Origin of the sequence: Polymorphospora sp. A560 (assembly GCF_045781765.1) — a bacterium.
In the GTDB taxonomy this organism is placed as follows: domain Bacteria; phylum Actinomycetota; class Actinomycetes; order Mycobacteriales; family Micromonosporaceae; genus Polymorphospora; species Polymorphospora lycopeni.
On sequence record NZ_CP122282.1, the window covers coordinates 5,792,629 to 5,907,971 of the forward strand.

Genomic DNA, 115,343 nt, shown 5'->3' on the forward strand with positions numbered 1-115,343 from the left:
CTTTGGTGAGCTCACGATTGGTAGTCCTGCCTTGCGGCGGGACGGTCCCGGTCTGACCGACTGGTGTCGTGCCGGGTTCACGCTTCGACGCCACCCGCCCGCGTACGCGGGTCTTCTGGTCGGCTCCACGTGCTGCCACCGGGCCACTCCCGGCAGTGTCGAACTCAGCCGCCAGGGCGGCCAGATTCGCGGCGGCGTTGTGGTCGCGGTCGATGACCAAACCACACGCCTGACACACGTACTCACGCTCGGACAGGGCCAGCTTGGTTTTCACCGTGCCGCAGCCCGAGCAGGTCTTCGAGGATGGATACCAGCGATCGGCGATCAGCAGCCGGCCACCGTTCCACAAGGTCTTGTACGCCAACTGGCGGCGGATCTCCGCGAAACCAGCGTCGGCGACATGCCTGGCCAGCTTGCGGTTGGCGAGCATGCCCGAGACGTTGAGGTCCTCGACCACGACCGTGCCGACAGTGGCGGCGACGCGGGTGGTCAGCTTGTGCAGCCCGTCGCGGCGCAGGTTCGCCACCCGGGCGTGTGCCCGGCCGAGCCGGCCTGCCGCACGCTCCCACCGCTTCGACGCACGTCGGCCGGCGCGCCGGTCCGGGCCAATCTTGCGGGACAGCGCCCGGCCGAGCGTCCGCATCCGCCGCTGCGCGGTCACCAGGTGGCGAGGACTGTCGACCAACTCCCCGGTGGACAGCACCGCGAGGTGCCTGATACCGACGTCCACGCCGACCACGGTGCCCGGCCGGACCGGAGTACGGGCGGTGCGCTCGACCTCGACGGTGAACGACACGTGCCAGCGTCCGCCGTCACGACGCACGGTCGCGGACATGATCCGCGCCGTGCCCGCCTCGAGGCGGCGGGCCAGTTTGCGGGCAGACTCGTGCAGCTTCAACCGGCCCAGCCGGGGCAGCACCACATGCATCCGATCGGCCTCGACCCGGATCGCCCCGGTGGTGAACCGTACAGACGGTGTGGTGCGCCGACGGGACGCGAACCGGGGAAAGCCCACCGGCCGGCCGGCTCGCTTGCCGGTGCGGGAGTCGGCCCAGTTCTTCAAGCCGCGAGCGAGTGCGTCGAGGCCGGTGTTGAACGCTTCCTTGGACACCTCGGACCACCACGGCGCCACCTCGGGCTTCGCCGCGTTCCACGCCCGCCGCAACGCCGGGAGCGTCCACGACACCGTGGGGGTCAGTAGCTCGTCGGGAACACCGTAGGTGCGTTCGGCCGCGCGCTGATCCATGACGGCCTTCACCCGGGCGAGAGCCCAGTTACGGGCGACCCGAGCCGCACCGGCATGCGCGTACACGTCACGTTCCTGGGCAGCGGTGAGGTCGAGGGCGAACCGGTACGCCTGGACCGTCTTCACACCGGGCCCCCGGTGACCGCCTCGACCGCGCGACGGACACGGTCCGCGGCGACACGACGGCCATACAGGCGGACGCACAACGATGTCAGAATCTCGGTGACGTCGCCGACCAGGTCGTCATCGACCCCGGCCGGATCGACCACCAGCAGTCGGCGCCCCTGCGCGGCCAGGGCAGCCTCCACGTACTCGGCACCGAACCGGGCGAACCGGTCCCGATGCTCGACCACTACTGACGATCGAACGGCCATCAGTTTGTCGTCCCCCATAGCCGCGCTCTCCGCAAGGGTTGCTCAGACCGGCTCACTGTCGACACCGTAGATCAGGGGTACGACAACTCGGCGTCGTCGTGACAGCCCTACCCAAAATCGGTGGGTCGTCGACGAGAAGTACGTCAGCATGATCAGCAGGCTCGGCCGAGCACGCCCCGCCCCGTCACCGACCAAACCGGAAGGTGTGCCCCCTTGTCCACGTTCAGCGTCACCGCCGAACCACTCACCATCCACCCCCACGACAACGCCGACGCCCTCGAACTCGCCCAGGTCGGGCTCTACCGTGCCGTCGTCGCCAAGGGCGCTTACCGGACCGGCGACTACGCCGTCTACATCCCCGAAGCCGCCATACTCCCCGCGCCGCTGATCGCCGAACTCGGCCTCACCGGGAAACTCGCCGGAGCCAACCACGACCGGGTCAAGGCCGTGCGACTTCGGGGCGAGCTTTCGCAGGGCGTCGTCTGCCGCCCCTCCGCGGTCGCCGGCGAGGGCCTCGAAGCCCACCACCGCGCCGGCACCGACTTCGCCGACCTGCTCGGGATCACCAAGTACGTACCGTCGATTCCCACGCACATGACCGGCGAGATGACCGCCGCTTCCGACCTGATCCGCTGGGTCGAGGTCGAGAACATCCGCCGCTACCCGGACATGTTCACGCCCGGCGAACCCGTCGTCGCCACCGAGAAGATCCACGGAACCGCCTGCCTCACCACCGTCACCGCGGACGGCGCCGCGCACGTCACCTCGAAGGGCTTCGGCCACCAGCACCTCGCCATCGTCGAGTCCGACTCCAACCTCTACTGGCGCGCGGTCCGCGCCCATGCCGTCGCCGAGGTCGCCGCCGACCTGGTCGGGAAGTTCAGCGCGTCCCGGGTCGGCATCTTCGGCGAGGTGTTCGGCAAGGGAGTCCAGGATCTCGGGTACGGAGCCGACGCCGGCCGGGTTCCGGGCTACGCCGCCTTCGACATCGCGGTGGAGACGCCGGGCGACGGCCTCGTGTGGCTCGCCCCGGCCGAGGTCGCCGACCTGCTCGACGGCCGGCTGCCGATGGTGCCGACCCTCTACGCGGGTCGCTACGACGAGGCGGCGCTGATCGCGCTCGCCGACGGGACGACGGTTCTCGGCGACGGCACCCACATCCGGGAGGGAATCGTGGTTCGGCCCGCCGCCCGGCGGGAGTCTGCGTCTTCTCGAATGATCGGCAAGCTGGTGTCGCCGGCGTACCTGACCCGCAAGGGTGGCACGGAGTACGAGTAGTGCCGGCGTGCAGCGCCAGGGTTGCCAGTTCCGGCCGGGGTGGACCGTACGGCTTAGGGTGCGAACATGACCTTGAGCCCTGCCGCCGCCTCGTCCTCGAACGCGAACGCCCTGCTCGCCGAGACCGTGCGGGCGACGGAGGCCGATCCGCTCGACGCCGCGTACCTGGAAGGTCTGTGCCGTGAGATCGACGGCCGGATCACCCGCGGCGACGCGATGATCGGAATCCTGCCGGTCCAGGCGTACGACGTACTGGTCCGTGGCTATGTCGCCGCGGCGCTGGCCGGCCGGACGGAGGTGTGGACGCTGCTGGGGCAGCGACTGCTCGACCTGCCGTTCGGGCGGCCACCGGCCCTGCCGTCGCCGCACCTGTTCCCGGCCGGCGAGGACGAGATCCTGGACGCCGCCCTGCGCTGCTTCGCCGAGGCCGCCCGGCACGGCAGTCGCCAGGGCGCGTACCGGTTCGCCGCCGCTGGCCGGCCGGCGGTGCGGCGGGTCGGGCCGTACGCGCTGACGCTGCTGGAACCGCTGCTGGCCGACGACCCGACCGGGGAGGCGAGCTACTGGTCCGGCATCACGCACTACCTGCTGGGCAACGGCGGGACCGCGCTCGGGTACCACGAACGGGCCGCCGCGGCCGGGAACGCCGACGCGATGTTCGAACTGCACGTCCTGTACGGAACCGGGGACACGGTGCCGCGCGACGACGTGGCGGCCCGGCAGTGGCTGATGCGGGCCGCCGATCGGGAGCATCCGCGAGCCCTCTACAACATCGCGGCCGGTCATGCCACGGGCCAGGGATTTCCCCGGGATGAGGAGGCCGCGGCCGGCTGGTACGAGCGGGCGGCGATCGCCGGGAGCCCTCGGGCCGCCGCCACCCTGGGCGTGATGTGCCTGCTCGGCTCCGGAGTCACCACCGACCCGGCCCGTGCCGCGAGGTGGCTCGACCAGGCCGAGGAGCAGGGTTTCGACGTCAGCGGCTGGCTGGAACAACTCGGCCTGAGCCGCCCCGCCTGAACGGGAGCGGCTTCCGGGTGCCGGACTCGCCACCGATCGACACGGAGAGGTTTCTTGGGCGAACACCTGCAGGCACGTGACCTGGAGGAAATGGTCAGCCGATCCAACGGTCAGGACTGGTCGGTCTCCTGGCACCCGGGCGCCAGCGCCCCGGCCGGCCGGTCGCACGGCACCGCCGGAATCTGCGTCACCGCGGATGCCCAACTCGTGCTCATCAGCCACGACGGCACGCATTGGGGCTTTCCCGCCGGTCGACCCGAGGGCGACGAAACTCCACTGGAGACGCTGCGGCGGGAAGTACTCGAGGAGGCCTGCGCCGTGGTCGGAGACGCGCGCCTGCTCGGCTACTCCCGCAGCCGGTGCCTTCGCGGGCACGAGCGAGGGCTGGTGCTGGTCCGGTCGTACTGGTGGGCGGAGGTCGAACTTCTCGCGTGGCGGCCGCGGTTCGAGATCACGCACCGCCGGATCATTCCAGTGACGGAGGCGACGGACGTGGTTCGCGACCCCGACGAGGCGGCCACCCGGATCGCGCTGCGGGCGCTGGACGAAGCCGGCCTCGGGTAGTGCCGCCCTCTTTCGTTCGCGGTCGGTGCCGGGATCGGACGGATCCGAGCAATCGATCATCGGGAGCGTGGTGAGGGCGGTTCGGCCCCACATGGGGTGTCGGCCGGAACTCCCTGTCTTCCACCACGGTCCAGCAGGTCGTACGGTCGGCTCGTGGATGTCTTCCTACTTTGGCATGTTCGACATGCCCCCTTTACCGACGGTAGACCGACTCGGCACCGGGATGAGGACGGACAGTTGGAGTGGGACGAGCAGGATGGCGATGACCTGAAGATGCTCGGCGTCTATTCCACGGAGCAGAAGGCTCAGGAACGCATCGTCCTCGCACGATCACTTCCTGGTTTCCGCGAGGAGCCCAACTGCTTCCTCGTCGACCGGCACACGATCGACGAAGCCCGGTGGGACGATGGCTTCGTCACCGCTCTCCGCAATGAGCGAGATTCAACCGGCATACGGCGATGACTGGTTACAGACGATTCGAACAAACGTGGGGCGGCCCCGATCCAGCTCACATAGATTTGAGCCCGCCCTCTGCCCGCCAGATCTGAATCTGGTAACGCTCCCTGTTCGAGCCAGATGCCGGTACGGCCGTCAGAGTTGATTCATGTGGCTGCGAGGGGTAAGGGTTTCGGTCTCGCCACGATACCCGGCCCTGGTACCAGCCGGGTCCGGCGCCCAGGGCTCCGAGTTCGATCGCGGGCATAGTGGGCTGGTCGATGAAGACCTCGCCACTGGGGCATTCGAGAAGGAAGGTCTGACCGCCATCCCAGTCGGCTCGAACCGGACCATTCTCCGCTGGATCAGAATCCCATACCTGGAACTCCACCTCGACCACGACTTCCGCTTGGGCGCAATACACCAACAACTGCGAGGTGTCGGTCGCGACAATGGACTCTCGAGCATGCCGGAAGAGGGCGTGTGCGGCACTGAGTTCGGGCTCCTGCAGCCAGTCTCGGAGACTGAAGTGCTGGTACAACGGCAGAATCTCATGCCGCACCTGTTGGATTCTTACCGCACTCATGCCCCAACCTCACCACGGATGCCCCAAAGGCTGGCTGCCCGAGGCGGCGACCAGGCACTTCGAGTCGCCGTCGATTTCGGCGAGCCAAAGTTCGTAGGCCTGGGGAGTCATGTCCACGACGACACCCTACTGGTAATGAACTTCGCCGTTGGGTGCCCGTCGCGATCCCGTCGGCTGGTTCCTCATCTGAACGGCCTGTTTCAGCTCACCAGGGGCAATTTAGTTTGCCGAGTCATCACCTGTCCGCTAGCGTCTAGGACGCACCTCCGATACGAAGACCGGAGATACCTCTCTGGCACGAAATGTGCCTCGGTCGCTCAGTTCTCGGAGGGGCACGTACGGGGCGCGCTGGCGGCCAGCCTGTGCGCAGGGTGGGGTTACTTCCATTTCAAGGAGGAACTGCGAGTTCGAGTCTCGCCGACTGACCTGGTCAGGCGTAGTTCAAGTGGTAGAACGCCTAGCCTCGGCCCTTCGTTAAGGGGTGTCCAAGGACTGGGCCAGAAACGAAGAAGTGCCTTCTGGTCAGGGAAAATAGGACTTGCTGAGGGTCCGAGTTTCCTGTCACGGAAGGCACTTGCTGGGTGAAGGCTACCGCAACACGTCCGAAGATCACGGTGACCGGGGACGGGCGGGGCGTGGTCGGTCACGCCGGTACCCGGCTACTCGCCGATCTCGCCGACGCAACTGGTCTGACCAGCGCATTCAGCCAGGCATTGGCAGGGCTGCGGCAGCGGCAGGGCGGGCACGACCCGGGCCGGATCGCTGTCGATCTCGCCCTGATGCTCGCCGACGGCGGGCAGGCCATCGCTGACCTGGCAGTACTACGCAACCAGCAGGCCCTGTTCGGGCCGGTCGCGTCCGACCCGACCGCGTGGCGTCTGTTATCGCAACTCGACGCCACGATGGTGGCCGAACTACGGGCCGCCCGGGCACACGCACGTGAGATCGCTTGGGCCCAGCACGCCGAGACCCGCGGTGACCTGCCGCAAACCGTGGCCGCCGGCCAGCAGGTCAACGGCCTGGTCCTGGACATCGACGCCACCATCGTGATCTGCCATTCCGAGAAGGAATCAGCGACCCGTACCTGGAAGAAGACCTTCGGGTTCCACCCGTTGCTGTGCTTCCTGGACAACACCGGCGAAGCTCTTGCCGGACTGCTGCGCGAAGGCCGGGCCGGATCCAACACCGCCACCGACCACATCACCGTGCTCGACCAGGCCCTCGCCCAGATCCCCGACGCTGTCCGGCACGGCACCCCGATCCTGCTGCGTAGTGACTCCGCCGGTTCCAGCCACGGCTTCCTCGCCCACATCCGCAGCCTGCGCGAGCGGCATCTGGACATCCGATTCAGTATCGGCGCCGCGATCACCGAACCAGTACGTGAGGCGATCCGGGCCGCCACCGGCTGGGTCCCCGCCATCGACACCGACGGCGACCTGCGCGACCACGCCGAAGTCTGTGAGATCACCGGATCGTTCGACGCCACCGGCTGGCCCGAGGGCACCCGGTTCCTGGTCCGTTGGGAACGCCCGCACCCCGGCGCCCAACTGAGCCTGTTCGACACCATCGAAGGCTGGCGGCACCAGGTCGTGGCCACCGACACCCCGGCCGGCAACGGCAGCATCCAGCATCTGGAGGCCCGACACCGCGCACACGCCCGCGTCGAGGACCGCATCCGCTGCGGCAAGACCACCGGCTTCGGCCGGTTCCCCTCCCGCGTCTTCGCGATCAACCAGGCCTGGCTCCAACTCGCGCTGACCGGCATCGACCTGCTCGCCTGGACCCAAACCCTGCTCCTGGACGGTGACCTGGCCACCACCGAACCCAAGAAACTGCGCTACCGACTCCTGCACGTCGCCGCCCGCATCACCCGCACCGCCCGCAGGACCCGCCTGGCCATCGCCGCGAACTGGCCCTGGACCGACGCCCTGACCAGCGCATTCAGCAGGCTCGCCGCACTGCCCCGCCCCACCGGCTGACCCCGCACCTCACACACCGACCAGCGATCACGGAGGAACCCGGCCCCGCGCCGGGCCCTCGGCATACCACCAAAACGTCACCGCACACGCGAACCCGGTTCATCGGACGACGGCTATGAACCAGCGCTCAAGCGAAAGACCGAGGCTAACGTACCTCGTCCGCTTGGTTCTCGGCTGGCCCCCAGTGCCAGGGCCCCGGCAAAGTCGTTAGATGATGCCGAGTAGTGCCAGGGGGCGGGTGCTGTCGCGGGCGTGGTGTCGGTTGGCGGCGGCGATGTTGGTGACGCCGGCGGTGCGGAGCGCGCTGATGGCGGTGTTGCGTAGGACGGCCATGACTTGGGGTCCGGTGCCGGTACGGATTTGGGAGCGGTCTTCGTCGTAGGTGACGTCGCGGACCCAGTGGACGGCGTTTTCGATGGACCAGTGGCCGCGGATCCAGGTGGCGAGTTGTTCGGGTTTTGCCTGGTGGACGTGTAGGTCGGTGATGGCGTAGACGGTCTCGGTGGTGAAGCGTCTCGGTTGGTCGAGGCGGCGTCTGCGGCGGCGGATCTGCAGGGCCTGGGCAGCGTTCGGGAACGCGATGCCGGTGGAGACCGAGAGGATCTTCAGGGTGCGGATTTCTCGACGGCCGTGCCCGCGATCGTCATGGCGGGTGGCGTCCGGGACCTGCCGCCAGGGCAGGTCGGCGAGCTGTTTGTGCAGGTGAGGTTGGTTGCCTTTGACTGTCAGGATCCAGTGGGCGCCGCGTTTGGCGAGGTAGGTTACGTGATCGCGCTGGCAGTGCAGAGCGTCGACGGTGATCACCGTGTTGGTCAGGTCGCCGATCTGGTCGAGCAGGGGCTCGAACCGGGTGATCTCGTTCGTTTTGCCGTCGACGTCGGTGCTGGCCAGCACGACGCCGGTGTTCTGATCGCAGGCGGCCAGGACGTGCTGGGCCGTGCTGTCGGCGGTGCGTGATCCTCGCAGGGTTTTGCCGTCGACGGCGATCGCCTGCCGGTTCACTGGGGTGCTGGCCGGGGCTCTGCCGGCGAGCCAGGTGCCGATGGCGGTGGTGAGCAGGTCTGGGTCCAGGGCCTGCAACAGTCGGCGGATCATGGCCTCGGACGGTCGTCGGTCCGGGGCGATACCGACGGCCAGGACGGTCGTGTCCGGAACGTCGGCGATCCACTCGGCGATGGCGGTGTAGGAGCGGTAGCCGGCCACCACGGCGCATACCGCCGCGGCCACCACGACCGTCAGCGGGTGCCGTACGCCTCGCCGGGCACGCGGATCGGGCACATCGGCGAGTGCTGCGGGCAGCCCGCCCGCGGTTTCGGGCACGGTCAGAGCCGGTGCGCGGGACAGGGACGAGATCAGCGATGATGGCAGCGCGGGCATGACTCACTTCGGATAGATCATCGTGGCGTAGGAACCTTGATGATCTTCTGAACCGTCATGCCCGTCTTGCTGCCACCAACTGCGGCGCTTCTACTCCAAGCGATCCAAGTCGGGCACCATCACGACTTTGCCGGGGCCCTGCCCCCAGTGCGCCCCGCACAACGCCTCTCCTCTGCGAAGAGAAGGGGCGCTCTTCATCCGTGAGGACGGCGACCTCTCGCTTGTAAGTTCTGGGTGCGCTGCGTCCGGCCGGCACTGTCCTCGTCCGCAGCCTCTGGGAACGGTCCACCGATGGCTTTCCGAGGCTGTCCTCGTCTTGACGGGTTGCTGTCGGCAGCAACCCGCATACATGAGTGATGTGACGAACCAATCCGGCCACTCCGGCGATGCGCGGGACGTGTTCTCACGGTTCTGTACCGTGATACTTGATCATAAAAAGGGCTCGGGCATACGAGTTCACTGGCCGCCAGGCCATCACGCCTGGCACCGGAGGACTACGAGCGGACCGGAGGGGATTTGAACCCCGGTGGGGCATGGCACGCCAGCGGCCCCACACGCCTTCGAGCCGCCGCGCGTGCACGGCATCCGGCATCTCAGCGCTGCAATAACCCGACTCTGCCACCGGTCCACCGACAGTCTGCCCTGACACTGTCAGAGGCGGCCACGGTCACTCCTGTCGCGACTGGGGCTCGGACGATCGCCGCCCCCTGCCGGGGTTCTGCACCCTCGGCGGAGTCCAGGGCGCAACCTCCTACATCACCTGCTCGGTCGTGCAGCCGGCCACGGTGTACGTCCTCTGCAGCAATGAGAACATCTTCGGCGGGTACCTTCCCGGTCCAGGGATCTGGTCCCTGACGGCCACTCCATGTTGGGCCACGCATCACTCCCTGGTCTGACCGGATCTTCGGACGGAACGGGCGGCCACCCAGTCGGGTGGCCGCCCACGCGCACGCGGTATGGATTCCGGACCTGCTCGGCACTGTGCGCCGGTCCACGACGTGTTCGGTTCGCGCCTGCATCTGCGTCCGGACGGCCAGTCGTCGTGCCCCGCAGGCAGCCACCTCGATCCACCATCATCAGGTGACGGCCCTGCACCCGTCACTGGCTGCGATCGGGGCGCCGTACGAATGGGGCCAGCCGCTCCCCCTCCTTGAGGTCCTCCCGCCAGTAGCGGTAGACGAGCCCTGTCACGATCCCGACCGAGGCCGCCGCGACGACACAGGGAAGAACTCCGTGAGTGCCCTCGGCGTCGACGTCGAACGCCACGACCACCGGTGGTTCCTCACCGACGTAGCGGCGTACGGTCTCACGCTCGTCGGGGGTGGGCTCCCGGAACCGGGGGCCAGAGAAGCGGGTCGGGCAGGCCAGGTAGTCGACGTCCGTGAAGACCAATTCCAGACCGTGGTGGTACGTCAGGTCGTACCCGGCGGCGAGCCGCAACTCCGACCCGTTCCACCCGAGCACCTCCCAGTCCCACCACGAGCCTTCCGGCAACCGCACGACCGTCACGGCCACGATGGTCCCACGGCCCGGAGGTCACCCCCGGCCAGCGACCTGCACCGGGTGGCTGACCTGGACCTGCCTCGGCCACTCGCCTGCCGACTCAGGCAAACCGAGTTCACCGACGGCCAGGACGAGTTGGATTGGGAACTCCGTGTCCCACTGGCCCAGGCCGACGCGGACGTTCGACCGCGGCGGGGTCAGGTGTCGGCGTCCGCAACGAAATCGACCAGGACATCGGCGAGCGGCGGCAGCGTGCCGCGACCTGGACCGACGAGACCAGCAACCCCGCCGTTTTCTGGCGCAGACGTACGCTCGCTCTTCAGCTGAGCGCAACCTGCGTGGAGGTCGACCATGAAGCTGCCGCCCGGCGCCACCGGCTTCAATCCGCCACCCGGGCAGCGGGCGGACCTCAGGATCTTCACCGCTGTCTGCCACCACGCCGCCCGCACCATCGACGCAGCCGTCACCGGCATCACTGCGGCCGGCGTCGCGCCGAACCATCACACGATCACCATCACCCACGGCCAGCACCACATCGCGGTGATGCGGCACCTCACCCTGCCGTTCATCGCCTTCGCCCATCCCCGAGCGAGCGGCGACGCCACCACCACCACCTTCGTCGACCATCCCGGCCTCGCCGCCGCCATCACCGACCTGACCGGCGCCCAGGTCCTCACCGGTGAGCAGCTGCGGACTCCACTGTCACAGGTCGACCTGGACGGGCTCGACGCCGGCGAGCACGACCAGTTCAGCTACTGGAAGCCGACCACCGTCGGCGAAGTATTGTTCAACTTCTGGGACTGACCTATTACATCGGACCGCTCCGGCCAGGCTGATGTACACCAGTGCCGCCGGCACCCGCACTGCGCCGATAGTAAGGACTGGCTGCCCGAACCAATCGGTCACTGCGATCTCACGCGTACGGCTTCGGCCCGCGAGTGCGTAGCCAGGCGTGCACCCTGGTGGCGATCGAGGAACTCGGCAAGGTCGTCCGACGGCGTGACTTCCGCCAGGACAGGGTCTTCAGGCCGCGAGGAGAACGCCGCCAGCAGCGCCGCCCGAAGCTCATCGTCGAGTACCGGCAGGACGTACGGCGCCGAGGTGTTCCGGTCGAACTCCTCGGGACAGGTACCTCGCAGAAACATCAGGTCGAAGACGCGACGAGCGGGACCGTCCGGCTCCGTGACCTCGAAGGTCGTCAGGATCGTGCCGAGGCGAACGCCGGGCGCCGTTTCCGCGAGGTCGTCCAGGATGGGGGTCTCATGGCCGTTCCACCAGCGTCGCACCTCGTCATCCGGAACGTCATCGACGATCGCGACCAGCCACAGATCCTGGACCCATCCATCCACCCGCTCAGTGTGACGAACCGCCGGTTGCCGCAGTCCGCTGCTGCACGGACAGCAAAAGGGCCACCTTCTTTGATGAAGGTGGCCCTGATCTGCGTGGGGGAACTGACGCCAACCGACTACCGTCAACCCATGCTCGATCCCGCAACGGTCTTCGACGGTTCCGGCCCGCTGGAGGACCCGCTCACCGACGATGTTCTGCGGACGGTGGAAGCACAGCTTGGACGCCATCTACCCACCGCGTACGTCGACCTTGCCCGTCGACACAACGGCGGCTCGTTCGCCCGTGACGCCCACCCTGCACCCAGCCGAACCTCCTGGGCCGAGGACCATGTTGGCGTGTACACACTGGCGGCAATCGGCCGAACCGCTCGGTTCAGTCTTTGCGGCGAGGTCGGCAGCGCGTTCTGGGTAGCGGAATGGGACTACCCCGACATCGGCATCTACATCGCCGACTGCCCGTCGGCGGGTCATGACATGATCGCCCTCGACTACCGCTCGCCCGGTGAGCCGGCCGTCGTACACGTCGACCAGCAGTGGAACTACCAGATCACGATCCTCGCCCCCGACTTCGAGACTTTCGTGACGGGCCTGGTCGACGAATCCGAGTACGACGTTGACAACTGATCGCCGGGTCCACGACGGTGCAGGGGCGTCGGTCAGCCGTTGAGCGGAACCTAGACGGTGGCATAACCTGCAGCGACATGCCCGACCGCTGGTCACGCCCCACCTTCGACTCACGTCACTCGCCGCATCTTGCCGACGTTTCACTCTGTCTTGTGCACCGCGCGTGCCCGGACGACTCCTTTCCCCCAGGCAACCAGCACCGCTGCGCGAACTGCTGTTCCGTGGCCCTTGACGTGGGAACGCGGGTCCACCGTCGTCCTTGTCTATTCACTGGCGTCCGTACCCGTTGTCACGGGACCTCCGCACGCGAGGCGTGCGACCGGCGCCCTGGATAGACCCTCGCCGGACCCGGATGCACGGGCATGCACCGGATGGGACTTACCCCTTCGACCTGAAGGAATGATCATGAGCCACCGACTGGCGCCTACCTAGGCTGCGGGCCAAACATTCCGCTCTTGTCCATGAATGTCCGGCACCGTTCGCACCTGTCGTCACCCAACTCGTCGCTCAGCCTTATCGTGACGGTCAGCTTGGGAATGGTGCCTTGCGTCGACCTGGCGAGCGGCTTGGTCTATGCGCTGGGCAGCCGCGCCGCTGGTCGAGCAAGATCGATCGCTGAGGTTTGAACTGTGCCACGTGCCGGTGTTAACCGCTGCATCGGGCACGGCAACCATTACGACGTACGCCGTCAGCCGATGGCCCGATCTCCCAGCCAGGTTCCGACGGTCAGGCACGTAGCCAACTCGGGCGGTATCGTTTCCTGTCTCAGGACCCACTCATCGCCGAACGACGCCACGACCAGGTCGCAGTGGTCGAACCTCAGCAGGACCCCGCCCAAGGCCGGACGCGTCGCGTAGCCCCGGACGAGAGCAGCGTCTAGCAGCCGATGACCCGGCAGCAGCGCCAGCAGGTCTGGCTTCTGCGCCGGCCCAACGCGCGTCTCACCGTACTCTCCCATGTCGTACGCCGCGTACGGCGCGCTGAACTCGAGAAGCAGCAGCTCGCCGCACCCATGCGCCATGAGCGGCGGCACTTCCTGAAAGTGCAGCCAGAAATGCAACAAGCTCTCCGCATCACCACCACGCCGGCCGTCGTGCCAGTGCCGAGCCTCCGTGACCGCGACTAGGTCACGACCGATGACCCGGTGCATCAACTCGACGGCTCCAACGGGCTCACCCATGCCTGCGTTCCGCAGCTTCGCTTCGATATAGTCCGCGAATCTGCGGCTTGAGCTGGGCAAACACGGGTAGGCCCGGTGGCGAGGCGTGTCACTAGGCCGCGGCATTCAGGCTGGTCAGGCGGTTGCGGGTATCGCCTCGATGACGCGGGGCGGTTCGGCGACCTTCAGCTTGGCGAACAGGGCCTTCTGGGGCTGGGACAGCTCGGTGCGCTGGCAGAACGTGCCGGCGGGGCCGGTGAACACGCCGATGTGCAGCCGCTCGACGTCGGTGCGGATCTTGGCCCAGGTGTGGCCGGTGGTGGTCTCGGCGACGCGGATGAGCAGCAGCGCCAGCCAGCAGAGCAGGATGTGGGCGCGGATGCGGTCTTCGCGGCGGTGGTAGACGGGCCGCAGGTCCAGGGTGGTCTTCATGTCGCGCCAGCCGCGTTCGATCTCGAGGAGCTGCTTGTAGCCCAGCGCGATGTCCTCGGCCGACAGCTTCGGGTCGGAGCAGCGCAGCAGGTACTTGCCGTCCAGGCGCTGCTCGGCCTTGATGGCGGCGGCGTCGACTCGTAGCAGGCCCTTGGGTGTGACGCGCAGGTAGCGGTTGAGGCCAGGCTTGGTGGAGATCACCCCGCGTAGCTCGGCGCGTTTTGTGGCGTTGAGCTTGTCCGAGCCGTCGATCTTGTCGGTGAGCTGGGCGATCAGCCGTTCACGCACGGCGGCGTCGCGCTCGGCGGCTTCGGGGTTGAAGCAGATCACGAACCGGTCGTCGGCACCGATGTTGACCTCTTTGACCTGCAGGTTGTCGGCGACGGTGGCGTAGCGGCCCTGCCGGGCCAGGGCGGCGTCGGCTTCGGCGGTGCCGGCGCGCAGCTTCTCGCCGAGGATGTAGCCGCCTGCGCCCTGCTGCAGGAACCTTCTGTTCTCGGCGGAGGCGAAGCCGCGGTCGGCGACCCACACGATCCGGGCGAGACTCCACTCACGCATCTCGGTCTTGACCTGGCGGATCAGCGCCGAGTCGCCCGTGTTGCCCGGCCAGCACCACACCCGCACCGGGATGCCGGTGCGGGTCACGGCCATGCCGACCACGACCTGGGGCAGGTCGTCGCGGTGGTCTGTCCCGCACCGGGTTTGATGGAGACATCGAAACCTGGGAGGAATACCTGCGATGCCCGCACCGAAGAAGTACAACGATGAGTTGCGTGAGCGTGCGACTCGGTTGGCCGTCGAGGCCCGCCGGGATCCGGTCAGCGCGGTCGGAGCGATCCGGCGGATCGCCGGTCAGCTCGGGGTTCATCCCGAGGCGTTGCGCACGTGGGTGAAGCGGGCCGAGACCGACGCCGGGCAGCGGCCGGGCACCACCGGCAGCGACGCCGAACGCCTCGCCGCCCTCGAACGGGAGGTGCGTGAGCTGCGGCGGGCGAACCAGATCCTGAGGTCCGCGGCGAGTTTCTTCGCGGCGGAGCTGGACCGTCCGTCGCGATGAAGGTCGACTTTGTCGACTCCCAGAAGGCCGAACACGGTGTCCAGCCGGTCCTGCGGGCGCTCGAAGACACGCCGGCACAGATCGCACCGTCGACCTACTACGCCGCCAGGACCCGCCCCGCCAGCGCTCGCTCACGGCGCGATGAGGAGCTGGCCGCGATGATCGAACAGGTCCACGCAGCCAACTACGGCGTCTACGGCGCCCGCAAGATCTGGCACGAGCTGCACCGCCAAGGGGTGCCGGTGGCCCGGTGCACCGTCGAACGGCTCATGCGTGAGTCCGGGCTGCGTGGGCTGCTGCGCGACAAGGCGCCCCGCACCACCCGGCCGGCAGCCGAGACCAGCCGCCCTGCTGACCTGGTCAGACGGGACTTCACCGCGGCGGGGCCGAACCAGCTGTGGGTCGCGGATCTGACCTACGTACGAACCAGCGTGGGCTGGGTGTACGCCGCGTTCGTCCTCGACGTGTACTCCCGCATGATCGTCGGCTGGCAGGTGTCCACCTCGCTCTACACGGATCTGGCCCTCGACGCGCTGAAGATGGCGATCTGGCGCCGCGGGAACCAACACGCTGACCTGCGTAAACTGGTCCACCACTCGGACAGGGAGTCCAATATCGAGCGATCCGCTACACCCAGCGGCTTGCCGAGGCCGGCGCCGTCGCCTCGGTCGGCTCCAAGGGCGACTCGTTCGACAATGCCATGGCCGAGGCGTTCAACTCCCTGTACAAGGCCGAACTCGTCCGCAACACCGGCCCCTGGCGCGGCCTCGACGACCTGGAGATGGCCACCGTCGAATACATCGACTGGTACAACAACCGCCGCTTGCACGGCGAACTCGGACACATCCCACCCGCCGAACACGAGGCACTACACGCGATGACCCACCCGCTCACCGCACCCCTGAAAACCAGCTAACCAACTCTCCATCAAACCCGGGGCTTGACAGGCCTTGCTCTTGCCGTGGGTCCGGAACCCGGCCTGCTTGACCGCGGCCGGGTCGCCTTCGTCGACCACGCGGCCCTTGTCGTCGCGCCATGCCAGGTCGTCGGCCTCGTCCAGTTCGAAGTACGTGCTGGTCGTGTCGAAGAACAGCAGGTCGACTTCGAGGTTGAGCAGGTCGGCGATGCTGTCGTAGATCGCCCGGGTCAGCGCGGGCTCAACGCCGATCAGGTCGTCCATCGCCCGGTAGCAGGCGTCGTCGGTGACGTTCGGCAGGCCGGGCAGGTGCACGTCGTGGCAGACCCACTCCGATGCCGCCAGCTTGCTCGACGGCTTGAGCGCCCGGTTGGCGACCAGCGCGAACAGCACCCGTTCGACGTCGACCTCACGACGGGCGGTATTGACCATGCCTCGCGCGATCTTGTCGATACCCAGCTGCCGCCACAGGCCGTCGAGCAGCCACGCCCCGCCCAACGGCCGCGACTCCAGAAACGACAGCCCCGTCGGCGCGGCTGCGGCGAGGGCGTCGGCCGGGTCCAGCAGGCGTGACAGCGCGTCGACCAGGCGACGCACCCCGGCGACGTCCAGCTGGTCCTCTCGGCCGAAGGAGTACAGCACCCGCGTCTTGGACGCCTTCGCGATCGGGTCCCACTCGTTGTGGGCCAGCTGCAGGTAGCGGATCGTCTGCCCGTCGCGGGTCTTGCGCGTCGACGCCTTCACGTACACGGCCCAGACCGTACACCGACTATGACCACCGCAATAGATCAGCAGCTAGTAGAAGTTATCCACAGGTAGGCGTGTCACTAGGCGTTTTCGCCGTTTCCGTCAGGCCGCGACGCCTTGAGCTGCAGCTTCAGGTCCGCGCGCCGACTATATCGACGCGAAGCTGCGGAACGCAGGCCATGCCCAGCACGCTACTGGGCAAGCTCGACCTGCAGACCAGGCACGGAGACCTGTTCGTCCCGAAAGAGTGATCAGCCGCCGACGAGTTGGGCAAGTAGCCGGGGTGAGCTGCCGGAGCAGTCAACCATCGTCCGTGGGCGTCCGGCGGCGGCCGCCCCGCTCGTCACCCAGTTAGTCACCCAGCAACGCGGCGGCCCTGCGCCCGAACAGAAATATGACCGCCGCCGACAGGAGGAAGGCAGAGGCGACAACAAGCACAAGGAGACCCATGGGGTTGCTGTCCGACACCGAGCCGCCGACGGCTACGGCCGCAAAGCCCAGAGCCGTAAGCAGGTATTGAACGGCCAGCAATCTTGGGTGACGCATCCGGCGTCCGGGCCAGAGAACTACCACTGGGTTGCGGCGGCTCCGGAGAAACAAGACAGCGGCCATACTGCCGTTCAACAGGACGACCAAGCCGAGCACAATGAGTTCCATGGCTCGAAGCGGGGGCATGAGCATGACGTTACAACGCACATCCACCCTGCTCTAGCCGGCGCCAGCAAGGCCCGCGCTCACCTGCCATCCCGTCTGCCGCCGACCCGCCCGTCTGGGGAGCGGGCCGCCGCCGGGTCGCCACGTCAAGCGGACCTTGACGCGCGTACGGACGCTGGCGGGCCGGGCGGTGGTCTGCTCGGCTTGCCCGGGTCGTCGGCTGGCGGGATGGCCCTGCGCACCCACCCACGGACCGCAACGCGCGGACGGAGCCCCGGCCATCCTGGAGTCGTTGCGCGCCCGCCGGAGGCGCAGTGACCGCGCCCCGTCCTGCCGCGAGGACCCGGCGTGCCCTTCCCTGCGCCGCGCTGCTCGGGCGCGGCACGACCGGCTGCCGGCCCCCATGAACCTCAACCGCTCTCGGCGCTATCGTCTGCGACGGCTCGGACTTTCCGCTCTCCGCGCCAGCCGCCGGGCGTGTTGCCTGGCGGTGTGGAGCGACAGCGGAGCGTCGGACGCGCGCCCAGGCGGCAGGAATCCGACCTCGCATTCACCACCCGACATGGCACACCGATCGAGCCACGCAACTTCCAGCGTTTCTGGCAGTCGCGGTGCATCAAGGCCGGGCTACGGCCGATCACCGTCCACAAGGCGCGAGGTACCTGCGCGACGCTACTGGCAGACCTCGAAGTGCCCCTCCACAGGCTGCGACTCACAGGCAACTCATGATCTTGCCTGGAGATCAACAAAAGGCCGGTCAGGATCAGTCCCGACCGGCCTTTCACCTGCCTATATAGAGTGTGGGCGATACTGGGATCGAACCAGTGACCTCTTCGGTGTGAACGAAGCGCTCTCCCGCTGAGCTAATCGCCCTCAGCGCGCATGACTGTACCCGATGCCGCCGCCCCGGCGCACATCCGGGGCGGCGGGTCGTCAGTTGGTCGCGAGGTACTTCAGGACGGTGGCCACCAGGTCGATGCCGAGGCCGAGCTTGACCGACAGCCAGACCACGACGCTGACGAAGAGGAAGCAAGCGAGCGCGATCGCCCCTCTCACCAACAGCGACTGTCGAGTCACCCAGCGCGTCCAGGCGGTGACGTGCCTGCGGGTGAAGGCGAGCAGGCGGCGGGCCCAGTGGAACTCGACGGCCCAGATCGCGAGGCCGCCGATGACGATGAGCCAGCCGGGGCCGGGCAGCGGTACGAGGATCAGTCCGATGATGACCACGATGGCGCCGGTGACGCCGACGCCGATGCGCAGTGCGGCGCGCCCGGTGGGATTGGACCGGATCAGGTCGAGGGTGGTGCGCAGCCGTCCGCGCCGGGCGGGCGGGTCGTCGTCGACGGCGACGGTGGTGGGTTCCGGCGCGACACCGGGTGACGGGGGCGCGCCGCCGGGCTGGCGGTCACCGCCTTCCTGACGCGGCACCGCATACCTCCACTCGTCGTCGTGTCCCGCACGTTTCCCCGCACCGGTCGGGCCGGCACCTTGTACGGGTGACCGGTCGGTGATCTGCCCTGGGGTCGTGTGCTCGATCGAGGATTGTTCCGCAGTCATTTCGCTCCCCAGTGCACCACGGCCCGTCACTCAACAGGACAACTGGACGTTACCGGAGTGAGTCGACGTCTGAACCACCCGACGCCGGGCGGGACCGAGTGCTTAGGCAGAACCGGACATCGTACAAGGATTTTCGCATTCTTGTGATATTTCGGAACCGCCTTCCCACTACTGGGTGAGATCAGCGTATGGCGGAGCGTAACCAGGAGTATCACCTGAGTATGGGAAACGCGAGGCACGCGCGCCTCGCAGCGGTGCCGGGGGGAGTTCGTCCATGAGTGTCATCCGACCGACGACCGTCGAGGTCGAAACGTCGTTGCGGCTCGTCGCGCCTGATGCCACCGCATTGCCGGTGCGTGCCAGTCTGCGCTACGACCCAGCGGACCCGTACGCGGTCCACGTCCTGTTCCACGCCGAGTCCGCCGGCGGCGAGGCGGTGAGCTGGTCTTTTGCCCGAGAGTTGCTCGTCACCGGCCTCGACGAGCCGGCCGGGATCGGCGACGTGCGGGTCTGGCCCTGGGCCACCCCGCGGGGCGACTTCGCCGCGCTCGCCCTGTCTTCACCTGATGGGAACGCACTGTTTGAAGTGCCCCGAAGTGTCCTGGTCCGGTTCCTGCGCCGGACGTACGTCGTCGTACCGCGTGGCCGGGAAACCGAGCACCTGGACGTCGACACGGCGGTCAACCGGTTGCTCGCCGGCCGCTGACCGCACCACCCGGTCCCCGGAAGACCGGACAAACGGAGCGCCGCGCGGATCTGCCGAATCCGTGCGGCGCCTTTCTGCCAGCCAACTGCCAGAAATCCAGCTAACTGCCAGAAATCCAGCAATCGGTCAGAAGAAAATGGTTTGCCCCGTCGGACCACGGGTAATCCGGGCCAGCGACACGGCGGTCCGTCCGCCGGTCGCGACTGGAAACGGGGGTTCGGCGGTGCGCCGTACCCCCGTCTTCCGTTTCCCGGGGTGCGAACCCGCCCTGGTACGGCTACCGTCGGCGAGATGGTCCGTTTCGGTCAGTCCGACGGCGGCACGCGCTCGACCGCCCCGCTCCCCGGCCCGGCCGGGATCACCACAACTACCCTGCGTGAGCTTCGCTCCGACGGGGCGTACCCGCCGCCGGTGCTGCTCGACCGGCACATGCTGACCCTGGTCACGGTCGGCCACGGCAGCTACGACGTCGACTTCGAGAGCCACCCCTGCCGGCCGGGCACGCTGCTACTGGCCCGGCCCGGCCAGGTGATCCGCCTCGGCGACCAGCCCGGACTCGACGCGGTCGTCGTCTACTGGCGGGACGGCACGGTCCACGTCGACGACCCCTACGGGCCGAGCCGGTGGCAGCTCGCCGGCGAGGACGAGGACGCGGTGATCAACGAGGTGAGCCAGCTCGTGGTCGACTGCCAGCGGAACCGCTCCGGTGAGCGGGCCGCCGCGCTGTTGCGCCACCAGCTCACCGTGCTGCTGCTGCGGATCGCGCTGCTCCCGACCGGCGGCGACACCGGCCCGGCCGGCACCGTGATCCCGGCGGGCACCGCCACGCCGGACGGGACCGTGGCGCCGGAGACCGCGGGCGCGGGGACGTTCGAGCGGCTGCGGGCGGAGGTCGAGCGGTCGTACGCGCAGACCCGTCGGGTGGAGGATTACGCCCGGCGGCTGGACTGCTCGGTGCGTACCCTGACCCGGGCCTGCCTGGCGGCGACCGGCCGCAGCGCGAAACAGGTGGTGGACGACCGGGTGGCCCTGGAGGCCCGGCGGCTGCTCGCGGCCACCGATCTGCCGATCGCCGACATCGGCCGGCGGCTCGGTTTTCCCGAGCCGACGAACTTCGGGCGGTTCTTCCAGCGGGAGGTCGGTCGCAGCCCGGGTGCGTTCCGCGGCGGGCTGCGCCGGCCGGCGGCGGTACGGGTGCCGGGGCAGCGTCGACCGCTGTCGGCCGCGACCCGCTGGGATCCCGTGCCGTGACGGGGTGCGGGTAACCGGCATGATGGTCGCGTGCAGATCTCCGCGCGTGGCGACTACGCGGTCAGGGCGGCGCTCGCCCTGGCGGCTGCCCACCCTTCGCTGATGTCCGCCCAGGCAATCGCCCAGGACCAGGACATGCCTCGCAAGTTTCTCGAAGCGGTGCTCGCCGACCTGCGCCGCAGCGGGATCGTGCGTGCCCAGCGGGGCGCCGAGGGCGGCTACACCCTGGCGCACCCTCCGCGTGACATCACCGTCGGCGCGATCCTGCGCGCCGTCGACGGCCCGCTGGCGGGCGTACGCGGGCTGCGGCCCGAGGAGACCCGCTACGAGGGGCCGGCCGAGAACCTGCCCCGGCTGTGGGTCGCGGTGCGGGCGGCGATCCGCGAGGTGGTCGACGAGGTCAGCCTCGCCGAGCTGGTCAGCGGCAAGATGCCGGCCCACGTACGCAAGCTCACCACCCGGCCGGACGCCTGGGAGCCCCGCTGACCGACGGCCGCGTCGGTCACAGCAGGTTGACGCCCGGCTCTTCGGCGAGGCTGGCGTATCGCCCGGCGTGGTAGACCAGCGGGTCGCCGTCGAGGTCGTGCCGACCGACGATCGGCTGGGCGACCACGATCGTGTGGTCGCCGGCCGGTATGCGCTGCACCGGGCGGCAGAGCAGCCAGGCCAGCGCGCCGTCGATGATCGGCACGTCGTGCGGCCCGCGGTGCCAGCCGGTGTGGGTGGCGAAGCGGTCGATGCCGCTGGTGGCGAAGATCCGGGCGACCTCCTCCTGTCCCTCGGCGAGCAGGTGCACGGCCAGGTGGCCGGCCCGGTCGACGGTGGGCCAGCTCGACGAGTCGCGGCCGAGGCAGAACGACACCAGGGGCGGGTCGAGGGAGACCGAGGTGAACGAGGTGGCGGTGAATCCGGCGGGTGGGTCGCCGGCGGCCGTCACGACGGTGACGGACGCGGCCTGGCGGCGCAGGACGGAACGGAACAGATCGGCGTCGACGCGAGCGAGGTCGGCAGCGGTCACGGGATCTCCTCTTGTCCAAGGCGGATCATCTCGGCCCGCTGCGGCATGCCACTCATGCTGCCGCCGGCCGACGGGCACCGTCAACGGCCATCCAAATGGTGGGATTCAACTCCATGAGGCGACCATAATCAAGCCCTGACAGGCGACTCATGACCCAATCTCCTACATGCTAGATAGGTTTTGGAATTGATCGATGCCACACTGTCCAGCATGGCGCACGAAGCGGCGTTTGACCGTTCGACCGAAAGGGAAACTTCGATCCAGCCCCGGTTGAGCAGTCGAATCCGAAGGGAGCACAGCCATGGGCCTGATGTTCCGCAAGCGCAAGAAGTACGGACCGATCATTCTCAACTTCACCGAGAACGGCTTCTCGTCGTGGAGCGTCAAGATCGGCCGATGGTCCTGGAACTCCCGGGCCAGGGCACACCGCGTGGACCTGCCCGGCCCGCTGTCCTGGAAGCAGGACAAGGCCCGCAGTAGATGATCGAAGCCCGGTGAACGGGGTGCCGGCGTCCGCCGGCACCCCGTTTCCGTTTCCGCGTACGCGCCGGCCACCGCCACCGACAATCCGGGCATGGCCACTCGACCACTGCTCACCCACCCCGCGCTCACCTGCGCCCTGATCGTGGCGATCTTCTACCTGGTGCCGGTCGAGCCCGGCGTCGGCGGCGCCCGGCTGGTCGTACGCGGCGCCGCGTCGGCGGTCGTCCTGCTGCTGGTGGCCTGGCTCGTCGGAGCGCAGATCCGCCGGCAGATCGCCGACCCGCGACCCGCCGGTGGCGCCGCCGGACTCGCCGTCGCGCTCGTCGGCGGCCTGGTGATCTTCGCGCTCGCCGACTACATCATCGCCATCTCCGGCCCCGACCAGTTCGCCAGCCTGCGGACCAAGACCGACGCGCTCTACTTCGCGCTGGCCACCCTCGCCACCGTCGGATACGGCGACGTGCACCCCACCGGCCAACTCGCCCGGGCGGTGGTGATGGTGCAGATGGCGTTCAACCTGGTCGTGCTCGCCACCGGCGCGTCGATCTTCATCGACCTGATCACCGACCGGATCAGGCAGAAGTCGAAATGACCACATCACCGGCCAGCCGGCCGTCACGCGGCTCGCGGCCGACCGCCCCGGCCGTCAGCAGGTCGGCGAGCACCCGGTCGGTGTCACCGGACCGGTAGATCGTGGCGGTGGCGGTGAACCGGCGCAGGTCGGTGACGCTCGCCCGCCGTACCCGGTCGAGGTGGGCGACCAGCGCGCGGCGCAGTGGCGCCAGGTCCGGGCCGGGCGTGACGTCGACCGGCGCCGCGTCGGGGTCGTCCGGGTCGCGGTAGCGCACCCCGCCGGCCCCGTCGACCGCCCACAACGCCTCCTTGAACGCGTCGAGCGCCCGGCCGAGCCGGGTGGCGTAGACGACGAGCCACCGCCCGTCCCCGTCCGGCGGGACCAACTCGACGGCGGTGACCAGCGGGAAGCCGGCCGCGTCCAGCGCCGCCCGGTGGTCGTACCCGGCGCTGGCCGCCGGGCCGAGGACCATGAGCAGCTCCCCCGGCCGGCCGCCGGCCACCGCGGCGAGCGTCGCCGGCCCGGGCGCCGGCCCGGTCGGGGCGTCCAGGTACGTCAGCACGGGCGCGCCGGCGGCCGCCGCGGCCTTCAGCGCGACCGGCACCCGGTCGGGACCACCAGGTACGCCGTGCACCGCCATCCCGGGCGACGGCGCGTCGAGCCGGGCGACGACGTCGACCGCGTGATCGGCGACCACGACGACGGTGAGCTGCCGGCCACGCAGCAGGTGGGCGGCTTCCCCGCAGGCGCGCAGCGCCGCCTCGGGGGTGCCGTCGGGGTCATCGCCGTACGCCTGCACGAGGGTCGCCCGGCGGGACCGGTGCAGCGCGTCGGGCAGCCAGTGGCCGAGTTGACGGATGAGCAGGTGACCGGTGACGGCGCGAAGCGGCATGCGTCGGTTCTACCCGCCCGGCAGCGGACCCGACCGACGCGGGGTCCGCTGCCGGGCGACGGGCGGTAACGGCGGCGGGCGGCGTCCGGGTCAGGCCGGTACGGAGATGCCGACGCCGCCGCGGGTCTGGCCGCCGTACCGCCGCTTCTCGCGCCCGAGGTCGAGCGGGCGGATCCGCCGGCGGGCGTCGAGGGCCTCCTGGTCGAGCAGGTCCTTCGGGATCAGCCAGACGATCTCGAACTCCAGCCCGTCGGGGTCCTTGCCGTACAGGCTCTTGGTGGTCCCGTGGTCGGAGCTGCCGACCAGGGCGTCCGCCCCGACCAGCCGGACCATGGTGGCCTCGAGCTCGTCGAGGGTGTCGACCTCCCAGGCCAGGTGGTAGAGGCCGACCGTGCCGCGGCCGGCCGGCGACGCGGCGGCGCCCGGCCCGACCTCGAACAGGCCCAGGTCGTGGTCGTTGGTGGAGCCCGGGGCCTGGAGGAAGGCGGCCCCGGCGAACCCGTCCGGGGTCATCGGGACCGGACGGAAGCCGAGCACGTCGCGGTAGAAGGCGACGCTGCGGGAAAGTTCACTGACGAAAAGGACGGCGTGGTTGAGACGGTGGATGCCCATGGACTCGACGGTAGCCGAGTTTAGTTGAGAGTTCAATCAGTTCGGGTATGATCGTGGTCATGACCCGCTGGCTGGACCCCGACGAGCAGCGCACCTGGCGCGCGTTCCTCACCGCCTCCCGCGCACTGATGGAAACCCTCGACCGCGAACTGCAGCGCGACGCCGGCATGCCGCACGCGTACTACGAGATCCTGGTCCGACTCTCCGAGGCGCCCGACCGGCGGCTACGGATGAGCGAACTCGCCGACGCCAGCGGCTCGTCCCGCAGCCGGCTTTCGCACGCCGTCGCCAGGCTGGAGGAGGCCGGCTGGGTACGCCGGGACAACTGCCCCACCGACCGGCGCGGACAGATCGCCGTCCTCACCGACCACGGCTTCGAGGTGCTGGCCGCCGCCGCCCACGGCCACGTCGAAGGCGTCCGCACCCACCTGTTCGACCCGCTCACCCCGGCCCAGGTCGACCAGTTGCGCCGGATCAGCGAGGCGCTCATCGACCACCTCCAACCGGATCGGACGGCTTAATGACCAAAGAACCCGCCTTCGCCCCCTTGTACTGAACGTTGCCGTACACGCACGATGGGGCGTGTCAATCGGGCTGGGGGAAATCACCACACGCGCACACGACCTCGTCGCCGCCGGCGACCTGGCCGGCGCCCGGGATCTGCTCGCCGGAGCACTCGTCGGCGCCGATCCCAGCCCCGCCAACGCCTCGGACGACCTGGCCGAGGCCGCCGGCCTGCACGCGCGGCTGCTGCTCACCCTCGGCGACCCGCGCGCCGCCCGGCCGTGGGCCGCGTTCGCGTACGCCGCCGTCGGCCGCCTGCACGGTGCGCACGACGAGCGCACCGTCGGCGCCGCCGCCACCCTGGCCGCCGTACTCCACCGGGTCGGCAGCCAGGCCCGCGCCGCCCACCTCTACCGCGATGTGATCGCCGAACTGACCTCGATCGACGGACCCGAGTCACTGCGGGTGCTGGCCGCCCACGCCGACCTGGCCACCGTCGAATACGCCCGGGGCGAGTGCGAGGTCGCCCGCAACCGCCTCGAGGACGCCTGGTCGCTGCACCGGGAGGTGTACGGCGACACCCACCCGAGCGGGATCAAGATGCTCGCCCGGCTCGGCGCGATGCAGCGCGACTGCGGACGGTTCACCGAGGCCAACGACAACCTCGCCCTGGCCCAGGAACTGTGCCGGGAGAGCCTGCCGCCCGACCATCCGCTCGCCGTGCAGGTGGCGGCCCTGGCCCGGGCCACCGCCACCCCCGACCACCTCTGCGCCACTCCCCCACCCCCACCCTCTCCCCCCGCCCCCGCACCCGCCCCGCCCTCGGGGCGCGATCAAGGACTTGTTGCGGGCGACACGCCGGGAGAGAGCCACGACTCCTCCTTGGTCGACGAGCCGATCCCGACCGGTGGGGATGCCGGGCCGCCGCCGTGGGAGGAACGCCCGGACCCCGGGCCGGATCGGCCGGACACCGGGCAGGACCGGCCGGAGGGGTCCGGTTTCCCGGACGAACCCGACGCCCCGGAACGCCCGGACCTCGCCGACCCGCCGGCCGACCGATGGTGGCCGCCCGAGCCGGGTGAGCCCGACGAGCGCCCGGAGCCGGCAACCGCCGGCACCGACCGGGACGACGCCCCGACCGGACCGGCGACCTACGACGACCGGGCCTGGTACCACGACCCGGCCGGCCCGGGGTCGGAGCAGCCCTGGCGCGACGATCCCACCGGTACGGACACCGGTTACGACGACCGGGCCTGGTCCGACGACCCGCTCGGCGCCGGCAACCGGCCCGGCGAGGAAGCCCACGCCAACGGCGTGCACCCCGATCCGCTGTCCGACCGCGGCTGGCCGGACCTCGACCGCCCCGACCCCGACCGGACGGACGCCGGCCACCTCGACCGTGACTGGACGGCCACCGATCCCCTCGACCGGCCTGACCCCGACCGCGCCGCCGCCGGCCGGCCGGCCACCGAACCCACCGACGGTGGCTGGCCGGACGCGAACCACACCGCCCCGGGCTGGCCGGACGCCCGCCACCCCGAGGACGCCTGGGCAGCCACCGACCGTCCCGAACCCGACCGCCCCGGCCCCGACCGCCCCGACTCCACCTGGTCGGACCCCGGCCCCACCAAACCCGACTGGCCCGACGCCGACCGGTACCAAGCCGACCGGGACGACGCTGCCCCGTACCAAGCCGATCGAGAGCAAGCCGACCGAGACCAGGCCGACCGGTACGACGCCGCGCCTGACCAGCCGTGGAACGCGGAGCAGCCCTGGGACGACCCGGCCGACCGCGGCACCGGGTATCCGGAGCGGGGGTACGCCGAGCCGATGTACCCGGAACCGGACGCGGCCCGGCGCCCGGACCTCACCAAACGGGCCTGGCCGGACCAGGAGCCGACCTGGCGTGAGCCCGGGCCGACCGGTCAGGAGGCCTGGCCGGAGCGGGAGCCGGCGCTGCCGCCGGACGTGCCCGACTTCGCGCCGACCGGCCCCGACAGCGGGCAGTTCGCGGCCGGCGGCGCGCCGGCCGGCGACGCCCACCCGGGGGTGCACGAGGTACGCCGTACCCCGACGACCGACCTGGCCGTGCGCCAGCGCGGCGACCTGCCGGTACGTCGCCGCAACGCGCTGCCGGTCCCGGTGCGGCGGCCGCCGGCACCCCCGCCGGACCGGCGTCTGGTGCCGGTGATCCTGGCCGGGCTGGTCGTCGTCGCCCTCGGCGCGGTCGCGGTGATCGCCGGGTTCGCGCTCGCCGACCGTCGTGAGCCGGCCCCGGACGCCGGTGGCCAGCCGGTCCCGCCGGCGACCGGTGCCCCCGGGTCGACGTCGCCGACGTCGCCGGCCGCGCCGCCGCCGGCCGAGCCCGGTACCCCGCCGGGCGGGGTGACGGTGACCGACAACCGCGACAGCGTGACGCTGACGTGGACGTACCCGTCGGGCGCGGAGGGGCCGGTCGTGGTGTCGGCGGGTCGCACCGGGCAGAAGCCGCGGGCGTTCCAGGATCTGGCGCCGGGCACGTCGAGCTACGTCGTGTACGGGCTGGACTCCAGCGTCGACTACTGCTTCGTGGTCGCGGTCGTCTACTCCACGGACCTGGTCGGGCGCTCCGAGCCGGTCTGCACCGAACGCGGCTGACGGTCAGCCGGGGGCTGCCGGCAGGCGTACCTCGACCCGCAGCCCGGGCCGGGCCGGGTCCGGCCGGGCGTCGGTGAGCCGCACGGTGCCGCCGTGCTGGCGGACGAGTTCGCGCACGATCGCGAGGCCGAGTCCGGCGCCGCCGGCGTCGCGGGCCCGCGCGTCGTCGAGCCGGGTGAACCGGTCGAAGACCCGGTCGCGGTCGGCGGCCGGGATGCCGGGTCCGTCGTCGGTGACCATGACCACCTGGTACGGCGGTTCGGGGTACGCCGACACGACCACCTCGCCGTGGGCGTGCCGTACGGCGTTGTCGACGAGGTTGGCGACGACCCGGCCGAGCTGGTCCGGGGCGCCGACCGTCCACAGCGGATCGTCCGGCGGTTCGACCCGGACCGGCGGCGACGGGTGGCGGCCGGCCGCCTCTCCGATCAGTTCGCCGAGTTCGACCGGCCCGACCCGGGCCGGTCGCGGGCCGGCGTCGTCGACGCGGGCCAGCAGCAGCAGGTCGTCGACCAGCCGGCTGAGCCGCTCGGTGTCGGCGAGCAGGTCGTCGGCGACCGCCGGCCAGTCGCTGCGCGGTCCGAGGCGCTGGGCGACCTCGAGCTGGGTGCGCATGTTCGCCAGCGGGCTGCGCAGTTCGTGGGCGGCGTCGGCGACGAAGGCGCGTTGCCGGCCGCGGGCCGCTTCGAGCCGGTCGAGCATCCCGTTGAGGGTCACCGCCAGCCGGTGGATCTCGTCGTGCGACTCCGGCACCGGCAGCTGGCCCGGGCGGGCGCCGCCGGTGATCTCCTCCGCGCCGGCCCGCAGCGCCTCGACCGGGCGCAGGGTCGCCCCGATGACCCGCCAGGCGACGACCGCGAGCAGCGCCAGCAGCAGCGGGAACCCGATCATCAGGCTGGTCTTGAGCAGGTCGACGCTGTGCGCGACGTCGGCCATCGACTTGCCGACCAGCACCGTCTGCGGGTGGTCGGCGGGCCCGGCCCGGATCGCGACGACGCGTACCGGACCGTGCAGGCCGAGCCGGTCGCCGGGGATGAACACCGGCCCGTCGTCGAGGGCCCGGTCGAGTTCGTCGCCGAACAGCATCGGGACCAGCCGGTCGGCGTCGATCGAGGCAGACCGGACGCGGCGCTGCGGATCGATGACCTGGACCTTGACGGTGGTGCCGACGACCGGCAGCGGGTCGGGCAGGGCGTCCTCGGTGACCAGCATGGCGACCGCCTCGGCGATGCGGCGGGCCTCGTTGTCGGCGCTGCGTTCCAGGGCGTAGGCCAGCGTGCCGACGAGTGCGATCCCGCCCAGGAGGAGCCCGGCGGTCAGCCCCGCGACAGCGACGACCATGAGGCGGCCGCGCAGGCCGGCCGGCAGCAGGCGGCGCCACCCGCCGCGCGGCGCGGCAGCGGTGGCGGGCGCCCGGCCCGGTGGCGGACCGCCGGTCCCGGCCCCGCCCGCCGGTCCGTCGGGGCCACCGGTCGCCGGCCCGGCGGGTGCCGTGCGGGGCGGGCTGGTGGTCATGTCGCCAGCCGGTAGCCCGCGCCCCGGACGGTCTCCAGCAGGTCCCGGCCGATCTTGCGGCGCAGGTAGCCGACGTAGACCTCGACCGCGTTCGGGGCGGTCTCCACCCCGGCGTCCCACACGTGGTCGAGCAGTTCGGTCTTGGAGACGACCTGCCCGGCCCGGCGCATCAGGTATTCCAGGAGCGCGTACTCGCGGGCGGTCAGCCCGACCTCGGAATCGCCGCGGGTCACCCGGCGGCGGGCCGGGTCGAGGCTGAGTTCACCGGCGGTGAGTACGGCCGGCCGTTGCGGGGCGCCCCGGCGCAGCAGCGCCCGCAGCCGGGCCAGCAGGACGACGTACGAGAAGGGTTTGGTCAGGTAGTCGTCGGCGCCGCAGTCGAGGCCGTCGGCCTGGTCGTACTCGCCGTCCTTGGCCGACAGCATGAGGACCGGCAGCCAGTGCTCCTCGGCCCGCAGTTGCCGGACCACCCGGTAGCCGGACAGGCCGGGCAGCATGACGTCGAGGATCATCGCGTCGTAGCCGCCGTGCCGGGCCAGGTCGAGACCGCTCGGCCCGTCGGCGGCGACGTCGACCACGAACCCCTCGGCCTGCAGGCCACGCTGCAGCGCGGTAGCGAGCCGCGCCTCGTCTTCCACCACCAGCAACCGCACGCCGTCAAGCGTGCCATCCCGGCTCCCGGTCAACCATGCCCCTTCTCAGCCCGGGCACAGCTCGGCGTCCGGTTTCTCAGCCGTCTCACAGGGCATTCGGGGCACGATGGGTGCCAGGAGGTACACAACATGTCACTGTTCCAGTCCCGTCCCGCGCTGCGCTGGCTCGTCCCCACCAGTGCCGCCGTGGTCGTCCTGGGCGGCGGCGCGGCGATCGGCACGCTCGCGGCCGCGTCCGAACCGAACCTGCCGCCACGCGACGCGGCCCAACTCCTGGTCGACCTGCAGACCGCCCGCCTGGACGGCCTGTCCGGCACCGTGCTGCAACGGGCCGACCTCGGCCTGCCGCCGGCGCTGGAGACGCTGGCCGGCAACAGCTCCGAACTCGCGGCGCTGGCGACCGGCCGGCACACGCTGCGGGTCTGGTACGCCGGGCCGGACCAGGCCCGGATCGCCCTGGTCGGCACGCTCGGCGAGACCGACGTGATCCGCAACGGCTCCGACGCCTGGGTCTGGTCGAGCCAGAAGAAGGAGGCCGTCCACTACAAGCTCGACCCGGGCAAGAAGGAGGAGTCGCCGGAGCTGCCCGGCGGGCTGCCGGCCACCCCGGAAGAGGCCGCCGACAAGGCGCTGGCCGCCATCGACCCGACCACCGAGGTACGGGTCGGCCGGTCGGCGACGATCGCCGGGCGGGACGCGTACGAGCTGATTCTCGCCCCGCGCGACAAGGCGTCGCTGGTCGAGGAGATCCGGATCGCGATCGACGCCGAGGAGAAGGTGCCGCTGCGGTTCGAGGTGTTCGCCGAGGGCGTCGAGGAGCCGGCGTTCGAGGTCGCATTCACCCAGGTCGACTTCAACCGGCCGGCGCCGGAGCAGTTCGTGTTCAACCCGCCGCCGGGCACGAAGGTGACCGAGAGTGACGCCAAGGGTGCCGGCCCGGACGGTGCGCCGTTCGGCGGGCACCGGCCGGACGGCGAGTCCGCCGAACCCGGCACGGCGCCGGAGCAGCGGCCGGAGACCCGTACGGTCGGCACCGGCTGGACGACGGTGCTGGTCGGCACCATGCCCAAGTCGGCGCCCGGGGCACCCGGCACGCCCGGCGCGGGCGGCGAGCCCGGCACCGACCTGGCCCAGCTCGCCGGCATGCTCGACCAGTTCCCGGCGGTCAGCGGTGACTGGGGCAGCGGGCGGCTCTTCTCGACCCACCTGTTCAACGTGCTGCTCACCGACGACGGCCGGGTGATCGGCGGCCTGGTGACGCCGGAACGCCTCTACGAGGTGGCGGCGCAGACGAAGTAGCCCGCCCTCAGGGATGGGCACCGGCGGCGCCGGGGGTGCGGTGTGGACCGCGTCCCCGGCGCCGCGGTCGTGTGCGCCCGGCGCCATGCGGCCGGCCGGACCGCCCGGCGGCGTGCCGGCCGGCGGCGTGCCGGCCCGGCCGGTCGCAGGACGACGCCCGGGCTGGTAAACCTGCGGGTATGGCAGACGTCAGTGGCGGCGGGGTCAGCGCCGACGAGGTGCTGCGGCTGGCCGGCGGGCTGGCCGGCGTCGAGCAGCACCAGTCGCGCGACGACGTGGCGTTCCGGGTCCGGGGCAAGGGTTTCGCCTACCTGTCCGACGACGGCGAGACGCTGGTGGTGAAGGCGACCCGCGACGAGCAGGCGGCGCTGGTGCTGGACAACCCGGTGGCGTACGAGCGGTCGCACTGCTCGGGCCGGTTCGGGTGGGTGCTGGTGCGGCTGGCGCACGTGCCACCGGACGAACTGGCCGAACTGGTCACCGAGGCGTGGCTGCTCACCGCGCCGCGCAAGCTGACCGCCGGCCGGCCGGACGTCGCCGCCGGCTAGGGCCGCCACCGGCCGGGCGTCGCTGGCGGCCAGGGCCGCCCACCAGCCGGCTCAGTCCACCTCGTGTACGGCGTAGCGCGGTTCGTCGTCGGGTTCGAAGCCGGTCACCGCCCGGATCACGGCGAAGACGAAGTCCTCGTCGGGACCCCACTCCGGAAACTCGATCCCTGACTCGACCGGCAGCGGCTCGCCGTCGTCCTGGACCGGCTCGCCGTCCTGGAAGACGATCTGGCGGACGAGTTTCCCGTCCTCGACGTACCAGAAGCCGTAGGTGCTGCTGACGCTGGCGAAGATGACGCCGAGGACGCGGGTGCCGGGGGCGGCCAGCCCGTCGCGTCCGGGTTCGGGGGCGAACGGCATCACCCGCAGTTCGGGGTCCCAGAGCTGGGCCCAGCCGGCGTCTTCGCGTACGTAGAGGCGCCCGCCGGGGAATGCGGCGCCCGCCTCGTCCAGGCCGACGAGTTCGCCGGTCGGCCGGTGGCGCAGGTCGTCGGGCGCCAGTTCGAGCAGCCGGTCGGTGGTCCAGCCGGCGGCGAAGATCGCGGTCGTGTTCCAGCCCATCGCGCCATCCTCCCCGGCCGGCGCAAGTCGGTGCTGTTTAGGGCGCCGCCGGCTCTGGGTACGAATGGTCAGGCATCGCCGGACATGACGGTCCAGAGTGGACGCGGCGACTCGTACGACCTGGGAGGCTCTCGTGCGCGGAGGATCGATAGTCGGTGTGCTGCTGCTGATCTGGGTGCTGATCGGCGTGGTGGCGGCTGGTCAGCGCGGCTACTTCGACGGTGACGACGCCAACTGTGCCAAGGCCGGCACGGTGGTGGTCACCGCGATCGCCGGCCCGCTGAACTACATGGGTGCCAACCCGAAGATCGAGTGTGAGGTCCCGCAGCCGTCGCAGTGACGGCGCGACCCCGGCGTACCGGCCCGCACCGCGACCCGCGGTGCGGGCCGGCGCCGTGTGCGGGGTGCCGGCGCCGTGTGCGGGCCGGCGTGCGGGCCGGCGTCGGGTGCGGCTACCGGACGGCGTCGGCGAGGTCGGCCAGGGTGAGCCGGGCGTGGACGTACAACAGCCTCTCCAGCGCGCCGACGGTCGGCACCTCGCCGACGACCTCGACCCCCTCGCCGGTGCCGGGCCGCCGGCGGTGCGCCAGCCGGTAGACGTGCCGGCCACGGATCAGCTCGACCGTCACCCGCCACTGCCCGCAGCACCGGCACACCAACCCCGCCACCCGGCCGACGATAGCTCTGACCTGCGGAAACTGCCGCCACTCGGCAAGATCGTCGTGATCAGGGAACGGACACCGGGACACGCCGACGACACGCGGGGCCTATTCCCTGATCACCGGGATCAGGGAGCGGGACAGTGCGGCGGGCAACTGGCGGCGGCGGTGGATGCCCAGCTTGTGGTAGGCCCGCTCCAGCAGGTTCGTGACGGTGCGGACGGAGATGTTCAGGGCCTGCGCGATGGCGGCGTTGGTCAGGCCGGAGGCGGCCAGCTCGCACACCTCCCGCTCCCGGGGCGTCAACGGGTCGGCCGCCGGCCCGCCGGCCCACGGCGGGTACGGGCCGGCGCTGCGCCGGGCGAGGTCGGCGAGCCGCCGCTCGGCGTCCCGGCCGGCCCGCCCGCCACCGGTCACGGCCGCCGCCGCCTCGTACGCCAGCCCCAGGTAGCCGCGCCCGGCGAACCCGTCGGCCACCTCGCACAGCGCGGGCGCGTCGGCGGCGGCCAGCGCGTCGGCGTGGTCGGCGAACAGGTCGAACAGCGGGCTGTCGCACTGCCGCGCCGCGGCGCGCAGCCGGGCCGCGCCCCGGGTCGACGGGCGCAGCCGGACCTGGAAGTACGCGCACTCGACGGCGGTCGTCAGCCGGGCCGCGTCGAGGTAGCGGTCGGCGAGCCGGTCGGCGAGGTCGGCCGCGTACGCCAGGCGGCCGGAGTGGGCCAGTGCCCGGATCTGGCTGAACTCGACGCGGTCGCGCAGGCCGAGGTCGTCGGGGATGCCGGCCAGGCCACGGTCCAGTTCCCGGTACGCCTCGTCGGGTCGGCCGAGGGTGGCGACGCAGACGGCGTACTCGCAGGACACGAAGACCCGTACCGGGAACGGGGTGTGTTCGTCGACCAGGGCCCGGGCCTCGCGCAGCGCCGGCAGGGCCTCGGCCGGGCGCCCCGCCCACATCGCGCACAGGCCGCGCGCGTGGCCGACGACGGCGACCTCGACCGGCTGGCCGCGCCGGACCGCCTCGGCGTAGTAGCGGTCGGCGAGCCGGGTCGCCTCGGCCAGCCGGCCGGCGAGGACGAGCGCCTGCACATGGCAGGCGGCGGCCGAGCCGCGCATCGCCGGCCAGCGGGCCGGCAGGGCGAGGCCGCCGTCGGCGAAGCGGTCGGCGGCCAGGGCCGGCTGGCCACGGAACGTCAGCAGGTAGGCGTTCATCGTCGTCGCGGCGTCGGCGACCAGCGGGTTGAGGGCGCGGGACCGGCCCGCAGCCGGCGGCGGGCCGGCGTCGGAGGCCGGCCGGGGGCGGTCGCCCGGTCCGGCGGCGGTGGCCCGGGTCGCGCCGCGGGTGAACAGCGACACCGCCAGCTCGGCGATCTCGAGATCGTCGCCGGCCGGCCCCGCGGCGGTTCCGGCCGCCACCCGCGCCCCGAGCACCTCGGCGTGGGCGTCGGCCGGGCGGCTGAGTCCCCAGAACAGGTTCAACGACCGGAGCGCGGCCAACTCGGCGTCCCGGTCGACCGCGCCGAGCAGCCGTTCGGTCTCGGTGGCCCGGCCCTGCGCCATCAGGGCCTGGGCGCGCAGCCCGACGCCGCGCGGGCCGGGGACGTGCTGGGCCAGGTCCTCGGCCAGGACCGGATCACCGGCGGCCAGCGCCCGTACGGCGGCGATCCCGGGTCCGATCCCCCGTCGCGGCAGGTCGGCCTCCAGCCGCCACCACACCGCGCTCGCGATGTCGACGCCGCGCGTGCCGGCCCGGCCGCCGGCGCGGACCAGGTCGCGGTACATCTGCCGGCGCCGGAGCTGGCCGAGGCCGGCGAGGGCGAGCTGCCGGTACAGCGGGTGGGCCATCGTCACCGTCCGGGGCCGGGCCCCGGGCTCGACGGCGACGGCACCGGAGGGGACGACCGCGCCGCGACCGGCGACGGCGGCCACCGCGTCGGCGCCGACGAGGTCGACCAGGATCCGTTCCGGCAGCCGGCCGGCGAGCGCGACGTAGCGCAGCGCGGTCAGGTCGGGGCCGTCGAAGGTGCCGAGGTCGGTGCTGGCGAGGTCGCGTACCCGGGGCTCGTCGCCGAGCCGGCCGCGCCAGGACCAGACGCCGTGGGAGCGGGTCAGCCCGCCGGTCTCCAGTCCGATGTCGAGCATCCCCCGCAGCAGTCGGGGGTTGCCCCGGGTGGCCCGCCACAGCAGGTCGGCGGTGCGGCCGTCGACCCGGCCGAGGACACGGGCGAGCAGTTCGGAGGTGACGGCCCGGCCGAGGCTGGGCAGCTCCAGCCGGGGCAGCGGCCGGTCGGTGAGCGCCGCCGGCAGTCCGGTGACCCGGCCGGCGGTCAGCAGCAGCCGTACGTCGGCGACGGCGCGAAGGTCGGCGAGAATCGCTGCGGAGGCGTCGTCGAGGTGGTCGGCGTCGTCGATGCCGACCACGACCGGCCGGTCGTGGGGCAGTTCGTCGCGCAGCCGCCCGCCGGGCGACAGCCAGTCGGGGGCGTCGTGCCGGCGCAGCCCGGCGACGCCGACGCCGGGGATGTGCCGGGTGGCGTCGGCCGCCGCGCCGCGCAGCACCAGCAGGCCGCGGTCGGCGCACCGGTCGAGCAGGAGTTCGGCGAGCCGGGTCTTGCCGACCCCGGGTTCGCCGGTGACGATCAGACCGGGGCCGTCCGGTGCGGTGAGCGTCCGCTCGCCGTACCCGGCCTCGGTGTCGCGGCCGAGGACCGGCCAGTCGGGTCCGGCACCGCCGGTGTCCGTACGCTCAGGCGCGATCACGGTCGGCGACGAAGTCATTGAGTACGAAATACTCATGATCCTCCTTGGAACCGGCAGGGATCGTGTCGTACGAGCGGATGGGCCATGCCAGCCACGACATCAGGTCGGGAAGGAAGCCGGGTGGAAAAGCAATGGAAGCTCCGCTCCGGCTGGCCCTTCGTGGCCCGGGCGGCCGAGGTCGACGCGGCGGCCGCCCGGCTGGCCCGGGTGGGCGAGCCGGGGGTGCTGCTGACCGGCGCGGCCGGCGTCGGCAAGTCCCGGCTGCTGGCCGAGATCGTCGACCGGTGCCGGGCGGACGGGGCGTACGTGCTGGTCGCCGGGGCGGGCGGGCGGCCGTTCCCCCCGGCCGCAGGGTCGGCGGGCGAGACGCCGTGGCCGGCCGGCGCCGACGTGGCGGACACCTTCGGTACGGCCGCCCGGGAGCTGCGCGCCGCCGCGGCCGGCCGCCGCTGCGTGCTGGCGGTCGACGACGTCCACCGGCTCGACGCCACCTCGGTCGCGCTGGTGCAGCACCTGGCGGTCACCGCCGGCGTACGGATCCTGGCCGCGACCCGTACCGGGCACCTGGCGGCGGGCGCCGTGCCGGCGCTGCGGCAGCGGCCGTTCGTGCGGGCCATGACCGTCGGGGCGCTCCCCCGCGACGCGGTCGCCGACTGTGTCGAGCAGGCCCTGGACGGGCCGGTCGACGGGCTGACCACCGACCGGCTGTGGCGGGCCACCCGGGGCAACCCGCTGTTCCTGCGGCACCTGCTTGACACCGGTGTGGCCACCGGGGCGCTGCGGCGTACCGCCGGGGTGTGGCGGTGGGCGGGGGCGATGCGGGCCGGCCGGGAGCTGCGGGACCTGGTGGTCGACCTGCTCGGCGCGTCGTCGCCGGCCGAGGCGGCCGCGCTGGCGTACGTCGCGCACGCCGAGCCGGTCGCTCTCGGGGTGCTGGAGACGCTGGTCGACGCCGCCGTGCTGGAGGAGCTGGAACTGCGGGCCCTGATCGCCGTGGAACGCGACGGCGAACGGCTCGTGGTGCGAATCGGTCACCCGCTGTTCGGCGAGGTGCTGCGGGCCGGGGCCGGCGCCCCGGCCCGGTCGCGGATCTACCGCGAGCTGGCCCGGGCCGCGCGGGGCCGGGCCACCGGACCGCGGACGGTCGCCTGGCGGCTCGCGGCCGGTGACCGGGTCACCGACGCCGAGGTGCTCGGCGCCGCCGAGGAGGCCCTGGCCGGCTGCGACGCGGCGCTGGCGGCGACGCTGGCCCGGCACGTCGACGGCCCGGCCGGCGCGGAGCTGCTCGGGCGGGCCCTGGTCGCCCAGGACCGGGCGGTGGAGGCCGAGGAACAGCTCGGCCGCCACCCACTGCCGAACCGTCCCGGCCAGGTGGTGGTCCGGGCACTGAACCTGTTGTGGAACCGGCGCCGGCCGGCCGATGCCGCGAAGCTGGTGCGCGGCTGCACCGGGGACGGGGCCCCGGCGCTGCGGGTCGCACGGCTGGCGATGGCGGCGTTCGGTGGCGCACCGATGCCGGGCCCGGCCGAGATGGCGGACCTGGTGGTCGTCGACCCGGTGGTGGCCAGCGTCGTCGACCCGCTGCGGGCGTTCCTGCTGATCCACGCGGGTCGCCCGGCGTACGTCGCCGACGCCTTCCCCGCCGACCGGGTGGGCGCGCCCCGGCCGTGGTCGTCGATGCGCGGCGCCGCCGTCGCCTGCCGGGTGCAGGCGCTGCAGCTCACCGGCCGGCTCGACGAGGCTGCGGACGCCGCCGGCGCCGGCTACCGGGCGGCGGTGGCCGGCGCGGTGCCGGCCGAGGCGGCACTGCTCGCCGCGGAACTGGGTGCGTGCGAGATGTGGGCGGGGCGGCCCGGGCGGGCGCTGCCGCACCTGCGGGAGGCCCGGGCGCTGCTGGACGAGGACGCGCCGGTCGCGGTGCAGATCCGCGTCCTCGCCGGGTACGCGACCGGCCTGGCCGCCACCGGGCACCCGGACCGGGCCGCCACGGTGCTGGCCGAGGTCGGCCGCCGGGTGCCCACGTCGTCGGCCACCGACGGGGTGCTGCGGCTGGCGGCGGTGCAGGTCGACGCGTGGAGCGGCCGGCGGGCGGCGGCCGAGGAGGCCGCCCGGCTCGGTACGGCGTACCGGCTGGCGGGCCGGCCGACCGAGGCGGCACAGGCGTACTACCTCGCGGCCCGGCTGCGCCCGTCGCCGCTGGTCGCGGCGGCGCTCGCCGAGGTGGTCGCCGGCTGCGACAGCGACCTGTTCCAGGTGTTCGCGCGGCATGCCGACGCCGCCGCGACGGGTGACCTGGACGGGTTGCGGGCGGTCGCCGCCGAGCTGGACGGCCGCGGCTACCGGGGGCTGGCGCTGGAGGCGGTGTCGACCGCGGCTGCGCTGGCCACCGCCGCCGGCCACGGCCGGGTCGCGGCGGGGCTGCGGGCCGAGGTCGGCCGGCTGCACCGGCACTGCGACGGCAACCGTCCACCCTGGACCCTGGTGGCCGGGCCGTCGGCGGCGCTGACCGGCCGGGAACGGCAGACCTGCGAGCTGGCCGCCGCCGGCCTGCCCGACGACGTCATCGCCGGGCGGCTGGGGCTGTCGCGGCGCACCGTCGCCAACCACCTGCACCGCGCGTACGGCAAGCTCGGGGTGCGCGGCCGGCGGGACCTGCCGGCCGCGCTCGGCCTGCCCAGCCCCGGCCTTCGGGTCGACCCGCTCTGGGAGACGGCGGGCTGACCCCGGCCGGCCCCGGGCTGGGCGGCCGGGCGTCGCGGCCCGTGGGAGGTCACGGGCCGCGACGCCGGCATCAGTGACAGCCCACCGGGCCGCCGGCGTCGAGGACCGCGCCGTCGACGTCGACGAACTGCCACGAGTAGCTGTCGACCCCCAGGTCCAGCCTGAGTACGCCGTTGACCCGCAGCCGCACCTCGCTGTTGGCCCGTACGGTGCCGAACTCGCGCGGGGTGGCGCCCCCGGTGCCGACCACGAACTCACGGATTCCCGCCGGCGACCCGACCGCGTCCGGGGTCTGCGGCGCGAACCGCTCGTACGAGTGGTCGTGCCCGTTGAGGACCACGTCGGCGCCGACGGCGTGCAGCGCGTCCCAGAACGGCCGCATGTTGGGGAAGTTGCCGTGCGTGCCGCCGGAGCTGAACATGGGCCGGTGCCAGAAGGCGAGCACGCACCGCTTCGTGTTCGCCGCCAGGTCGGCCCGCAGCCAGGCGACCTGCGGGCCGCCGGCCGACCGCTCGTACTCCGAGTTCAGCGACACGATGTGCCAGTTGCCGAGGTCGAAGCTGTACCAGCTGGCCCCGGCCGGCCGGGCCAGGTCGCCGAAGTACTCGAAATAGCCCTGCGCGCCGTCGCCGAGGATGTATTCGTGGTTGCCCGGCGTGGGCCGGGTCCGGTCCTTCAGCCGGCCCCAGCTCGGCTCGTAGTACGCCCGGTACTCCTCGATGGTGCCGTCGTTGTTCTGGTTGTCGCCGAGCACCAGGACGGCGTCCGGGTCGATCGCCAGCGCCCGTTCCGACGTGCGCCAGTGGGCGCACGAGGTGCCGGTGCAGCGGGTGGCGATGTCGCCGGCCGCGACGACGACGTGCCCGCCGCCCGGCCCCGGGTCCGGGTCGGCGACGAGGGCGGCGACCTCGGCCACGCTGGCCCAGCCGTTGCCCTCGGCACTGTTCCACCAGGCCAGCCGTACGAAGCGGGCGCCGGTCGGGGCCGCGAACGGGGAACTCTCGAACCCGGCGGTGGTGCCGGTGCTGCGGCCGGCCCACACCTTGGTGAAGGCGGTGCCGTCGGTGGAGGTGTAGACGGTGAAGTCGTTCCACCGCAGGTCGCCGCGGTGCCAGGCGACCCTGACCCCGCACAGGTCGCGGGCGGCGCCGAGGTCGAGGGTCAGGGCGGCGCCGAAGCCCTGGCCCGACCAGCGGGTGCCGAGGTCGCCGTCGACGGCGTGCGCCGGCGGGTTCGCCGCCTCGTGGGTGCTGGCGGTGGCGGTGGCCGGCACGGCGGTGCCGCAGCCGGGGATGGCCGGCACCACGTCGGACGGTACGTCGGCGGCGGTCGCGGCCCCGCCGACCAGTGCCGTCGCGGCGACCAGGAGCCCGGCGAGCGCGCCCCGGCCGGCCCGGGCCACGCCGGGGTGGCGCCGGGCCGCGCCGCGTCGCGGCCAGGGGTGTCGGTCGTCCGGGTCATGGGCCGAGCACCGCCGCCTCGGTGATGCTGGCCCAGCCGTTGCCCTCGGCGTTGTTCCACCAGGAGACGCGGACGAACCGGGCGTCGCGCGGGGTGAAACGTTCCGTCTCCGGCGCGGTCGTCGCGCCGGTGCTGCGGCCCTCCCATGCCTTGGTGTAGGTGACGCCGTCGGTGGAGGTGTAGACGGTGTAGTCGTTCCACCGCAGGTCGCCGCGGTGCCAGGCGACGGTGGTGCCACAGAGGCGCCGGACGGTGCCGAGGTCGAGGGTCAGCGCGGCGCCGAAACCGTTCCCCGACCAGCGGGTGCCGAGGCTGCCGTCGACGGCCTGCGCCGGCGGGTTCGCCGCCTCGTGGGTGCTCGCCGAGACCCCGGCGACCGGCACCGCGCCCGCGCAGCCCCCGGACCCGCCGGGGGCCACGTCGGCGTACGTCGCCCGTTCGTCGCCGACGCGTACCTCGTCGTGGAACATGACGCGGCGGTCGACGGTGGAGGCCCGGTCGGAGAAGGCCCAGTCCCACTTGTAGATGCCGAGCTTGAAGTACGGCGATCTCGGGCCGCCGCCGTGCACCGGACCGGTCCGGGAGACCACCTGGACCCCGTCCCGCCACACCTCCAGCAGGCCGGCGCCGTCGGTGCGCCACCGCACGTGGAAGACCCAGTCGGTCCAGCCCCCGGTGCGGTACGGCCCGAGGTCGATGAACTCGCCCTGGAAGTCGATCTGCCAGCGGCCCTTGCCGGTCAGGAGCGCCAGCGGCGGCGATCCGCCGGGGCAGCCGCTGTCGCACTGGTGCCACTGGGTGACGATCTCCGACGAGGTGTCGTACGCCCAGGTCGGGTCGAGGTTGATGCTGAAGCCGTACCAGCGCTCGGCGTTGGCCGGCTGCGCGTCGGGCTGGTTGATCTCGGCGCGCCTGCTGCCCGCAGCCGGGCTCGGGTCGGTGCGGTTCAGTTCGAACCGCACCGCGTGCCCGCCCGCGCGGGCCGGTGCGGTGACCATGGTCGCCCCGTGGTCGGTGACGAACTGCTTGTAGAACCCGGCCGGGGGTGTGGCCGGCAGGGTGCGGTCGGCCGGGTTCTCCCAGTCGAGGGTGCGCAGGACGCCGGCCGGGTCGGCGCCCGCCGGCTGGGCCGCCACCACGGCGACCGCCAGCCCCAGCGCCGCGGCGACCGTGGCGGCCAGGGGTCTGTTACGGATCGATGCCATACGTCGCTCCCGTCGGATCGGCAGGGATCGGCAGGGATCGGGCGGGGCCGGATTTGTCCGGCACCGCCCGAACCCTTGGCAGCGTCGTACAGTGGATCGACAACCGTCATGAGTAACAGATGCTCAGGCCGGTCGCTTTCAGCTCGCGGTGCAGGTCACCGCCGGTACGCCGTTGGTGCCGGTCCAGGAGCCGATGAAGCCGAAGTTGGCCGTGCCACCGGCGGGCAGGCTGCCGTTGTACGCCACGTTGCGGGCGGTCACCGCCGCGCCACTGCTGGTCAGGTTGGTGTTCCAGGACTGGCTGACCGACTGGCCGTTGCCGAACCGCCAGGTGACCGTCCAGCCGGCGATCGGCGCCGCGCCGGCGGTCACCTTCACGTCGCCCTGGAAACCGCCCTGCCACTGCCCGACGATGCTGTAGGCGGCCGTGCAGCTCTTGCCACCCGGCGGCGGGGTGGTCGGCGGCGGCGTGGTCGGCGGCGGGGTCGTGGGCGGAGGCGTCGTCGGCGGAGGCGTGGTCGGCTGGACGCCGCCGTAGACGGTCGCCTCGCGTGACGTGGTCCGGATGCCGTTCGCCCCGTTGAAGATCCGCTGCCCCCACGAGGTGAGCGCGTTGACGTTGAAGTTCGTCACCATGTCGAGGTATTCGACGCCGCCCCCGTTGCCGCTCCACGACCAGCCGATGTAGCCGATCCCGTGGGTCGTGGTGTACGACATGATCGTGTCTTCGTCGGGGTTGCCGTCAGAGTGGTTGAACCCGAACTCGCCGACGACGATCGGCAGCCCGGCGGTCCGGAACCGGCCCAGGTAGTCGGTGACCTCGGCGGCGGTGTCGAAGACGCCGTACATGTGCACCGAGAAGACGGTGTTGCGGTCGGGGTCGCTGGCGAAGACCGCCGCCGCGTTGTCGCGCATGGTGAACTGCCAGTCCTGACCCCAGTTCGGGGCGTCGACCATGATCTGGTGGTCGAAGCCGGCGTCGCGCAGCCGGTTGATCGCGCTGGAGGTCGCCTGCACCCAGCCCGGCGTCACCGGGTTGTTGCCGATCGGCTCGTTGCCGATGTTGACGATGATGTACTTCTCCTGGCCGGCCAGCACGTCCCGCAGGCTGATCCAGTAGTCGACCGCCCGGTCCAGGGTCACCGCGCCGGCCTGTTCACCGTACCCGGTGGTGTCGTGGTTCTCCAGCACGCAGATGAGCTTGTTCTGCTTGCACAGGGCGACCACGTTGGCGACGTCGGCCGGCCCGTTGGCGGCCCAGCGGCCACCGCTGAGGACCACCCGGACGGTGTTGGCACCCAGCGACTTGATGTTGGCGAACGAGCTGGTCTGGTGCGTGTACCAGGCGTGCGGGTGGCTCACGCCCCGCATGATGAACTGGTTGCCGTTGGACTCGTAGATCTTGCCGCCGCTGACGTAGAAGCCGGTGGCGGCGTGCGCATTCGGCACGAAGACGAACAGGGCGGCGAGGGTGGCGAGCAGCGTCGCACCGGCGACGGTTAGTCGTGTTTTCATGACCTGCCTCAGGAAGTGCCCATGGCGGGCGAAGACGTCGGGACTGGCAGTCGCTGCCCGACAACTGCCAACCGGCTCCCTGCGGCTCGCATCAGACTAGGCACGTACATCAATCAAGTCAACCGGTTAAGTGCCCGTCGACGTTACCCGGACCGCACACCGGGTAAGCCGCCGCGTCCGCGAAGCCCCGGAGGCCAACAGATGCGAGCAGTCACCTGGCACGGCAAGCGCGACGTACGGGTGGAGACGGTGCCCGACCCGGCGATCCAGCAGCCCACCGATGCCATCATCCGGGTCACCTCCACCGGCATCTGCGGCTCCGACCTGCACCTGTACGAGGTCATGGGTCCCTTCATGGGCGAGGGCGACATCCTCGGCCACGAACCGATGGGCGTGGTCGAGGAGGTCGGCGACGAGATCACCAACCTCGCCCCCGGCGACCGGGTGGTCGTCCCGTTCCAGATCGCCTGCGGCCACTGCTACATGTGCGGCCTCGGCCTGCCGACCCAGTGCGAGGTCACCCAGGTCCGCAACACCGGCATGGGCGCCGCCCTCTTCGGCTTCTCCAAGCTCTACGGCGAGATCCCGGGTGGGCAGGCCGAACTACTGCGGGTGCCGCAGGCCCAGTACGGCCCGATCAAGGTCCCCGACGGCCCGCCCGACGACCGGTTCGTCTACCTGTCCGACGTCCTCCCGACCGCCTGGCAGGCGGTGGAGTACGCGGCGATACCGCCCGGCGGCAGCCTCGTCGTGCTCGGCCTCGGCCCGGTCGGCGACATGTGCACCCGCATCGCCCGGCACCGCGGCGCCGGCCAGGTGATCGGCGTCGACCTGGTCCCCGCACGCGTCGACCGGGTCCGCCGCAACGGCATCGACGTACTCGACCTGCAGGACTATGACGAGGGCATCGCCGACGCCATCCGGGAACGCACCGACGGCCGTGGCCCCGACTCGGTCGTCGACGCGGTCGGCATGGAGGCGCACGGCGACCCGATGGGCACGGTCGCCCAGCGGATGTCCGGCACCCTGCCCGACTCGATCGGCTCCCGGCTGATGGCCCGCGCCGGCCGGGACCGGCTCGCCGCCCTGCACCTGGCCAGCGACATCGTCCGGCGCGGCGGCACCATCTCGGTCATCGGCGACTACGGCGGCACCGCCGACCCGCTGCCGCTGCTCACCCTCTTCGACAAGCAGGTGACGCTGCGGATGGGGCAGGCCAACGTGCGGCGCTGGTCCGACGACATCATGCCGTTGGTCACCGCCGACAACGACCCGCTCGGCGTGGACAACTTCGCCACCCACCGGCTGCCCCTGGCCGACGCCCCCAGGGGCTACGAGATGTTCCAGAAGAAGGAGGACGGAGTAGTGAAGGTGTTGTTGCGCCCATGACGACGACGAACCCGCCCGACCCGACCCCGGCGCCGCGTACCGTGCCGCCGCCCGCCCCGGACCGGCCGGTCCGCGCCACGGCCGGGGACCGGCCCGTACGCCGCACGCTGCGCCGCGAGCCCGGCCTGCGCCGGCGCCGGATCTGACAACCCGGGTACGGCGCACAGGTTTGCCACGGCCACGACCGGTTACCACGGTCGGCAAGAATGCCGTGGAAGGGATCCGCATGGTCGCCGTGGGCTACACCCTCATGTCCGAACAGACCGCGCCGAAGCAACTCGTCGACTACGCGGTGCGCAGCGAGCACGCCGGCTTCGACCACGCCGTCGTCTCCGACCACTACTACCCGTGGCTGGAGTCCCAGGGCCACTCCCCCTACGCCTGGTCGGTGCTGGGCGCGATCGCCCACGCCACCCAGCGCATCGACCTGATGTCGTTCGTGACCTGCCCGATCCGCCGCTACCACCCGGCGGTCGTGGCGCAGAAGGCGGCGACCGTCGGGGTGCTCTCCGACGGCCGGTTCACCCTCGGGCTCGGCGCCGGCGAGAACCTCAACGAGCACGTCGTCGGGGCGTGGCCGCACGTACGGCAGCGGCACGAGATGTTCGAGGAGGCGTTGCAGATCATCCCGCCGCTACTCGACGGCGAGACGCTGTCGTACTCCGGCGAGTACTACGACGTGCCCGAGGCGTACCTGTGGGACCGGCCGGCGGACCGGGTGCCGATCGCGGTGGCCGCCTCCGGCCCGGCGTCGTGCGAACTCGCCGGCTCGTACGCCGACGGTCTCATCGCCACCGAGCCCGACCCCGAGGTCATCGCCCTGTTCGACGACGCCGGCGGGGCCGGCAAGCCCCGGTACGGGCAGGTCGCGATCTGCTACGGCCCGGACGAGGAGGAGTGCCGCCGAATCGTGCACGACCAGTTCCGCTGGTTCGGCCTCGGCTGGAAGGTCAACGCCGACCTGCCCGGCCCGGAGTCGTTCGAGAGCGCGACCCGGTTCGTCCGGGAAGAGGACGTCGCGTCCTCCATCCCGTGCGGGCCCGACCTCGAGCGGCACGTCACCGCGTTCAAGCGGTTCGTCGACGCCGGCTTCACCCACGTGGCGGTGGTCCAGGTCGGCGGGGCGAGCCAGCCGATGTTCCTCGACTGGGCGGAGCGGGAACTCGTGCCGCGACTGCGGGAGCTGTGATGCGGATCGGAAACGTCGAGATACGCCCGCTCGGCGGCGGGCTGGGCTGCCTGCTGATGATCCTGTTCTCGGTACTCGCGTCGATCGTGCTGACCGTGCTGGTCAACATGCTGTTCTAGGCGCCGGCCGCCACACCGGTCGGGGCGGGCCGGCCGGTCAGCGGCCCGATCTCGGATCGGGGCGGCGCAGGCCGAGCGCGACCAGCACGCCACGGGCGGTGGCGGCGGCCGGCCGCCAGATCGTGTCGCGCACCCAGCAACCGGCCGGGACGACGGTCGCCCGCCACAGCCAGCCGACCGCCCGCGCGACCGGCACCACCGTGTGCCGCCACAGCCACCGCAGCGCGAGCCCGACCGGTCGCAGCAGCAGCCGGTAGACGAGGCCGAGCACCACGCCGACGGCCCGCCAGGCCCAGACCACGGCCGCCCACAGCACGGCGGCGACGAGGACGACGCCCGGACGGACCACCCGCCACCCGGCCCGCAGCCCTCGACCGATCCAGCGGGCCACGGCGAGCAGCGCCCGGCCGACGGCCCGCAGTGCCGGCCGGAACACCCGGAACAGCCACCGGATCGGCACGACCAGCAGATAGCGGCCGAGCCAGCCCAGCGGCCGCCACAGCAGGTTGACGAACAGCCAGCACAGCGGGCGCCAGACGACCCGGTCGAGGAACCAGCCGAGCGGGCGCAGCAGGTAGCGGTAGAGGAACCGGCCGACCGGGCTGAGCACGAACCGGCCGAACGCGACCAGCGCCGCCCAGCCCAGCCGCACCGGTACGACGAACACCAGGGCGAGCAGCCGGACCGGCCACCGGATCCAGGCGGGCACCTCAGGGTCGGGGGTGGCCCGGACGGGCGGGCGGGGGCTACGGCGGCGGGTCACGTCAGCACGATAGTCAGGCCGTACCAGGGTCGTGCGACCAAGATCGGATAGCCGACCGGCGGCGTCCTGCCCGCCCGACGCTCCTGTGGTGCGGCGGTGCGTGGTGATCGTTAGTTGTTCCGCTGTTGTCCGTACGGCGTGTCGAGCTGCTGGGCAGCAGACGATCACAGGTGCCTCTGCTCCTGCGGTGTGCCAAGTGGTTGATGGTGGGATTTCGAGGCGTCGGTAGAGCTGAGGCGGGGACGGGTGCCTCGCGGCTTCGGCCTGTAGTGCTCGGATGCGTCGGCTCACCACTGCCGAACCGACCCGCCATGCGCAGTCAGCCGACCGGGGACAGGTCGAGGTCGGCGATCACGGGATAGTGGTCGGAGGCCCATTCGGTGTCGCCGCCGGTGACGACTCGACACTCCTGGGCCATCTCCGCCACCGGTGCCGTGCCGAGGATGTAGTCCAGCCGCATGCCGGAGAACTCCGCGCCACCACCGCGCGTCGTCGGCGCCGTATGCGTCACCTCGCCCGTCCCGGCCAGGCGGAAGAGGTCGACGAACCCGGCCCGGTCGAGCGCGGCGACCGCCCGGGTGTCGACCGCGCCACGGGTCAGGTGCCGCCCCCGGTACGCCGGCGGCAGGCGCTCGATCCGCTCCCGGTGGTCGGTCCACGGGTCGAGTGAGTTGAGGTCGCCCATCAGCAGCACCATCGGGACCCCACCGGTCCCCCGCCGGGGGCGGGCCGGCGCGGTGAGCCAGCCGGCCTCACGCACCCGCCACCCGCCGGAGTACGGCTGGAGGTGGGTGCCGAGTACGGTCAGCGGGCCGCGGTCGGTGGCGACGGTGACCCGGGCGGCGGCGTGGTGGAACGGCCGGTGCACCGAACCGGCCGCCACGATCCGGGCCGGCGGGCGGACCAGGACCGCGACCGGCTGGCCGGACACCGACCGGGCCAGGTGCCCGGTCATCCCCCAACTCTCGGCCAGCCCGGCGAGCCGGCGCCGGTCGAAGCCGCGCAGTTCCTGCAGGGCGAGCAGGTCGGGACGTATCCGGTCGACGACGGCCGCGACCCCGGCGAGCCGGGACTGGTCGGCGCCGTCGTACCCGCCGGTCCTGATGTTGTAGGTCATCGCCCGCACGGCCATGCCTCCACCGTCGCACGCCGGCCCGGCCCGGGTCCCCCGACCCGCGCGCCGCGCTAGCGGCTGCCGGCGGTCTCCAGTTCGGCGGAGACGGTGTCGTCGTCGGGCAGGGTCGCCGGCTCGTTGCCGGCGTGCACGTCGGCGTTGGGGCGGACCACCCAGTAGAGCAGCCCGATCCACAGCCCGGTCAGCAGCATCGCGCCGACGAAGTCGCTCGGGTGGTGCATGCCCCGGTACATCCGCGACACCGCGACCCCGACCGGCATGATCACGGCGGCGGCCACCGCGAGCCAGCGCAGCACCCGGCCCGTACGCGGCCAGACCAGCACGGCGATGGCGACCCACAGGCACATGGTCGCGGCGATGTGGCCGGACGGGAACGACGCCGTCGGCATCGGGCCGTCGAGGTTCTCCACCGGCGGCCGGGGCCGGTCGACGGCGCGGGCGGTGGCGAGGAAGAGGGTCAGCTCGCCGAACATGGTCAGGGCCACGAAGACCACCGGCCGCCAGCGCCGCCAGACGGCGAGCACCAGCGGGCAGAAGACCAGCGAGACGAGCAGGATGGCGTGGGTGTCGCCGGCCTTGCTCCACCAGTGGCTGAAGTCGTCGAGTGCCGGGGTGCGGTGGTCGGCGAACCACTGCGGGACGGCGGTGTCGATCCGGTCGACGAAGGTGTCGTCGGCGTGGTAGCTGACCAGCATCCCGAACCCGAACAGGACACCGAAGACCAGCACCCAGCCGGTGATGATCTCGGCGATGCCCAGCCGGGCCTTCGGCAGGATCTTCTCCTCGTCGGGGGCGGGGGCGATCTCGTGTGCCGCCTCGGGTTCGAGGCCCTCGATCAGGTGCGGCACCCGCTGGCCGACCTCCAGTCGCCACAACCGGAAGGCGTACGCGGTGACGCCGAGCCAGGCCAGCCCGAGCAGCCAGCCGGCGATCACGTCACTGACGAAGTGCACACCCAGCGCGACGCGGGTGAACCCGATCAGGAAGACGACGGTGGCCACGACCGCGATCGCCGGCCGGCGCCAGCGCGGCGCCAGCGCGGGCAGGAAGACCAGCAGCAGCGCGCCGTACGCGACGATGGAGCCGAGCGCGTGTCCACTGGGGAAGCTGTTGCCGGCCGAGCCGGCGAGCGTCACCTCGACGGCGGGACGCAGCCGGCCGACGAGCAGTTTCAGGGCCGGGTCGAGGAACAGGGCGCCGGCACCGGCGACCACCAGGTAGATCGCCAGCCGGGGCTGGCGGCGGATGAGCAGGCCGACGACGGCCACCGAGACCAGCCAGAGCATGATCGGCCGGCCGCCGAGGTCGGTGATCGCCCGCAGTACGGTGACCAGCGGCCCCTGCTCGGAGATGACCCGGTTGAGTTCGGCGGCGGTGCCGTGGTCGAGGTCGTACAGCGGTCCGAACTCGACCCGGACCAGCATCAGCAGCAACCCGAACCCGAGTCCGCAGCCGACGACGAGGAGCAGCCCGGCGAGGCTGCGACCGGCGAAGTGTTCCAGCGGCCGTAACGGGACCCGCCTGGTCGGTTCGAGTTCGGTGCCCACGCCTACCTCCCTGGGATGCCTGGCAGCCCGATACCCGATCGGGCCGCCCGGTACACCGGGGGCACATCGACGTGCGCCTAAGGGGTGGTCGTTTCGACCGGCCGCTGCCCGTCCGGCCGATCACGGTCGGGCTGGTCGCGGTCGGGTTCCCAGCGGTCGGGGTGGGCCGGGTCCGGGGAGCCGACCCGCAACGCCTCCAGTTGGGCGGCGAACGACAGGCCGAGGAACAGCGCGATCCCGGTCAGGTTGGCCCACAGCAGCAGCGCCATCATGCCGGTCAGGGCGCCGTACGTCTGACCGAACGCGTCGCTGACCCGCACGTAGACGCCGAGCAGGGCGCTGGCCAGCCACCACAGGGCGGTGGCGAGGCCGGCGCCGAAGAACAGCCAGGACAGGCCGGGCTGGCGGCGGCGTGGCGCGTAGCGGAACAGGGCCGCGACGGCGACGACGATCAGCACCAGGCTCAGCGGACCACGTTCCAGACCGTGTTGGCGAGTTCGCCCCAGGCGTAGTGGCGCTGCACCGAGTCGCCGAACGCCCGCCCGGCGACCAGGACCAGGAAGCCGGCCAGGGCGGGCAGCCCGGCGCCGACGGCGAGGGTGGCGGCGCGGACGTACTTGCGCAGCGCCGGCCGGTCGCGTTCGACGCCGTAGATCCGGTTGGCGCCGCGTTCGATCTGCGCCATCGCGGTGGTGAGGGCGAACAGGCCGGTGAACATGCCCAGGGTGAGGGCGACCTCGCCGACGTCCTCGGTGCGGTCGTCGTCGGTGAGCAGCTCGCGGACCATCTCGACGCTGGCGCCCGGGGTCAGCGCGGTCACCGTGTCGGCGACGACCTGCCCGCCGGACTCGACGCCGAGGTCGGTGATCAGGCCGGCGAGGGCGATCAGGAACGGCACCACGGCCAGGCACAGTTGCAGGGCCAGGGCGCGGGAGTGGCTGAACCCGTCGCCGTAGCGGAACCGGATGAACGCGTCGCGCAGCAGGTGCCAGCCGCCGTGCCGGCGCAGCGTGTGCCAGGCGTCGTCGGCCGACAGTTCCTCGTCGGCCATGCACCGCGTCTCGGGTACGAGCCGGGTGCTGCTCACCGCCGGTCCTGGGCCCGTTCGACGAGTTTCTCGCCGCGCTCGCCGGCGGCGTCGGCGTCGACGGTCAGGTCGGGGGCGTCCTCCGGGCGGGGTACGCACAGCCACAGCGCCGCCGGCCGGACGGTGGCCTCGAGGGTGCGGCCGGGTTCGATGAGGTCTCCGTCGAGTTCGCGGGGCTGCTCGCGGTTGCTGGTGATCGACACCTGCCGGCCGCGGTAGACCTGCATCCTGGGCACCCGGCCCCGGCGGCGGACCAGCGCCCAGCCCATCGCGAGCCAGTGCCGGATGGTGCGCGGGGTCAGCACGGCGACGTCGAGCAGCCCGTCGTCGGGTTCGGCGTTCGGCAGCAGGGTGACACCGCCCTGGAGCCGGCCGACGTTGGCGACCAGTACGGTGTGGGCCCGGGTCCGTACCGGTGGCCGGTCGTCGACGCGGATCTGCACCCGCATCGGGCGGTCCCGCAGGTGCCGGACCGCGCCGACGACGTACGCCGGCCAGCCGATGCGGGCCTTGGTCTTCTCCGAGGTGGCGGCGAGCATCTTCGCGTCGAATCCCATGCCGGCCATCACCACGAAGTAGCGGTCGCCGAGCCGGCCGACGTCGAGCTGGCGCAGGCCGCGCTCGACGGCGACCTCGATGCCGGCGGCGAGGTCGGTCGACAGGCCGAGGTTGGCGGCGAGCAGGTTGCCGGTGCCGGCCGGCAGGATGGCCAGGGCCACGTCGGTGCCGACGAGCCCGGCGACGCAGGACATCACGGTGCCGTCGCCGCCGCAGGCGAAGACGACCTCGACGCCGGCCTCGACGGCGTGGCGGGTCTGGCCCTCGCCGGGGTCGTCGACCGTGGTCTCCAGCCACATCGGCTCGGCCCAGCCGGCCCGCGCCAGCGCGCCGTCGACGGTGGCACGCAGTTCGCCCGGGTCGGTGACCTTGGCCGGGTTGACCACCACCGCGGAACGTACCGCTTCAGTTCGCCGGTCCACGGCGCCAGTGTGCAGCACCGGGCGCCGGCCGGCGAGTGGAAGCGGGGGTGACGATCCGCGCACCGGAAACCGGTTTCGGCGCGGCCCGCGCGGGGGACGACAACGGCACGGGGCCGGCACGCCATGGCGTGCCGGCCCTCTGCGCGGTGTTGCGGTTATGAGGTGACCAGGGTCAGGCCGTAGACGCTGAGGATCTCCCGCAGCGGCTGGAAGAAGGTGGTGCCGCCGGTGGTGCAGTTGCCGGAGCCACCGGACGTCACGCCCTGGGCCTGGTTGCCGCTGAGCCACGAGCCGCCGGAGTCGCCGCCCTGGGCGCAGGCGTTGGTGCGGGTGAGGCCGCCGACCTGGCCCTGCGGGTAGCTCACCGTCTGGTTCTTGGCCTGGACGGTGCCGCAGCGCCATCCGGTGGTGGAGCCGGAGCGGCAGATCGAGGCGCCGACGGCGGACTCGGTCGAGCCGCGGACGGCGACGTTGGTGCCGTTGTAGCGGTTGACGATGCCGCGCGGGGTCCAGTTGCTGTTGGTGCGGACCCAGCCGTAGTCGTTGCCGGGGAACGAGGAGCCGGCGATGGTGCCCATCGCGACCTGGTTGTAGCCGCTGACCGCCTGGCCGGCGCGGCCGCAGTGGCCGGCCGTGACGAAGCCGCCGACGACGGAGAAGCCGACCGAGCAGCGCGATCCGCCGATGTAGTAGGCGTCGCCGCCGCGTACGTCGTAGTAGGGCTGCGGGGCCTGCGCGGTGGCGTCGACGCGTACCCGGTCGGCCTTGACGCCGCTGGCCGCGACGAAGCCGGCCGCCTCGGCGGCGGCGCCGGGCAGCGCCTCCACGACGACGGTGTTGGTGGTGACGTCGACGTACCAGCCGGTGACCGACTTCGGCGCTCCGGTGCCGTGCGCGTCGAGGCCGTCCTTGACCGCGGTCAGCGCGGCCTCGCTGGCGGCGACGACGCGCGGGGTGGCGCCGGCGGCGCGGACCCGCTCGGCCGCGGCGGCGTCGGTGACGCCGACGACGACCTCGTTGCCGGCGGCGAGCCAGGTGCCGCCGTAGCTGGCGCCGAGCGTGCCGCGCAGCGACTGCTCGGTGCGGGCGGCCTTGGCGTCGGCGGCGAGCCTGGCCTCGGCCTGCGGGGCGGTGAGGCCGAGGTCGCGCTGCATGGCGGCGAGGATCTCGACCGAGACCGCGTCCGCGGCGGGGGCGTCGACCGGCGCGGCGAGCGCGGGTTGGTGGAGCGTGGCCAGGAAGCCGGCGGCGAGTACGCCGGCCGCCGCGGCCGAGGCGATCTTGCGAGGCATTGACGGGTCCCTTCGTCGGGGGTGAGGAATGCACGCAGCACCGTTTCCGCTGGCCGGAGCGGTGTTGCGACGCCGTCAGGTGCCATAAACGTAGACCGAATCAATCGACGCGAATACATATGTTTCGCGTCATACGATCATCGCCGGCCGGTGCCGGCGGGACATTGACGCGGCACCGCCGACCCCCATAGCATCGATCTCCATCGTGGCGGCTCGACGTGCGTGAGCACCGGCCGCGTGCCCCGGGAGCCGGCACGCGGCACCGAGCCCCTCCACGGCATGCCCGGGCCATGCCGGACTCCACCGCGCACTGAGCACGCCCGGGCAGCCGTGCCGGACCGCGCGCACCCGCACCGACCCAGAAAGGCCACCACATGCGCGCATTACGGATGCGCCGGGCGACGTACGCCCCGATCGGCTTCCTGGCACTGGCGCTCACCGCCTCACTCGCCGTCGCCGTACCGCTGGTCACCGCCCCGCAGGCGCAGGCCAGCAGCCCACTCGTCGTCCTCGGCGACGACTTCGAGGACGGCACCAGCCAGGGCTGGACACCCCGCGCCGACGAGACCGTCGCCTCCAGCACCGCCACCGCCCACGCCGGCACCCGCAGCCTCGCCGTCACCGGCCGTACCCGAAGCTGGGAGGGCCCGGTCCGCGACCTGCTCGACATCGTCGAACTCGGCACCCGCTACACCCTGTCGGTCTGGGTCCGGCTCGCCGCCGGCGAACCGTCCACACAGGCCAGACTGAGCGTCGAACGCCGTACCGACGGCACCCCGACCTACGACCAGGTGGTCGGCAACACCGCGGTCACCTCCGGCGGCTGGGTCAACCTGCGCGGCCAGTACACCCTGGCGACCGACGTCGAGTTCCTCACCACCTACGTCGAAACCGCCAGCGGCACCGCCTCCTTCCACATCGACGACTTCCTCCTGACCGCCGAACCGAGCCTGCCGATCCAGACCGACATCCCGCCGGTCAAGGACGTCGTCGACGAGTTCCCGGTCGGTGCCGCCGTCGGCCCGGCACAACTCATCGGCAACCACGCCCAGCTGCTGCGCCGGCACTTCAACTCGGTCACCGCCGGCAACGCGATGAAGTGGGACGCCACCCAACCCACCGAGGGGACCTTCCGGTTCACCGACGCCGACCGCATCGTCGCCTTCGCCCAGGCGAACGGCATGGAGGTACGCGGCCACACCCTGGTCTGGCACCAGCAGACCCCGGACTGGGTGTTCAAGGACGCCGCCGGCAACGACATGACCGCCACCCCGGCCAACAAGGCCCTGCTGCTGTCCCGCCTGGAGGACCACATCCGCGGCGTCGCCGGCCACTACGCCGGCGACATCAGCGCCTGGGACGTCGTCAACGAGGTCATCGACGAGAACCAGTCCGACGGGATGCGGCGCAGCCGCTGGTTCGAGATCACCGGCCTGGACTACATCCGTACGGCCTTCCGCGTCGCCCGCCAGGTCGACCCGACCGCCAAGCTCTACATCAACGACTACAACACCAACGTGCCGAGCAAGCGCGACAAGCTCTACAACCTCGTCGCCCAACTCAAGGCCGAGGGCGTGCCGGTCGACGGCGTCGGCCACCAGATGCACGTCAACATCGACTGGCCGTCGATCAGCGAGACCGAGGCGATGCTGACCAAGTTCGTCCCGCTCGGCGTCGACCAGCAGATCACCGAGATGGACATCAGCATCTACACCAACAACTCCGAGTCGTTCCCGACCCCGCCCCGCGACCGGCTGCTCAAGCAGGCCTACCGCTACCGCGACCTGTTCGACCTCTACCGGCGCTACGCCAGCGAGATCACCTCGGTGACGCTGTGGGGCCTCGCCGACGACGACACCTGGCTCGACACGTTCCCGGTCACCCGTAACGACGCGCCGCTGCTGTTCGACGAGCGGCTGCAGGCCAAGCCGGCGTACTGGGGCGTGGTCGACCCGTCGAAGATCGAGACGACGCCGAGCCCGACGCCGACGACTCCCCCGCCCACCACGCCCCCGCCGACGACTCCTCCGCCCACGACGCCCCCGCCGACCACCGGACCGCCGCCCGGCACCATCTGCCAGGTGACGTACGCGGTCGCCGGGCAGTGGCCCGGCGGCTTCCAGGGCGACGTACGGCTCACCGTGACCGGCGCCCCGGTCAACGGCTGGACGCTGCGCTGGACGTTCGGCGGCGGCCAGCAGATCAGCCAGGCATGGGGTGGCAACCACACCCAGAGCGGCGCGAACGTGGCCGTGACGAACGCCGCATGGAACGGCACCATCACCCCCGGGACGCCCGTCAACATCGGGTTCCTGGCGAACTGGACCGGCAGCAATCCGGCCCCGACCACCTTCACCCTCAACAACCTGCCCTGCACCACCGGCTGATCGCCCCGGTGCCGGCCCGCGAGATCGCGGGCCGGCACCGGCAGGTCACGCCGACGGCCGGGAGACGTCGTAGAGCAGGTGCGTCACTCGGTCGCCCCGCACGACACGGGCGGGATCGTCGAGAGAGACGACGTCACCGGCGCCCGCCGCGCCGAAGAACGGGCGACCCGGCAGCCACCGCCGCTCCGCTCGCTGATCGCCTGGTTCGCCGGGCCTCCTCGTAGGCTGCACCTCGACACCTGACGGACGGGAGGCTGAGGTGACCGGGACGACGGTGGCCGAGGTGATGGCCGAACTGGCCGCGCTCGAAGACCCGAGGGCACGCGAGGTGAACGAGAGACACGGCGACGATCACGGGGTGAATCTCGGCATGCTGCGCGCGCTCGCGAAGCGGCTGAAGACCCAGCAGGACCTCGCCCGCCAACTCTGGGCGACGAACGACACCGCGGCGCGCCTGCTGGCCCTCCTGATCTGCCGCCCGAAGGCGTTCGAGCGTGCCGAACTGGACGTGATGTTGCGCGAGGCACGCACCCCCAAGGTGCACGACTGGCTCGTGAACTACGTGGTGAAGAAGAACCCGCACGCCGAAGAACTGCGCCTGGCGTGGTCCGCCGATCCGGATCCGGTGGTCGCCAGCGCCGGCTGGGCGCTGACCACCGAACGCGTGGCGAGGAAACCCCAGGGCCTCGACCTCGCGGGACTGCTCGACGTCATCGAGGCGGAGATGAAGGACGCCCCGGACCGCCTCCAGTGGGCGATGAACCACTGCCTGGCCCAGATCGGGATCGAGCACCCCGGGCACCGCGCCCGCGCGATCGACATCGGCGAGCGCCTGGAGGTGCTCAAGGACTACCCGACCCCCCGCAACTGCACGTCTCCGTTCGCACCCATCTGGATCGGTGAGATGGTGCGCCGGCAGCACGACAGGTAGGAAACGCCCCCGCTCGATCAGCGGAAGTCGGGCCGCTCCGTTGTGTCGGATGATGACAGTGTGGAATACCTCGATCTGTCGCCGTACGACTACCTGGGCTTTCCGCTGCCGATGCTGACTGTCGGATGGCTCGGACGCCGCCACGGGGTGCAGGGCGCGGGCGCGACGCCGGTGACAGGCGTGGAGTTGCGCCGCCTCAGGACCGCCTCTCAGCGGCTCGGCTCCATCACGCTCGGCTGGCACGACTGTGCCTTCTGCCCGGACTTCAGCGGCAATGGCGAGTACCGCTACTACCTGCCGAGGGGGGAGATCTACGCGGCTCCGATGATGATCGTGCACTACGTCGAAGTGCACGGCTACCGGCCGCCTCGGGACCTGCTGGATGGCCTGCGTCTGGTCGGGAAACTGCGGTGGGACTGGCGCGCCGAGCACCTGCGCTCGGTGCTGCTGAATCAGTCGGCGGATTTCGATTTCCGGTGCGAGGCCGCTGTCGACCTCGCGAACTGGAAGGACCCGCGGGCGTTGGAGGCGTTACGACGCGCCGCACACGATGCGGAGCTGGCCGACGTGGCGGGCGACCAGATCGGTCGTTCGTTGGCGGTGTTCGTCAACTGTGGCCTCGCGAGCGATCTACGCGCTGACGACATGCACGACATGGTGCGGTACGGCATGACCGAGGCGAGCCGACCGACCGGCATGCCGGTTCATCGACATGCCGGTCCGGAAGGCGGTTGCTAGTAGATCCGCGCCCCGTACGCCGCGAGCGCCTCGGTCACGGGCTGGTGGTAGGCGCGGTTCGACCCACCGCACCCGCCCGTGCTGCCCGAGTGGATGCCGATGGCCGAGTTGTTCGCGAACACCGCGCCGCCGCTGTCGCCGCCGGCCGAGCAGATCGTCGTCTGGATCAGGCCGTGCACCGAGCCCTGCGGGTAGTTGACGGTGACGTTGACGCCGGTGACCCGGCCGCGGCGCAGGCCGCTGGTGCTGCCGGACAGGCCGACGGTCTCGCCGACCACCGCGTTGCGGGCCGAGGAGATGTCGCGGCGGGTGCCGTCGTACATGTTGACGTCGCCGACCGGGCGGACGGTGGCCCGGACCAGGCCGTAGTCGTTGCCGGGGAAGCTGGTGCCGGCCCGTACGCCGATGTGGGTGGTGCGCGCCGCGTTGGCGTAGAAGTTGGTGTCGAGGTTCGTGCAGTGGCCGGCGGTGAGGAAGTGGTGGACGCTGCCGATGGCCACCGCGAACGCCATGGAGCAGCGCGAGCCGCCCATGTAGATGGCGTCGCCGCCGCCGATCTCGGGGGCGATGCGGCCGGGCACGGTCTCCAGCCGGGCGGCGCCGCCGAGCGCGCGTACCGCCTTTTCGAGTTGCTCCTTGCGGGCGCCGGTGACGGTGCTGTCGGCCTGGACGAGCACCTGGTTGGTCGCGGGGTCGACCTGCCAGGCCGTTCCCGGCACGGCGGCGGTCCGGTCGAGTTGGGCGGTGGCGGCGCGCAGGGTGGCGGCGCTGCGGGTGACGACGCGGGCCTCGGCGCCGGCGGCGCGGACGGTCTCGGCGGCCGCAGTGTCGGTGACGGTGACGACGAGCCGTCCGGCGGCGTCGTGGTAGGCGCCCGCGCTGCGGTCGCCGAGCCGGCCCTGGAGGGCGAGGGCCAGCTTGGCGGTGGCGTCCGCGCGGTCGGCGGACGCCACCTGGGCCGGCGCGGCGCCGGCCGGGGCGACGGGCATGACGACGACGGGTACGGCCAGCAGGAGGGCAGCCAGAATTGCTTTGCGCATGGGTTCTCCCGGTGGGGCGGAGGAAAGATCTGGCAACCATGCAACCATCGGTCGCCGCAATCGTAAACCCATTGGCGGATGCTAATAGAATTATCAGACCCAACGCCCGGACCGGCGCCCCTGCCGGCGCCCGACTGTCATGGGCAGTCGTTGCCCGGCGGTGAGTTATGGGTTCACGGCATTTAGAATTTCCCACCCACAGCGGTCCGCCGCCCACGCAATTCCTCACCGCTCGTTCGCACACAACGGCCCTGGAAAAGAAACTGTCGCCGAGGTGATCGACCTACGAAAGTCGGCTTCCCCCAAATGCCCGCTCCATGACCATCGGCACTGTGCCGGCCGGCAACTCAGCCGATGTACTGGAACCGCCGGAGAGTCCGGCACGCAGCGGGAAGAAGGATCGCGTGGTCTTCTGGGCAGGCGCCGCCGGAGCGGCGCTGTTCGTGCTGGTGTTCCTCGTCGACGGCTGGAGCCGGCCGAACTACGCGCCCGTACGCCACCCGGTCAGCGCCCTGGCGCTCGGCGGGCGGGGCTGGATCCAGACCGCGAACTTCGTCGTCTCCGGCTCCGCGATCACGGTTGGTGCGCTCGGAGTGGTGTTCCAGGGGCCGAGCATCCTGCTCGGTGTGGTCATGGCCGTCTTCGGGCTTGCTCTCGTCGCGTCCGGGGTGTTCCGGATGGATCCGATGCTCGGATATCCGCCGGGCGCCCCCGACGGGACACCCAGGGAGCACAGCACCCAGCACCGACTCCACGATCACGCCGGGGCCGTCGTCTTCCTGTCGCTGCCCCTCGCCGCGGCCATCGGCGCGTTCACGCTGCCCGGGACGCCCTGGCGGATCGTCTCGGGCTGTCTCGCCGTCGCCCTGTTCCTCGGATTCGGCCGGTTCGGCTCGGCGTGGGAGGCGGTGTCACCACGCCTCGGCCTCATCCAGCGCGCCGTCATCATCCCGGGATGGGGCTGGCTCGCCGCACTCTTCACCGCGCTGGCGCTCGGACTGAACTAGCCACGATCCGGCGGTTCCGGCACTGGCTGGGCGCCTCGCCGGACGACCGATCCGTGTCCACGCCGTTCAGCCCGGTGCGCGTTCGGTTCCCGCATCCGCCGACGCGGCCCCGGCGGCTTCGCGGCCGGAACGGCGCCGGGCGGCCAGGAAGATCGGCAGGGAGAGCAGTTGTGCGCCGGCCGCGAACACCACCAGCGCGAGGTGGGACCGTTCGTAGAGCAGGCCCGCCGCCACCGCGCCGATCAGCCAGCCCACCCCGTACCCCGCGTAGTAGAGGCCGAACGCCAGGTTGCGGCGTCCCCGGGGCAGGACACCGGCGACGAGGGCGGTGAGCAGGCTGTCCTGGGTCGCCTGCCCGATGCCCCAGAGCGCCATCCCGACGAGCGCGAGGTGCACCGGCAGGAGGAACACGAACGGCGAGAACGCGGCGGTGGCGACCACGGCCACGAGCACCACGGGCAGGCCGACGCGGTCGTAGAGCCGGCCGAGGCCGAGGCTGGCCAGCGCGCCGATGCCGGTGGCCAGGGCGAGGAAGAGCGGCACACTGTCGCGGGTCACCCCGCTTCTCGCCAGGTGAAACGAGATCAGCTCGAAGTTCATCAGGCCCGCCGCGAAGCACGCCCCGGCCGCCAGGTAGAGCCAGTACGACCGGGTGAACCCCTCGGTCGGCACCGGCTGGCGTCGCGGTTCGATCGTGGCGGGCGTGGGAAACCGCATCCGCGCGATCGTCAGCGTGATCAGCGCCAGCACGGCCGGGACGACGAGCAGCGCGTACGCCGTCCGGAACGTCGCCGCGAGAAGGAGCGCTCCGGCGACGACCAGCGGGCCGAGTGTGCGCCCCGTGTGGTCCAGTGCCGTGTTCACCCCGTAGATCCACCCCCTGCCGTACCGGCTGGTGGTGTAGGACAGCATGGCCTGGACGAGCGGCTTGCGTATCCCGCGCCCGATGCCCTGCAACAGGATCAGCGCCGCGGCGACCTGCCAGTATCCGGCGAGGGCCAGCGCCGGTACGGCCAGCAGGTTGAGGCCGTAGCCCACGAAGACCAGTGGCCAGCGCCGGCGTATCCGGTCGGCGAAGTAACCGGAGACACCACGGGTGAGGTAGTTCAGGAACTCGCTGAGCCCGCCGACGATGCTGATCACGGCGGCGCCGGCGCCGACCGACGCGAGGAACAGTCCGTTCATGCTCGCGCCGCCGGAGTAGGCGGTGTCGCCGAAGAGGTCGACCAGCCCCATGAGGAGGACGAACCGGAACGCCGTCGCCCCTGACGAGGCACGACCCGCGCTGTTCACCACGCCTCACCTCACCCGACCATTCGGAGCCTAGGCGGGAGGACGATCAGCGTCGGCGAAACCGGCGGAGAGGACCGGGGCCGGCGGCCGGTGCGGGCGACCGGGTCAGCGGGGTCGGTGCGACGATCTCCAGCCCTGCTGTTGCAGTCGTTCGATGCCGTCGAGCAGCAGGTCGAGCGCGAACTCGAACTCGAACTGGTCGTCGCAGCCCTGCCCGACGACCGACTCGTCGTCGTGGGAGGCCGCCGTGGCGATCTCGGCGAGGTGCGGGAAACGGGCCGCGACCTCCGGCGGCATGGGTGCCGGCGGTTCGGGGTCGGTGGCGCCGGACCGGCCGGCGTTTCGGGAGGCGTCGAACAGCTCCTGGCTGAAGCCCAGCATCCGGCTGCCCATCGCGTGCATCACGTGGTGGGCGAGGTCGGCGGACAGGCCGGTCCGCAACGTCGCGACCATCGCGTCGAGGTAGGCGAGGATGGCCGGCGTCGCCATGTTCCGCGCCTCGATCGCGAGGACCGCCCAGGGGTGGCGCAGCAGCACCTGCCGCGCCGAGAGGATCCGGCCGCGGATGGTGGGTTTCCAGTCGGCGCCGGCCACCGGCGGGTCGATCTCGCCGACGACCACGTCGATCATGCCGTCGAGCAGCTCGTCCTTGTTGGCCACGTGCTTGTAGAGGGCCATCGGTACGACGCCCAACTCCTGGGCGAGGTTGCGCATGCTGAGGGACTCGATCCCGGCCTCGTCGGCGAGCGCGACGGCGGCGCGCAGGACGCGGTCCCTGCTCAGCGGCGTCCGACGCAGCGTCTCGACCTGCTCAGCCATCCTCGGTCCTCGTCTTCCGGCGGCGGTTTGAACCATAACCGCCTTGACAGGTGTACGGCGTACACCTACCTTAATTCCAAGAGGTGTACGCCGTACACCCACAGGAGGAGAGAACAAGATGAAAGCGATCGTCCAAGACCGGTACGGCTCCCCGGACACCCTCACGCTCGCCGACGTCGACACCCCGACGCCCGCCCCCGACGAGGTACTCGTGCGGGTCGAGGCCGCCGCCCTCAACGCGTACGACTGGCACGCCATGCGCGGCGACCCCCGCATGGCCCGGCTCGCCATGGGCCGGTCGCGCCCCCGGGCCCGCATCCGCGGCCGCGACTTCGCCGGCCAGGTCGAAGCCGTCGGGAGCGACGTCCGAAACGTACGGCCCGGCGACGCCGTGTTCGGCGACCTCGGCGACGCCAACGGCGCGTTCGCCGAATACGTGTGTGTACCCGAGACCCTGGTCGCACCCAAGCCGGCCAACCTGACGCCGCGGCAGGCCGCCGCCCTGCCGCTGGCCGGCGTCACCGCGCTGATGGGGCTGCGCGACGCCGGGCAGGTCCAGCCCGGCCAGCACGTCCTCGTCAACGGCGCCTCCGGCGGCGTCGGCACCCTGGCCGTCCAACTGGCCAAGACAATGGGCGCGACCGTGACCGCGGTGTGCAGCACCCGCAACGTCGACCTGGTCCGCTCCCTGGGCGCCGACCACGTCGTCGACTACACCCGGGACGACTTCAGCCGCGGCGCCCGCCGCCACGACGTGGTCTTCGACCTGGTCGGCAACCGCTCACTCACCGCACTCCGGCGGGCGCTGACCCCGACCGGGACGCTGGTGCTCTCCGGCGGCGGCGTCTACCGCGGCGGCAGCCTCCTCGGACCCGTCTGGCTCCTCACCCGCGGGCAACTGCTGGCCCCGTTCGTCCGGCACCGCATCGTCAACCTCGCCACCGCACCCGGCGGGCAACACCTCGACACGCTCCGCGCCCACGCCGAGGCCGGCCACCTCACCCCGGTGATCGACCGCACCTACCCGCTCCACGAGGTACCCGAGGCCATCCGGTACCTCGAAAGCGAACACGCACGGGCGAAAGTGGTCATCACCATCTGAGATGGCGGGCACGGAACAGGTCAGCCGGGCTACAACACCATCCGGGCGGAGTCCACGAGATGCCAGGACAGGATGCCGGCGGCGACCGATGCCGACGCGGTCACCGGGAACACCCACCACAAGATGCTCCGCCGGCGGAGCCACACCAGCACGGAAACCGCCACGACGGCCAGACACACCTGCGTGCCGGCGGACAGCAGCCTGTCCAACTGCCACGGGTTGACCGGCCCGCCCCAGACGACGACGATCTGGAAGATCGCGTACGCGCCCTCGCCGGACAGCAGGCCGAGCGCGGTCCCGGACGCGACCGAGGCGAACCGGGCGCTGCCACGTCGGACGGCCTGCCCCAGCCAGCCCATGACCACGCCCGCGCCGACGGACGCGACGAGCCAGAACGCCGCCGCCCGTGCCACGGAGACGAGTCCGGGCAGCGCCAGCACGGCACCCTCCACTCCGGACGCCTGGACCCCGGCGAGCCAGCGTCGGCTGACGAAGAGGATGAGGGCGTAGTAGGTGACGGTGGACAGGGCGAGGACACCGACACCGACGACGGCCGCCGACCGGTGGCTCCACGCGAGGTAGCCGACGACCAGGGCGACGAGCCCCCACGCCGAGCCGGAACTCACCAGCGGCGTGAGGAACCGCGCCACCTCGAACGGCACCACGTCGGCGACGAACGCCGCCACCCCGAGCGTGACACCCGCGAGGGCGTAGAACAGCGCCGCGCGGCGCAGGGTGGCCCTGTTCCCGGCCGCCACGTCGATGAGGTGCCCCGACGGCATCGGCTACCTCGTCCCGGTGGCGGTGGCCGGTGCCGCCGGGGTACGGCGGCCGGCCACGCAGCCGAGCGCGATCAACGCGGCACCGGCGAACTGCCACAGCGCCCACGCCGGAAACGGGATGCCGGTGCCGGGCAGGGCGACGAGATAGTTCCGGTAGACGGCGCCGCTTCGCACGTCGTACACCCGGTGGTCGAACCACCAGGTGTCCATGGCGGCGGCGGACATCGTCAGCGCCGCCGCGGCGAGCAGCACCAGGCCGCCGCCCAGCGACAGCCTCGCGGTGAGGCGGGCCGGCCAACGCCCGGCCAGGGCATGACCGGCCGCGACCACGGCGGCCAGCGCGGCGAGCAGCCCGGGCAGCGCCACAGCGACCAACTGGGCGGGCCGGTCGGTGTCGACGGGCCGTATCCGGGCGCCGACCTCGACGGCGACGTATCCGATGACCAGGGCCGCGCCCACACCCGCGATCAGGATCGCCGGTGCCGGCCACCGCCGGCTCTTCGCCGCAGTGGCGGTCGCCGCACCGGTGTCGGGCGTCGCACCGGATGGCGCGGCAGCCCGCGTGTGCACCACCACGGCGGCGATCAGCAGGGCGAGGGCCAGCAGCGACTGCCAGCTGTCACCCAGGCCGTCGACGAAGGCGCCGACCTCGGTGGCGGCATCGGCGGCGTCCGGGGCCGGTGCGAGAAACTGGAGTCCGACGCCGGGTTGCGGTGCGGTGGCCCAGTTCCAGGCGGCGTCCAGCACCAGCACCAGCAGGCCGGCGAGCAGGAGCCGGACCGCCGGCCGCCGGATACCGGCACCGGTGCCGACGTACGCCGCCAGCAGTGCCCAGGCGAGCGTGTCCGCGCCGGGCAGCAGGGGCGAGAACGTGGCGAGGCCGACCAGCTGGGCGACCGCGCACAGCACGTACCCGACAAGCAGCCATCCCCGTACGGTCACCGCGCGATGATGCCACATCGGACAGACGCGAGGCTCCTCCCGGACCGCGGCTCAGTCGGCGGTCAGCGGCAGCAGCACCTGGAAGCGGGTGTCGCCGGGCGCCGACTCCACCCGGATGTCGCCGTGGTGCTTCTTGACCACGATCCGGTATGAGATGTCCAGGCCGAGCCCGGTCCCCTCCCCCACCGGCTTCGTGGTGAAGAACGGTTCGAAGATGCGCGGGCGTACGTCGGCGGGAATGCCCGCACCGGTGTCACCGACCTCGACGCAGAGCCACTCGTCGACCCGGCCGGTCCGCAGGGTCAGGGTGCCGCCGGTGTCCCGCATCGCGCCGAGCGCGTTGTCGATCAGGTTGGTCCAGACCTGGTTCAGCTCGGCGGCGTACGCCGGGATGGCCGGTAGCGTGCGGTCGTAGTGTTTCTCGACGCGTACGCCTTCGGGCAGTTTGGCGTTGAACATCACCAGGGTGGCGTCGAGCAGTTCGTGCACGTCGACCGTCTGGTGCGGGGCGCGGTCGAGCTGGGAGTACTGCTTGGCCGCCGAGACCAGCGTCGAGATCCGGGTGACGGCGTCCTCTATCTCGCCCATCAGCAGCTCGGTCTCGATGGTGTACGTCAGCCAGCGGACGGCGGCCTCGAGGTTGTCGGCGCCGACGGCGTCGGTGATCTGGTCGAGCCAGGGGGTGTCGACCCCGCCGGCGACGAGGGTGGGTGCGAGGTCCCAGCCGCCGGTTATGCCGTGGTCGTCGAGCCAGTCCGACAGTTCGTCCTCGGCGTCGCTGATCGCCAGCGGCGTGCGGGCCGGGACGTCGGCGGCCCGTTTGACCGCCTCGTCCTGCAACTCGACGAGCCGGTGCAGTTGCCGCCCGTCGAGCCGGCCGTCGGCGATCATGGCGAGTTTCTGCCGCATACCGGCGACCCGGCCGCGCAGCACCGACGTGGCGCGTACGGCCGCCGCGGCCGGGTTGTTCAGCTCGTGGGTCAGGCCGGCCGAGAGCTGGCCGAGGGCGAGCAGGCGTTCCCGCTCCCCGACCGTGTTCTGGGCCGCCCGCATCCCGTAGAACAGGCCCTCCAGCAGATGCATCGCCATCGGGAACCAGTCGCGCATGACGTCGGCGAACGTCTGCGCGGGCAGGACGAGGAACTCGGCGTCGGTGAGCGCGGTCAGCGAGTTGCGGTACGTCTGCGGCACCCGGTCGCCGAGGTACGCCTGGGTGGCGCCGCCGTACACCCCGCGCTGGTCGGTGCGGGTCACCTCGACGTCCTCGCCGCGGACCCGGCCGCGCAACGCGATCGTGCCGCTCAGGAGCACGTAGAAGCAGGTGGCGTCGTCGCCCTCGGCCCAGACGGTGGCGCCGGCCGGATGCGCCTCGACCCGGCCCTGCCCGCTGAGGAACGTCAGTTGTTCGTCGTCGAGCGCCTCGAACAGGAACAGGGTCCGCAGCTCGTCGACCCCGATCGTCGGCAGGTCGGCCCCGCCCGGCACCGGCGCGGTCACTGGGCGGCCAGGTAGCGGTGGACCAGCGACACGGCCATGGCACCCTCGCCGACGGCCGACGCGACCCGTTTGACCGACTCGGCGCGTACGTCGCCGGCGGCGAACACGCCGGGCACACTCGCCTCCAGGTGGTAGGGGTCGCGGGGCAGCGCCCAGCCCGGTGGCCGCCCGCCGCCGGCCATCAGGTCCGGGCCGGTCAGCACGAAACCGCGCGGGTCGCGCCGCACGGCACCGTCGAGCCATTCGGTGCGCGGCTCGGCGCCGATGAAGATGAACAGCCACGACGTGTCGACCGTGCGGGTCCGCCCGTCGCGGGTGTCGCGCAGTTCGAGCCGTTCGAGATGGTCGTCGCCGGAGCCGCCGACGACTTCGGTGAACGGGTGCACCTCGATGTTGTCGATCCCCTGGATCTGCTCGATCAGGTACTGCGACATCGACCGCCGCAGGTCGCCGCCACGGATCAGCATGTGCACCCGGCCGGCGTACCGGGAGAAGTGGACCGCGGCCTGCCCGGCGGAGTTGGCACCGCCGACGACGTAGACGTCGGCGCCGGCGCAGCTCGGCGCCTCGGTGGTCGCCGAACCGTAGAAGACGCCCTGGCCGGTGAGTTCGCCGAGGCCGGGTGCCGCCAGCCGGCGGTAGGCGACGCCGGTGGCGAGCACGACGGTGTGCGCGGCGATCGAGGTGCCGTCGGCGAACCGCAGCACCTTCGCCGAACCGGCCGCCTCCAGCCCGACGACGTCGCGGGCGCTGAGCAGCTCGGTGCCGAACTTCAGCGCCTGCCGGCGGGCCCGCTCGGTGAGCTGGGAACCGGACACCCCGTCGGGAAAGCCCAGGTAGTTCTCGATCCGGCTGCTCTGGCCGGCCTGGCCACCGGTGGCCCGCCGCTCGACCAGCATGGTGCGCAGCCCCTCGGACGCGCCGTAGACGGCGGCGCCGAGCCCGGCCGGTCCGCCGCCGACCACGACGAGGTCGTAGAAGTCGGCGGCCGGGGTGGTGCTCAGGCCGATCTGCGCGGCCAGGTCGGCCTCGGACGGCATCACCAGCGACTTGCCGTCCGGTGTCACCACCAGCGGTACGTCGCTCGCGGTCACCCCGGCGGCGGTCAGCAGCTGGCCGCCCTCGGGCTCGTCGGCGAGCAGCCACCTGAACGGCACGAGGTTGCGGGCCAGGAAGTCGCGTACGGCGAACGACGGCGCCGACCAGCGGTGCCCGACGACCCGCATCTCCGTGATCGCCGGATCGGGTGTCGCCTGCCATGCCTCGAGCAGGGTGTCGAGCACCGGGTAGAGCTTCTCCTCCGGCGGGTGCCAGGGTTTGAGCAGGTAGTGGTCGAGGTCGACGACGTTGATCGCGTCGATGGCGGCGTTGGTGTCGGCGTACGCGGTCAGCAGCACCCGGCGGGCGCGGGGGAAGAGGTCCATCGCGGCCTCGAGGAACTCGATACCGTTCATCGCCGGCATCCGGTAGTCGGCGAGCAGGACCGCGACCTGCTCGCCGCGCAACTTGATCTCGCGCAGCGCGTCGAGGGCCTCGGCGCCGGAAGCGGCCCGCACGACGCGGTAGCGGTCGCCGTACCGCCGCCGCACGTCGCGGGCCACCGCCCGGGACACGGCCGGGTCGTCGTCGACGGTGAGGATCGCCGGGTTCGCCATGCGGTAATCAAAGCACTTTCCCGGTTACCGGCAGGCTACGGACCACGGCGGGCATCAGGGCGCCCGGCGCGGGTAGTCGCAGCCCGTGGCGCCAGACGCGTGGCACGACGTACGCCGCACCGCCCGCCGGACCCTGACGGTGCTCGGCCTGGTGCTGGCCGGCGCGCTCGGGCTGCTGCTGATCTACGCGACCCGCCGGATCCTGGTCTGGATCCTGGTCGCGGTCTTCTTCGCGGTGGCGCTGAACCCGGCGGTCGACTGGCTGCAGAAGCACGTGCCCCGCTGCCGGCGCTGGCTGGCCACGCTGGTGGTGTTCCTGGCCGTGTTCGCCCTGCTGGGCGGCCTCGGTGCGCTGTTCGTGGTGCCGCTGGCGCAGCAGGGGGCGCGGATCGCCGACGAGCTGCCCCGGTTCGTGGAGCAGGTGCAGTCCGGTGACGGGCCGGTCGGCCGGCTCGCCGAGCGCTACCACATCGTCGAGCAGGTACGCGCCAACGTCGAGCCGCTGCGCGGCCACGTCACGGAGCTCGGCGGCCCGACGGTGGCGATCGCCCGGGGCGCCGCGATCACGGTCGCCGCGATCGTGACGATCTTCGTGTTGTCGTACCTGATGGTCCTGCAGGCCCCGAAGGTGACCGGCGGCCTGCTCGGCCTGCTGCCCGAACACCGGGCGCGCCGGGCCCGCCGGCTCGGGCACGAGTGCGCGCGTACGATCACCGGCTACCTCACCGGCAACCTGCTGATCAGTGTGATCGCGGGTACGGCGACGTTCATCGTGCTGACCGTCCTCGGCGTCCCGTTCGCGCCGCTGATCGCCCTGTTCGTCGGCATCACCGACCTGATCCCGCTGGTCGGCGCCACGATCGGGGCGGTGGTGGCGGTGCTGGCCGGGTTCACCCAGTCGGTGACCGTGGGCATCGTCCTGATCGTCTTCTTCGTCGTCTACCAGCAGGTGGAGAACCACCTGCTCCAGCCGGTGATCTTCGCCCGTACGGTGAAGCTGAACCCGCTGACGGTGCTGATCTCGATCCTGGTCGGGGTGGAGCTGGCCGGGATCGCCGGGGCGCTGCTCGCCATCCCGGTCGCCGCCATGATCCAGATCATCGTCCGGGACCTCTGGGCGGTGCACCGCGCCCGCCGGATCGCGGCCGCCGGCGACGCCGGACCGGCGCCGGACGGCTGACGGCACGGCGCATCCGGGCGTTCGGCATGCGGGGTACGGCGGAAGCCGGCAGGCTCGCAGGGGTGGACACCGCGCTCGAACTCGCCGGCCCGCTGACCCACGACGAGCTGCGCCGGCTCGACGCCTACTGGCGGGCCGCCAACTACCTGACGGTCGGGCAGATCTACCTGCTGGACAACCCGCTGCTGCGCGAGCCGCTACGCCCCGAACACGTCAAACCCCGGCTGCTCGGCCACTGGGGCACCAGCCCGGGGCTGAACCTGATCTACGTACACCTGAACCGGGCGATCGTCGCCCGCGACCTGAACATGATCTACGTGGCCGGGCCCGGGCACGGTGGCCCGGCGGTCGTCGCCAACACCTGGCTGGAGGGCACCTACAGCGAGCTGTACCCGTCGGTCGGCCGCGACGAGGACGGCATGCGCCGGCTCTTCCGGCAGTTCTCGTTCCCCGGCGGCATCCCCAGCCACGTCGCGTCGGAGGTGCCCGGCTCGATCCACGAGGGCGGCGAGCTGGGCTACTCGCTGTCGCACGCGTACGGGGCGGTGATGGACGACCCGGACCTGGTGGTGGCGTGCGTGATCGGCGACGGTGAGGCGGAGACCGGTCCGCTGGCCGGTAGCTGGCTGTCGAACATGTTCGTCGACCCGGCCCGCGACGGGGCGGTGCTGCCGATCCTGCACCTCAACGGCTTCAAGATCGCCAACCCGGCGGTGCTGGACCGCATCCCGACCGACGACCTGCTGTCGATGATGCGCGGGTACGGCTACCAGCCGTACCTCGTCGAGGGCGACGACCCGGCCCGGGTGCACCAGGAGCTCGCCGGCACCCTCGACGTCGCCCTGGACGCGATCGCCGCCATCCAGGCCCGCGCCCGCGGCACAGCCGCCAACCAGGCCCGCGCCCGCGGCCACGCCGGGGCCGAACCCTCCCCCGACGGCCACCCCGGGCACCGGCCCCGCTGGCCGATGATCATTCTCCGTACGCCGAAGGGCTGGTCCGGACCACGGGAGGCCGACGGGCACCGCGTCGAGGGCACCTTCCACGCCCACCAGGTGCCGCTCGCGGTGTCCCGGGGCAACCCCGAACACCTGGCCCGGCTGGAACAGTGGCTGCGCTCGTACCGGCCGGAGGAACTCTTCGACGCCACCGGTGCCCCGGCCCGCGACCTGGACCGGCTCGTACCGGCCGGGGACCGGCGGATGAGCGCCAACCCGGTCACCAACGGCGGCCTGCTCTTGCGCGACCTGGCCCTGCCCGACTTCCGCGCGTACGCCGTCACCGTCGCCCGGCCCGGCGGCCCCGACGCCTCGGCGACCGGGGTGCTCGGCAACTGGCTGCGCGACGTGATCGCCGCCAACCCGGACCGGTTCCGGCTCTTCGGCCCCGACGAGGTCGAGTCCAACAAGCTCGACGCCGCGTTCGAGGTCACCGACCGGGCGTTCGTCGGCCGGATCACCCCCGACGACCAGGATCTCGCCCCCGGCGGGCGGGTGCTGGAGGTGCTGTCGGAGCACCTGTGCCAGGGCTGGCTGGAGGGCTACCTGCTGACCGGCCGGCACGGCGTCTTCACCAGCTACGAGGCGTTCATCCACATCGTCGACTCCATGGTCAACCAGCACCTCAAGTGGTTGAAGGTGACCCGGAACATCCCGTGGCGGCGGCCGATCGCCTCGCTCAACTACCTGCTGTCCAGCCACGTGTGGCGGCAGGACCACAACGGCTTCTCCCACCAGGACCCCGGCTTCATCGACCACGTCGTCAACAAGAAGGCCGAGGTGGTCCGGGTCTACCTGCCGCCGGACGCCAACACCCTGCTGTCCACTATGGATCACTGCTTGCGCAGCCGGCACTATGTGAACGTCGTCGTCGCCGGCAAGCAGTCCGGGCCGAGCTGGCTCGGCATCACCGACGCCATCCTGCACTGCCAGCGCGGCCTCGGCGTCTGGGACTGGGCCGGCACCCGCACCGGCGAGGAACCCGACGTCGTCCTCGCCTGCGCCGGCGACGTACCGACCCTGGAGACCCTGGCCGCCGCCGCCCTGCTCCGCGAACACCTGCCGGACCTGCGGGTACGCGTCGTCAACGTCGTCGACCTGATGCGCCTGCAGCCCGACACCGAACACCCGCACGGCCTGCCCGACGCCCAGTTCGACGCCATCTTCACCCGCGACCGGCCGGTCATCTTCGCCTACCACGGCTATCCGTGGCTGATCCACCGGCTGACGTACCGGCGTACCAACCACGCCAACCTGCACGTGCGCGGCTACAAGGAGGAGGGCACCACGACCACCCCGTTCGACATGGTCATGCTCAACGACCTGGACCGCTTCCACCTGGTCACCGACGTCATCGACCGGGTGCCGGGGCTGGGCGGGCGGGCCGCGTCGGTACGGCAGAGGATGGTCGACGCCCGCGTCGCGTGCCGCGCCCACACCCGCGAGTACGGCGAGGACCACCCCCGCATCACCGGCTGGCGCTGGCCCGCCCCCGCCTGATCCGCTGATCCGCCTGGTCGCGCGATCCGCCTGATCCGCGTGATCAGGGAGTAAGTCGCGCGTGTCGTCGGCGGGTCGGACTCTCCACTCCCTGATCACGCGGATCATGGCCGAGGCGGCGCGCCGGGGGCCGTGCCGGGATTCCGCGGAACGGGTCGCCGGGGCCGGCGGGGCGGTGGCTGTTAGCGTGCCGGTCATGCATCGCAGCCGCCTGTACGGCGTGTTCGTCGACTCACCCCGTGCCGAGGCCGACGCCACCGTCTCCTTCTGGAGCGCCGCCCTGGGCGTGACACCCGAGCGGCCGGCCGACGACGAATACACCGTGCTGCCCGGCGCCGCCGGCCACGAGCTGGCGTTCGAGGTGCAGGCCGTCGACGACGCCCCGCGCTACCACCTCGACATCGAGACCGACGACGTGGCCGCCGAGGTGGCCCGGCTGACCGCGCTCGGCGCCAAAGAGGAGGCGCGGCACGACGGCTGGACCATCCTGCGCGCGCCCGGCGGCCACCTGCTGTGCGTCGTACCCGTGCAGAGCGACCGGCCGTTCTTCTACCGCCACGCCCGCACCTTCGACTCCTGAGCACGTACCACCGGCTCGAAGATCCGCGTGATCAGGGAGTGGAGACCACGACCCGCCGGCGACCCGCGCGACTCAATCCCTGATCACGCGGATCGGTGCGGGGCGGGGAGGCCGATCGGGTTCATCGCCGGCAGGTGGGTGCGGGCCGCCATGGCGATCGGGTGGAGCAGGGAGGCCAGCCGCTCGGTCGCCGTACCGCCCAGGCCACGCCACGGCGCGACGGCCAACTCGTCGGTGCGGCGTTCGATGTCGTCGCGGGCGGTCCGCGCGGCCGTGGTCGGCCTGCCGTCGACCTCCAGCCAGCCACGCTCCACCAGCCGGGTGGCGGCCGCGTCCCACTCCTCGTCCGACCAGCCCCGGTTGGGTTGCAGGACCTCCCGGTCGCTGTCCAGGGCAGACCGCCACACCAGCGCCTCGACCCCGTCGAGACCGGCGTTGACCAGCGTCGCCACGTGCCCGTCACCGCGGTGCTCGCGCAGCACGGTCGCCGCCTGCCACAACACCCCGACCGGGTCGGCCGGCCACGGCAGGTCGGCGTGCGCGGCGGCCAGCGCCCGCCCGGCGAGATCGGCCTGACCGGCCGCCGACCGCAGCAGTTCCGCCGCCTCGGCCACGTCGGCCGCCGGCACCGACCCGAGTACGTCGTCGAGCGCGGCCCGGGCACCGTCGAGCCGGGCGGCCAGGGTGTCGGCCGGGGTGGCCCGGGTCCACACGTCGGGCAGGGCCCGCCGCACCATCGCCGGGTGGAAGCCGAAGAACGTGGCGTGGACCGGGCCGGGGCCGACCGGCCCGAACGCCGCGGCCCGGCCGGCGAAGTAGCCGCGCCAGTAGCCGCGCAGCCCGACCGCCTCGTAGCGGGCCCGGGCCTGCGGCGCGAAGTAGGTGACCGCGTGTACCGGTTCGAAGAGGGTCCACATCCGTCGCGCCCGGTCCATGCCGTCTCCCGCCTCCGGTCCGATGATCATCCGACTGTCGCACACGACCACGTCGGCCCAGTAAACCCGACGGCGGGAACACGACCCGTGCCGTGTTCCCGCCGTCCCCCCGTTTCGGGACAAGAGGTGCCGGTCCGCACGGTTGGGGGGCAATCCGCGCGGACCGGCACCGGCCTAATTGGTTTCGACAACTCCGGAGCAGGCAAACCGCAGGGAGATGTCGATCTCGGCGTCGTAGCTGTTGGAATCGAGCAGCCCGGTCAGCACGATCTCGCCGGCCGGCAACTTGTCGGCCGTACCCTCCTGGAGGGTGGCGCTGCCCGCGAACGAGTCGCCGGGCTCCAACTCGACGAAGCCCTCCGGCTGGCTCATCTTGGCGTATCCCGCCGACATCGTGTTCAGGTACCGGCCCTTGTGCCGCAGCAGGCTCAGCGTGATCGACGAGGTGTCCTCGGTGTCCACCGTGTAGCCGTCGCCGGACTTGACCAGCGAGACCTGGCCCTGACCGCCGACCTTGGCATCGGTGTCGAAGTAGACGCTGACGATCAGGTCGCCGGTCGACTTCGAGCGGTAGCAGCGCGTCGTGGCGACCCAGCCCGGCGTCGTACCCGGCAGGTCCCCGCCTTCCAGCTTGATCTCGCCGCGCGGGACGGTCGAGACCGTCGCCGTACACGCCGAACCACCCTCGAGGCCGGCGAACACCAGCGTGTCGCCGCGCTGGAGCAGGTCGCCGGCCACCCCGCCGAAGCCGGCGATCAGCGCCAGTTCCTCGTCGCTGAGCTTGTCGTACGTCAGCCGGTCGACCAGCCGCCACTGGCCGGCGGCCAGCATCTTCGACAGGTCCTGGCAGGGGCGGGCGCTGGCCAGCGTCACCTGGGTCTCGGTCTCGGCGACCGGTACGACGTCGGCGGAGACGTACAGGCCGGCGAACGTGGTCAGTCCGCCCCCGGCGGTCGGGGCACCCGCGTCACCGCGATTGCCCATCGTGGGTCCTTCGTCGTCGCCGGTGCAGGCAACCAGTCCGGCCATCGCCAGCAGGCCGGCGGCGAGCAGCAACGCCCGGTGGGGCTTAGAGGCCGTCATAGGAGTACTTCACCTTCGGGCAACGCGGGTCCTCTTGCACCCGCACGATGGGCCAGGAGAGGTCGCTGAACGGGAAGCTGCTGCCGCCGAGCAGGATCTCGACTTCGCCGACCGGCCGGCCGACCCGGTAGTCGGCCAGCACCTCGAACCGGGTGCTGAGGAACGGATAGAAGCGCAGTACGCCGTCGAGGAACTGGGCGCCGCCCTCGCCCTTCATGATGAAGAACGGGTTCGGGCCCTCCCGGTCGTTGGTCATGACGCTGATCTCGTTGTCCTGGCCCGCGAAGCCCTTCGGCACGTTGACCCCGGTGACCGCACCGGCGGCCTGGAGCATGCCACTGCTCTCCGCACCGGCGTACCCGGCCGTGCCCTTGAACGGACCGGCCACCCCGGTGCAGCTGACCAGGTCGACGTGGACGTCCATCAGCTTCGCCAGGAGAAGGTTCACCTCGCTGCTGCCCTGGGCCAGGATGATGTCCGCGCCGTGGTACTTGACCTCGATGGTGATGGTCTGCGCCGGCAGTCCCGCCTTGACCAGGACCTCCTTGAGCAGGTCGAAGGTCTTGCCGATACCGAAGCCGACGGCGTTGGACAGGAAGCCGTAGGCGTCGCCCAGCTCGAACGGGAAGCTCTCCTTGTCCAGCTTCGCGATGAACAGGGCCTTGCCCTTCAACTCCTCGCCCTCGCCCGCCGGGTCCTCGACCGGTGGCTTGAGTTCCACCGTCGCCTTACCGTCGTCGCCGGTCTTCGACCCGCGGGTGAACTTGGCGCTGTCCGCCGACACCGCCTTCAGCAGTTGGTTGCCACCCTCCTGGTACCCGCCGAGCAGTGGCTGCTCGCTGGCCCACTTGATGGTCATGCCCTTCATCGGGCCGGGCTTGGGGACGTCAACCCCGGCCAGTGCGTAGCACTCCAACTTGTCCAGGGCGATCCCCGCGTCGAAGAGCGCGGTCGCGGTGAGCGTGACATGTTCGTCCCGGGTGCCCGCCCGGTGCTTGAAGTGCGTGCTGCTCTTGTCGGCGGTGAGGTCGAGGCGGGCGCCGAGCATCAGCAGGATCGCGCTCGCCGCCGCACCGGCCTTGCCCCACGCCTCGTTCGCCTTGTCGAAGGCCTCCTTGCCGCCTTCGGTGAGGAACTCCTTGGACAGCCGGTCCTTCAGTTCACCCTTCAGGAAGTCGGCGTGGGCCTTGCCGGCCGCGTCGCCGGGACTGGCGAAGATGGCGGCGAACTCGCCGCAGGGCCCGGCCGGGTCGGCGTGAGCGACCCCGCCGCCGAGCAACCGGTCGACCAGTCCGGGGCGGCCCAGTGCCTGCGGCTTGGCGCCCGGCTTCACCTCGCCGAACCGGCTGGTGGCGTGCCCCAGCAGCAGCGTGGTCTGCAACGGGTCGAGGAACACCGACGCCGGGTCGGCACCGGGAAAGAAGACCTGCTGACGGTGGGCGGCGAGGGCGCGTACGCCGGCCGCCGCGGTGACGAAGACCGGGTTGTCGCCGGGCTCCTTGGCCCAGTTGCCGATCGCGGCGGTGAGCTGGGCGAACGTCGGGTCCTTCTCGGTCAGCCCGACCGAGGTGAGCAGGGTCGCGAACTCCTCGACGGAGTAGCGGTCACCGGCCCGGGTCGCCCGGGCCAGAAGCGGGACGAGCTCCGCGTAGACCGGCGCGTCGACCATCGCCAACTGGTCGGGCACCGCCACGACCGGCCCCTTCGCGGACACGATCGCGTGCCCGGAGCGGCGCAGCAGTTCGGCGGTCGCCGCGGCCGACCGGTCCGCGTCGTCGGAGAGGATGTCGGCGACGAGTTGCTCGGCCGCCTGTGCCGGGTCGTCGGGCAGCCCCTTGGCCACCGCCTCGACGGCGGCGCTGTCGACGGTGCCGGCCTTGCCCGGCTCGTCGTCGTCGCCGGGAGTGCATCCGGTGGCGACGAGCGCGGCGCAGATGAGCGCCGCCGTCGATCGTCGCCACCGGGCTCGGGTGGTTCTGCGTCGTACGCCGCCACCTCGTGCACCGCAGGAGGTGCGTGTCATCGGTATTTCCCTTCGCAGCCGGGGCCTGCCCCGTGGTGGCACGCGTCAGTGCCGCCCATGAAGCAGTGAAGCCGCCGGCTGTCCCGGGCAACCAGGGACCGTTGTCCCACCGCTTCGGGATCTTCACGGGCGCTGAGTCCTGCCCACGCCGGCGTCGGCCCGGTCGATCGGTCCGGAAGCGCGACAGCCACCGAGCGCGGTGCTCGGTGGCTGTCGGAGCCGGTCGGCGCGGGCTCAGCCCTCGACGACGGTGATCACCAGCGGACCACCCGGTGGCTGCTGGGTGTGGCCCGGGTAGCCGTACATGCTCCGATTGCCCGCCGCGTCGGTCAGCGTGAAACCGATCGTGTACTGGCCGGGCGGTACCGATCTCGGGTGTACGGAGAGCCCGAGCCGACCGTCCGGTGGCTCATGGATGCCGCCGTGGCCGCCGCCCTGCGAAACACCGGTGGCGTCGTACATCGTCGCGCTCGTCCCGGTCACCGGCGCGGGTGAGGTGGTGTCGACCACCACCACGATCGAGATTCCCCAGGCGGCTTCCAGCTCGGACTGCGTCCAGATGGACTTGGGCAGCGACGCCGACAGGGCGACCGGTGGGACCGTGTCGGCCACGCGGGTGATGGCGAGCCCCAGGTCGGTATTGCCGTGCGCGGTGCCGTAGAACGCCTCGTTGCCGGCGGCGTCTTTCAGCGCGACGCCGTTGATCACGCACCGGTCGGCGAAGGTGTTGGCCTGGATCTGCACCGTCGCGGTGCCATCTTCACGGATGGTCGGCGTCGTGTTTGACTGCCAGCACCGGCTGACCTGGACCTCGACCGACACCAGGCCACCGACCGCGCCGGACGGGGTGAACACCAGGTCGGCGGTCTTGGCCGTACGCCAGTTGTCGACGACGTCCGGCGTCACCGCGAAACCGGTCGCACCGAGCACGTCGTTGCGGCTCACCCGGATCGTGGGGGCGGATACCCCGGTGAGGACACTGGTGTTGCCGGCGTTGTCGGTCAGCACGACCTTGAGCACCGACCAGGCACCGGACGGGCTACCGGCCGGGATGACCGCCGTGATCGAGCACCATGCGAAGGTGGGGTCGTAGACGTCGCGGCCCTCGCCGCACTCGGGTGCCCAGCCACCGACGTCCTTGACGGCGAAGGGAGCGACGACCCGCTGTCCCTGCGGACCGCCGAGCACCACGCGTCCCTTCCAGAAGCCGCTGCCATCGTCCGTGACCAGGGTGTCGTATCGGAGGGTCACCCCGCCGCCGTCGTCGTAGACGGCGGTCGACTGGCCGTACGGCAGCGAGAGTCCGCTGACGGTGGGTCCTGTTCCGTCGACGAGCTGGGACACGCTGAACTGGGCGGCCAGAGCGTTCCGGCCGAGCTTGCGGCTGTTGCCCCGGTCGTCCTCCACGGTCACCTTCGTGACCTGCCAGGTGGCCGCCGGCGCCGAGCCGTACCGGGGCACCGGGAACTCGTACTCGTAGGTCGAACTCCGTACGTCACCGGACGGCGACCACACCTGGCCGACGCCGGCCTCGAGCGCGTAGGTCACCGTCCGGACCGGGCCGACCGGCTCCGAGTCGACGAACTGCCGCAGTTCGACAGCACCCCGCACGGTGGTGGCGGCAGGGTCCTGATTGGTAACCGTCCAGGTCAACTGGACCACGGCGTAGTCCTCGGTCACGTCGACGTGGCTGGCACTCCAGGCGACGTCCGAGATGGACAGTGCGGGTGTGCGTGGGGCGGCCTCGGCGGGTGTGCCGATCACAGGGCCGCGACCAGGGTCGTCACCACCGCTGCGGGCAGTATGCGGATACGCGACAGGATCAAGTGCTCTTCCTCCTGTTGGGACGGTCGCCTCCCGCGACCGGGCGCAGAGCATAACGTCACCCTCCGACAACCCGCTGTCGATTTCCGCCGGCCCGCGGCCCGGTCGCGGTGGCGGTCACCGCAGGTCGCGGAAGAAGTCGCGGATGTCGGCGGTGAGCAGTGCCGGCTCCTCCAGCGCGGCGAAGTGGCCGCCCCGGTCGACGTCGGTCCAGCGGGTGATGGTGTGTGCCGCCTCGGCGTAGCGGCGGATGCCGACGTCGTGCGCGAAGACAATGGCCCCGGTCGGTACGCCGGAGTTCGCCGCCTGGGCGCCCCAGCCGTGCTCCTGGGCGTATCCGACGTACGCCGCCGAACCGGCCGTGCCGGTCAGCCAGTAGATCATGACGTTGGTGAGCAGCCGGTTCCGGTCGATCACCTTGTCCGCCTCGACCGGACGGGGGTGGGTCCACTCCCGGAACTTGTCCATGATCCAGGCGAGTTGGCCGACCGGGGAGTCGGTGAGGCCGTACGCCAGGGTCTGCGGGCGGGTGCCCTGGATCGCGATGTAGCCGAACTCCTCCCGCATGAAGGCCTCGATGCGGCTGATCCGGTCGCGTTCGACGTCGGTGAGGCCGGCGAGTTCGTCGTCGGGCAGCGGCAGCTCGGGGATGTCTCCGGGACCGCCGTTGACGTGCACGCCGGCGACGAGGTCGGGTGCCACCCGGCCGAGTTCGGGGCTGACCGCGGCCCCGATGTCGCCGCCCTGCGCGCCGTACCGGTCGTAGCCGAGGCGGCGCATCAGTTCGGCCCAGGCGCGGGCGATCCGGGCGGTGTCCCAGCCCCCGTCGGCGGTCGGGCCGGAGAAGCCGAAGCCGGGCAGCGACGGGATGACGAGGTGGAAGGCGTCGGCCGGGTCGCCGCCGTGCGCGCGGGGGTCGGTCAACGGGCCGATGATGTCGAGGAATTCGACGACCGAGCCGGGCCAGCCGTGGGTGAGCACGAGCGGGAAGGCGTCCGGCTCGGGTGAACGGACGTGCAGGAAGTGGATCCGCTGGCCGTCGATCTCGGTCGTGAACTGCGGGTACGCGTTCAGTTCGGACTCGGCGGCCCGCCAGTCGTACCCGGTACGCCAGTGGTCGGCCAGGTCCCGCAGCCAGCCGGTCGGCACGCCGGTGTCCCAGCCGTCGCCGGGCAGGGCGGCCGGCCAGCGGGTGCGGTCGAGCCGGTCCCGCAGGTCGTCGAGCTGGGCCGGCGGGATGTCGATCCGGTACGGGGTGATGTCTTCGTTCATGCCGACGACGCTACGGACCGAACAGGACAGCTTCTGTCCTAGCTGACCGGCAGACTCGGGTTCATGCTGGAAACCTCGGCTCGGCTGCTGCGCCTGCTGTCCCTGCTCCAGACGCCCCGCGACCGGAGCGGCGCCGAACTGGCCGGGCGGCTCGAGGTCGACGTACGTACCGTGCGCCGCGACATCGACAAGCTGCGCACTCTCGGCTATCCGGTGCACGCCACGCCCGGTGTCGCCGGTTACCGGCTCGGTGCCGGCGCCAACGTGCCGCCGCTGCTGCTCGACGACGACGAGGCGGTCGCCGTCGCGGTCGGCCTGCGCACCGCCGCCAGTGGTGGCGTCGCCGGCATCGAGGAGACCTCGGTACGCGCTCTCGCCAAGCTCGAACAGGTGCTGCCGAACCGGCTGCGGCGCCGGGTGAACCTGCTGCACTCGGTCACCGTGACGATGCCGGCCGGCGGCCCGACCGTCGACCCGGCCCAGCTGACCGCCGTCGCCGCCGCGTGCCGCGACCACGAGCGGCTCCGGTTTGACTACCGCGGCCACGACGGGGCGGAGTCGACGCGTACCGTCGAACCGCACCGCCTGGTGCACACCGGTCGACGCTGGTATCTGGTCGCCTGGGACGTCGACCGGGCGGACTGGCGGACGTACCGGATGGACCGGATGGTGCCGCGGGCCCCGACCGGGCCGCGCTTCCGGCCGCGCGAGGCGCCCGATGTCGACCTGGCCGACTACCTGTCGCGGGGAGTGACGACCGGCGCCTACCGCTATCGGGCCCGGATCACGCTGCACGTGCCGGCGACGACGGCGGCCGAACTGGTCCCGCCGACGATCGGCGTCATCGAGGCTGTCGACGACGGGAACTGCCTGCTGCACACGGGGTCGAACTCGCTCGACGAACTCGCCGTCCACGTCGGGCTGTTCGACCTGCCGTGCACGGTGCACGAGCCGGCCGAACTCGTCGCCGTGATCCGCCGGCTCACCGCGCGGCTGACCGCCGCGATCGACAGCCGGTGACCGTCGGTGGGTCCTGGCATCCTTGGGCGCATGTGCAGAAGCATCCGGGTCCTCCACAACTTCGAGCCGCCGGCGACCGAGGACGAGATCCACGCCGCCGCACTCCAGTACGTCCGCAAGATCAGCGGTGCGACGAACCCGTCGGCGGCCAACGCCGAGGCGTTCGACGCCGCGGTGGAGGCGGTCGCCGCCGCCACCCGTACCCTGCTGGAAAGCCTGGTGACCAAGGCGCCGGCCCGGGACCGCGAGGTCGAGGCGGCCAAGGCCAGGGCCCGCGCCGCCGAGCGGTACGGCAGCGCGGGCTGAACCCGTCGGGCCGGCGGGCCGGGGTCAGTCCCGGTCGGCGGCCAGCGCGGTCGGCGGCGCCGCCGCCAGCCGGTGGGCGGGCAGCACGCTGGCGAGCAGCGCCAGCAGGTAGCAGGTGGCGACCAGCGGCAGCACCGTCGACCAGGGGATTACCAGATCGACCGGCGACCCGAGCAGTTCGGTGTAGCCGTTGCGGAGCCCGACGAGCGCGGCGAACGCGACCAGTCCGCCGAGTACCGCGCCGATGGTGACGGTCAGCGTGGTCTCCACCGCGACGGTCCGGGCGACCTGGCCGGGGGTCGCCCCGGTCAGCCGCAGCACGGCGAAGTCGCGCCGTCGGGCGGTGGTCGCCATCAGCAGCGTGTTGGCGATGGCGATGCCGGTGTAACCGACCGACAGGGCGAGCAGCACCAGCAGGAAGATCCGGACGAGCCGGTCCTCCTCGGCGTCGGCGCGGTGGGCGTACTCGGCCGGGGTCGCCGCGAGTCCGCCCAGGCCCTCGACGCCGGCCCGGTCGGGGGTGATGCCGGCGGCGTACAGGACCGGGGTCAGCGCGGACGGGTCGTGCGTCCGGGCGGTGTCCCGGTTGATCAGGACCGGGGCGGGCAGGGCGTGGTCGCTGGCGAGGGCGACCACCCGCAGGGTGGCGGTCTCGCCGTCGGCGAGGACGACCCGGGCGGTGCCGCCCAACTGCCAGCCGTGCCGGTGCGCGGTACCCACGGTGGTGACCAGCGCGTCCGGGGCGGACAGGTCGTCGAGCGAACCGGACGAGACGGACACCGAGGCGGCGGCGAGCGCGGCGGGTTCGACACCGGACGCCTCGACGGGCCATGTCTCGCCGGCCGGCCCGGTCACGAAGATCCGGGTCGGCAGCTCGGCGGCGGAGGTGCCGCCGCCGGCCGCGACGGCCGCCGCGACGGCGTCGGAGAGTCCGGGTACGCCGTCCGGGGAGACCACCACGTCGGCGGGCACCCGTTCGGCCCGCTGGGTGCCGAACGCGTGCGACTGGATCTCGAACAGGCCGGTGATGAGCACCGCGAACCCGACGGTGACCAGCACCGGGGCGGCGGTGGAGGCGACCCGGCGGACGGCGACGAGCGCCCCCTCCCGGACCAGTTCGCCGGTGGCACCGCGCGCCGGCCGGGTGACCAGCCGCACCACCGGCGGGATGATCACCGGGGCGAGCAGGAAGAGGCCGACGATCAGCGACATCGCCGCGTAGATCATGAGGTTGACCAGCATCTCGGGGTCGAGCGCGGGGGCGGCGGCGATGACGGCGAGGCCGCCGGCGGTGCCGAGCACTCCGAAGATCCACCGGGCCGGGGTCATCGGCCGCCGGTCGACGGCCGCTTCCCGCAGCGCCTCCAGCGGACGCACCCGGCCGGCGCGGCGGGACGCCGACCAGACGCCGAGCAGGGCGACGGTCAGCCCTACGGCGACCGCGCCGAGCAGCACCAGCGGGTCGGGCAGCACCGTGAAGCCGGCCGGCTGGAGGCCGGCCTCGACCATCAGGTCGCCGAGGATCGGCCCGAAGACCGCGCCGAGCACCGCGCCGCCGCCGGCGGCGAGAAGGCCGACGACGACCGCCTCGCCGTAGATGATCCGGCGGACCTGGCCCGGGGTGGCGCCGACCGCCCGCAGCAGGCCGAGTTCGCGGCGGCGCTGGGCGATGCCGAACGCGAACGTCGACCCCACCACGAAGATCGTGACGAAGCCGGCGAGGCTCGCCATCGCGATCAGCAACTGCGCGCCGATCCACCGGGTCCGGCCCTCGAACTCCGGTTCCAGGGCGGTCCGGCCGGCACCGGCGTACACGTCGGCCCGGTCACCGACGACGTCGCGGGCGGCGGCGGCGACCGCATCCGGGTCGGCGCCGGGCGAAAGGCGCAGGCCGATGACGGTCACCCCGCCTCCCAGCCGGTCGGCGGTCGGGTCGGCGACGTGGAAGCCGGGCCCGTCGACGGTGCCGGTGACGGTCAGCGGCAGCGGGCCGGCACCGGTCAGCAGCGTCACCCGCTCCCCCGGCGCGTGACCGAGGTCGCGGTCGAGGGCCACCTCGCCGTCGGCGGCCGGCGCCCGGCCGGCGACGATCGGGTACGGCGCCAGCGCGGCGGTGGACCAGGCGTGCCCGTTGTGCTGCCCCTCGCTCGGCGCGCCGACCGGCCGGCCGTCCCGCACGAGCTGGGCGTAGAACGACAGGTCGGGTACGGCGGACTCGACCCCCGGCAGCGCCGCCAGGCGCCCGGCGAGCGGGCCGGCGTCGGCCCGGCTCCACGGCAGGAACTCGGGGAACGCCTCCGGGTCGGCGCCGGCCGGGGCGGCCCGCACCAGCACCTGCGCGCCGGCGTACCGGTCCGGCACCTTCGGCTGCGCCGCGACCAGGACCAGCAGGGTGCTGACGAGTACGGCGACGCCGAGCCCGAGGGCGACGAACGAGCCGAGGAAGGTGGCCCACCGGGCCCGTACGGTGGCCAGGGCGAACGTCACGCGCCGGCCTCCAGGTGCGCCATCCGGGCGGCGATCGCCTCCGGGCCGAGCCGGGAGCCCGTCGCCGGACCGCCGGCACCCGGGCCGGGCCGCGCCCCGGTCAGAGCGGGTGCCGGTGCGGTCATCTCGTCGACGAGACGGCCGTCGGCGAGGAAGAGCACCCGGTCGGCGTACGCGGCCGCGACCGGATCGTGGGTCACCATGATCACGGTCTGGCCGTGCCGGTCGACGATCCCGCGCAGCAGGGCCAGTACGTCCCGCGACGCTCTCGTGTCGAGCGCCCCGGTCGGCTCGTCGGCGAACAGGACCGCCGGCCGGGTCACCAGCGCGCGGGCGATCGCCACCCGCTGCTGCTGCCCGCCGGACAGTTCGCCGGGGCGGTGTCCGGCCCGGTCGGCGAGACCGACCTCGTCCAGGGCGCGCACCAGGTCGGCGCGGGCCGGGCGGCGCCCGGCCAGCTTCAGTGGCAGGCCGACGTTCTGTTCCGCCGTCAGCGCGGCGACCAGGTTGAACGACTGGAAGACGAAGCCGATCCGCTGCCGGCGCAACACGGTCAGCGCCCGTTCGCCCAGCGGGCCGAGGTCGGTACCGGCGATGGTCACCGTGCCGCCGGTGGGCCGGTCGAGGCCGGCCGCGCAGTGCAGCAGCGTCGACTTGCCGGAGCCGGACGGCCCCATGACGGCGGTGAACGTGCCGGCGGGGAAGTCGACGGTGACGCCGTCGAGGGCGGTCACCGCCTGCGGGCCGGTGCCGTAGACCCGGCGCAGGTCCGCCAGCCGTACGGCGTCGGCGGTCGTTTCGTGGAGGATCGTGGTCACCGGCCCAGCCAACCCTCCGGTGCGGCCGGGCACATTGGCGCAGGGACGAGGATCGAAGGTATAGCCAGCTCTACCGTCACCGGGTCGGGCCACCGGTAGCGTCTGCGGTGTGGTCGCCCGGACCGCCCTGGAGGCGCTTACCCTGCCGCCGCTGCGCCTGCTGCGCTCGCCGTGGCCGTGGCGGTCGCTGGCATACCTGGGTTCGGGGGTGCTCCTCGGCCTGGCCAGCGTCCTCGCGCTGGTCACCCTCGGCACGCTCGGGGTGGTGCTGCTGATCGGCGTCGTCGGCCTGCTGGCGCTGCCCGGCATGGTCTGGGTCGGGATCGTGGTGGCCCGGTTCGAGCGGCGCCGGCTGCGGCTGGTCGACACCGAGCCGGCGTACGACCCGCACCGCCGGCCGGCCCGGCCCGGCTGGCGGGCCTGGCTGTCGACCCGGACGCGGGAGGCGGCGACCTGGCGCGAGTTCGGCTACCTGCTGGTGTCGGCGCTGGCGCTGTGGTGGATCGACCTGCTGCTGGTGGCCGCGGTGCTGTACGTGCCGCTGATGTTCATGAGCGCGCCGTTCGTCGACTCGGACCTGCCGATCTACCTGACCGTGCCGTCGCTGCTGGGCGGGATCGGCATCCTGCCGCTGGCCACCTATCCGATCATGGCGTGGGCCGGCACCCGGGCCGCGATCGCCCGGGCGGTGCTGTCGCCCCGGGACACCGAACTGACCGCGCGGCTGGTCGAGGTGTCCCGGTCGCGGGCCCGGCTGGTCGACGCGTTCGAGGTGGAACGGCGGCGGATCGAGCGCGACCTGCACGACGGCGCGCAGCAGCGGCTGGTCGCGTTGAGCATGACGCTCGGCCTGGCCCGGCTCGACCTGCCGGCGGACTCGCCGGCCGGGCAGCAGGTGGCCCGGGCGCACGAGCAGGCGAAGGAGGCGCTGGCCGAGCTGCGGGAGCTGATCCGGGGCGTACACCCGCAGGTGTTGAGCGACCGCGGCCTGCCGGCGGCGGTCGAGGACGTCGCCGGGCGGTCGCCGCTGCCGGTCGACGTCGACCTGCCGCTGCCCGGCCGGCTGCCGGCCGCGGCGGAGCAGGTGGCGTACTTCGTGGTCACCGAGGCGCTGGCGAACGTCGCCAAGCACAGCGGTGCCAGCCGGGCCCGGGTCGGCGGCGGCGTCACCGGGGTCACCGGCGACTGGCTCATCGTCGAGGTACGCGACGACGGCGTCGGCGGCGCCGACCCGGCCGCCGGCAGCGGGCTGACCGGGCTCGCCGACCGGGTCGCGGCCGTCGACGGGCGGCTGCTGCTGTCGAGCCCGGCCGGCGGGCCGACCGTGGTCCGGGCGGAGATCCCGTGCGGGTAGCGCTCGCCGAGGACTCGGTCCTGCTGCGGGAGGGGCTGGCCGGGCTGCTCCAGCGGTTCGGGCACACCGTCGTCGCCTCGGTCGGCGACGCGACCGCGCTGGTCGAGGCGGTCCGGGTGCACGGGCCGGACGTGGTGGTCACCGACGTACGGATGCCGCCCGGCTTCACCGACGAGGGGCTGCGGGCCGCCGTCGCGCTGCGCGCCGCCCGGCCGTCGCTGGCCGTGCTGGTGCTCAGCCAGTACGTCGAGCAGACGTACGCGGCGGAACTGCTCGACTCCGGCCGGGGCGCCGGGGTCGGCTACCTGCTCAAGGACCGCATCGGTGAGGTCGAGGAGTTCGTCGACGCGCTGGCCCGGGTCGCGGCCGGCGGCACGGTCGTCGACCCGGAGGTGGTCCGCCAACTGCTGCGCCGCCGCCGGGATCCGTTGTCCCGGCTGACGCCGCGCGAGCGGGAGGTGCTGGGATTGATGGCCGAGGGCCGGTCGAACGCGGCCATCGCCCGCACCCTGGTGGTGTCGGAGGCGGCGGTGGCCAAGCACATCGGCTCGGTGCTGGCCAAGCTCGACCTGCCGCCGGACGAGGACGCCCACCGCAGGGTCCTCGCCGTCCTCGCGTACCTGCGCGGCTGACCCTGCCTGCCCTGCCCCCCGCAATCTTGCAGTCATCTCCCCCTTTTGTCGCTTCTGCCCGGCGACAAGTGCAAGATCGCGGGACCTACTTCTTCTTGGCCATCGCCGGCGTACGGGCGCCGATGAACTGCATGATCGCGTTGTTCACCTCGTCGGCGTGCGTCCACGGGATCGCGTGCGGGGCGCCGGGCAGGGTCACCAGTTCGCTGTCCGGCAGCATGGCGTTCAGCCGCGGCGCGGTCACCGGGTACGGCAGCACCCGGTCGGCGTCCCCGTGGATGATCAGCGTCGGTACGTCGATCCGGGCCACGTCGGCCCGGAAGTCGGTCAGCCAACTGCTGACGCACTCGTAGGTGCCGATGGGCGACGCGCTGACCGCGGTGTTCCAGTTCGCCCGGTACGCCTCCTCGCTGACCTGCTTGCCCCTGGTCTGGTCGTAGTTGAAGAAGTCGTTGAGGAAGCTGGTCTGGTAGGCGTAGCGGTCCGCGACGATCGCCTGCTGGAACCCGTCGAACACGGCCTTGTCGACCCCCTCCGGGTTGTCGGCGGTCTTGAGCAGGTACGGCGGGATCGTGCTGACCAGCACCGCCCGGCTGATCCGGTCGGAGCCGTACGTCCCGAGGTAGCGGGTGACCTCGCCGGTTCCCATCGAGTGGCCGATCAGCACCACGTCGCGCAGGTCCAACTCGTTGACGAGCATGTTCAGGTCCGAGGCGAACGTGTCGTAGTCGTAGCCCTCGGTCGGCCGGGCCGACTGGCCGAAGCCGCGCCGGTCGTAGGCGATGGTCCGGTAGCCGGCCATCAGCAGGGCCGGCACCTGCTTCTCCCAGGCCGCGCTGCTCAGCGGGAAGCCGTGGATGAGCACGACGGGCTGGCCGGAGCCGTGGTCCTCGTAGTAGAGGTCGATCGGCGCGGAGTTCTCGGTACCGACGGTCACGTAGGGCATGGCTGCTCCTCCTCTTGGGCGTACGCGCGGTGATCCCTGGCAGGCGCGTACAGGGGGATCCCGGCACGCGCGTGCGCGGCGGTATTCCCCACCGCCCGCGCGGTATTCGCGCGGGCCGGCCCGCGCTCAGAAGACGTCGGCCGCCGCGATCTCGGCCGCGCCCCGGGCCAGCAGGGTCCGGGCGCGGTCCAGCCCGTCGAGGGTGAGGCGCCGGATCGGGCCGGCGGCGCTGAGCGCGGCCGGGCAGCGCCCGTCGGCGGTCAGCACCGGCACCGCGACCGCCCGGATGCCCTCGTTGCGCTCCTGCTCGTTCAGCGCGTAGCCCTGTGCGCTGACCTGCCTCAACTCGGCCCGTAGCTCGTCGGAGGAGGTGATCGTGTGGGCGGTGTAGCGGGGCAGCCCGCTGTCGATCACCTGTTCCAGGAGCGCGTCCGGGCCGAACGCCAGCAGCACCTTGCCGGCCGCGCTGGCGTGCAGGCTGGTCAGCGCTGCCGGCAGGACGCCCAGCCGGACGGCGTCGTCGGCCGGTTCGCGGCGGTCGACGTAGAGCAGCGAGCGGCCGCTGACCACGCCGAGGTGGATCGTCTCGTTGCACTGCGCGACGAGCCGGTCCAGGACCGGCCCGGCGACGGTGACCAGGGAGTTCCGGCACCGGGCGTGATCGCCGAGCGGGATCAGCCGGGGGCCGAGGGCGTAGTCGCGGTTGGGCAGGCGGCACACGTAGCCGCGCTCCTCCAGCAGGGCGAGCATCCGGTGTGCGGTCGGCTTGGTGACGCCGGTGGCCCGGGCGACCTCGCCGAGGCTGGCGCTGCCGCGTTCGTTCTCCAGGGCCTCCAGGATGGACAGGGCCTTGCCGAGGGAGGTTCCGGCCATGGCCATCGCCCTTTCCGATCTGTTCCGTACGGGTGTCGCCGACGCATGGTCGCACACCTACCGGGCCGGGTCGGTGGGTGTGGTGGCGGCCACCGGCCCGCCGTGGGCGCCGGGGCCCGCGCGGCGGCTTCGACCCGGCGGCGATCACACCGCGTCGATGGTGACGGGTACGTGACACCGGGACACTGATCACTCTGCGTCAGAGTCTCGACACACAGGGATTCGTCACTATACTCGCATTCGTCAATCATTCACTTGATCAGATATTGACGGAAAATTATGCGCGCATGAGAGTCAGTGGGTCCGCGAACGGCGCCTCGCGCGCCATGCGGCACTTCCGTTTCCTCGCCGTCGGCAACGCCGTGTCCTCCTACGGCAGCTACCTCAACATGGTGGCACTCAACCTCTTCGCCTATCACCTGACCGGCAGCGCACTGCAGACCGGCCTGTTCATGGCGCTGCGGCTGGGCGCGAGCTTCCTCACCGGCCTGCTGGCCGGCAGCGCGGTGTCCAGGCTGGACCGCAAGCGGGTGATGGTCACCGCCGACTCCACCCAGGCGGTCGCCATGGTGGTGCTCGTGCTCGCCCCGGTGGCGACGCAGAGCACCCTGCTCTACGCCATCGCCACCATCACCGGCATCTGCGGCACGCTGTCCAGCGTCGCGCTGCGCAGCAGCATCCCCGAGATCGTCGGGGCCGACCGGCGGGTACGCGCCAACGCCCTCCTGGTCACCGGGCGGTCCCTGGCGATGGTGGCCGGGTTCGCGTCCGCCGGGCTGGTCATCGCCACCCTCGGCTACACCGCGGCGTTCATCATCAACGCGCTGACCTTCGCCTTCGCCGCACTCAACCTGGCCCGGCTGCCGATCAGCACCCGCAGGATCGCCGCCGCACCGGCTGCCGACGGCCCGGCCGGCGAAGCCGGCGCGAAACGGGAGAGCCTGCTCGGCGCGCAACTCACCGCGTTGCGCTTCCTCAAGGCCGCCCCGATCCTGCTCGCCATGATCGGCCTGCGGGCGATCGACGGATTCGGGTCCGCCTCGCACAACGTCGGCCTGCCGGTGCTCTCCAGCAGCATCGACCCGGGCAACCCGGCCGCGTTCATGTCGCAGTTCTGGACCGTCTGGGCGATCGGCAGCATCCTCGCCCAGCGCGCGGTGGCCTGGTGGTCGAAGCGGAGCGAACGCTCCATCAACGAACGGGCCTTCGCGATCGGCGCCATCGTGATGTCGCTGGCGTTCATCCTCGCGTTCACCACCCCGCCGCTGATCTTCGGCATCCTCGTCGCGCTGCTGGCCGGCGTCGCCGACGGGTTCACCGAGATCGCGTACACCTCGCGGCTGCAGACCGCGCCGGACGAGCAGCGCGGCTACGTCTTCGGCTTCTCGGCGATGGCGGAGAACTTCGGCTTCGGTGGCGGCATGGTGCTCTGCGCCGCGCTGATGGAGCGGATGAGCCCGCTCGCGGTCGTAGCGATCTTCCACGGGCTGGCCATCGTGCTCGCCCTGGCATTCCTCGCCGTTCTCGTCCTGCGCCGACGGGGACGCGGGACCGCCGGGCCGACCGACACCGGAGAGCCGGCCAGGACCGGTGACCCGGTTCCGGAACCGGCCGGCGGCGTACCCGAGGTCGTCAACCGCCCCACCGGCCCCACCAGCGAACGCGGCGAGGCGGACATGGCCGAGCGGAGCGAGGCGGGCACGTGACCGAGGGAATGGACCGGCGGATCGCGGTCATCGGGATGGCGTTCCGGCTGCCCGGTGCCGACAACCCGCAGACCTACTGGCGCAATATCCGCGACGGGGTGTGCAGCGTACGCCGCTTCGGCGACCGGGAGCTGGCCGCGGCCGGCGTACCCGCCGACCTGCGCGGCGCACCCGACTTCGTCGGGGTCAGCGGCGTGCTCGACGACATCGAGGGGTTCGACGCCGAGTTCTTCGGCATCAGCGCCCACGAGGCCCGGGTCACCGACCCGCAGCACCGGATCTTCCTGGAGACCTGCTACCACGCGCTGGAACACGGCGGCTACGCCGCCACCGCGTCCGGGACCCGGGTCGGGGTGTTCGCCGGGGTCGGCTTCCACCTCTACCCGCTCAACACCTACCTGTTGAGCAACCTCGCCCATCCCGACCGGGCCGACGACTGGCTGTCGGGGATGCAGGTGGCGGTCGGCAACCACGCCGACTTCCTCGCCACCCGGGCCTCCTACCGGCTCGGGCTGACCGGGCCGTCGATGGGGGTGCAGAGCGGCTGCTCGACCTCACTGGTCGCGGTTCACCTGGCCGGCCAGGCCCTGCTCGCCGGCGACGCCGACCTCGCGGTGGCCGGCGCGGCGGCGGTGCACGTGCCGGTGGCGCTCGGCTACCGCTACGTCAAGGGCTCGATCCTGTCCCGCAGCGGCCGCTGCCGGGCCTTCGACGCCGAGGCGGACGGCACCGTCGGCGGAAACGGGGTCGCCGCCGTACTGCTGAAGCGGTTGGACCGGGCGGTCGCCGACGGCGACACGATCCACGCGGTGCTGCTCGGGTGCGGGATCAACAACGACGGCGCCGCCAAGCACAGCTACACCGCGCCGAGCGCGGCCGGGCAGCGCGGCGCGCTGCTGCGCGCGTACGAGGTCGCCGGGGTCTCGCCGGACGGGATCGGCTACCTGGAGACGCACGGCACCGGCACCTTCAAGGGCGATCCGATCGAGTTCGACGGCATGACCTCGGCGTTCCGCGAGCACACCGACCGGGTCGGCTACTGCGCGATCGGCTCGGTGAAGCCCAACATCGGGCACCTCGACGCCTGCGCCGGCATGGCCGGCCTGATCAAGACGATCCTGGTGCTGCGGCACGGCGAGATCCCGCCGATGGCCGGCTACCGGCGCCCCAACCCGGCCCTGGACCTCGACACGAGCCCGTTCTACGTGCCGACCGCGCCGCGCCCGTGGCCGGCCGGTGACGGGCCGCGCCGGGCGGCGGTGACCGCACTCGGTGTCGGCGGCACCAACGTCCACCTGATCCTGGAGGAGGCGCCGGCGCGGCGCGTACCGGCCGGCGAGGCACAGGTCCCCGGCCTGCTGCCGCTGTCCGCCCGGCACCCGGACGCGCTGGCCGGCCTCGCCACGGCGCTGCGCGACCACCTGCGCGGCGACCCGGACGTCGAGGTCGCCGATCTGCTCACCACCACGGCGCTCGGGCGCCCGCACCTGCGGCACCGCCTGGTCGCCTTCGGCGCCACCCCATCGGCTCTGGCCGACGCCCTCGACGCGTATCTCGACCGGCCGGACCGGTCCGACCTCCGGTTCGTCACCGGCGAGCCGGCCCAGGACGCGCCGGTCTTCCTCTATTCGGGGCAGGGCACCCCGGCACCGGGGATGGCCCGGGTCCTGTACGACCGTTTCCCGGCCTTCCGCGCCGTACTCGACGAGTGCGACCGGCTGCACACCGAGGCCGGCGGCCGGTCGCTGCTGGCCGCGCTCACCGGTGAGTCCACATCGGACGCGGTCTGGGACACCGAGTTCGCCCAGCCGGCGCTGTTCGCCTACCAGGCGGCGCTGACCGGGCTGTGGGCCGCGCTCGGGATCGCCCCGGGCCTGGTCGCCGGGCACAGCGTCGGCGAGTACGCGGCCCTGCACGCGGCCGGCGCGCTGTCGCTGGCCGACGGTATCCGGCTGACCCGGCTGCGCGGCGAACTGATGCACCGGGCGACCGCTCCCGGCGGAATGCTCGCGGTGCTCGCCGACCCGGAGACCGTCGACCGGGTCCGCGCCGAATGCCGTGACCTCGACCTCGCCGCCGTCAACACGCCGACGAACCGGGTGCTCGCCGGGCCGGCCGCCGCCGTGGACCGGGCCGGCGCGCTGCTCGACGGGTGGGGTGTGCGTTGGCAGCGGCTGGCGGTCGACCGGGCCTTCCACTCCGCCCTGCTCGATCCGGTGCTGGCCGACCTGCGCCGGGCGCTCACCACGGTGCCGCTGCGCCCGCTACGGATTCCGCTGGTCAACGGCCTGGACGGCACGGTGCTGCCGGCCGGACACGTGGTCGACGTCGCGCACCTGCTGCGGCACGCCCGCGAGCCGGTCCGCTTCGACCTGGTGCTGGAGACGGTCGGCCGGTCCGGGGACGCGCCGCTGGTCGAGGTCGGGCCGAACGCCGTACTGGCCGGGCTGGGCCGCGCGGTGCTGCCGGACCGCCCGGTGACCGCCACCCAGCGGCGGGGCGCCGAGATCGAATCGCTCGGCCGGGCGGTCGCCCGACTGCACGCGACCGGCGCCGCCGTGAACTGGCCGGTGCTGCTCGCGGGCTGCGGCGGCGGGCGGGTGCCGCTGCCGGCCTACCCGTTCCAACACCGTCCACACTGGATCGGACCGGTCGCCGCCGGCCCGCCGCCGCCCGCGCCACCGGCGGACCCGCCGGCCGGGGCCGACGAACAGACGCTGCGGGCCGTCGCGGCCGTCGCGGAACAGGTACGCGGCCTGGCCACCACGCAGGCCCGGCTGCTGGGCCAACTCGCCGAGGTCGTCGCGGCACGACCGGCCACCGAACCGGGGGCACCGGCCCCGGCGACCGACCGCCACAACGGCAGCAGTGTCTCTGGGGTGTGACCCCGGCCAACCGCAAGTCTCTGGAGGAACGATGCTGGGAAACGGGGCCACGAGCCGCACCGACCGGAGCCCGGGTGTCGAGGACGTCTCCGAACGGGTCCGCGAACTCACCGCACGGCACCTGGGCTGTGCCCTGGCCGACGTACGGGTGGACACGCCCTTCCTCGACCTGGGCGCCGACTCCCTGACGATGATCAACATGCTGCGCGAGCTGGAGGGCGAGTTCTCGGTACGGGTCGCGATGCGCGAACTCTTCGACGAGGGCGACACCCCGGCCCGGCTGTCCCGGCTGGTCGTGGCCCGGATCGGCGCCGGCCCGACGGGCGCCCCTCCCCCGGTCCCCGCCCCGGCCGCGTCCCCTGCCGCGCCCGTGACGCCGTCCCCGGTGAGCATGCCGGCGGTTCCGGTCCCGCCCGCCCCGGTGCCCGCCGCACCGGCCGTGATCGCGGCACCGGCGCTGCCCCCATCGCACCCGCCCCGCCGGCCGTGATCGCGGCACCGGCACCCGCCGTACCCGCCCCGCCGGCCACCGTCCCGGCGCCACGGCAACCCGCCGAGTCCGTCACCGGGCAGCTCCCGCCCGCCGGGAGCCCGGCCGCGCCGGCCGGCGGCGCCATCGCCGACCTCGCCGCCCAACTCCAGGAGATGGTCCGGCAGTCGCAGCTCATCGAGGAACAGCTCGCCGTCCTGCGTTCCGCCACCGCACCGCCGGCCGCCCCCCAGCCGCCGGCCGCCGCACCGGCGCCGGTCGCCGCCGAAGCCTCCGCCGCCGGAACCACCGAGGGCGCCCCGGCCGCCCCGGATACCCCGGCCGTGGACGCGCCGGTCGTACACGGGCCGAGGGTGACCGTCGCGCACGGCTCGGGGATGACGGCCGGGCAGCGCACCGACGCCCAGCGGACACACGTCGACGAGCTGCGGCAGCGGCTCGTGGCGAAGACCCGGACCTCCCGGGAGATCACCCAGCGCTACCGCCGGCCGCTGGCCGACAGCCGGGCCGTGGTCGGATTCCGCAGCGGCACCAAGGAGATGTTGTATCCGATCGCCGGCCAGCGGGCCCGCGGCTCCTGGCTGGAGGACGTCGACGGCAACCGCTACGTCGACATCACGATGGGCTTCGGGGTGCTGCTCTTCGGCCACGAGCCGCAGTTCGTGACCGAGGCGGTACGCGAGCACCTGTCCCGGGGCGTCCAGCTCGGGCCGCGCAGCATCGACACCGGCGAGGCGGCGGTACTCCTCAGCGAGATGGTGGGGCTGCCCCGGGTCGCGTTCGCCAACTCCGGCACCGAGGCGAACTCGGCCGCGATCCGGCTGGCCCGGGCCGCCACCGGCCGGGACAAGATCGTCATGTTCCACGGGTCGTACCACGGCCACGCCGACAACGTGCTCGGCCGTTCCAACGGGACCGGCGCCGACCGGGTCACCGTCCCGGTGTCGACCGGCATCCCGGGCAGCGCCGTCAGCGACCTGGTGGTCCTCGACTACGGGGCGCCGGAGAGCCTGGCCGTCATCGAGTCGCTGGGTTCGGAACTGGCCGCCGTGATCGTCGAGCCGATCCAGAGCCGGCACCCGACGCTGCGACCCGTCGAGTTCCTGCACTCGCTGCGGGAGATCACCACCCGGCACGGCATCGTGCTGATGTTCGACGAGATGCTGACCGGCTTCCGGCCGCACCCCCGGGGCGCGCAGGGCCTCTTCGGCGTCACCCCCGACCTGGCGACGTACGGCAAGGCGCTCGGCGGCGGCTTCCCGATCGGCGCGATCGCCGGCCGCGAGGACATCATGGACGGCGTCGACGGCGGCTTCTGGCAGTACGGCGACGACAGCCGCCCGCCCCGCGAGACGACGTTCTTCGGCGGCACCTACATCCAGCACCCGGTGTCGATGGTGGCCGCCCGGGCGGTGCTGACCCATCTCAAACAGCACAGCCCGCACCTCCAGGAGCGGCTGAACGCGCGCACCGACGAACTGGTCGGGTCGCTCAACCGGTTCTTCGAGGACGAGGAGTTCCCGGTCCGGCTGGGACACTTCGGCTCGCAGTTCCGCTTCGAGCACCGCGCCGACATGGAACTGCTCTACCACCACCTGCTGCTCAAGGGCGTCTTTGTGTGGGAGTGGCGGAACTTCTTCCTCTCCACCGCGCACACCGACGCCGACGTGGAGCAGGTCGCCGACGCGGTACGCGACTCGCTGCGCGAGATGCGCGCCGCCGGCTACTTCCCCACCGGCGGCGGCGTACCCGTCCCGGCCGCCACCCCGGTCCCGGCCCGGACCGCCGGCACCACCGCGCCGGCCGCGGCCGGAACCCCCGGCACCACCGCGCCCGTGGCCCGGACCGCCGAGGCGGCCGTGCCGGTGCCGCCGACGACGCACGCCAGCGCGCCGGTGGCCCGGACCGCCGACGCGGTCGCCCGGACCGAACCGGTGTCGGAGCCGGCGCCGGCCGGCACCCGGACGGCGCCGGACTTCAGCGTCTACTTCTTCGGCGACTACCCGGCGGAGAGCGCCCCCGAAGACAAGTACCGCACGATCGTCGAGACCGCCCGGTACGCCGACACCCACGGCTTCCACTCGCTCTGGATGCCGGAACGGCACTTCCACTCCTTCGGCGGCGTCTTCCCGAACCCGGTGGTGCTCGCCGCCGCGCTCGCCCGGGAGACGACCCGGATCCGGCTCAACGCGGGTTCGGTCGTACTCCCGCTGCACGACCCGGTCCGGGTCGCCGAGGAGTGGTCCATGGTGGACAACCTGTCCGCCGGCCGGGTCGGCATCGGCTGCGCGTCCGGCTGGCACGCCAACGACTTCGTCCTCGCCCCGCAGCACTTCGGCCGGCACCGCGAGGTCATGTACGAGCAGCTGGACCAGATCCGCCGGCTGTGGCGCGGCGAGTCGGTCACCCGCCGCTCGGGCAGCGGCGACGACGTGGCCGTACGCGTCTTCCCGCGCCCGGTGCAGTCGATGCCACCGATGTTCACCGCCGTCGTCGGCCGACCCGAGTCGTTCCAGCTCGCCGCCGAACACGACCTCGGCGTCATCACCAACCTGATGAGCCAGTCGGTCGAGCAACTGGCCGACAACATCGTCCTGTACCGCAAGGCGCGGGCGGCGCACGGGCTCGACCCGGGCCGGGTGGTGGTGCTGGCGCACACGTTCGTCGGCCCCGACGGCCGCCGGGCGCGGGCCGAGGCGTTCGAGCCGCTGCGGTCGTACATGCGCTCGTCGCTGTCGCTCTTCGGCCAGGTCACCAACAGCCTCGGCTTCCAGATCGACATGGACAACGTACGCGAGGACGACCTCGACTTCGTCTTCGAGCGGGCGTACGAGCGCTACTGCGAGTCCCGGGCGCTGATCGGCACCCCGGACGAGTGCGCGGCGGTGGTGGAGTCGCTGGTCGCGGCCGGCGTCGACGAGATCGCCGCCCTGGTCGACTTCGGGGTGCCGGCGGACCGGCTGGCCGACGGGCTGCCGCACCTCGACCTGCTGCGCCGGCGGTCGGCCGCCGAACCGGCCCAGCCCGCACCGGCGCCCGCCGCGCCGATCGAGGTCGCGCCGGCCCCGGCCCGGCCGGCCGCCGACGTCGACGGGCCGCCGCGCACCGCTCCGCTGTCGCCCGGACAGCGCCGGATCTGGTTCCTCGACCGGCTCTTCCCCGGTCGCAGCGCCTACAACGAGCCGGCCTTCATCCGGCTCGACGGCCCGCTCGACGTACCGGCGCTGCGGGCCGCGCTGGACCAGCTCGTCGAACGGCACCCCGCGATCCGTACGGTCTTCGTCGAGGTCGACGGCGAGCCGGTGCAGCGGGTGCTGCCGCCGGCCGGCGCGCGGTTCACGGTCGAGGACCACACCGGCGCCGACGAGGCCGCCGTCTGCCGGGCCGCGGTGGAGCGGGAGAGCACCCACGTGTTCGACCTGACCACCGGCCCGCTGTTCCACGCCCGCCTGCTGCGGCTGGCCGAGACCCGGCACGTACTGGTGCTGTCGTTCCACCACGTCGTGGTCGACGCGACGTCGGCGACCGTGGTGACCCGCGACCTGTCGGAGCTGTACCGGGCGCGGGTCGAGGGCGGGCCGGTGGCGCTGCCGGCCCTGCCGCGCGGGTACGCCGACTTCGCCGTGGCACAGGTCGCCGCGCTCGGCGGCGGGAAGGCCCGGGACGACCTGGCGTACTGGCGGGAGCGGCTCGGCGGGGAACTGCCGGTGCTGGCCCTGCCGACCGACCGTCCCCGCCCGCCGGTGATGGGCACCCGGGGCCGGTCCGTGGTCCGGCTCGTCGAGCCCGCCGTCGCCACCGCGCTGCGGACCCTGGCCAGCCGCCACCGCGCCACCCTGTTCATGGTCCTGACCAGCGCGTTCGCCGCGACGATCGGCCGGTTCAGCGGCCAGGAGGAGATCATCGTCGGCACCCCGGTCACCGACCGGCCGGCCGGCGCCGAGGAGGTCGTCGGCTTCTTCCTCAACACCCTGGCCCTGCGCCTCGACCTGACCGGCGACCCGGCGTTCACCGAGCTGCTGGCCCGGACCCGGGCGACTGCGCTGGCCGCCTACGACCACGCCGACGTGCCGTTCGAGACCGTGGTCGGCGCCCTGGCGCCGGAGCGGGACACCAGCCGCAATCCGATCTTCCAGGTGATCGCCGAGTTCGAGAACGACGTCGCGTTCCGGCTCGACCTGCCCGGTGTCACCGCGACGACGCTCGACGTCGGCGCCGACCGGGCCGTGGTCGACCTGGTGCTCTACCTGACCAACCGGTCCGACGGGATCGGTGCCCGGCTGGAATACAACGTCGACCTGTTCGAGGAGTCGACCGCGCGGCGGCTGGCCGACGCCTTCACCGGGCTGCTGGCGGCGGTCGCCGCCGACCCCGGGGCACCGCTGTCGCGGCTCGGCGCTCCCACCGCCGCCGACCGGGAGACGCTGGACCGGTTGGGGTCCGGCCCGGTCCGGCCGGTCTCCGACGAGTGCCTGCACACAGCCGTGGAACGCTGGGCGGCGGCGACGCCGCAGAGTGTCGCGGTCATCGGCGGCGGCGCGGTGCTGACGTACGGGCAGCTCGACGCGCGCGCCGACGAGCTGGCCGGGCGGCTGCGGGCGGCCGGCACCGGCCCCGGTGACGTCGTCGCGCTGTGGCTGCCCCGGTCGCCGGACCTGGTCGTGGCGATGCTCGCCGTCCTGAAGACCGGTGCCGCCTACCTGCCGCTCGATCCCGGCCTCGGCACGCCCCGGGTGCGGTTCATGGTGGAGGACAGCCGCGCCCGCGTGCTGCTGTCCACGTCGGACGCCGTCGTGCCGCCGCTGCCGGACGGGGTGGCCACGCTGCACGTCGACATCACCGGCGACGCACCGGCCGCCGGCACCGCCGTGCCGGCCGACGACCCGGACGCGGCCGGCTACGTCATCTACACCTCCGGATCGACCGGCCGGCCCAAGGGGGTCGCGGTCAGCCACCGCGCCGTACGCAACCTGAGCCGGTGGCACGCCGACGCCACCGGCACGACCCCCGCCGACCGGCACGCCGTCGTGTGTGGACAGAGCTTCGACGCCTCGGTGCTGGAGGTCTGGCCGGCCCTGGTCGCCGGCGCCAGCCTGGCCATCGCCGACGACCACGTACGGCTCGACCCGGCGGCGCTGGCCCGCTGGTACCGCACCGCCGGGGTGACCCTGACGATCCTGCCCACCGCGCTCGCCGAGGCGGTGCTCGCCCTGCCGGTGCCGGCCCAGCCGCCGCTGCGGCACCTGATGATCGGCGGCGACCGGCTGCGGACCCGTCCCCACCCCGGGGTGTCTTACCAGGTCAGCAACGTCTACGGCCCGACGGAGACCACGGTGCTGGCGACCACGGCCGTCGTCGCCGACCCGACCGTCGACGACGGCCCGATCAGCATCGGCCGACCGGTCGACAACGTACGCCTGCACGTGCTGGACCCGGCCGGACGGGCGGTGCCGGTCGGTGCCCGGGGCGAGCTGTACATCGGCGGCCCCGGTCTGGCGCTGGGCTACCTGCACCGGCCGGACCTCACCGCCGAGCGTTTCGTCACCGGCGTCCCGGCCGCGCCCGGCGAGCGGCTCTACCGCACCGGTGACCTGGTGCGCTGGAATCCGGCCGGGGAGCTGGAGTTCCTCGGCCGGATCGACGACCAGGTCAAGGTCCGCGGCTACCGGGTGGAGCCGGCCGAGGTGGCCGCCGTGCTGCTCGGGCTCGCCGAGGTCGCCGACGGCGTGGTGACCGCGCCGCGCGACCGGTCCGGCGACGCCTACCTCGCCGCGTACGTGGTGCCGGCCGGCGGCGCCGACCCGGACGGGCTCGCCGGGCGGTTGGCCGACGCGCTGGCCCGGGAGCTGCCGGACCACATGGTGCCGCGCGCCTGGGCGTTCCTGCCGGCGCTGCCGGTCAACAGCAACGGCAAGGTCGACCGGGCCGCGCTGCCCGCCCCCGGGCTCCAGGCCGGCCCGTCCGGCACCGCGCCCGCCGCCGGCCCGGCACCGTCCGAGGTCGTGTCGGAGACGGCCGCCGTACCGCCGGCCCCGGCCGCCGCCGTGGCCCCGGCGGCGCGCCCCGCACCCCCGGACGACCTGGAACGGACCGTACGGGAGATGTGGTGCGCCGAACTGGACCGGACGCCGGACCAGACCCCGCCCGAAGCGTCGTTCTTCGCCCTCGGCGGTCACTCGATCACCGCGATGCGACTGCTCGGCCGGGTACGGGAGGCGACCGGCGTGGAATACCCCGTGCTGCGGTTCTTCCGGGCACCGACGATCCGGGCGATGGCCGACCACCTGCGCGAGCAGCGGCCCGCCACCGCCGCCCGGGTCAGGGGCACGCTGTGAACCTCGACGAACTGCTGGCGTACGCCGCCGGCCACGACGTGCGGCTGGCGGCCGACGACGAGGGGCAGCTCCGTTTCGACGCCCCCGCCGACGCGGTCACGCCCGAACTGATCACGGCGCTGCGGGCGTACCGGTCCGAACTGCTCGACCGCCTCGGCATCGGGCCGGCGCCGGAGCGGGTCGAGGTCGCCCGGGGTCCGCTCTCCTACCAGCAGGACCGGATGCTGTCGATCATCAACACGACCCCGCCGAGCGCCACCTGGAACGTCAGCATGCGGCTGGTCCTCACCGGCACCCTCGACGAGGCCGCGCTGCGGACCGCACTGGACGCCGTCGTGGCCCGGCACGAGGCGCTGCGGTCCCGGTTCGTCGACGACGGCGACGGGTCGGTGCAGATCGTCTACGCCCACCGGGAGGTGACGCTGCCGGTCGTCGACGTCACCGGCCTGCCGGATCCGGACCGGCTGGAGCGGGCCGAGAACGTCAGCCGGGCCGTCGCCCAAGTCGCGTTCGACCTCGACCACGAGCTTCCGCTGCGTCTGCAGCTGGTCCGGGTCGACGCGCACACCTGGTGGTTGATGATCGTCGTGCACCACGTCGCCTGTGACGGCTGGGCCGTGTCGGTGATGTTGCACGACATGGCGGCCGGCTACCGCCGCGCGCTGGCGGGTGAGGCCCCCGACCGTACCCCGCCGACCGTCCAGTCGATCGACTTCGCCCGCTGGGAGCAGCGGGTGTACGACGCCGAGACCCGGCGCCGCCGCGCCGACTACTGGTCGACGGCGCTGACCCTCGAAGGGTTCGCCCTCGACCTGCCGTACGACCGGCCGGCGCCGCCGGTGCCGACCGGGCGGGGCCGGGCCCACCATTTCCGGGTGCCGCCCGATGTGGAACGCGACGTCAGGGCGTTCTCCATGGAGCGGAACACGACGCTGTTCCCGACGCTGGCCGCGGCGATGGGTGTGCTGCTCACCCGGCTGACCGGCCAGGGCGACGTCACCATCTCCCTGCCGTACGCCAACCGGGACCGGGTCGAGTTCGCCGAGACGGTCGCGATCGTGGCCTGCCCACTGCTGATCCGGGTACGCTCCGACACCGCGCCCACCTTCGCCGACCTGGTCGACCAGGTCGGGATGGGGCTGTTCGCCGGGGTCGACAACATGCTGCCGATCGGGTGGATCTACGACCGGCTGATCGAGGACGCCGGAGGCGGCGAGCAGCCGATGGCGGCGGTCAGCTTCGCCTACCAGAGCACCCTGAACCTGGAACTGGACCTGCCGGGGTTGACCGCCGAGGTGGAGGACCGGCCGACCGGGGCCTCCCGCGTGACGCTGATCTGCGGGCTGATCCCCCGGTCGTTCGGGCTGGAGGGCTACCTGGAGTACGCGCTCGACCGGCTCGACCCGGCGACCGCGAAGTCCTGGATGGACGGTTACCTGGAGGTGCTGGCGACCGCCTGCCGGCAGCCGCACCGCCCGCTGCACGAGCTGACCGGGCTGCCGGCCCCCGTACCGGCGGCCGCCTGACCGTCAGGCGGCGTAGACCTCGAACTCGCCGATCTGGCCGGCCGGCCAGCCGGTGTTGGCGGTGATCGACAGCCGGACGTGGCGGGTGGTGGTCGTCGGAAACTGGATGGTCACCGTGTTGCCGGTGGCCGGGTCGAAGACCCGCCCGGCCGGCCCGGCGAGCGTGGTGAAGGTGGTGCCGTTGGCGCTGCCCTGCACCGACAGCGTCTGGGTACGCGCCTGCCAGGCCGCCGCCGGCGGCAGCTTCAGCACCACCCGGCCGACGGCGACGGCGGCGCCGAGATCCACCTGGATCCACTGCGGGAAGGTGTTGTTGGCGCTCTCCCAGTAGCTGGCCGGGTTGCCGTCGACGGCGTTGCCGGGCAGCAGGTTCTGGGTGTGGCCGCTGGCCGAGGTCGGCCGGCCGGCGGCCAGGTTGGTGACGGGTTGCGCGGCCGTCCCGTAGACCTGGAGCCGGGAGAGCTGGGCCGCCGGCCAGCCGGTGTTGCCGGTGACGGTGACCCGTACGTGACGGGCGGCCGTCGCCGGGACGTTGATCGTCACCTGGTTTCCGGTGGCCGGGTCGAAGACCCGCCCGGCCGGCCCGGCGAGCGTCGAGAACGCGGTCCCGTCGGTGCTGCCCTGCACCGACAGGGTCTGGGTGCGGGTCCCCCAGCCGGCGGGCAGGGCCAGCACGACCCGCTCGACGGTCCGGGCCGCGCCCAGGTCGACCTGGAGCCACTGCGGCAGCGGCCCGGCGCTCTCCCAGTAGGTGGCGGCACTGGTGTCGACGGCGTTCGCGGCGACGTACGGGCCGTTCTGGCTGCTGACCGAGGTGGGCCGGCCGGCGGCGAGGTCACCGGTCGGGTCGGGGCCGCCGAGCGTCGGCGGGGTGGGTCGCACCGGGGTCAGGGCGAGCTGCCCCTTGAGCATCCGGCCGCCGTCGGCGGTGATCCGCAGGTAGTAGTCGGACGAGCAGGCCACCCCGTCCTCGTCGAGGGCCCGGATGCCGGCGCCGGCCGGCACCCAGGCCGCCGTCTCGGCGGTCTTGGCGATCTGGTTGCCCTCGTTGTACTCGTCGAACATCGACACGTACAGCCCCTGGGCGCCGAGCCGGATGAGGTTGTAGAGGTGCCGCCAATAGAAGTCGCCGTGCGCCCGGTGGCCGGCGGACAGGTCGCCGGGCATGACGCAGGGCTGGTAGTCGACGCCGCGGGCGTTGCAGTCGGCCTGGTCGGGGACGTTGACGTTGGTGTGGAACCAGTCGAGGCCGTCGAGGGTGCCGGTGCGGCCGACCATCCACGGCGAGATCATGTCGAAGGCGCGGTAGACGTCGGAGAAGCCGGGCCGGGAGTCGTTGATCCCGGTACGCCAGTAGGTCGGCACGCCGCCGATGACGTAGCAGCCCTGAGCCTTGAACCAGTTGACCACCTCGAGGCAGGGCGCCGGGGCGAACGGGCGGCCGGGGTCGTTGAAGCCGAAGCCCCAGATGCAGACGACGGGCTTGCCGTTCTGCCGGGCGTACGCCGGGGACGCGGTGTACGCCGACATCTTGGTGGTCCAGTCCGTCTTAAGCTCCGACTGCATGTTCGTCCAGCTCGTGACGTCGTACATGATGTAGAACTTGCGGCCGAAGCGCTCGGCGGCGTCGCGGACCCTGACCGCCATGGCGTCGCGGGTCGGGCCCTCGTCGCCGAACGGGTTGAACCGTTGCAGGGCGGCGGTGTCGCAGCCGTAATCGCGCATCCAGCGGAAGTGCGTGTCGACGGTCTGCTGGTCGTACGACGAGAAGAGCGTCGCCGGCTGGCCGTTGCCGAGATTGGGGTAGGCGGTCGGGTAGCCGCGGCTGTATTCGCGCATGTCGGGCCAGGAGACGATCGTGGTGTTGGCCGGTGAGGGCGGCTGGAATCGGTCGCGGCTCCAGTGCCACCAGCCGCCGATCGGCGCGCCGTCGCCGGGGCAGGAGAACCAGCCCTGGTAGCCGACGGAGATCTTGCCGACGACGTCGCCGACCGGGCTGGCCGCGTGGGCGGGCGACGCCGCGGCGAGCAGGTCGGAGGTGGACACGGCGGCGAGGGCCGATCCGGCGACCACCGACGACACGAAACTGCGACGGGTGACAGGCATGGTTGCTCCACTTCCTGCGAGCAGGTGCATCGATGCCCGGCATACTGCCAGCTTTGTTCACAGCATCGCAATAGTTGAATCAGTCGATGGAAATTTCCGACTACTACCCCGCAAGATGCCGACGCCGCACCCCACCTCCCCGCGATCTTGCGGTTATCTCCCGCTTTTACACACCTTTGGGCGAATCCTTGTGCAAGATCGCGGGGCCGGCCGGGCGGTAGCGCCGCCCGGGCCGGCCCCGCGACTCGGGCTAGCCGCGGGCCAGGTATTCGCGCAGGTGGCGGGCGGTCAGCGAGGCGCCGCGCGCGACCAGGTCGGCCGGGGTGCCGGTGAAGACCACCTGCCCACCATCGTGACCGGCGCCCGGACCGAGATCGATCAGCCAGTCGGCGTGCGCCATCACCGCCTGGTGGTGCTCGATGACGATGACCGTGTTGCCGGCGTCGACCAGCCGGTCCAGCAGGGCCAGCAACTGGTCGACGTCCGCCAGGTGCAGGCCGGTCGTCGGCTCGTCGAGGACGTACGTCGCCGCCTTCTCGGCCATGTGGATCGCCAGCTTCAGCCGCTGCCGCTCGCCGCCGGACAGCGTCGTCAACGGCTGCCCGAGTCCGAGATAGCCCAGGCCGACGTCACCGAGCCGGTCGAGGATGACCCGGGCCGCACCCGACGGGAAGAAGTCCCGGGCCTGCGCGACCGACATCGCCAGCACCTCGCTGATGTCCTTGCCCCGCAGCTTGTGGGTCAGCACCTCGGCGGTGAACCGCCGGCCCTCGCACGTCTCGCAGACGGTCGCCACCCCGGCCATCATCGCCAGGTCGGTGTAGACCAGCCCGATCCCCTTGCAGTTCTGGCAGGCACCCTCGGAGTTGGCGCTGAACAGGGCGGCCTTCACCCCGTTGGCCTTGGCGAATGCCGTACGGATCGGGTCGAGCAGGCCGGTGTAGGTGGCCGGGTTGCTGCGCCGGGAGCCACGGATGGCCGTCTGGTCGACCACCACCACCCCGTCACGGCGGGTCAGCGAACCGTGGATCAGCGAACTCTTCCCGGAGCCCGCCACCCCGGTCACGACGGTGAGCACACCGAGCGGGATGTCGACGTGCACGTCCTTGAGGTTGTGCAGCCGGGCACCGGTGATCGACACCTGCCCGGTCGGCTTCCGTACGGTGTCGCGCAGCGTCACCCGGTGGTCGAGGTGCCGGCCGGTCAACGTGCCGGAGGCGCGCAGGCCGGCGATGTCGCCGGTGTAGCAGACCTGCCCCCCGGCGGAGCCGGCCCCCGGCCCGAGGTCGACCACGTGGTCGGCGATCTGGATCACCTCGGGCTTGTGCTCCACGACGAGCACCGTGTTGCCCTTGTCGCGCAGCCGCAGCAGCAGGTCGTTCATCCGGGCGATGTCGTGCGGGTGCAGCCCGACGGTCGGCTCGTCGAAGACGTACGTGACGTCGGTGAGGCTGGAGCCCAGATGACGGACCATCTTGACCCGCTGCGACTCGCCACCGGACAGGGTGCCGGACTCGCGGTCGAGGCTGAGGTAACCCAGCCCGATCTCGACCAGCGAGTCCAGCGTCTCGGTCAGCCCGGCCAGCAGCGGCGCCACCGACGGGTCGGAGATCTTGCGGACGAACTCGGCCAGGTCGCTGATCTGCATCGCGGCGCATTCGGCGATGTTCCGTCCGGCGATCCGGCAGCCGAGCACCGCCGGGTTGAGGCGGGTGCCGCCGCAGTCCGGACAGGAGGTGTAGACCACGGCCCGGTCGACGAACGCCCGGATGTGCGCCTGCATCGACTCCCGGTCCTTGGCCAGGATCGTGCGCCGGACCTTGACCAGCAGGCCCTCGTACGTGGTGTTGAGGCCGTTGATCTTGACCTTGGTCGACGGCTTGTTGAGGAAGTCGTCCCACTGCTGCGGGGTGTAGTCCTTCAGCTTCACCGCCGGGTCGACGAACCCGGAATGGGCGATGCTCTGCCAGTACCAGCCGCCGACGTTGAACCCGGGCACCGTGATCGCCCCCTCGTCGAGCGAGAGTTCCCGGTCGACCAGCTCGTCGACGTCGACGTCGGTGACCCGGCCGAGCCCCTCACAACGCGGGCACATGCCGTCGGGGGCGTTGAAGCTGAAGGCGGTCGCCGGACCGACGTACGGCTCGCCGAGCCGGCTGAAGACGATCCGCAACATCGTGTACGCGTCGGTGGCGGTGCCGACCGTCGACCGCGAGTTGGCGCCCATCCGCTCCTGGTCGACGACGATCGCCGCGCTCAGGTTGCGCAGCGCGTCGACGTCCGGCCGGCTGGGGCTGCCCATGAACGACTGGAGGAAGGCCGTGTAGGTTTCGTTGATCAGGCGCTGCGACTCCGCGGCGATGGTGCCGAAGACCAGCGACGACTTGCCCGACCCGGAGACGCCGGTGAAGACGGTCAGCCGGCGTTTGGGGATGTCCAGGGAGATGTTGGTCAGATTGTTCTCGCGGGCACCACGCACCTCGATCACGTCGTGGCTGTCGGCGGGCAGGATGCGGTTCGGCATGGGATTTCCTTCCTGGAAGTTGGCACCCGATCTATCCAGGCGAGATAGCTTTATGCCATAAAGAAATACTCGGCAGGCAACCATACACCCCCCGGGAGCAACGCGTGGTGGTATTCGTCGGACAGGGCGACGCACGGCGGTCCATGACCCTGTTGTGGCGCGCCGACCGCACCGAACCCGCCCCCGCCCGCCCCGGCCGGCGGCCGGGCCTGACGATCGACGAGATCGTCGACGCCGCCATCGCACTGGCCGACGCCCGGGGAATGGCGGCCCTGTCGATGAACGCGGTCGGGGAACGGCTCGGCCGCACCGGAATGGCCCTCTACACGTACGTCCCCGGCAAGGCCGAACTCGTCGACCTGATGTACGACCGGGTGCTCGCCGAGGTACCGACCGACCCGCCCGGCGGCGACGACTGGCGGGCCACCCTGACCACCTGGTCGGAAAGCCTCTGGGAGTTCTACCTACGCCACCCGTGGATGCTCCAGATCTCGCACGCCCGGGCGGTGCTCGGACCGAACGAGTACACGATGCTGGAGACGGTCGTCCGCATCCTGTCCGGCAGCGGCCTGCCGGCCCCCGTCCTCATGCGCGTCGTCAACTCCCTGCTGCACTTCGTCCGCGGCGTGGCCCGGACGATCGCCGAGACCCGACAGGCTCCCGGCGTCACCGGCGTCTCCGACGACCAGTGGTGGTACGCCCGCTCGGCCCTGCTCGACGAGGTCACCCCCGACTTCGCCGAGCGGTTCCCGACCATCAGCCGGCTCGCCGAGGAGCGGGCCTTCGAGATGGCCGACGAATCCGTGCCCTACCTGGAGCAGGAAGCCCGCGAGACGTTCCACGTCGGACTTTCCGTCTTCCTCGACGGCATCGAAACGCGGGTCAGGCGGCCGCCGGCGGGTCCGGGTCCGGCCGGGCCGCCAACGGGCCGCTGAACACCACCAACTGGTCGATGCGGCCGTCGCGTACGTGCACCATGTCGACGCCGTCGAGCACCACCGCGCCGCTGGCGTCCCGGTAGGCCCAGGCATACCTGGCCCACTCCCCCGGCGCGTCGACCGCGCTGGTCCGCACCATGCGCCCGGGCCCCCGCCCGTGGCCACGCAGATACGTCACGAAGTTCTCCAACGCCATAAACCCCTGGGTACGCCCCAACGGCCCCCAGAACGTGACGTCACGGGTGAACGCCTCGGCCAGCAACTCGGACATCCGGTCGCCGGACGGGGTGTTGAAAGCCGTGAGAAAGGTGTCCACCAGCCGTTGCGCCGGATCATCATGCATCCACTGGTCATACCACCGAACCGTCGGCGGCGCCCGCGCCGGGGTGCCGGGCGCACCCGCGCCAGGGTGCCGGGCGTACGGCGGGCCAACGGGCCAACGGGCCAACGGGCCAACGGGCCAACGGGCTGTCCCGCACCGGGTTTGATGGAGACATCGAAACCTGGGAGGAATACCTGCGATGCCCGCACCGAAGAAGTACAACGATGAGTTGCGTGAGCGTGCGACTCGGTTGGCCGTCGAGGCCCGCCGGGATCCGGTCAGCGCGGTCGGAGCGATCCGGCGGATCGCCGGTCAGCTCGGGGTTCATCCCGAGGCGTTGCGCACGTGGGTGAAGCGGGCCGAGACCGACGCCGGGCAGCGGCCGGGCACCACCGGCAGCGACGCCGAACGCCTCGCCGCCCTCGAACGGGAGGTGCGTGAGCTGCGGCGGGCGAACCAGATCCTGAGGTCCGCGGCGAGTTTCTTCGCGGCGGAGCTGGACCGTCCGTCGCGATGAAGGTCGACTTTGTCGACTCCCAGAAGGCCGAACACGGTGTCCAGCCGGTCCTGCGGGCGCTCGAAGACACGCCGGCACAGATCGCACCGTCGACCTACTACGCCGCCAGGACCCGCCCCGCCAGCGCTCGCTCACGGCGCGATGAGGAGCTGGCCGCGATGATCGAACAGGTCCACGCAGCCAACTACGGCGTCTACGGCGCCCGCAAGATCTGGCACGAGCTGCACCGCCAAGGGGTGCCGGTGGCCCGGTGCACCGTCGAACGGCTCATGCGTGAGTCCGGGCTGCGTGGGCTGCTGCGCGACAAGGCGCCCCGCACCACCCGGCCGGCAGCCGAGACCAGCCGCCCTGCTGACCTGGTCAGACGGGACTTCACCGCGGCGGGGCCGAACCAGCTGTGGGTCGCGGATCTGACCTACGTACGAACCAGCGTGGGCTGGGTGTACGCCGCGTTCGTCCTCGACGTGTACTCCCGCATGATCGTCGGCTGGCAGGTGTCCACCTCGCTCTACACGGATCTGGCCCTCGACGCGCTGAAGATGGCGATCTGGCGCCGCGGGAACCAACACGCTGACCTGCGTAAACTGGTCCACCACTCGGACAGGGGAGTCCAATATCGAGCGATCCGCTACACCCAGCGGCTTGCCGAGGCCGGCGCCGTCGCCTCGGTCGGCTCCAAGGGCGACTCGTTCGACAATGCCATGGCCGAGGCGTTCAACTCCCTGTACAAGGCCGAACTCGTCCGCAACACCGGCCCCTGGCGCGGCCTCGACGACCTGGAGATGGCCACCGTCGAATACATCGACTGGTACAACAACCGCCGCTTGCACGGCGAACTCGGACACATCCCACCCGCCGAACACGAGGCACTACACGCGATGACCCACCCGCTCACCGCACCCCTGAAAACCAGCTAACCAACTCTCCATCAAACCCGGGGCTTGACAGGCCAACGGGCCAACGGGCCAACGGGCCAACGGGCCAACGGGCCAACGGGCCAACGGGCCAACGGGCCAACGGGCCAACGGGCCAACGGGCCAACGGGCCAACGGGCCAACGGGCCAACGGGCCAACGGGAATGCTCGCCGGATGCCGCGTGTCGCTCAGGTCCCCAGGGAACTCGCCTTCCTGCCCTTCCGCGCAAGCCGGGCGATCGCCAGCGGCCTGCTCACCAAACGGATGCTACGCGGGCGGTCCTGGCACCGGCTGCTGCCAGACGTCTACGTCCACGCCGACGGCTACCAGCCCGACGACCACCGGATGTGGTGCGACGCGGTCGCGCTGACCCTGCCACCGGGCGCGGCCATCTGCGGGCGCAGCGCCGCCTACCTGTGGGGCGTGCCGCTCCTTGATCGGCGAAGTCCGGTTTCGGTCGTGCTGCCCGGCACCTACCGGCCTCGTCGGCGGGAACGCGTCGTGGTCAGCTACTACCGCCTGCCCGCTGGCGACATCACGAGATTCGCGAACCTGCCGGTCACCACGCCGGCCCGGACGGCGTTCGATCTCGGCCGCCTGCTGCCCCGCGTCGAGGCGGTCGTAGCTGTCGACGCGCTGCTCGCCCGGCGGGTCGTCCGGGTCGACACCCTCGCCGGCTATCTCGCCGCCCACCCGCCCTGCCCCGGAATCAGGCAACTCCGGCAGGTGCTCGCCCTCGCCGAGCCGCTCAGCGGGTCACCGATGGAGACCAGACTCCGACTCGTCCTGGTCGACGGGGGCCTGCCGCCGCCCGTCGCCCAGCACGAGGTCCACGACCACCGGGGCCGGTTCGTCGGACGCGTCGACCTGGCCTATCCACGGTGGCGGATCGCCATCGAGTACGAGGGCGACCACCACCGGGAACGCACCCAGTTCCGCCGCGACGTCGCCCGGCTCAACGACCTGCGCGCCTGCGGCTGGCTCGTGCTGCGATTCACCGCCGACGACGTGCTCCGGCACCCGGAACGGATCATCGCCCTGGTACACCAGGCCGTCGCCGAGCGCGGGCGCCCCACCCGAAGCGGCGGGCAGCCATGTTGATCTGGGCAACAGAGACCTTATCCAGCCCCCGTAAGGTCTCTGCCGCCCAGATCGACAACGGGCCGCCCCACGGCGCGAGCGCACGGGCGGCCGCCGGGCCGCCCACACGCGGTGGGCGCACGAGCGGCCACCCACACGCGGCGCCAGCACGAGCGGCCACCGACACGCGGCCGCCAGCACGAGCGGCCGCCAGCACGAGCGGCCGCCCACACGGGCGGCCGTCAGCACGAGTGGCCGTCAGCACGAGTGGCCGTCAGCACGAGTGGCCGCCCGCACGAGCAGCGCCATGTGTGGTTCGCCCAGTCGTCACCTGGCGTTGAGCCGACGCTACCGCTCACGTCGTCCACCGCCCGGATGCTGTCCGGCGACCGGCCCCGTGGCCCGCCAATCGTGCGGGATCGGGACAACCCCGACGCGACACCAGCCGGAGGGCGGCGCCCATGCCCCTGTTGAGCCTGATCGTCCCGGTGTACCGGGTCGAGGACTACCTCGCGCAGTGCCTGGACTCGATCTTCAACCAGTCGTTCGCCGAACGGTCGCCGGACGAACTCGAGGTGATCGCGGTCGACGACGCCTCCGACGACGGCTCCGCGAAGGTCCTCGCCTGGTACGCCGAACGCCACGGCAACCTGAAGGTCGTCACGCTGGAGCGCAACGGCGGGCTCGGCGCCGCCCGCAACACCGGCATCGACCACGCCACCGGTCGCTACGTGTGGTGTGTCGACAGCGACGACTGGCTGCCCGACGGCACCCTCGACGCGGTCGCCGAGCGGATCACCGCCACCGACCCGGATCTGCTCGTCACCGGCTACGCCCGGATCTACCCCGACCGGCCGGCCGAACACCATCCGGTCACCGACGCCGGCACCGACCTGCCCGAGACGTTCACCTTCGCGCAGCGCCCGAAGCTGCTCGACATCCTGTGGATCGCCTGCAACAAGGTGATCCGCCGGGACTTCCTGACCCGGTACGGCCTGCGTTTCGGCCCCGGCTGGTACGAGGACGTCGCGTTCGTGCTGCCGGTGATGCTCGCCGCGGAACGGATCAGCGTGCTCGACCGGTACTGCTACGCGTACCGGCAGCGGCCCGCCGGCGCGATCACGTTCACGGTCAGCGAGCGGCACTTCGAGGTCTTCGACCAGTGGACGCGGGTCTTCGACTTCCTCGACACCGACCCCGGCCGATACGGTGCACTGCGTCCGCTACTCTTCCAGCGGATGATCTGGCACTGCTTCCAGGTGCTCGGCCACGAGAGCCGGGTGCCCCGGTCGATGCGCCGGGCCTACTTCGCGCGCCTGACCGAGCAGTACGCACGCCACCTGCCGACCGGCGGCGCTCCGATACCGCCCGGCAACGACGGCGTCAAGCAGCGGATGGCGGCGGCGGGTGCCTATCGTCTGTTCGAGTTGTCGATGACCGCATGGCAGTTGCGGAACCGGATGTCCGGGCAGACCGGTCAGCCGGGCACCCGCCGGCCGGCGGTGGCTACGGGAGGAACAGGCTGACATGTCGCGGGAAGACGCCCGGTCCGGTCCGGATCACCAATCCCCGGGCGCCGGCCCGTCCGGCTGGCGGCTGCTCGGCGCGCCGCCGCCCGAACGCGAGGAGCGGATCAGCCGTACGGTCGGGTTGCGGGTCCTGCGGCTGCCCGGCTCGCGCCGGGTGCTGATCGTCGCCGGTTCCGTCGACCGGCTGCGGGAACTGGCCGCCGACCCGTTCGCGGTCACCCCGTTCCGGGTCGTGACCGTCGTGGTGGCCTGGTGGCGCCGGCCCCGGCAGGGCTGGTCCGGGGCGATCGGCCCGCTGCCCCGGGTGCTCAGCCACCAGGTGTCCTTCCCCCGCCTGCGGCGCGGCTCCGCGACGGTCACCGTACGGCTGGCCCAGGCGCTGCCGCTGCGCGACATCCTGCGGGCGGTGCTGCCGGCGGTCGGGTCGGCCAGCCCGCTGCCGGCACCGGTCAGCGCCGACCTGACCAGCCACGGCCGGCCACCGGCCTACCTGCCGGCGACGGGGGCGGTCGCCCTGCGGGAGCTGCCGCTCAGCAGCGACATCCGGGCCCATGACGTGGTGCTCGAACACGGCGGTCCGGCACCCCGCGACGGCTACGGCGACGACGGTCCGCCGTACGGGATCGGTTTCCGGACCGGCCCGCACGGCCTGACCGCCCCGGCGGCGGTGCTGATCGACGCACGCCGGATCAACCCGCGCGGCCGGCGGGCCGACGCCAGCCGGCCGGACGCCCCCCGGGTACGCCTCGACTTCGGCCCGGCCGGGCGCGGCCTCGGTGGCCGGCTGAACGGCACCGGGCCGGACGCGACGACGTTGGCGACCCTGCGCCAGGTCGGTGTGGTGGAGTGCCCGCAGGTGCCGGCGACCGCTCCGGTGGAGACGGCGGCGCTGCTGGTCCAGCTCGCCGCGACGGGCGCCGTGCTGCACGCGCCGAAGCTGCCCGCCCCGGTCGCCGACCTGATCGTGCCGGAGTTGCGGGACATCATCACCGGCCCGGCACCCGCCGGCGACGAGCTGGCGATGGAGGCCCGCAGCGTACGTCAGCGCCGGGCCGCGCTGCGCGGGCACGCCACCGACTTCGCGCTGCCCCGGATCGCCGCCGGCCGGTTCCCCGAACTCGGCCGCCCGCCGACGGTGAGCGCGCTCCTGGCCACCCGGCGGCCGGAGATGCTGGCCGGGGCGCTCGACGCGATCATCGGCCAGACCTACCCGGAGCTGGAGATCGTCCTCTGCCTGCACGGGATCGAGTTGCCGGCGGAGATCCGGGCCCGGCTCGCCGGCTGCGGCCGGCCGGTCGAGGTCCTGGAGGTGCCGGACACGATCAGCTTCGGCGAGGCACTCGGTGCCGCGACCCGGCGGGCGAACGGCACGCTGGTCACCAAGTTCGACGACGACGACAGCTACGGCACCGAGCACGTCTGGGACCTGGTCCTGGCCCGGCAGTACTCGGGGGCGACGCTGGTCGGCAAGGGCAGCGAGTTCGTTCACCTGGAGACGCTGGGCATCACCGTACGGCGGCCGTCGGGTGTGCCGGAGGCCGACGGCGAACTCGTCGCCGGTGGCACGATGCTGCTCGCCAGGGGTGACCTGGAGGCGGTCGGCGGCTGGCGTCCGGTGCCCCGCTCGGTCGACTTCGGGCTGCTGGAACGGCTGCGGCAGGCCGGCGCGGTGATCTTCCGGACGCATCCGCTGGGCTACGTCTACCACCGCCGCGACAGCGGGCACACCTGGGATCCGGGCCAGAACTACTTCCTCGAGGCGGCCCACACCCGGTGGACCGGCATCCCCGAGGACGCGTTCGCCAACCCGCCCCAGCCCGCCGGCGAGCCGCTCGCACTCCACTGATCCGATCGGGTGGTCGCCACCCGGCGACCACCCGTCCGTCCACTCTCGAACGGCCTCCGGCGGGTGCGCGGCCCGTTGCGCGGGAACGGTGGCGCCGCCGGGTACGGTGACGCTGCCCGGTACCGCCGCCGCCAGGAGGAGCGCATGACCGCCGTACCGTCCCTGACTCTGTCGGGTGTCGTGCTCGGATCGCCTGACCCGCAGGCGCTCGCCGCCTTCTACCAGCGGCTGCTCGGCTGGTCGGTGGAGCAGTTCGAACCGAACTGGGTCAAGCTGCGCTCCCCCGAGGGCGGGGCGGGACTGTCGTTCCAGACGGAGTCCGACTACCGGCGGCCGACCTGGCCGGCCGGCCCCGACGACCAGCAGATGATGATCCACCTCGACATCGCGGTCGACGACCTCGACGAGTCCGGCGCGCACGCGGTCGCCGCCGGGGCGACCCTCGCCGACTTCCAGCCGCAGGACGACGTACGGGTCTATCTCGACCCCGACGGTCATCCCTTCTGCCTGTTCCTGCGCGACTGACCGGCGCCGGAGCCGGGTCTCAGCGACGGGTGCGGCGGACCAGGTAGAGCAGCGCACCGGCGGCGACGACGGCGGCACCGGTCAGCACCGACGACAGCGGCAGTGCCACCGCCAGCACCAGGCAGCCGACCAGACCGACGGCCGGCACCAGCCGGCGCCGGCCGAGCGTCCAGGCGGACGCGTTCGCGACGGCGTAGTAGAGCAGCACCCCGAACGAGGAGAACCCGATCGCGCCGCGCAGGTCGACGACGGCGACCAGGACGGCGACGACGAGTCCGACGGCGAGTTCGGCGTGGTGCGGCACCCCGTGGCGCGGGTGCACGGCGTCGAGGGCGGCGGGCAGGTGCCGGTCGCGGGCCATCGCGAACGCGGTCCGGGAGACGCCGAGCACCAGGGCCAGCAGGGCGCCGGCGGCGGCGAGCGCGGCACCGGCCCGGACGACCGGGGCCAGCCAGGATGCGCCCGCGACGGTCACCGCCTCGGCCAGCGGCGCGGCCGCCGCCGCGGTGCGCTCGGGTCCGAGTACGAGCAACAGGGTGACCGCGATCGCGGTGTAGACGACGAGGGTGACGCCGAGCGCGGTGCCGACGGCGCGGGGGATGGTGCGGGCCGGGTCGGTGACCTCCTCGCCGAGCGTGGCGATCCGGGCGTAGCCGGCGAACGCGAAGAACAGCAGTCCGGCGGCCTGGAGCACGCCGAGCGCCGGGAACGGTCCGGAGCCGAGGACCCCGCCGGCCGGCCCCGGCGTGCCGGCGGCCCCGACCAGGCCGGCGACCACGACCGCCACCAGCACGGCCAGCACGACGGCCACGATGACCCGGGTCGCGGTGACCGAACGTTGCACGCCGTGCCAGTTCAGGGCGGTGACGGCCAGTACGGCGAGGACGGCGGCCGGCCGTTCGAACCCGGGTACGGCGTAGGCGGCGAAGGTGAGCGCCATGGCGGCGCAGGAGGCGGTCTTGCCGACGACGAACGACCAGCCGGCCAGGTAGCCCCAGAACGGCCCGAGGCGCTCGCGGCCGTACACGTAGGTGCCGCCGGACAGCGGGTAGCGGGCGGCGAGGCGGGCCGACGAGACCGCGTTGCAGTAGGCGACCAGTGCGGCCAGGGCCAGCGCGCCGAGCAGCCAGCCGCCGGCGGCGGCCGCGGCCGGCGCGAACGCGGCGAACACCCCGGCGCCGATCATCGCGCCGAGGCCGATCACGACGGCGTCGGGCAGGCTGAGTCGCCGGGCGAGCCGGTTGTCGGGCATGACGTCATTGCAGCACCGGTGGATCAGGGCCGGACGGGCGGGGCGGCCGAAGCGGATCGATCGGTCTGAGTACCCGGGCTGATCCGGTCCGGCGGGCGTTGATTAGGTTTGCCGGTATGGCTATTTCCAGGCGGGGCCGGATCGTCCTGCTCGTACACGCCGCCGTCGTGCTCGTGCTGGTGCTCGCGTTCGTGGTGATCGACGCGAACAGCGGGCCGGACGCCAACATCGGTGCCGGGCTCGTCGGCCTGCCGCTGCTCGCCCTCGGGGTGCCGTGGTCGCTGTTCTACTTCGCCGACCCGTACGCCTTCGACGACGTGGCGGCGCCGCTGCGGCTGCTGGCGATCGCCGGCCCGGCGGTGCTCAACGTGGTCCTGCACGCGCTGGTCTGGTGGCTCGTCGGCCGGCGGCGGGCCTGACGCCGAACGGGGTGCGGCCGGCCGGTGGTCCGCCGGCCGGCCGCATCCGGTGATCAGGGCTTCGGTACGTTCAGGATGCGCTCCCGCACCGCCTCGGCGTTGCCGGAGATGTCGACCGAGAACCAGCGCACCGTGGTCTTCGCGCTGATGGTGATCTGCTCGGCGCCCTCCCGGTAGCCGGCGAAGCCGAGCTTCGCCGAGGAGGTGGTCGGCTCGGACCCGTCCAACGTGTAGTAGATGTTGGCCGGCTCGTCGACCTTGAAGGTGAAGGTCGTGGTGCCGGGGCCCTTGCCCTTGACGAGCAGTTCCGACGTCGGCTTGCTCTGGTCGGCCGCGTACTGCTTGGCGACCTCGAGGATCGCGATCTGGCCGTTGGCGAACTCCATCGCCTCCTGGTGGCCTTCGGCGAAGTCCGGCTGGAAGCCGACCGGCTGCCACCGGTTGGTCGCCGGGTCCCAGACGTCGGCGCCGACCTCGAAGTTCCAGGCGATGATGTCGTGGTTGTACCAGTGCGCGTCGGCGCTGTTACCGGCCGCCGAGTAGAGCACGTCGGTGACCGGGCCGGTGCGTCCGGGCCAGATCGCCGTACCGCGCCACGCCTGGACCGCGCTGAGGATCTTCGTCGAGGCGTTCCAGAAGTAGTTCTCGGTGCCGTAGTCGGGGCGCGGCAGCACCTCGCGGCCGGCCGACTTGTAGGCGCCCGGCGCCCACATGAAGTAGCCGCCGTAGGAGTGGGTGTTCATCGAGAACTTGATGTTCGGGAACGTCTCGACCAGCCAGTCCTCGTTCTTCGCCTCCGGCTCGGACTGCTCCGACGGGCCGGCGTACGAGCCGGAGGTGCAGCTCGACGACGCGCCGGAGTAGCCGTCGAACAGCGAGCCGACGTCCTGGTTGCGGTTGAGGTCGACGCCCCACGCGTTGCGCTGGGCCGGGTCGGACCAGACGGCGTCGCAGTGGTTGGTCAGGTTCTTCCGCTGGCCGTTGAAGTCGTACATGCTGTAGTGCCCGCCGTCGGGGTTGATCACCGGTACGACGAAGATGTCCAGCCCGTTGACCAGGTTGCGGGTCTTGGTGTCCAGCTCGTAGTTGCGCACCAGCCGCTCGGCGGTCTCCAGGCAGGTGATCGGGGTGACCCACTCCCGGGCGTGCTGCTGGCAGAAGAGGTAGACGCCGGGCTTGGAGCCGTCGCGGGCCCGGCCGATCCGCAGCGCCTTGGTCTGGAACGGCTCGCGGGAGATGTGGGCCGGGGCGTTCAGGTTGTCGCTGAGCCGGCTGGTGCCGACCGGGCGCACGACGCCGGCGCCGGCGTTGCCCCGGTAGGTGGCGGCGGTCAGCAGCGCCGAGGAGGCCTGGTCGCCGTTGAGTGCGGCGACGACCTGGGCGGCGGTGCTGGTGACGGCGCCGGAGCCGTCGGTCGCCAGCGAAACCACCACGGTACGGCCGTTGACCAGGACGGTCAGCGGCTGGCCGGCGGCACCCGGGTCGATCATCGAGATCGTGGTGTCGTTGCCGCCCTCGTGCCCCCACGCCTTGGTGGTGACGTAGAAGGTGTTGTCGGTGGCGGAGCCGAACTGCGCCTGCGCCTTTCGGCGGTAGCCGTTGGTCAGGTACGGCAGGTCGATGATCTGCGTGATCTTGGGGAACTCCTCGGACAGCGACACGATCCGCTCGGTGATCTCGGTCGGGTCCATGTAGCGGTCGATGAAGTCGGTGAGGTAGTGCGGTCCCGGTGCCGGCCGCGGGTTGCCGAGCCACTTCGTCACCGGCGCCTTGGCGGTCCCGCCCCGGTTGCTGGTGAAGGTGACCCGGGCCGGTTGCGCGGTGTTCAGCGCGAGCGGTGCGGAGAACCGGTGGTACATGTACTGCCCGGCGTCGCTGAACCGGGTCATCGTCGCGGTGCCGCCGGAGGCGGGCGGGGTGTCCTTGCCGGTGTCCCAGCTCGCGGTCAGCACCGTCTGGGCGTCGGTCGCGCTCGACTTGACCTCGAACGACAGGAAACGCTTGCCGTCGAGGCTGGTGAACCACTCGGCCCGCAGCACGGTCAGGGTGTCCGTCTCGGCCTCGGCGGCCTCGGCCGAGGCGATCGCCGCCGCCCGGTCGGCGACGTTCTCGGCGTGGTCGGTCTGGTCGGCGATGGCGTCGCGTACGTCGAAACCCATCTCCCGCAGCGCGGTGCTCTCCGGTGGGCTGAGCACGGCGTGCACCTCGATGCCGCCGGGCACCGGCTTGCTGTATTCGGTGAGGTCGACGCCGAGCGCGTTGAGCTGGTCGATCTGGGCCTGGTCGGTGGCGACGACCCGCATCAGGGCCACGCCGTTCTGCTCGAAGGTGGACTTGCGCTCGGGCTCGACCTGCCCGTCCGCGCCGGGCGGGGTGGCCAGGCTGGGCAGGGCGGCCATGCCCAGCAGGGCGGGGATCGTGAGCAGTGCCAGCAGGCGGCTCATCCGGGACCGTCTTGCGCGACTTCTCATGCGGGCT

Annotated in this window: 92 protein-coding genes, 1 tRNA gene and 6 pseudogenes (1 of these 99 running past the window's edge); 49 read left to right on the top strand and 50 right to left on the bottom strand. The window is 72.2% G+C overall.

Annotated features, from left to right (window positions below):
* Both tnpB and QCD66_RS25890 read right to left on the bottom strand, forming a co-directional pair.
* Positions 1-1,372, bottom strand: the 5' portion of a protein-coding gene (gene tnpB, locus QCD66_RS25885) for an IS607 family element RNA-guided endonuclease TnpB (RefSeq protein WP_407566816.1). 8 nt of this gene lie to the left of the window's left edge; the window shows 1,372 of its 1,380 coding nt (coding positions 1-1,372); its start codon is at positions 1,370-1,372; the stop codon falls past the left edge of the window.
* Positions 1,369-1,602, bottom strand: a pseudogene (locus QCD66_RS25890) (IS607 family transposase); the annotation flags it as partial. The pseudogene QCD66_RS25890 and the gene tnpB, both read right to left, overlap by 4 nt.
* A gap of 231 nt (positions 1,603-1,833) precedes the next feature.
* On the opposite strand from QCD66_RS25890, the gene QCD66_RS25895 reads away from it, so the two are divergent.
* The 4 genes from QCD66_RS25895 to QCD66_RS25910 all read left to right on the top strand — a co-directional run bounded on the left by QCD66_RS25895 (position 1,834) and on the right by QCD66_RS25910 (position 4,941).
* On the top strand, positions 1,834-2,898 hold the full coding sequence (locus QCD66_RS25895) for an RNA ligase (ATP) (protein WP_375737136.1): 1,065 nt from the start codon (positions 1,834-1,836) through the stop codon (positions 2,896-2,898).
* 66 nt (positions 2,899-2,964) lie between these two features.
* Positions 2,965-3,915: a tetratricopeptide repeat protein gene (locus QCD66_RS25900; protein WP_375737137.1), complete on the top strand. Its 951-nt coding sequence runs from the start codon at positions 2,965-2,967 to the stop codon at positions 3,913-3,915.
* Positions 3,916-3,969: 54 nt separating this feature from the next.
* A complete protein-coding gene (locus QCD66_RS25905; RefSeq protein ID WP_375737138.1) occupies positions 3,970-4,479 on the top strand; it encodes an NUDIX hydrolase in 510 nt (169 codons plus the stop codon).
* Between the two features lie 237 nt (positions 4,480-4,716).
* Positions 4,717-4,941 (top strand): hypothetical protein, encoded by a 225-nt coding sequence (locus QCD66_RS25910; protein WP_375737139.1) that lies wholly within the window; start codon positions 4,717-4,719, stop codon positions 4,939-4,941.
* 46 nt (positions 4,942-4,987) lie between these two features.
* On the opposite strand, the gene QCD66_RS25915 is transcribed toward QCD66_RS25910, so the two are convergent.
* Entirely contained in the window at positions 4,988-5,500 is a 513-nt protein-coding gene (locus QCD66_RS25915) for a hypothetical protein (RefSeq protein WP_364213868.1), read from the bottom strand.
* Positions 5,501-6,081: 581 nt separating this feature from the next.
* Between QCD66_RS25915 and QCD66_RS25920 the strand changes: the two genes are divergently transcribed.
* Positions 6,082-7,479 (top strand): IS1380 family transposase, encoded by a 1,398-nt coding sequence (locus tag QCD66_RS25920; RefSeq protein WP_375737140.1) that lies wholly within the window; start codon positions 6,082-6,084, stop codon positions 7,477-7,479.
* A 207-nt stretch (positions 7,480-7,686) separates the two neighbouring features.
* Here QCD66_RS25920 and QCD66_RS25925 read toward each other — a convergent pair whose 3' ends face one another.
* The 3 genes and pseudogenes from QCD66_RS25925 to QCD66_RS25935 form a co-directional block, all read right to left on the bottom strand.
* Entirely contained in the window at positions 7,687-8,799 is a 1,113-nt protein-coding gene (locus tag QCD66_RS25925; protein WP_407566817.1) for an ISAs1 family transposase, read from the bottom strand.
* Positions 8,800-9,357: 558 nt separating this feature from the next.
* Positions 9,358-9,484 (bottom strand): annotated as a pseudogene (locus tag QCD66_RS25930).
* A 470-nt stretch (positions 9,485-9,954) separates the two neighbouring features.
* The gene (locus tag QCD66_RS25935) at positions 9,955-10,365 is read right to left on the bottom strand and encodes a hypothetical protein (RefSeq protein ID WP_364213865.1); all 411 of its coding nucleotides are present in this window, start codon (positions 10,363-10,365) and stop codon (positions 9,955-9,957) included.
* 345 nt (positions 10,366-10,710) lie between these two features.
* Here QCD66_RS25935 and QCD66_RS25940 point away from each other — a divergent pair, with 345 nt between their 5' ends.
* Positions 10,711-11,163 (top strand): hypothetical protein, encoded by a 453-nt coding sequence (locus tag QCD66_RS25940; RefSeq protein WP_375737258.1) that lies wholly within the window; start codon positions 10,711-10,713, stop codon positions 11,161-11,163.
* 98 nt (positions 11,164-11,261) lie between these two features.
* Here QCD66_RS25940 and QCD66_RS25945 read toward each other — a convergent pair whose 3' ends face one another.
* Positions 11,262-11,708, bottom strand: coding sequence for a hypothetical protein (locus tag QCD66_RS25945; RefSeq protein ID WP_375737259.1), 447 nt, complete (start codon positions 11,706-11,708; stop codon positions 11,262-11,264).
* Positions 11,709-11,780: 72 nt separating this feature from the next.
* Here QCD66_RS25945 and QCD66_RS25950 point away from each other — a divergent pair, with 72 nt between their 5' ends.
* A complete protein-coding gene (locus QCD66_RS25950; protein ID WP_375737260.1) occupies positions 11,781-12,332 on the top strand; it encodes an SMI1/KNR4 family protein in 552 nt (183 codons plus the stop codon).
* A 688-nt stretch (positions 12,333-13,020) separates the two neighbouring features.
* Here the strand turns inward: QCD66_RS25950 and QCD66_RS25955 are convergent.
* Positions 13,021-13,512, bottom strand: a complete 492-nt coding sequence (locus QCD66_RS25955) for a hypothetical protein (protein WP_364213856.1) — start codon at positions 13,510-13,512, stop codon at positions 13,021-13,023.
* 114 nt (positions 13,513-13,626) lie between these two features.
* Entirely contained in the window at positions 13,627-14,574 is a 948-nt protein-coding gene (locus QCD66_RS25960; RefSeq protein WP_407566818.1) for a transposase, read from the bottom strand.
* Between the two features lie 88 nt (positions 14,575-14,662).
* Between QCD66_RS25960 and QCD66_RS25965 the strand changes: the two are divergent.
* Positions 14,663-15,896 (top strand): annotated as a pseudogene (locus tag QCD66_RS25965) (IS3 family transposase).
* On the opposite strand, the gene QCD66_RS25970 reads toward QCD66_RS25965, so the two are convergent.
* The gene (locus QCD66_RS25970) at positions 15,849-16,646 is read right to left on the bottom strand and encodes a hypothetical protein (RefSeq protein ID WP_407566819.1); all 798 of its coding nucleotides are present in this window, start codon (positions 16,644-16,646) and stop codon (positions 15,849-15,851) included. The pseudogene QCD66_RS25965 and the gene QCD66_RS25970 sit on opposite strands and share 48 nt — an antisense overlap.
* Before the next feature lie 1,143 nt (positions 16,647-17,789).
* Here QCD66_RS25970 and QCD66_RS25975 point away from each other — a divergent pair.
* On the top strand, positions 17,790-18,026 hold the full coding sequence (locus QCD66_RS25975) for a tyrosine-type recombinase/integrase (protein ID WP_407566820.1): 237 nt from the start codon (positions 17,790-17,792) through the stop codon (positions 18,024-18,026).
* Between the two features lie 72 nt (positions 18,027-18,098).
* Here the strand turns inward: QCD66_RS25975 and QCD66_RS25980 are convergent.
* Positions 18,099-18,170, bottom strand: a tRNA-Val gene (locus QCD66_RS25980).
* A 60-nt stretch (positions 18,171-18,230) separates the two neighbouring features.
* The gene (locus QCD66_RS25985; RefSeq protein WP_364213851.1) at positions 18,231-18,725 is read right to left on the bottom strand and encodes a TIGR02611 family protein; all 495 of its coding nucleotides are present in this window, start codon (positions 18,723-18,725) and stop codon (positions 18,231-18,233) included.
* A gap of 403 nt (positions 18,726-19,128) precedes the next feature.
* On the opposite strand from QCD66_RS25985, the gene QCD66_RS25990 reads away from it, so the two are divergent.
* From QCD66_RS25990 to QCD66_RS26000, 3 genes are all read left to right on the top strand, one after another.
* Positions 19,129-19,560, top strand: coding sequence for an SsgA family sporulation/cell division regulator (locus QCD66_RS25990; protein WP_357543764.1), 432 nt, complete (start codon positions 19,129-19,131; stop codon positions 19,558-19,560).
* Positions 19,561-19,851: 291 nt separating this feature from the next.
* Positions 19,852-20,811, top strand: a complete 960-nt coding sequence (locus QCD66_RS25995) for a helix-turn-helix transcriptional regulator (RefSeq protein WP_375736821.1) — start codon at positions 19,852-19,854, stop codon at positions 20,809-20,811.
* Between the two features lie 30 nt (positions 20,812-20,841).
* Positions 20,842-21,297: an Rrf2 family transcriptional regulator gene (locus tag QCD66_RS26000; protein ID WP_357543765.1), complete on the top strand. Its 456-nt coding sequence runs from the start codon at positions 20,842-20,844 to the stop codon at positions 21,295-21,297.
* Between the two features lie 16 nt (positions 21,298-21,313).
* Here QCD66_RS26000 and QCD66_RS26005 read toward each other — a convergent pair whose 3' ends face one another.
* Positions 21,314-21,829, bottom strand: coding sequence for a flavin reductase family protein (locus QCD66_RS26005; RefSeq protein ID WP_357543766.1), 516 nt, complete (start codon positions 21,827-21,829; stop codon positions 21,314-21,316).
* Positions 21,830-22,130: 301 nt separating this feature from the next.
* Here QCD66_RS26005 and QCD66_RS26010 point away from each other — a divergent pair, with 301 nt between their 5' ends.
* Together QCD66_RS26010 and QCD66_RS26015 are read left to right on the top strand one after the other, a co-directional pair.
* Positions 22,131-22,313: a DUF4236 domain-containing protein gene (locus tag QCD66_RS26010; protein ID WP_357543767.1), complete on the top strand. Its 183-nt coding sequence runs from the start codon at positions 22,131-22,133 to the stop codon at positions 22,311-22,313.
* 90 nt (positions 22,314-22,403) lie between these two features.
* Complete coding sequence (locus tag QCD66_RS26015; RefSeq protein WP_407566821.1) at positions 22,404-22,904, top strand: potassium channel family protein; 501 nt, start codon at positions 22,404-22,406, stop codon at positions 22,902-22,904.
* On the opposite strand, the gene QCD66_RS26020 is transcribed toward QCD66_RS26015, so the two are convergent.
* Positions 22,885-23,778 (bottom strand): hypothetical protein, encoded by an 894-nt coding sequence (locus tag QCD66_RS26020; protein ID WP_375736819.1) that lies wholly within the window; start codon positions 23,776-23,778, stop codon positions 22,885-22,887. The two genes, QCD66_RS26015 and QCD66_RS26020, sit on opposite strands and share 20 nt — an antisense overlap.
* A gap of 90 nt (positions 23,779-23,868) precedes the next feature.
* Positions 23,869-24,390, bottom strand: a complete 522-nt coding sequence (locus QCD66_RS26025) for a VOC family protein (RefSeq protein ID WP_364213838.1) — start codon at positions 24,388-24,390, stop codon at positions 23,869-23,871.
* A gap of 47 nt (positions 24,391-24,437) precedes the next feature.
* Between QCD66_RS26025 and QCD66_RS26030 the strand changes: the two genes are divergently transcribed.
* The gene (locus tag QCD66_RS26030; protein ID WP_364213835.1) at positions 24,438-24,911 is read left to right on the top strand and encodes a MarR family transcriptional regulator; all 474 of its coding nucleotides are present in this window, start codon (positions 24,438-24,440) and stop codon (positions 24,909-24,911) included.
* Positions 24,912-24,972: 61 nt separating this feature from the next.
* Positions 24,973-25,839: pseudogene (locus QCD66_RS26035) on the top strand (tetratricopeptide repeat protein); the annotation flags it as partial.
* A 1,695-nt stretch (positions 25,840-27,534) separates the two neighbouring features.
* Here the strand turns inward: QCD66_RS26035 and QCD66_RS26040 are convergent.
* Positions 27,535-28,872: a HAMP domain-containing sensor histidine kinase gene (locus QCD66_RS26040; RefSeq protein WP_364214257.1), complete on the bottom strand. Its 1,338-nt coding sequence runs from the start codon at positions 28,870-28,872 to the stop codon at positions 27,535-27,537.
* Positions 28,873-29,042: 170 nt separating this feature from the next.
* Positions 29,043-29,699, bottom strand: coding sequence for a response regulator transcription factor (locus QCD66_RS26045; RefSeq protein WP_364213832.1), 657 nt, complete (start codon positions 29,697-29,699; stop codon positions 29,043-29,045).
* A 129-nt stretch (positions 29,700-29,828) separates the two neighbouring features.
* On the opposite strand from QCD66_RS26045, the gene QCD66_RS26050 reads away from it, so the two are divergent.
* Together QCD66_RS26050 and QCD66_RS26055 are read left to right on the top strand one after the other, a co-directional pair.
* Entirely contained in the window at positions 29,829-30,998 is a 1,170-nt protein-coding gene (locus QCD66_RS26050) for an outer membrane lipoprotein carrier protein LolA (RefSeq protein ID WP_375737231.1), read from the top strand.
* A 179-nt stretch (positions 30,999-31,177) separates the two neighbouring features.
* On the top strand, positions 31,178-31,546 hold the full coding sequence (locus QCD66_RS26055) for an MmcQ/YjbR family DNA-binding protein (protein ID WP_364213826.1): 369 nt from the start codon (positions 31,178-31,180) through the stop codon (positions 31,544-31,546).
* A gap of 51 nt (positions 31,547-31,597) precedes the next feature.
* Here QCD66_RS26055 and QCD66_RS26060 read toward each other — a convergent pair whose 3' ends face one another.
* Complete coding sequence (locus tag QCD66_RS26060; RefSeq protein ID WP_375737232.1) at positions 31,598-32,107, bottom strand: hypothetical protein; 510 nt, start codon at positions 32,105-32,107, stop codon at positions 31,598-31,600.
* Positions 32,108-32,240: 133 nt separating this feature from the next.
* Here QCD66_RS26060 and QCD66_RS26065 point away from each other — a divergent pair, with 133 nt between their 5' ends.
* Positions 32,241-32,447 (top strand): hypothetical protein, encoded by a 207-nt coding sequence (locus QCD66_RS26065; RefSeq protein WP_364213821.1) that lies wholly within the window; start codon positions 32,241-32,243, stop codon positions 32,445-32,447.
* Positions 32,448-32,559: 112 nt separating this feature from the next.
* Here the strand turns inward: QCD66_RS26065 and QCD66_RS26070 are convergent, their stop codons facing one another.
* Positions 32,560-32,775 (bottom strand): hypothetical protein, encoded by a 216-nt coding sequence (locus tag QCD66_RS26070; RefSeq protein WP_375737233.1) that lies wholly within the window; start codon positions 32,773-32,775, stop codon positions 32,560-32,562.
* 99 nt (positions 32,776-32,874) lie between these two features.
* Entirely contained in the window at positions 32,875-35,523 is a 2,649-nt protein-coding gene (locus QCD66_RS26075) for a LuxR C-terminal-related transcriptional regulator (protein WP_407566822.1), read from the bottom strand.
* Positions 35,524-35,643: 120 nt separating this feature from the next.
* On the opposite strand from QCD66_RS26075, the gene QCD66_RS26080 reads away from it, so the two are divergent.
* The gene (locus QCD66_RS26080; RefSeq protein WP_407566823.1) at positions 35,644-38,244 is read left to right on the top strand and encodes an AAA family ATPase; all 2,601 of its coding nucleotides are present in this window, start codon (positions 35,644-35,646) and stop codon (positions 38,242-38,244) included.
* A gap of 70 nt (positions 38,245-38,314) precedes the next feature.
* On the opposite strand, the gene QCD66_RS26085 is transcribed toward QCD66_RS26080, so the two are convergent.
* The 3 genes from QCD66_RS26085 to QCD66_RS26095 form a co-directional block, all read right to left on the bottom strand.
* The gene (locus QCD66_RS26085) at positions 38,315-39,646 is read right to left on the bottom strand and encodes a discoidin domain-containing protein (protein WP_407566824.1); all 1,332 of its coding nucleotides are present in this window, start codon (positions 39,644-39,646) and stop codon (positions 38,315-38,317) included.
* Between the two features lie 55 nt (positions 39,647-39,701).
* Positions 39,702-40,910: a heparin lyase I family protein gene (locus QCD66_RS26090; protein WP_364213809.1), complete on the bottom strand. Its 1,209-nt coding sequence runs from the start codon at positions 40,908-40,910 to the stop codon at positions 39,702-39,704.
* Between the two features lie 138 nt (positions 40,911-41,048).
* Positions 41,049-42,425 carry a cellulase family glycosylhydrolase gene (locus tag QCD66_RS26095; protein ID WP_375734782.1) on the bottom strand — a complete coding sequence of 459 codons (1,377 nt, stop codon included), beginning with the start codon at positions 42,423-42,425 and terminating at the stop codon, positions 41,049-41,051.
* Positions 42,426-42,626: 201 nt separating this feature from the next.
* Between QCD66_RS26095 and QCD66_RS26100 the strand changes: the two genes are divergently transcribed.
* From QCD66_RS26100 to QCD66_RS26110, 3 genes are all read left to right on the top strand, one after another.
* On the top strand, positions 42,627-43,814 hold the full coding sequence (locus QCD66_RS26100; protein ID WP_364213803.1) for a zinc-dependent alcohol dehydrogenase: 1,188 nt from the start codon (positions 42,627-42,629) through the stop codon (positions 43,812-43,814).
* Positions 43,811-43,960, top strand: a complete 150-nt coding sequence (locus QCD66_RS26105) for a hypothetical protein (RefSeq protein WP_364213800.1) — start codon at positions 43,811-43,813, stop codon at positions 43,958-43,960. The genes QCD66_RS26100 and QCD66_RS26105 overlap by 4 nt, the downstream gene beginning before the upstream one ends.
* Before the next feature lie 80 nt (positions 43,961-44,040).
* On the top strand, positions 44,041-45,003 hold the full coding sequence (locus QCD66_RS26110; protein WP_375734783.1) for a TIGR03557 family F420-dependent LLM class oxidoreductase: 963 nt from the start codon (positions 44,041-44,043) through the stop codon (positions 45,001-45,003).
* Between the two features lie 156 nt (positions 45,004-45,159).
* On the opposite strand, the gene QCD66_RS26115 is transcribed toward QCD66_RS26110, so the two are convergent.
* The 6 genes and pseudogenes from QCD66_RS26115 to QCD66_RS26140 all read right to left on the bottom strand — a co-directional run bounded on the left by QCD66_RS26115 (position 45,160) and on the right by QCD66_RS26140 (position 51,926).
* The gene (locus QCD66_RS26115; RefSeq protein ID WP_375734784.1) at positions 45,160-45,885 is read right to left on the bottom strand and encodes a hypothetical protein; all 726 of its coding nucleotides are present in this window, start codon (positions 45,883-45,885) and stop codon (positions 45,160-45,162) included.
* A 319-nt stretch (positions 45,886-46,204) separates the two neighbouring features.
* Positions 46,205-47,017 carry an endonuclease/exonuclease/phosphatase family protein gene (locus QCD66_RS26120; RefSeq protein WP_375734785.1) on the bottom strand — a complete coding sequence of 271 codons (813 nt, stop codon included), beginning with the start codon at positions 47,015-47,017 and terminating at the stop codon, positions 46,205-46,207.
* Positions 47,018-47,070: 53 nt separating this feature from the next.
* Positions 47,071-48,567: a phosphatase PAP2 family protein gene (locus tag QCD66_RS26125; RefSeq protein ID WP_364213792.1), complete on the bottom strand. Its 1,497-nt coding sequence runs from the start codon at positions 48,565-48,567 to the stop codon at positions 47,071-47,073.
* Positions 48,568-48,644: 77 nt separating this feature from the next.
* Positions 48,645-49,618: pseudogene (locus QCD66_RS26130) on the bottom strand (YihY/virulence factor BrkB family protein).
* 32 nt (positions 49,619-49,650) lie between these two features.
* Positions 49,651-50,634, bottom strand: a complete 984-nt coding sequence (locus QCD66_RS26135; protein ID WP_375734786.1) for a diacylglycerol/lipid kinase family protein — start codon at positions 50,632-50,634, stop codon at positions 49,651-49,653.
* Between the two features lie 155 nt (positions 50,635-50,789).
* Positions 50,790-51,926: a S1 family peptidase gene (locus QCD66_RS26140; protein ID WP_375734787.1), complete on the bottom strand. Its 1,137-nt coding sequence runs from the start codon at positions 51,924-51,926 to the stop codon at positions 50,790-50,792.
* A gap of 374 nt (positions 51,927-52,300) precedes the next feature.
* Between QCD66_RS26140 and QCD66_RS26145 the strand changes: the two genes are divergently transcribed.
* The 4 genes from QCD66_RS26145 (at position 52,301) to QCD66_RS26160 (ending at position 55,982) form a co-directional block, all read left to right on the top strand.
* The gene (locus QCD66_RS26145) at positions 52,301-54,313 is read left to right on the top strand and encodes an endo-1,4-beta-xylanase (protein WP_407566825.1); all 2,013 of its coding nucleotides are present in this window, start codon (positions 52,301-52,303) and stop codon (positions 54,311-54,313) included.
* 78 nt (positions 54,314-54,391) lie between these two features.
* Positions 54,392-54,556, top strand: coding sequence for a hypothetical protein (locus QCD66_RS26150; RefSeq protein ID WP_407566826.1), 165 nt, complete (start codon positions 54,392-54,394; stop codon positions 54,554-54,556).
* A 43-nt stretch (positions 54,557-54,599) separates the two neighbouring features.
* Positions 54,600-55,244, top strand: coding sequence for a DNA alkylation repair protein (locus QCD66_RS26155; protein WP_375734811.1), 645 nt, complete (start codon positions 54,600-54,602; stop codon positions 55,242-55,244).
* Between the two features lie 60 nt (positions 55,245-55,304).
* On the top strand, positions 55,305-55,982 hold the full coding sequence (locus tag QCD66_RS26160) for a hypothetical protein (RefSeq protein WP_375734789.1): 678 nt from the start codon (positions 55,305-55,307) through the stop codon (positions 55,980-55,982).
* Here QCD66_RS26160 and QCD66_RS26165 read toward each other — a convergent pair.
* Positions 55,979-57,022: a S1 family peptidase gene (locus tag QCD66_RS26165; protein WP_407566827.1), complete on the bottom strand. Its 1,044-nt coding sequence runs from the start codon at positions 57,020-57,022 to the stop codon at positions 55,979-55,981. The genes QCD66_RS26160 and QCD66_RS26165 overlap by 4 nt on opposite strands.
* Before the next feature lie 404 nt (positions 57,023-57,426).
* Here QCD66_RS26165 and QCD66_RS26170 point away from each other — a divergent pair, with 404 nt between their 5' ends.
* Entirely contained in the window at positions 57,427-58,029 is a 603-nt protein-coding gene (locus QCD66_RS26170; RefSeq protein ID WP_375734791.1) for a DUF998 domain-containing protein, read from the top strand.
* 66 nt (positions 58,030-58,095) lie between these two features.
* Here the strand turns inward: QCD66_RS26170 and QCD66_RS26175 are convergent, their stop codons facing one another.
* Both QCD66_RS26175 and QCD66_RS26180 read right to left on the bottom strand, forming a co-directional pair.
* The gene (locus QCD66_RS26175) at positions 58,096-59,322 is read right to left on the bottom strand and encodes an MFS transporter (RefSeq protein ID WP_364213765.1); all 1,227 of its coding nucleotides are present in this window, start codon (positions 59,320-59,322) and stop codon (positions 58,096-58,098) included.
* A gap of 105 nt (positions 59,323-59,427) precedes the next feature.
* Positions 59,428-60,141 carry a TetR/AcrR family transcriptional regulator C-terminal domain-containing protein gene (locus QCD66_RS26180; protein WP_364213762.1) on the bottom strand — a complete coding sequence of 238 codons (714 nt, stop codon included), beginning with the start codon at positions 60,139-60,141 and terminating at the stop codon, positions 59,428-59,430.
* Positions 60,142-60,259: 118 nt separating this feature from the next.
* Between QCD66_RS26180 and QCD66_RS26185 the strand changes: the two genes are divergently transcribed.
* Positions 60,260-61,243 (top strand): NAD(P)-dependent alcohol dehydrogenase, encoded by a 984-nt coding sequence (locus tag QCD66_RS26185; RefSeq protein WP_407566828.1) that lies wholly within the window; start codon positions 60,260-60,262, stop codon positions 61,241-61,243.
* Positions 61,244-61,272: 29 nt separating this feature from the next.
* Here the strand turns inward: QCD66_RS26185 and QCD66_RS26190 are convergent, their stop codons facing one another.
* The 4 genes from QCD66_RS26190 to QCD66_RS26205 are packed head-to-tail and all read right to left on the bottom strand — an operon-like array spanning position 61,273 to position 66,119.
* The gene (locus tag QCD66_RS26190; protein WP_375734793.1) at positions 61,273-62,025 is read right to left on the bottom strand and encodes a DUF6518 family protein; all 753 of its coding nucleotides are present in this window, start codon (positions 62,023-62,025) and stop codon (positions 61,273-61,275) included.
* Positions 62,026-62,028: 3 nt separating this feature from the next.
* A complete protein-coding gene (locus QCD66_RS26195) occupies positions 62,029-62,967 on the bottom strand; it encodes a hypothetical protein (protein ID WP_375734794.1) in 939 nt (312 codons plus the stop codon).
* A 51-nt stretch (positions 62,968-63,018) separates the two neighbouring features.
* On the bottom strand, positions 63,019-64,464 hold the full coding sequence (locus tag QCD66_RS26200; RefSeq protein ID WP_375734795.1) for an ATP-binding protein: 1,446 nt from the start codon (positions 64,462-64,464) through the stop codon (positions 63,019-63,021).
* Positions 64,461-66,119: an FAD-dependent oxidoreductase gene (locus tag QCD66_RS26205; RefSeq protein ID WP_375734796.1), complete on the bottom strand. Its 1,659-nt coding sequence runs from the start codon at positions 66,117-66,119 to the stop codon at positions 64,461-64,463. Before QCD66_RS26205 ends, QCD66_RS26200 begins: the two co-directional genes overlap by 4 nt.
* Before the next feature lie 85 nt (positions 66,120-66,204).
* Here QCD66_RS26205 and QCD66_RS26210 point away from each other — a divergent pair, with 85 nt between their 5' ends.
* The 3 genes from QCD66_RS26210 (at position 66,205) to QCD66_RS26220 (ending at position 70,377) form a co-directional block, all read left to right on the top strand.
* Entirely contained in the window at positions 66,205-67,299 is a 1,095-nt protein-coding gene (locus tag QCD66_RS26210; protein WP_375734797.1) for an AI-2E family transporter, read from the top strand.
* 62 nt (positions 67,300-67,361) lie between these two features.
* Entirely contained in the window at positions 67,362-69,797 is a 2,436-nt protein-coding gene (locus QCD66_RS26215) for a phosphoketolase (RefSeq protein WP_375734798.1), read from the top strand.
* Positions 69,798-69,993: 196 nt separating this feature from the next.
* The gene (locus tag QCD66_RS26220; protein ID WP_364213739.1) at positions 69,994-70,377 is read left to right on the top strand and encodes a VOC family protein; all 384 of its coding nucleotides are present in this window, start codon (positions 69,994-69,996) and stop codon (positions 70,375-70,377) included.
* 83 nt (positions 70,378-70,460) lie between these two features.
* Here QCD66_RS26220 and QCD66_RS26225 read toward each other — a convergent pair whose 3' ends face one another.
* The 5 genes from QCD66_RS26225 to QCD66_RS26245 form a co-directional block, all read right to left on the bottom strand.
* On the bottom strand, positions 70,461-71,342 hold the full coding sequence (locus QCD66_RS26225; protein WP_407566829.1) for an SCO6745 family protein: 882 nt from the start codon (positions 71,340-71,342) through the stop codon (positions 70,461-70,463).
* Positions 71,343-71,486: 144 nt separating this feature from the next.
* A complete protein-coding gene (locus QCD66_RS26230; RefSeq protein WP_375734799.1) occupies positions 71,487-72,395 on the bottom strand; it encodes a hypothetical protein in 909 nt (302 codons plus the stop codon).
* Positions 72,382-74,418, bottom strand: a complete 2,037-nt coding sequence (locus QCD66_RS26235) for a hypothetical protein (RefSeq protein WP_375734800.1) — start codon at positions 74,416-74,418, stop codon at positions 72,382-72,384. Before QCD66_RS26235 ends, QCD66_RS26230 begins: the two co-directional genes overlap by 14 nt.
* 234 nt (positions 74,419-74,652) lie before the next feature.
* On the bottom strand, positions 74,653-76,182 hold the full coding sequence (locus QCD66_RS26240; RefSeq protein ID WP_375734801.1) for a hypothetical protein: 1,530 nt from the start codon (positions 76,180-76,182) through the stop codon (positions 74,653-74,655).
* A 177-nt stretch (positions 76,183-76,359) separates the two neighbouring features.
* Positions 76,360-77,514, bottom strand: coding sequence for an epoxide hydrolase family protein (locus QCD66_RS26245; protein ID WP_375734802.1), 1,155 nt, complete (start codon positions 77,512-77,514; stop codon positions 76,360-76,362).
* 63 nt (positions 77,515-77,577) lie between these two features.
* Between QCD66_RS26245 and QCD66_RS26250 the strand changes: the two genes are divergently transcribed.
* On the top strand, positions 77,578-78,534 hold the full coding sequence (locus tag QCD66_RS26250; protein ID WP_375734803.1) for a helix-turn-helix transcriptional regulator: 957 nt from the start codon (positions 77,578-77,580) through the stop codon (positions 78,532-78,534).
* A gap of 30 nt (positions 78,535-78,564) precedes the next feature.
* On the top strand, positions 78,565-78,840 hold the full coding sequence (locus QCD66_RS26255; RefSeq protein ID WP_364213721.1) for a DUF2277 domain-containing protein: 276 nt from the start codon (positions 78,565-78,567) through the stop codon (positions 78,838-78,840).
* A 24-nt stretch (positions 78,841-78,864) separates the two neighbouring features.
* On the opposite strand, the gene QCD66_RS26260 is transcribed toward QCD66_RS26255, so the two are convergent.
* Together QCD66_RS26260 and QCD66_RS26265 are read right to left on the bottom strand one after the other, a co-directional pair.
* Complete coding sequence (locus QCD66_RS26260) at positions 78,865-81,327, bottom strand: ABC transporter permease (protein ID WP_375734804.1); 2,463 nt, start codon at positions 81,325-81,327, stop codon at positions 78,865-78,867.
* Positions 81,324-82,136, bottom strand: a complete 813-nt coding sequence (locus tag QCD66_RS26265) for an ABC transporter ATP-binding protein (protein ID WP_375734812.1) — start codon at positions 82,134-82,136, stop codon at positions 81,324-81,326. Before QCD66_RS26265 ends, QCD66_RS26260 begins: the two co-directional genes overlap by 4 nt.
* A gap of 118 nt (positions 82,137-82,254) precedes the next feature.
* Between QCD66_RS26265 and QCD66_RS26270 the strand changes: the two genes are divergently transcribed.
* Together QCD66_RS26270 and QCD66_RS26275 are read left to right on the top strand one after the other, a co-directional pair.
* Complete coding sequence (locus QCD66_RS26270) at positions 82,255-83,499, top strand: sensor domain-containing protein (RefSeq protein ID WP_364213712.1); 1,245 nt, start codon at positions 82,255-82,257, stop codon at positions 83,497-83,499.
* Entirely contained in the window at positions 83,490-84,131 is a 642-nt protein-coding gene (locus tag QCD66_RS26275; protein ID WP_364213709.1) for a response regulator transcription factor, read from the top strand. Before QCD66_RS26270 ends, QCD66_RS26275 begins: the two co-directional genes overlap by 10 nt.
* Positions 84,132-84,216: 85 nt before the next feature.
* Here QCD66_RS26275 and QCD66_RS26280 read toward each other — a convergent pair whose 3' ends face one another.
* Together QCD66_RS26280 and QCD66_RS26285 are read right to left on the bottom strand one after the other, a co-directional pair.
* On the bottom strand, positions 84,217-85,077 hold the full coding sequence (locus tag QCD66_RS26280; RefSeq protein WP_364213706.1) for an alpha/beta hydrolase: 861 nt from the start codon (positions 85,075-85,077) through the stop codon (positions 84,217-84,219).
* Between the two features lie 126 nt (positions 85,078-85,203).
* Positions 85,204-85,950, bottom strand: a complete 747-nt coding sequence (locus tag QCD66_RS26285; RefSeq protein ID WP_375734805.1) for an IclR family transcriptional regulator — start codon at positions 85,948-85,950, stop codon at positions 85,204-85,206.
* On the opposite strand from QCD66_RS26285, the gene QCD66_RS26290 reads away from it, so the two are divergent.
* The 6 genes from QCD66_RS26290 to QCD66_RS26315 all read left to right on the top strand — a co-directional run bounded on the left by QCD66_RS26290 (position 85,949) and on the right by QCD66_RS26315 (position 98,892).
* Positions 85,949-86,125 (top strand): hypothetical protein, encoded by a 177-nt coding sequence (locus QCD66_RS26290; RefSeq protein WP_375734806.1) that lies wholly within the window; start codon positions 85,949-85,951, stop codon positions 86,123-86,125. The genes QCD66_RS26285 and QCD66_RS26290 overlap by 2 nt on opposite strands.
* A 112-nt stretch (positions 86,126-86,237) precedes the next feature.
* A complete protein-coding gene (locus QCD66_RS26295) occupies positions 86,238-87,656 on the top strand; it encodes an MFS transporter (protein ID WP_407566830.1) in 1,419 nt (472 codons plus the stop codon).
* Positions 87,653-90,541 (top strand): type I polyketide synthase, encoded by a 2,889-nt coding sequence (locus QCD66_RS26300; RefSeq protein WP_375734808.1) that lies wholly within the window; start codon positions 87,653-87,655, stop codon positions 90,539-90,541. Before QCD66_RS26295 ends, QCD66_RS26300 begins: the two co-directional genes overlap by 4 nt.
* A 31-nt stretch (positions 90,542-90,572) precedes the next feature.
* The gene (locus QCD66_RS26305) at positions 90,573-91,031 is read left to right on the top strand and encodes an acyl carrier protein (RefSeq protein ID WP_407566831.1); all 459 of its coding nucleotides are present in this window, start codon (positions 90,573-90,575) and stop codon (positions 91,029-91,031) included.
* Positions 91,028-97,366 (top strand): MupA/Atu3671 family FMN-dependent luciferase-like monooxygenase, encoded by a 6,339-nt coding sequence (locus QCD66_RS26310; protein ID WP_407566832.1) that lies wholly within the window; start codon positions 91,028-91,030, stop codon positions 97,364-97,366. The genes QCD66_RS26305 and QCD66_RS26310 overlap by 4 nt, the downstream gene beginning before the upstream one ends.
* Entirely contained in the window at positions 97,363-98,892 is a 1,530-nt protein-coding gene (locus QCD66_RS26315; protein WP_375737084.1) for a condensation domain-containing protein, read from the top strand. Before QCD66_RS26310 ends, QCD66_RS26315 begins: the two co-directional genes overlap by 4 nt.
* A gap of 3 nt (positions 98,893-98,895) precedes the next feature.
* Here the strand turns inward: QCD66_RS26315 and QCD66_RS26320 are convergent, their stop codons facing one another.
* Positions 98,896-100,998 carry a discoidin domain-containing protein gene (locus QCD66_RS26320; RefSeq protein WP_375737083.1) on the bottom strand — a complete coding sequence of 701 codons (2,103 nt, stop codon included), beginning with the start codon at positions 100,996-100,998 and terminating at the stop codon, positions 98,896-98,898.
* Positions 100,999-101,248: 250 nt separating this feature from the next.
* Entirely contained in the window at positions 101,249-103,522 is a 2,274-nt protein-coding gene (locus tag QCD66_RS26325; RefSeq protein WP_375737082.1) for an ATP-binding cassette domain-containing protein, read from the bottom strand.
* A gap of 104 nt (positions 103,523-103,626) precedes the next feature.
* On the opposite strand from QCD66_RS26325, the gene QCD66_RS26330 reads away from it, so the two are divergent.
* Positions 103,627-104,457 carry a TetR/AcrR family transcriptional regulator gene (locus tag QCD66_RS26330; RefSeq protein ID WP_375737081.1) on the top strand — a complete coding sequence of 277 codons (831 nt, stop codon included), beginning with the start codon at positions 103,627-103,629 and terminating at the stop codon, positions 104,455-104,457.
* Here the strand turns inward: QCD66_RS26330 and QCD66_RS26335 are convergent.
* Entirely contained in the window at positions 104,405-104,803 is a 399-nt protein-coding gene (locus QCD66_RS26335) for a nuclear transport factor 2 family protein (RefSeq protein WP_375737080.1), read from the bottom strand. The genes QCD66_RS26330 and QCD66_RS26335 overlap by 53 nt on opposite strands.
* A gap of 178 nt (positions 104,804-104,981) precedes the next feature.
* On the opposite strand from QCD66_RS26335, the pseudogene QCD66_RS26340 reads away from it, so the two are divergent.
* The 5 genes and pseudogenes from QCD66_RS26340 (at position 104,982) to QCD66_RS26360 (ending at position 111,194) form a co-directional block, all read left to right on the top strand.
* Positions 104,982-106,216 (top strand): annotated as a pseudogene (locus tag QCD66_RS26340) (IS3 family transposase).
* A 172-nt stretch (positions 106,217-106,388) separates the two neighbouring features.
* Positions 106,389-107,315, top strand: coding sequence for a DUF559 domain-containing protein (locus tag QCD66_RS26345; RefSeq protein ID WP_375736595.1), 927 nt, complete (start codon positions 106,389-106,391; stop codon positions 107,313-107,315).
* A 440-nt stretch (positions 107,316-107,755) separates the two neighbouring features.
* Positions 107,756-108,820 (top strand): glycosyltransferase family 2 protein, encoded by a 1,065-nt coding sequence (locus QCD66_RS26350; RefSeq protein ID WP_375736594.1) that lies wholly within the window; start codon positions 107,756-107,758, stop codon positions 108,818-108,820.
* Between the two features lies 1 nt (position 108,821).
* Complete coding sequence (locus tag QCD66_RS26355; RefSeq protein WP_375736593.1) at positions 108,822-110,669, top strand: glycosyltransferase; 1,848 nt, start codon at positions 108,822-108,824, stop codon at positions 110,667-110,669.
* Between the two features lie 144 nt (positions 110,670-110,813).
* A complete protein-coding gene (locus tag QCD66_RS26360; protein ID WP_375736592.1) occupies positions 110,814-111,194 on the top strand; it encodes a VOC family protein in 381 nt (126 codons plus the stop codon).
* Positions 111,195-111,213: 19 nt separating this feature from the next.
* Here QCD66_RS26360 and QCD66_RS26365 read toward each other — a convergent pair whose 3' ends face one another.
* A complete protein-coding gene (locus QCD66_RS26365; RefSeq protein ID WP_375736591.1) occupies positions 111,214-112,446 on the bottom strand; it encodes an APC family permease in 1,233 nt (410 codons plus the stop codon).
* 116 nt (positions 112,447-112,562) lie between these two features.
* On the opposite strand from QCD66_RS26365, the gene QCD66_RS26370 reads away from it, so the two are divergent.
* Positions 112,563-112,865, top strand: coding sequence for a hypothetical protein (locus QCD66_RS26370; RefSeq protein ID WP_357542950.1), 303 nt, complete (start codon positions 112,563-112,565; stop codon positions 112,863-112,865).
* Positions 112,866-112,918: 53 nt separating this feature from the next.
* Here the strand turns inward: QCD66_RS26370 and QCD66_RS26375 are convergent, their stop codons facing one another.
* Positions 112,919-115,336 (bottom strand): M14 family metallopeptidase, encoded by a 2,418-nt coding sequence (locus tag QCD66_RS26375; protein WP_364213658.1) that lies wholly within the window; start codon positions 115,334-115,336, stop codon positions 112,919-112,921.
* Between the last annotated feature and the right edge of the window lie 7 nt (positions 115,337-115,343).

Coding starts and splice junctions, on each gene's coding strand:
- QCD66_RS26320 (WP_375737083.1), bottom strand. CDS start 100,998: ATGCCTGTCACCCGTCGCAGTTTCGTGTCGTCGGTGGTCGCCGGATCG.
- QCD66_RS26230 (WP_375734799.1), bottom strand. CDS start 72,395: ATGACGGCCTCTAAGCCCCACCGGGCGTTGCTGCTCGCCGCCGGCCTG.
- QCD66_RS26140 (WP_375734787.1), bottom strand. CDS start 51,926: ATGCCTCGCAAGATCGCCTCGGCCGCGGCGGCCGGCGTACTCGCCGCC.
- QCD66_RS26040 (WP_364214257.1), bottom strand. CDS start 28,872: ATGGTCGTCGCTGTCGCGGGGCTGACCGCCGGGCTCCTCCTGGGCGGG.
- QCD66_RS26185 (WP_407566828.1), top strand. CDS start 60,260: ATGAAAGCGATCGTCCAAGACCGGTACGGCTCCCCGGACACCCTCACG.
- QCD66_RS26155 (WP_375734811.1), top strand. CDS start 54,600: ATGGCCGAACTGGCCGCGCTCGAAGACCCGAGGGCACGCGAGGTGAAC.
- QCD66_RS26220 (WP_364213739.1), top strand. CDS start 69,994: ATGCATCGCAGCCGCCTGTACGGCGTGTTCGTCGACTCACCCCGTGCC.
- QCD66_RS25955 (WP_364213856.1), bottom strand. CDS start 13,512: ATGGGTGAGCCCGTTGGAGCCGTCGAGTTGATGCACCGGGTCATCGGT.
- QCD66_RS26180 (WP_364213762.1), bottom strand. CDS start 60,141: ATGGCTGAGCAGGTCGAGACGCTGCGTCGGACGCCGCTGAGCAGGGAC.
- QCD66_RS26365 (WP_375736591.1), bottom strand. CDS start 112,446: ATGCCCGACAACCGGCTCGCCCGGCGACTCAGCCTGCCCGACGCCGTC.
- QCD66_RS26235 (WP_375734800.1), bottom strand. CDS start 74,418: ATGACACGCACCTCCTGCGGTGCACGAGGTGGCGGCGTACGACGCAGA.
- QCD66_RS26120 (WP_375734785.1), bottom strand. CDS start 47,017: ATGGCCGTGCGGGCGATGACCTACAACATCAGGACCGGCGGGTACGAC.
- QCD66_RS25990 (WP_357543764.1), top strand. CDS start 19,129: ATGAGTGTCATCCGACCGACGACCGTCGAGGTCGAAACGTCGTTGCGG.
- QCD66_RS26145 (WP_407566825.1), top strand. CDS start 52,301: ATGCGCGCATTACGGATGCGCCGGGCGACGTACGCCCCGATCGGCTTC.
- QCD66_RS26245 (WP_375734802.1), bottom strand. CDS start 77,514: ATGAACGAAGACATCACCCCGTACCGGATCGACATCCCGCCGGCCCAG.
- QCD66_RS26250 (WP_375734803.1), top strand. CDS start 77,578: ATGCTGGAAACCTCGGCTCGGCTGCTGCGCCTGCTGTCCCTGCTCCAG.
- QCD66_RS26255 (WP_364213721.1), top strand. CDS start 78,565: ATGTGCAGAAGCATCCGGGTCCTCCACAACTTCGAGCCGCCGGCGACC.
- QCD66_RS26370 (WP_357542950.1), top strand. CDS start 112,563: ATGGCTATTTCCAGGCGGGGCCGGATCGTCCTGCTCGTACACGCCGCC.
- QCD66_RS26105 (WP_364213800.1), top strand. CDS start 43,811: ATGACGACGACGAACCCGCCCGACCCGACCCCGGCGCCGCGTACCGTG.
- QCD66_RS26015 (WP_407566821.1), top strand. CDS start 22,404: ATGGCCACTCGACCACTGCTCACCCACCCCGCGCTCACCTGCGCCCTG.
- QCD66_RS26350 (WP_375736594.1), top strand. CDS start 107,756: ATGCCCCTGTTGAGCCTGATCGTCCCGGTGTACCGGGTCGAGGACTAC.
- QCD66_RS26165 (WP_407566827.1), bottom strand. CDS start 57,022: ATGCGCAAAGCAATTCTGGCTGCCCTCCTGCTGGCCGTACCCGTCGTC.
- QCD66_RS26110 (WP_375734783.1), top strand. CDS start 44,041: ATGGTCGCCGTGGGCTACACCCTCATGTCCGAACAGACCGCGCCGAAG.
- QCD66_RS25950 (WP_375737260.1), top strand. CDS start 11,781: ATGAAGGTGGCCCTGATCTGCGTGGGGGAACTGACGCCAACCGACTAC.
- QCD66_RS26375 (WP_364213658.1), bottom strand. CDS start 115,336: ATGAGAAGTCGCGCAAGACGGTCCCGGATGAGCCGCCTGCTGGCACTG.
- QCD66_RS26335 (WP_375737080.1), bottom strand. CDS start 104,803: ATGCATGATGATCCGGCGCAACGGCTGGTGGACACCTTTCTCACGGCT.
- QCD66_RS26030 (WP_364213835.1), top strand. CDS start 24,438: ATGATCGTGGTCATGACCCGCTGGCTGGACCCCGACGAGCAGCGCACC.
- QCD66_RS26010 (WP_357543767.1), top strand. CDS start 22,131: ATGGGCCTGATGTTCCGCAAGCGCAAGAAGTACGGACCGATCATTCTC.
- QCD66_RS26280 (WP_364213706.1), bottom strand. CDS start 85,077: ATGCCCTACGTGACCGTCGGTACCGAGAACTCCGCGCCGATCGACCTC.
- QCD66_RS26285 (WP_375734805.1), bottom strand. CDS start 85,950: ATGGCCGGAACCTCCCTCGGCAAGGCCCTGTCCATCCTGGAGGCCCTG.
- QCD66_RS26360 (WP_375736592.1), top strand. CDS start 110,814: ATGACCGCCGTACCGTCCCTGACTCTGTCGGGTGTCGTGCTCGGATCG.
- QCD66_RS25995 (WP_375736821.1), top strand. CDS start 19,852: ATGGTCCGTTTCGGTCAGTCCGACGGCGGCACGCGCTCGACCGCCCCG.
- QCD66_RS26100 (WP_364213803.1), top strand. CDS start 42,627: ATGCGAGCAGTCACCTGGCACGGCAAGCGCGACGTACGGGTGGAGACG.
- QCD66_RS26055 (WP_364213826.1), top strand. CDS start 31,178: ATGGCAGACGTCAGTGGCGGCGGGGTCAGCGCCGACGAGGTGCTGCGG.
- QCD66_RS26090 (WP_364213809.1), bottom strand. CDS start 40,910: ATGGCATCGATCCGTAACAGACCCCTGGCCGCCACGGTCGCCGCGGCG.
- QCD66_RS25915 (WP_364213868.1), bottom strand. CDS start 5,500: ATGAGTGCGGTAAGAATCCAACAGGTGCGGCATGAGATTCTGCCGTTG.
- QCD66_RS26305 (WP_407566831.1), top strand. CDS start 90,573: ATGCTGGGAAACGGGGCCACGAGCCGCACCGACCGGAGCCCGGGTGTC.
- QCD66_RS26025 (WP_364213838.1), bottom strand. CDS start 24,390: ATGGGCATCCACCGTCTCAACCACGCCGTCCTTTTCGTCAGTGAACTT.
- QCD66_RS26020 (WP_375736819.1), bottom strand. CDS start 23,778: ATGCCGCTTCGCGCCGTCACCGGTCACCTGCTCATCCGTCAACTCGGC.
- QCD66_RS26355 (WP_375736593.1), top strand. CDS start 108,822: ATGTCGCGGGAAGACGCCCGGTCCGGTCCGGATCACCAATCCCCGGGC.
- QCD66_RS26225 (WP_407566829.1), bottom strand. CDS start 71,342: ATGATCATCGGACCGGAGGCGGGAGACGGCATGGACCGGGCGCGACGG.
- QCD66_RS26205 (WP_375734796.1), bottom strand. CDS start 66,119: ATGGCGAACCCGGCGATCCTCACCGTCGACGACGACCCGGCCGTGTCC.
- QCD66_RS25900 (WP_375737137.1), top strand. CDS start 2,965: ATGACCTTGAGCCCTGCCGCCGCCTCGTCCTCGAACGCGAACGCCCTG.
- QCD66_RS26325 (WP_375737082.1), bottom strand. CDS start 103,522: ATGCCGAACCGCATCCTGCCCGCCGACAGCCACGACGTGATCGAGGTG.
- QCD66_RS26060 (WP_375737232.1), bottom strand. CDS start 32,107: ATGGGCTGGAACACGACCGCGATCTTCGCCGCCGGCTGGACCACCGAC.
- QCD66_RS25940 (WP_375737258.1), top strand. CDS start 10,711: ATGAAGCTGCCGCCCGGCGCCACCGGCTTCAATCCGCCACCCGGGCAG.
- QCD66_RS26050 (WP_375737231.1), top strand. CDS start 29,829: ATGTCACTGTTCCAGTCCCGTCCCGCGCTGCGCTGGCTCGTCCCCACC.
- QCD66_RS26190 (WP_375734793.1), bottom strand. CDS start 62,025: ATGCCGTCGGGGCACCTCATCGACGTGGCGGCCGGGAACAGGGCCACC.
- QCD66_RS26295 (WP_407566830.1), top strand. CDS start 86,238: ATGAGAGTCAGTGGGTCCGCGAACGGCGCCTCGCGCGCCATGCGGCAC.
- QCD66_RS26095 (WP_375734782.1), bottom strand. CDS start 42,425: ATGAAAACACGACTAACCGTCGCCGGTGCGACGCTGCTCGCCACCCTC.
- QCD66_RS26345 (WP_375736595.1), top strand. CDS start 106,389: ATGCCGCGTGTCGCTCAGGTCCCCAGGGAACTCGCCTTCCTGCCCTTC.
- QCD66_RS25960 (WP_407566818.1), bottom strand. CDS start 14,574: ATGGCCGTGACCCGCACCGGCATCCCGGTGCGGGTGTGGTGCTGGCCG.
- QCD66_RS26290 (WP_375734806.1), top strand. CDS start 85,949: ATGGCCATCGCCCTTTCCGATCTGTTCCGTACGGGTGTCGCCGACGCA.